Origin of the sequence: Buttiauxella sp. (assembly GCF_049686335.1) — a bacterium.
Lineage (GTDB): Bacteria > Pseudomonadota > Gammaproteobacteria > Enterobacterales > Enterobacteriaceae > Buttiauxella.
The window spans coordinates 576,715-689,855 of record NZ_JBAVHX010000004.1; the positions used below are offsets into that span (position 1 = coordinate 576,715).

Below are 113,141 nucleotides of genomic sequence, written 5' to 3' on the forward strand. Positions count from 1 at the left end.
ACTTTGAAGCCTTTACCTCGCTCAATGGCCCGCGTTTCTATGGCCTGCCGGTGAATGAAGAAACGATTGAGCTGGTACGTACGCCGGTTCAAATGCCAGAAACTATCGCCACCAGCGATGACAGCATCGTGCCGTTCCTCGCCGGTGAGCAAGTTAACTGGTCAGTAAAAGCTTAATTTTAATGCCCCCTGTTGCATACTGAACAATATAGCTGTATACATATACAGTATATTATTAACCCTAAAGAATTCGAGTTGCATTGCGGCGGCAAGAGAACGAATTACGATGAACTTTCATCGGTAAGTGATTCGGGTGACTCAACGCCGCCAACAAAGATATAACTTGAAGTATGACGGGTATTACAGGGGGCTGTTATGCGTATTGAAGTCACTATTGCCAAAACTACATCTCTGCCACCAGGCGCTATTGACGCGCTTGCGACCGAACTTTCTCGCCGGGTTACTCAGCATTATCCTGAGAACGAAAACCACGTTCAGGTGCGTTATGCCGCGGCAAATAACCTGTCGGTGTTAGGGGCGAGTAAAGAAGATCGCGACCGTATTAGTGAAATATTGCAAGAGACCTGGGAAAGCGCTGACGACTGGTTTGCTGCGGATTAAAACTCATCATGGAAGGTGGCCGGCTTAACATTGAGTCGCTGCTCATTTCAGGTAAAAAATTCCCTCGTTGTTTTTATGCCGGGTGTCGCCATCCGGTTTTTTTGTATTTAAATGATCTCGCCAAATAAAAATCCCACGTTAAATATTCAGTTCGAAGAATAACCAACAAACTCAGAATTCACTGATTTAAGAAACCATAAACGCCGAATTAATGAACAAATAAACCCTTTAATGTAAAAAAAGTGTTGCAGGGTATTTATTTCTCCGTCGAAATAGCTTAATCATTGATATACTTAACTGGCTTCACATTAAACAAGCATTAAACCTCGCGAACCGTTGTCTTAAACACACGTATAAAAGGGGTTATGATGGAAAAAAATAGTGATGTTATCCAGACCCATCCCCTTGTCGGATGGGACATCAGCACCGTAGATAGCTACGACGCGCTGATGCTTCGCCTGCACTACCTGACCTCGAATACGCAAAAGCACGACGAAACTGAAATCGGTCAAACTTTATGGCTGACCACGGATGTTGCCCGGCAATTTATATCAATTCTTGAAGCCGGCATTGCTAAGATTGAATCCAGTGATTACCAGGTAAGCGATTATCGTAAGCATTGATTGTCGATGCTGCCCAAATAACGCAAGGCACCGAAAAGGTGCCTTTTTTATTTTTCAGGTTTGCTTAATTGCCAGCTAACCGGGAATTAATTACCCTGCTATATAATTTCTGTCAGAGAGAACAGTGTCATGCATTATGATCTTATCATCGTCGGAAGTGGTTCTGTAGGCGCAGCTGCCGGGTGCTATGCAACACATTCCGGCTTGAACGTCCTGATGATCGATAGTTGCCATCCACCTCATCAACAAGGTAGCCACCACGGCGATACCCGCCTGATGCGCCACGCCTATGGCGAAGGGGAAAAATATGTCCCTCTGGTATTACGCGCGCAAAAACTGTGGGATGCATTACAAGAAATCAGCGGCGAGAAAGTGTTTCATCGGACCGGCGTGATTAACCTCGGTCCGTCTGATTCAACGTTTATCTCCACCGTGCAGCGCAGTGCGCAAAACTGGTCATTGCCGCTAGAAACGTTAAGCGCGCAAGAAGTGATGACCCGCTGGCCGCAAATAACCGTTCCCGAAAACTATCTTGGCTTGTTTGAGCCCAACTCTGGCGTACTGCGTAGCGAACTGGCGGTTAAGACCTACATTCGACTGGCAAACCAGGGTGGCTGTGCGCAGCTGTTTAATTGCCCGGTAACCGAAATCCGTCATACCGCCGAAGGTGTGGTGGTCAACACGCCAGAAGGTGAATTTACTGCGGATAAACTGCTGGTCAGTGCCGGAACCTGGGTCACGAAACTGTTACCTGAACTGCCTGTCTCCCCGGTGCGTAAAATCTTCAGCTGGCATCAGGCGGATGGACGCTACAGTGAAAAAAATCATTTCCCTGCTTTTACCGCCGAACTGCCAGATGGCAACCAGTATTACGGTTTCCCGGCGGGTGAAGATAACGAGCTGAAGCTGGGCAAACATAATGGTGGTCAACAAATAAGCGAGCCACAACAGCGTAAGCCGTTTGGTGCCGTTGCAACTGACGGAAGTGAAGTGTTCAGCTTCTTACGCCAGATAATGCCAGGCGTTGGCGTCTGCATGCATGGTGCCGCTTGCACGTATGATATGTCACCGGATGAAGACTTTATAATTGATACCCTGCCGGGCCATGACAACACACTGGTGATCACCGGTCTAAGTGGACACGGCTTTAAGTTCGCCTCGGTGCTGGGGGAGATAGCCTGCCAGTTTGCGTTAGGCAAAGAGTCGAGTTTCGATCTGACGCCATTTTCGCTTGCGCGTTTTAAGTCGTGATCGAGGAGGGGTAAGATGTAATACGGTCGGATAAGCGAAGCGCCTTCCGACCTGGGAAAGAAGTTTACCCCTTTGCTCTTACTTAGGCTCCGGGATCCCTAACGTCGTATTCAACGCACCGCGGGATTTGTTGAAAATCTTATTACCGTTTTCCCGTCCTGCACGACGACGACGCTGCTCTTCCGGAGACAGAGCCAGTTCTTCACGGCAAATGTCGCTACAGCATCCGGCAAATTTCTCAGCACAGCTCGGGCACTGAATAAACAGCAGATGGCAGCCGTCATTTTTGCAGTTGGTATGGTTGTCGCAAGACGCGCCACACTGATGGCAATGAGCAATCACTTCATCAGAAATTCGCTCGCCCATACGTTCGTCGAAAACAAAGTTTTTGCCGACAAAACGCACCGGAATGCCCTGTTCACGCGCACGTCGTGCGTACTCGATGATCCCGCCTTCAATGTGATAAACATTCTTAAAACCATTGTGCAGCATCCAGGCGCTGGCTTTCTCGCAGCGGATCCCACCCGTACAATACATGACAATTTTCTTGTCTTTGTCTTCCTGCAACATGTCGACCGCTTTTGGCAACTGTTCACGGAAAGTATCTGCGGGGATTTCCATCGCATCCTGGAAATGGCCCACTTCGTATTCGTAATGGTTGCGCATATCGATAAACACCGCTTCCGGGTCGTCGAGCATGGCATTCACGTCTGCCGCTTTGAGATAAGCGCCGACATTACTGGCATCAAATGACGGGTCATCAATGCCATCCGCGACTATACGGTCACGGACTTTCATGCGTAATACCCAAAACGATTTGCCGTCGTCTTCGAGGGCAATATTCAGTCGCACGCCATTTAGCGCAGGATGAAAACCGTTAAGTGCTTCGCGGAATGACTCTACACGGCTTTGTGGAACGCTGATTTGCGCGTTAATCCCTTCATGGGCGAGGTAGACGCGGCCAAAGACATTTAACGAAGTAAATGCCTGGTAAAGTGCATCGCGTGTGGTTTTTGGATCTTCAATGGTGAAGTACTTATAGAATGAGATCGTTGTGCGCGGCTCGGTTTCAGCCAGCATGCGTACACGCAGTTCTTCATTCGATATGCGGTTGTGTAACACTGGCATGGTGTTCGCTCGGCAATCGTAGAGAAAAAAGTGGGCTGCATCATATAGCAATTAACGTTAATTTACATCCCTGCATTTTGCGTAACATTTCACTTATCTCTGCACGCCAAAAACAACAACTGGTGGAATATCAAGCATTCTGCACCCGTTAATTTTGGATGTTCCCTTATTAATGTCACAATAGTGTGACTCAAGAAGATCCGGCATTTGCCGTCACAATAGGTTTTACATGACGAACTTACCGCAATTCTCGCGCGCACTGCTTCATCCCCGCTATTGGGGAACCTGGTTGGGTATTGGCTTACTTTATTTAATTACTCTGCTCCCTTACCCAGTCATTTACCGGCTCGGACGCGGCCTTGGACGACTTGCCAGGCGATTTATGAAACGTCGCGTCAGAATTACCCGCCGCAATCTTGAACTCGCCTTTCCCCACAAAACAGCGGAAGAACGCGAATACTATCTCGAGAAAAATTTCGAATCTGTCGGACTCGGCCTGATGGAAACCGGCATTGCCTGGTTCTGGCCAACCTGGCGTATTCAGCGCTGGTGTGATGTTTCCGGTGTCGATCAAATCCATGCGGTGCAAGAGGCCAAACGCGGCGTGCTGCTGATTGGTATTCACTTCCTGACGCTTGAATTAGGCGCTCGCATGTTCGGTATGAACACGCCAGGCATCGGTGTTTATCGCCCCAATGACAATCCCCTACTCGACTGGTTACAGACCTGGGGCCGGATGCGTTCAAACAAAAGCATGATTGACCGTAAAGACCTAAAAGGGATGATTCGTGCCCTTAAGCAGGGCGAAATCATCTGGTATGCACCCGATCACGACTACGGTCCACGCGGTAGTGTTTTCGTCCCTTTCTTTGGCGTCGATGAGGCAGCTACCACCATGGGGACATACACTCTTGCACGTATGTCGGGTGCCGCGATAGTACCGATGGTTCCACGCCGAAAACCTGACGGCAAAGGGTATGAACTGATTATTCTGCCCGCTGAGTTTTCCCCGCCGCTGGAAACACCGGAAGGCACGGCAATCTGGATGAATAAAATCATCGAGCAATGCATTATGATGGCACCCGAGCAGTACATGTGGCTGCATCGCCGCTTTAAAACGCGCCCCGAAGGTGCGCCTTCGCGCTATTAATCTCGATCGCCAGGTGGCGTTCTGCCACCCTTTAGTCATTCTAAAATTGTGTTTTAGAAACATTGCCCCACTTCAACAACAAGCGCATAATTAGCAAGGTAATAATTTCTCAGCACATCTTCTTTGCACCGAACTGGAGTTTTATGACTCTTCCCGAGAGCACTGGCACGATCAACTGGAAACGAAATCTCACCGTTGCATGGCTTGGGTGTTTTCTCACCGGCGTCGCCTTTAGCCTGGTTATGCCGTTCCTCCCGCTCTATGTCGAACATCTGGGCGTGACCGGACATAGCGCACTTAACATGTGGTCTGGGGTGGTTTTCAGTATCACCTTTTTGTTCTCAGCCATCGCATCACCTTTCTGGGGCGGACTCGCCGACCGCAAAGGCCGCAAGATAATGCTGCTGCGTTCAGCACTAGGAATGTCCATCGTGATGGTGCTGATGGGCTTTGCGAGCAATATCTGGCAATTTCTCGCCCTTCGCGCCCTGCTCGGGCTATTGGGCGGCTTTGTTCCTAACGCAAACGCGCTGATTGCCACCCAAGTCCCGCGTCATAAAAGTGGCTGGGCGTTGGGCACGCTGTCGACTGGCGGTGTGAGTGGTGCACTTCTGGGGCCGATGATTGGCGGTTTTCTGGCGGATACCTACGGCCTGCGCCCGGTATTTTTCATCACCGCCAGCGTGCTGTTTACCTGTTTCGTGTTTACCTTGTTTTGTATTCGCGAGCAGTTTACCCCCGTCAACAAGAAGGACATGCTGCATGCACGCCAGGTCTTCACTTCACTTAAAAACCCGCGCCTGGTGCTAAGTCTTTTTGTCACCACCATGATTATTCAGGTAGCGACCGGCTCTATCGCACCGATTCTGACGCTATATGTGCGTGAGCTGGCGGGGAATGTCAGCAATCTGGCATTTATCAGCGGGATGATAGCTTCTGTGCCAGGCGTGGCTGCTTTGATCAGTGCGCCACGGTTGGGGAAACTGGGTGACAGAATTGGCCCTGAAAGAATTTTAATTTGCGCCCTGGTCGTTTCCGTCTTGTTGCTGATCCCAATGTCGATGGTGCAAAATCCCTGGCAATTAGGGGTGCTCCGTTTTCTGTTGGGTGCCGCGGATGGCGCACTGCTTCCTGCCGTTCAAACTCTGCTTATTTACAACTCCAGCAACCAGATCGCCGGGAGAATATTCAGCTACAACCAGTCATTTCGTGATATTGGTAACGTCACCGGCCCGTTAGTCGGGGCGGCAGTTTCAGCCAGTTACGGCTTCCGCACGGTGTTTTTAGTCACCGCCTGCGTCGTACTCTTCAACGCGCTTTACTCATGGATTACCCTGCGCCGCCCAACCGCTCGCGCACGGGTTTTAGAAGAGTAACGCCCTAATCCTCTAAATAATTCAAGTTGCAGGAAGGCGGCCAGCCCGTAAGTCGCCAGGAGCATAGATAACTATGTGACTGGGGCGCACGGGTGAAGCCAACGCGCCTGCGGCTCGAAGTATGACGAGGATTAAATCTCATACTTGCAACTTTGCGAAGAGCGTCAACAATTAACTTGAAATCGCGCCGTAGCGCCCACCCTGACCTGTATGAAAAGGAGATGATTATGAGCCTGTACGCGACACTGGAAGAGGCCATTGATGCCGCTCGCGAGCTTTTCCTCGTTGATAACCCTGAGCTTGATGAAGAGAGTGCCAGCGTTCAACAACTGAACATTCAGAAATACATTCTTCAGGACGGGGATATTATGTGGCAAGCCGAGTTCTTTGCTGATGACAGTGAGGATGGAGAATGCTTGCCAATGGTCAGCGGGGAAGCAGCGCAGAGCGTCTTTGATGGCGACTACGACGAAATTGAGTTACGTCAGGAGTGGATTGAAGAAAATACGCTGCATGAATGGGACGAAGGTGAATTCCAACTGGAGCCGCCTCTGGATACCGAAGAAGGACAGACTGCGGCTGATGAATGGGATGAACGATAAGATTTACTCATAAGGCCCATGGCTGGCATCAATCGGCAGTAACAACGTGTCGAAGACCAGTGAAAAGGGTAAATCAAGCACCGTGATATAGCGCCATGCGCCGTCACGCACATCCCACTGCACACCGGGGTAATACTGGTTTCCATGTCCCTGCCCCGGTACCGCACGACTAATAATACTACCGCAGCCGCTTAGTAAGCAGGCGCATAACGCGACCACAAAAATTCTTAACACATTTTGACTCCAAAAAAATGCCGACCCTAAGGTCGGCACTGATGATACGTTTCGCGCCCTATTTAGACGTTAACGCCTCAGGGTTCAGGTTAACCGTTTTATAGTTATCCACCCAGGAAGAGTAACGTTCCGGGTTCGACCACACACGGTAATGCAGACGAGACAGAGTGACCGGGTCGCTTAATAACACTAAGCGACGATCGCGGTTGAGTTTCTCAGGCGTTTCATTAAGCGCCTGCTCAACGTGACGATCACGGGCAATCTCCAGCACCTGACTGGCACGGTGACGCGCCGTTGCCATCGCGGTTGCCAGGGCATTAAACGACGGGTTAAACACCGCGTGCATAAAGCCATCTTCCAGCGTACGACTGCGGTTAAGCTTCAGGTACTTGTCTGTATCCACCAGAACCTGCGGAGGAGAATACTCTTCCGGGATCAGGAACAGTTTCCAGCGCTTAGTGCGTAAGCCTATCGTTGAGCGGCTTGAAATCACCGACACGAACGGAGAGAGGATCAGCGAGAAGACGATTGGCGCCAGCCAGAACAGAAAACGCAAATCCAGCCACGCCATACCCACTGCCCAAACCAGACCCAGCAACAGCTGAGAACCGTGGCGCATGAAGGCTTCACCCCATGGAGTGGAGTCATCATCACGCTGCGGCGAGTTCCAGACCACTTCCCAACCGAGGAACGCGCTGACCACAAACACGGTGTGGAACAGCATACGCACCGGTGCTAACAGCACGGAGAACAGCACTTCGAGCAACAGCGATGCCGTCACGCGGAAGAAGCCACCGAACTCTTTCGAACCTTTGCACCAAATCAAAATGATGCTCAGAAGCTTCGGCAGGAACAGCAACACCATGGTGGAAGCGAACAATGCAATCGCCAGTTCTGGACGCCACTGCGGCCACACCGGGAACAACTGGCGCGGTTGCAGGAAGTATTGCGGTTCTGTCAACGCGTGCACCACCTGCAATGCCGTGGATAACGCGAGGAACATAAACCACAACGGCGCAGACAGGTAGGACATGACACCCGTCAGGAACACCGCACGGTGAACCGGGTGCATGCCTTTTACCAGGAACAAACGGAAGTTCATCAAGTTACCGTGGCACCAACGGCGGTCACGCTTGAGTTCATCCAGCAAGTTCGGCGGCAGTTCTTCATAAGAACCCGGCAAGTCGTAAGCAATCCAGACGCCCCAGCCCGCACGGCGCATCAGTGCCGCTTCCACGAAGTCGTGAGAAAGGATGGAACCAGCGAATGAACCTTCACCAGGCAACGGCGCTAACGCACAGTGCTCGATGAACGGCTTAACGCGGATAATGGCGTTATGCCCCCAGTAGTGAGATTCGCCCAACTGCCAGAAGTGCAGACCAGCGGTAAACAGCGGCCCGTAGACGCGAGTCGCAAACTGCTGGCAACGTGCATACAGGGTGTCCATGCCGGACGCTTTTGGAGAAGACTGAATGATGCCCGCATTCGGGTTAGCATTCATCAAGCGCACCAGGTTGGTCAGGCAGTCACCGGTCATCACGGAGTCAGCATCCAACACCACCATGTAGCTGTACTGGTTGCCCCAACGACGGCAGAAGTCATCGATGTTGCCACTTTTACGCTTCACACGACGACGGCGGCGACGGTAGAAAATCTGCCCTTCGCCCTGCACTTCGCTAATCAGCTCCATCCACGCTTTTTGCTCAGCAACACAGATATCCGGGTTGTAGCTGTCGCTCAGGATGTAAACATCGAAGTGTTGCTGCTGGCCGGTCGCTTTTACCGATTCCCACGTCGCACGCAGACCCGCAAATACGCGGTCAACGTCTTCGTTACAAATAGGCATAATCAACGCGGTGCGATTCGCCGGATCAATTGGCTCATCACCGACCGTTGAAGCAGAGATACTGTATTTATCTTTGCCCATCAGTAGCTGAAGGAAGCCCATCAGCGCGGTCCAGAAACCGGCCGAGACCCAACAGAACAGAATCGCAAACAGAATCAGGATGCCGGTCTGAAGCACATACGGCAGCAGCTGCATGAAGGAGACCCACAAATCCTGGCCGAGCATGTCGGATGGATTAATCAGCGCCCAACCCTGGTAAGGCAGAATGGTCTTCATGTACCAGGTTGCAACCACAGTCTGAGAAATGGTCAGCAGCAGCAGAATGTAACGTCGAATCGTCCCGACGGTACGCCATTTCTGCTCAGCTTCGGCCTCTTCTTTCGACATATAGCGAGGATTCACTTCCCGCCCGCGTAAACGATCCCAGAATCGCCCAATCGGGTTGGTGCGCCACGGATCAGGGAACATAGAAGCGCGCGTTGCTTTAGGCATGGCCTGCAACTGGGTGCGCCCTTCTTCATCCTCAATCAGTTGTTCACCACCTAATGAGCCAGGCCAGCTCGCTTCGAGCCGGGCCTTTACCGAGGCTAAAGGGGAATCATCGGCGCGGTCATAATGGTGCCCTTGCGCATCAAGCGCCTCGTGCACCGCTTGCAGATCCGATGCAGGTAGAGCCGCCTTCTGCCCGGCAGAAAGCGGAAGAGCATCAATATAATCAGACGCAGTATCAGTAAACTTATTCATTGGCAGGTAGCTGGTAGCTCCAGGTTTCACTCAACGTTTGATCACCATTGACCAGCGCTGCACGCATTTCAGTCGGTTTCTTCTCATCTTTGACTTTCACACGTACCGTCATACGCCAGCCTTTCGTCACTGGGTTATAACGGACCTGGCTGTCAACGATTTCACCATTGTCACCAATGCTGGTTTGAGCAGTAACCGGCGTATCTTGCGGCAGTTTTTTCATGTCCGCGCCGACGTAATCCAGCACAAATGCAATGGTGCCATCAGGTTGGCGAATCAGATTGGACTGTTTCACATCACCGGTTGAGCGGCGAGTCTGCGCAACATACGCATTATCTGGCGCATGCATTTTGTCTTCGTCACGGCTGAAGGTAATGGTGTACTTGAAGTTCATCTCTTTGCCTGGTTCCGGCAGTTGATCCGGAGTCCAGTAAGCAACGATGTTGTCATTGGTTTCGTCGTTGGTTGGAATTTCCACCAGCTCGACGCGACCTTTGCCCCAATCACCTTGTGGTGCAACCCAGGCACTCGGACGCTGATCGTAACGATCGTCAAGATCTTCAAAACGAGAGAACTGACGGCCACGCTGCAGCAAACCAAAGCCAACCGGATTTTCTGTCGCGAAGGAACTCACCGCCAGATGTTTCGGGTTGTTCAGCGGACGCCAAATCCACTCACCGTTACCGGCATGAATCGACAGACCGTTGGAGTCATGTAATTCAGGACGGAAGTTGGTGCTTGGTGACGGCTGATTTGGCCCAAACAGGAACATACTGGTCAGCGGGGCAACACCCAGCTTGCCAACTTTATCGCGCAGATAGACTTTCGACTGCACGTTGACCACGGTGTCGCGTCCAGGGGTAATCACAAAGCGATATGCACCCGTAGCACGAGGGGAATCGAGCAACGCATAGAGGGTCAGCGTTTTGTCACCCGTTTTCGGGCGTTCAATCCAGTACTCACGGAAACGTGGGAACTCTTCACCAGATGGCAAAGCCGTATCGATAGCTAAACCACGAGCAGACAGACCATAAACCTGACCTGAGCCAATCACACGGAAATAACTCGCCCCGAGCATGCTGACAATTTCGTCGTTTTTATCTTTGCTGTTGATCGGATAGAGCACTTTGAACCCGGCAAAGCCGAGATCTTTCACGGTGTCTTTATCGTGTTTTACATTACCGAAATTAAAGTAATCCGGGTTGTACTTGATCTTATGAACCGCAGTCGCTGTCACTTCATTGATAGCAACCGGGGTGTCGAAGTACATACCCTGATGATAAAACTCAAGCTTAAATGGGGTCTTTAACTTGCTCCAGTAGGCTTTATCGTGATTGAACTGGATCTGCTGATAATCCGCATATTTCATGTCGCGGAAAAGCGAAGGCAGATTGCTTTTCGGTGCTTCGTAGCTTTTGCCCGCTAATGTTTTCGCTTGTTTTGCGACATCATCGATGGTGAAGGCCCAAACCGAGGTGGTATAAAGTGACAGCACTACCGCTGCACCGAGCCCACACATTTTCATCATTTTTAGTTTATGTTTCATATTAACCAGCACATCCCCCTTTGTGTGCTTAAATCAATCCAATCCATTTTAATGGAAACTTCTGCTTTCCGACAACCAAATACCCGCATTGTTCAGCACGCTGGCTCAGCCTTTAAACAAAAAAAGACAACTGCTTACGCTTTCAGAGCCCATCCTGGAGACAGGATGTCATGGTTAGTGTAGGGTTGCCACGGAATTGATACCGTATGGGACTTCAAGCCTATTGGGATATGTTCTTAAGGATAAGGCGATTCGTCCGATAATGTCTGGAGTATTATGAGTAAAGCACCACAACAACGCGAGTTTTTCCTGGATTCAATCCGGGCCTGGTTAATGCTTTTAGGCATTCCGTTCCATATCTCGCTCATCTATTCAAGCCACCATTGGCATGTTAACAGTGCACAAGCGTCATGGGGATTAACCCTGTTTAATGACTTCATTCACTCGTTCCGCATGCAGGTGTTTTTTGTTATTTCAGGTTATTTCTCTTACATGCTTTTTCTGCGCTACCCGCTTAAACGCTGGTGGAAAGTGCGCGTTGAGCGTGTAGGCATCCCGATGTTGACGGCAATCCCCTTGCTGACGCTTCCGCAATTTTTAATGCTGCAACACGTTAATGACAAAGCCAAAAACTGGCCGGGACTGACCCCATACGAAAAATACAACACCCTGGTTTGGGAACTGGTTTCCCACCTGTGGTTTTTGTTAGTGATGGTGGTGCTGACGACGGTCTGTTTATTTTTGTTTCAACAGATGAAAGCGCGCCTTGAAAATACGCCAGAAAATAATGCCTCAACCCTGACTTTAGGAAAGCTCTCAATCGCGTTTATCGGGTTCGGGATTTTATACGGTGCCATTCGCCGCACTATTTTTATTGTTTACTCACCGATTTTAAGTGACGGCCTGTTTAACTTCGTGGTGATGCAGACGCTGTTTTATCTGCCGTTCTTCATGCTCGGTGCACTCGTGTTTGTGCGTCCGCAACTAAAAGCACTGTTTACCACGCCATCGCCAGGGTGTTATGCCGGCGCGGCGCTGGCATTTTGCGCCTACCTTTTGAACCAGCGTTATGGCAGCGGCGATGCCTGGATGTATGAAACCGAAAGCGTTATTACCATGGTGTTAGGCCTGTGGATGGTCAACGTGGTGTTCTCACTCGGCCATAAACTGCTGAACTTCCAGTCTAAGCGTGTCACCTATTTCGTGAATGCATCGCTGTTTATTTATCTGGTGCACCACCCGCTGACGCTGTTCTTCGGCGCGTATATCACGCCGCACATTCATTCAAACGCGTTGGGCTTTATTACAGGTTTGATCTTTGTGGTCGGTATCGCGGTGATTTTGTATGAAATCCATCTGCGGATCCCACTCCTGCGCTTCCTGTTCTCGGGCAAGCCGCAGAATGTCGCAGTGAAAGTGACGAATTAATTCATGAAAAAAGGTGGATGACGCTGGCGTTTATCCACCCTACAACTTCCTTTCACAGATCGGACAAGCGAAGCGCCTCCGACATAAGTTTTAGAGTAGCCACTCGATCGGTAATCGATAAACCAGTCTCACCATCACCCGCTGCCAAAAGCGGGTGTGGGGTTCTTTCTTCCAGACAATCTCTTTACCCTCGCGAGTTTCCACCCAATTCACACGTCCCCAGCGGTCTAACCGCAGCGCCCAGGCTGCTTCTTTCTGGCTCTGGGTAAAACGTTGGTGGATATCCTGCGCCAGCACTTCACTTTCAATCACAAATCCCATTTCGGTATTCAGCATTGCCGAGCGCGGGTCAAAATTGAATGAACCGATAAACACTTTTTGCTTATCCACACTGAAGGTTTTTGCGTGCAGGCTCGAGCCTGAATTACCGGTTAAACCGCGATCGCGCGGCCTGCGCGGGCCATCATGTTCAGGCTTTAATTCATATAACTCAACACCGTGTCGCAGCAATTTCTTGCGCCAGCGGGCGTATCCGGCGTGCACCACTGCTACGTCATTAGCGGCCAGCGAGTTCGTGAGAATGGCGATTTTCACCCCTTTGCGTACCAGCCCGAGAATTTGGGCGATACCCGCACGAGTCGGGACGAAATAAGCAGAAATAATGTCTATCTCCTGCTTCGGCATGCCAATCACGTTCATCAGACGTTGCGGCAATAAGGTGTGATTACGCGCCCTTCCCTGCCCTTTACGCGGATCGTCGCTGAGTAACCGCGTCTTAGCCCAGTACATATTCAGCGTTCGGGAGACAAGGTCCGTCGCAAACTGGCTGGTGGTCAGGCGATCAAGATAGCGTCGCGCCATCGGGTCATTGCGCCAGTCTTCAGGCAACTGCACTTTTTGCTGTAGCACATCCGGGTCAACGTCGAGCACTTTGGCTAGCGTCGATACGCACTGGCTGTTCCAGTAACGCTCAAAATCCTCGCTGACATTAGCAACCACCGGCCCAACCGCCAGCACATCTAAATCTGAAAACAGCGGTTGTTTACCGACACCAAAGTAGGCATCGCCGACATTACGCCCGCCGACAATCGTCGTTTCGCCATCCACGGTGAAACTCTTGTTATGCATGCGGCGATTAAGCCGGGCAAAGTCGGTCAGGTAGCCAAGCGCGCGAAACAGGCGGAATGAAAAGGGATTAAACAGCCGAACTTCTATTTGAGGATGGGAATTGAGCAGCTCTAAAACGCTATCCAGCCCGTTGGTATTGTTATCATCGAGCAACAGCCTCACTTTCACCCCACGGTCAGCCGCTGCCAGTAACGCGCTAAACAACAGCCGTCCCGACATGTCGTCCTGCCAGATGTAATACTGCACATCGAGGGTTTTCTCCGCCATGCCGCACAGCAGATAACGCGCGGCGAATGCATCGAGGCTATCCGCAAGGGGATGAATACCACTCATGCCCGGATGCTCGGCAAGCACCGGGATAATTGCTCGCCCAAGGCGGGTACCGTGTAGGTTCTTCACGTTAGAGTTGGGCAAGCAGTTGTTGATAAATACGGGTGTTTTCATCATCGAAACAGACAAAAACCACTTCTTCCGGTAACGGTCGCAGACCGATATATCGATAAACCGTCTCGACGGCTATTTTAGCGGCCTGCTCTTTTGGGAAAGCGTACGCGCCGGTACTGATTGCCGGAAACGCCAGGGTGCGATAACCATTGGCAGCAGCTAAATCCAGACTGTTGCGATAAGTTTGTTCCAGCAATTCCGCTTCATGCTTTTCACCACCCTGCCAGACCGGGCCAACGGCATGAATCACCGCTTTAACAGGAATATTTCCGGCTTCGGTGATCACCGCATGACCTGGGGCGCATTCGCCTTGCTGTTGAACAATCACTTTGCATGCCGCCAGTAATGCAGGACCTGCCGCGCGATGAATTGCGCCATCCACACCACCGCCACCCATCAGGGATGAATTCGCCGCGTTGACGATGACATCAACCTTAGCGTGGGTGATATCACCTTGTATCACCGACAATCTTTCGCTCATTAGGAAATCTCCAGTTAGTCTTTGAGAGTAGTCTAAACCTACCGAACTGGAGAAGGAATGAGATAGACACCCACTATCAGGTCGATTTAGCGCTGCGACATCTCTACAACGCGGGAACAATAATCAGTTCAGGTGAAAAGCCATCCGGAAAAGGTTTCTCGCCGCAACAGGCGATCAGTATGTCGCCAACGTTGACGTGAATAAGATGGCGGTCTGGCGGGCAAAGTGTCTGCAGCGGCAAACGCAGCTGTTCCATTTGCCAGACCGTGCCGCCACGCTGCTTGAGTACCGCTTCGTGTGCCGTCCAGATACGCCAGAATTGCGGGATTTGTTGGGCGTCGGGCAAAGATTCCAGCCAGTCACATAATGGCTCGTCGAAACTGTGGCGGGCTATCGCCATAAACCGCGCCCGTGGGCGGATTTGTTCGATATCACAACCGACTTCCCTGCTCCCCACCAACACCGCCACTCGGGTGGCATGGTTGCTGATATTAAATTCGGGCAACGCCGGATGATAGGGTTTACCTTGTGCGCCATGGATTAATCTTGGCAAGGGTCCCTCGTTAAGTAGCCTTGCTAGCAGGATCCTGGCGGCAATCCAGTCTGCGCGGCGCAGCCCTGTTGGCGCATCCTGCAGCAATTCAGGCGACAGCCAGCGAGTGGCGCAGGCATCATTAAAGACACACGCCACATCGCCAAATGCCAGCTGATAGTCATTTACTGCCAACGGCGCATCACCAGTGAGGTGTTAATCCCGCCAAAGGCAAAATTATTGCTCTGCACAAATTCAGTCTCGATTTTGCGCGCTTCACTGATGATGTAATCCAGTTCGCCACATGCATCGTCGGGTTGAGTCAAATTCAGCGTTTCGGCAAACCAGCCTTCGCGCATCATTTCGATACTCATCCACGCTTCCAGTGCACCACATGCGCCGAGCGTATGACCGAGGTAGCTTTTCAGCGAGGAGATAGGTGTGTTAGCACCAAATACCGCTGCTGTAGCGTGGCTTTCAGCAATGTCGCCACGGTCAGTCGCCGTGCCATGGGCGTTAATGTAGCCGATGTCGCTGGCCGAAAGCCCTGCCGAACGCAGGGCGCTTTCAATACAAATTTGCATGGTTTCTTTCTGCGGCTGGGTGATATGCGCCGCATCGCAATTGGTATGGAAGCCGACGATCTCAGCGTAAATCGTCGCACCACGCGCCAGCGCATGATCCAGATCCTCAAGGATCAAAGTGCCCGCACCTTCGCCAATCACCAGCCCATCGCGCTGCTTATCAAATGGAGATGGCGTGCTTTTCGGACGATCGTTGCGCTGGCTGGTGGCAAACAGCGTGTCAAATACCGCCGCTTCCGAAGGGCATAACTCTTCTGCCCCTCCGGCGACCATCACGGTCTGATAGCCGTGGCGAATCGCTTCCCAGGCATAACCAATCGCCTGGCTGCCCGAGGTACACGCGCTGGATGTGGGGATCACGCGACCACGCAAACCAAAGAACAGTCCGGTATTCACCGCAGCGGTATGCGGCATCATCTGCACGTATGTGGTGCCGGTAATATTGCGGGTATGCTTTTCGGTCAGCATGGTGGCGAATTCGCTCACCGGGCCGGTGCTTCCGGTCGAAGAACCGTAAGCAATACCGGTTTCGCCGCTGGTGAGAATCGAATCGTCCAGCAAACCTGCCTGCATTAATGCCAGTTCAGTGGCACGAGTGGCCAGCAACGACACGCGCCCCATCGCCCGAATGCGCTTACGCGTATAGTGTTCAGGGAGCGTAAAATTATCCACCGGCGCACCGAGCATGGTGTTGAGGCCGTCGTAAATTTGCCATTCCGGCATGTGTCGTACCGCGTTTTGACCTGACTTCAAACCCGTCGCCACATCCTGCCAGTTATCGCCAAAGGCCGTCACGCCGCCCATCCCTGTAACGACTACACGGCGAATCACAGCATACCCCCGTTGATGGAGATAACCTGGCGCGTCACGTAGGCGGCAACGGGCGACATCAAATAACGCGCAAGCCCCGCCACTTCTTCTGGCTGGCCCATCCGTTGCAGTGGGATCAGGCGCATGGCTTCGTTTAGCGCTACCTCTTCCATTTCAATCATTCCGGTATCTATCAGGCCAGGCGCGATGCAGTTTACGGTGATTTTGCGTTTCGCCAACTCGATAGCCAGCGCTTTCGTCGCGCCAATGATCCCCGCTTTTGCAGCACTGTAATTCACCTGTCCACGGTTCCCCATCAGCCCTGAAACTGACGACAGCGTGATGATTCTGCCCCCTTTGCGCAGGCCAATCATGGGCATCACACACGGTTGGATCACGTTGTAAAAACTGTCGAGATTGGTACGAATTACCCCGTCCCAATCGTCATCGCTCAGCGCGGGAAATGCACCGTCACGAGTGATACCTGCGTTATTGACCACGCCCCAATAAGCGCCGTGAGTTTCGATGTCAGCTTCAATAACATTGCGGCACTGGCTGCGGTCAGCGCTATCAAACTGCATGACGCGCCCCGTTCCGCCCTGAGCTGTTAACTGCTCAAGCGTTTGCCGTGCGCCCATTTCGTCACGATGGTAGTGCACCACCACCGCAAATCCGTCTGCCGCCAGTCCACAGGCAATCGCCCTGCCGATCCCCTTGCTGGCACCGGTTACTAATACCGTTTGAGTCATAAGAATTATTATTATCCTTTTTGTAGGGTGGATAAGCGTCAGCGTCATCCACCACTTTCATCCGCATTGTCGGGGGCGCGGCGCTAGCCCGACCTGGAAAAACATGCCATTAAAATAAAGCAACTCGAATTATTTTGGGTCAGACTTATTATTATCCGTTCTGTAGGGTGGATAAGCGTCAGCGTCATCCACCACTTTCATCCACATTGTCGGGGGCGCGGCGCTAGCCCGACCTGGAAAATCATGCCATTAAAATAACTGTTCTAATTCTTTATTATCAGGCTGATAGGTGTTCACTCGCCCGCTCGCCAGTACGTTACCGTCCGCGAGAATTTGTCCTTCAAAACTACCAATTTTTTCATCACGCATCAGAAGCGTAACATGGCAATCCAGCTGCAATCCCTGGGCAAAACTCCCGGCCGGACAGCGTAATCCTCGCCCGCCCAGCAGCATCCCCACGCGGCTTGCTTCTTCGCCGTTGTTCATCGCATGCCAGCCAGACCACACACCCACCGTCTGGGCGATAAGTTCGATGGCAAACCAGCCAGGCAAATGACCGTCCGCATTGAGAAACGGCGCCAGCACTCCATGGTGGCTAACCGTCACCCGACAATGCGCACTTTCTTGTTGCACCGCCACTACCGACTCCAGCAGGCACATGGGTGCTTCGTGCGGCAAATAGTGGTGCGGGGCACGAAAATCAGTCATGGGACACTCCAAAAATCAGGCTGGCATTGTTACCGCCAAAAGCAAATGAGTTCGACAGAATTATTGGTTTGATGAATGGCTGCGGCGCGCCGAGTAAACCACAAGGCGCAAGCGTCAGGTCTTGATGCGCGTTAGTGAAATCTTGTGCCGGCAGCGGCAGACCTTGCGATAACAGCAAATAACAGAGCACTGCTTCACAGGCACCTGCGGCGCCTAACGTATGGCCTGTCAGATGTTTAGTGGAGCTACAAGGAACGGTTTCGCCGAAAAGTTGATTCACCACTTTCGCTTCGATTTCGTCATTCAGACGCGTGGCGGTGCCATGCATATTAATATAGCCAATCTCCTGCGCGGTGAGTTTAGCCTCATGCAGCGCCATTTCTATCGCGCGAATCGCCCCCACGCCTTCAGGATGAGGGGCCGACATATGCCAGGCGTCGGATGATTCGCCCACGCCCAGCAACTGGACGTTCCCCGGCTGCTGCGTCAGTAAAATCAACGCTCCGGCCTCACCAATGGTTATCCCATTACGTTCTGCGCTAAACGGTTTGCAGCGCGTATTGCTTAACGATTCCAGGCTGTTAAAACCGTTGACTGGCATCCGGCTTAAACTATCGGCCCCGCCCACAATCGCCGCATCGACTATGCCGGACTCAATCAACCGTTTACCGGTAATAATCGCTCGCGCACTGGAAGAACAGGCGGTGGAAATCGTCAATGCGGGGCCAAAAAGCTGCAGATAATCGCTGAGAAAACGCGAGGGATCGCCGAGTTCTTGCTGACCATAGCGATAGGCCGCAGGTGGATTGCCAGCATGGGTGCCACTCACCATGCGGTCACCTTCATCCAGCCCCGAGGTACTGGTTCCCAAAATCACTGCTACGCGTTCATTGCCGAAACGGGCTATCACCTCATCCACCTGCGGACGAATTTGCGCCAGTGCTGCGAGCAATAAGCGGTTGTTCCGGCTGTTGTATCGCGCCATCTGTGGCGGGATTTCCGGTAACTCACCGGTGACACGCCCTACCCAACATTCCCCCTGCTGCAGCCAGCCATCACGGTCCGGCACCAGGCCTGGTGCCGTGTTGGCCTGCAAATTTTGCGCGATCTCGTCAAGGTTATTCCCTAACGCACTGACCATTCCGGCGGCAGAAAAAGTGATCATGATTAACTTTCCAGGTGCTGAATGCTGATGACATAACCGAAACGATGGTGATGCACACTCACTGGCTGGCGGACACCGTCGCGCATCAGATAATGGATGGTTTCAATCAGCTCACCCTGGTCGTCGCGCAATTCACGTCGCGTATCGATATCTTTCAACGTCCACCCCGCAGGCAATTGTGGCTGCCACGCGCTTATCGGCCAATAACTCAACATAATATCGGCAAGAACCTGGCTGGCTGGAGGTAATTCTGGCAGCGTAATGGACTGCTCGGTCTTAATGCCCGAATGAGAGTAAGTCAGACGGAATAAACGGATGCCCAACGGGGACAGGCCCGCCAGCATCACTTTCTCTTTATCGGCATTGAGCAACACCATCAGCGACTGAGTTTTGCCTTTCACCCGGGCGCTCAACAGTTGTTGTTCGGTAATTGACGGCGAAATCCCGGGAGCGGGCAGCGTCACCAGCGTACCCGGTTTTAACCAGGCTTGCGGACGGGTGTTGTCAGGTTTTGGTGTACTGCAGGCGCTCAGTAAAAAGCTGCCAAGCAGTAAAGCCAGTACGGGTAATTTTTTCATTATTCTCTCTTTCCCTTTCCGTGGGTGGATGGGGGTAAGGCTAGTGGCGCGGTTAAAAATGCGCAGAAGATCCCACAGCTCAACACAATGCCAAAACTTGCAATGGCTTGTGTCTGGCTAAAGACCAGCATGCCTAAGGTGAAAAGTGTGGTCAGCAAAGCCACGCTGATGGCGAGCAACGACGTCAGCGGCGTACCACGCGGATTACTAAAGAACAGGGTGTAATTGATGCCGATGCCCAGCACCAGCACCAACGCCAGCAAGGAGAACAGATTCAGCGCATGACCGCTAAACGCCAGTGCGGCAAGGCCGCCACCGAGTGATAACAACGAAGGCACCACACTCAGCAAGCCACGTTTTACCCCTAAGCGCAGCACATAACTCAGCGCAATTGCCACCACAGCAATAGCCAGTAATCCTGCCAGTAAGCTGCGGAAATGGCTGAACAATTCATTGAACATGACTTTGCGGTCGACCCAACTGACACCCGGCAGATTTTCGGCAAGCGTCGCCAGGGCTGCGCTGTCGTGCACCCCGCTGACCGGCACCAGTGCGCCACTTTTTCCGTCAGGTAAAGACAGCCACAACAAGCGCCAGCCGCTGCTAATAACACTTTTTTGCCAACGATCTGGCGTCACCGCCATTTGCTGGAGATTTGGTGCACTGACGGTAATGCCGCTTTCGGCGAGGCGTTTTTGTAAAATCGGCGCGGCTTCGCGCAGCAAGCGCAAGTCAGCCTGCTGCTGTTCCAGAGAGGCGAGCGGGATCAGTCGGTAACTGTCGATAAGCTGATTCTTTTGCGCATTTGCCAGAACAGGTGCCAGTTTTTCAAGACGTTGCAAGGTTTGTTCAGCCGTATCGCCGTAAACCACAAACCATTTTTGATCCATCCCCTGCCCGGTCAGCGCGGTAATCGCCTGCTCTTCACGGACCAGATCCTGCGGCAAAGCCTGGAAACTGGCGATATCATCATTCACTTTTAGAGAAGCTATCCCCACAAGGCTGATACCCAGCAGCGTCAACGGTATGCCAAAACGCACCGCTTTATTGTTTTGCCACGCATTTAGCCAGGCATTGAGTAACGCACTGCAAGGCACCGGTCTGACGGGTAAACCCCGCACCGCAAACGGATACCAGCACACCACCGTCAGACACGACGCAATCAACCCACTGGCGGCAAACACCGCAAGCTGGCGAATGCCCGGGAATGGCGCGAGGATCATGATCAGGTAGGCGATGGCGGTGGTCGCGAGTGCCAGTAACAAGGCCGGAAGCACTTTGCGTAAACTGGCGGCTGGCGAGTTTTGTGCGCCATGCACCATACGCTCGGTCAGGTAATAGAGGGTGTAATCTGCCGAAACGCCGACGATGCTCATACTCATGACTAATGTCATCAGATGCAATTCGCCAAAACAGAGCAGCGTGATGGCGGTACCGGCCAGCGCACCGATGGCGACTGACGTGGCACACAGCAGTAATGGCCGAACTGAACGAAACACCAGTAACACCAGCAGCAACACACCAATCACCGTGGCTAGCCCCAGCGTTGAGACATCGTGTTTGGCCTGCTGGCTGGCATAATCGCTGTAGAACAGGGTGCCGCGCGACATCACCTGTGCCTGCGGGAAGTGTTGTTTGAGATTTTGTTGCAGGGCCCGCAGTTGTTCGACTGCCGCGCGCCCTTGCTGCATATCAAATGAGGAACCTTTTAGTTCGCCGTGCAGCAAATACCAGTAGCGCCCCTGTTTATCCCGCGCCACCAGCCAGCCGTTTTGCAAGCGCATCTGGCTGGCGGTTTGTTGCAGTGCCAGCTGCGATCCGCGCACCAGCATCAAAGGATCGTTGGTGAGCTCTTTGCCGCTAACGCCAGAGAATGCTGAATAGAGTTGCGATAACACCCATTGCGCCTGAGCTTCACCGCCGTTTTGCAAACGACTGCGAGTCTGGTTATCCACCAGCCCATTACGGTTTTCGAAGTAGAACTTCCCCCACTCCTGCTGGCTCTTTGCATCCATCGGCCCCTGCACATCTTGCAGGAATCGCTGCTGTTGCAGTTGCGTTTTCCACCACTGCGCCGCGGCGTCATCCGGCGTAGTACCTGGACTGACCATCCACATCATCTGCCGGTCGAGACGTTGCAGAAAACCGTTCTCGACAGGCGGCGGGACGTTCCCCAGGCTACTGGCAGGCAGCAGCGATAAGACGCTGCTGTCAAGCCGCGCCTTGGGTAGCAAAGTGGCGAGCAACACCACCAGCACAGTGACTATTGCAAGCCAACCCCATGCCAGACGACGAGGCATGTCAGAAAGCGAAGCGCTGCTGCTCTTCATGAGTGAGTTTTCGTGGGTCCAGACGGTGGTTACTAAAGGTGATCTCTGTGAAATCGCCCTGCAAATCGTTCAGTTCGATGCGGTTTAGATACTTATCGCCCTGCAACGTGATGGTACTAAACAGTTTATCGAGCGGCGTGGTGGTCGGCGTTAATACCAGTTGCCATTGGCCGTTACCCTGGTCGGTAAAGACATTCGAGAAGTTTTCATCAAGTACTTTGCGGTCAGCCTGGAATAGCGCGCGCAACAAATGGTTGAACTGGAACATTTGCGGGTTGCTGTCAGCAGTAATGATCTGCGGCGCCTGGCTGCCCATCACTTGAACCATATGGCTGTCATCCAGCACCAGCGTCATGGGGAAAGGATGCTGTTGCTGCCACCACAAGCCTTTGCTTTTCGCGATTAGCACCTCACCGCTGGAATGCAGGGGTTGCGCCATGCCACTAATTTGTCGCTCTTGTTGGAATTTAGCCCGCACCACTGGCTGCGATGCAAAACTGCGTTGCACGTCATCGAGAGTGATAGCGCTTGCCGTGAAGCTGATAAACAGCAAGGCCATTAAAATAATCTTATTCATGACTCAAGCCCATGCGTTCAAAAAGTACTGGAGGGGAGACAAAACATAGTTCTCCGCTTGTTGCCGAAACGGCAACCTGAATGGTGTAACCGGTGGTGGTACGTTTGCCAGTTTGCGCATCGACAATTTCATAGCCGATTTTCAGGCGGTTTTCGTACTCAAGGATCGTGGCGCGAACCAGGATCTGTTGTTCAAACTTCACCACATCACGGTATTTCACGCGGGTGTCGACCACCGGCCAGACGTAACCGGACTCCTGCATCGCCCGGTAACCATAATCAAACTGGCCAAGTAGTGCTTCACGCGCCACTTCAAAGTAACGGAAATAGTTACCGTGCCACACCACACCCATCGCATCGACATCATGGAATGGGACTTTGATGCTGATCTCCACAGAAAAACGTGGATCATTTAACATCCGGACTCCTTTTCTGGCGGTAACTGCCAGAAATCATAAAAATTAAACCAGTCGAGCGGCGAACGCAGTGCGTAAAATTCCAGACGCTGCGCGTATTTATCAATGATCACTTGTAGCGCCTGTTGCCGTGTGGCGCGCGGTAACAGCAGCGGATCGGCAAAGTTTTCTGCATGAATGCGCAGTTTGCCCTGCTCGCGCAGCACCATCATAAGAATGACTGGGCATCGTAATGCGGCAGCCAGAATAAACGGGCCCTGGGGGAACGGCGCCGGGCTGCCCATAAACGGGCTCCAGCAGACTCGCCTTTCCCCGCCGCGCTGCGTATTGACGGCAATTCTGTCGCCAACAATCGCCACCCATTCACCGGCATCCAGTTTGTCTTGTAACAGCATGGCTGTTTGCGGGCCAATATGGCTCACGGGAATTAAATTCACTGCGGCTTGCGGCGCGATCTCTTCGATAATCTGGCGAAAACGTTGTGCGTGGTCAGTAAACACCAGCGCATTAATAATAAGCCCGGCTTCAACTTGCGCCAGTGCACGGCTGGCTTCGATGTCGCCGAGATGAGCGGCAAGAATCAGCTTCCCCTGCCCGGCCTGCGGTTGTAAAACTTCACGGCTGCCAGGGGCAAATTCGATATCACGGCCCCAGATAATATCGCCCCGCCAGGCGGCAATTTTATTAAGCATCGCATCGCCAAAACGCAAGAAATGGCGATAGCTGTTCAGCCCTTCTGGCAGAGTCACTTGCTGACGTTTCGCCTGCTGTTTTACGCGCTCCAGCCACTGTTGAGACGCTTTGCGCTGTGTGCTTCCGGTCAACCACATCCACGCCACCACCGGATAGAGCAAGGCATTAAATGCCCGGCGCCCTAAATGCTGATAAATGTTAAGCATCAGACGCATGCCCGCCAGCCCTTTGCGCTCGGGGACTTGCGCCCAATGTGCGCGCAGGCGACGTCGGGCAAGCAGTGTGGGAATACGCGGCAACATGCCAAAAAACAGTCTGGTGTGCATCCACGAGATACGCAGGTTGTCATGCAGCGCATCAAAGTGTGAAACACCCCCTTGCGGATAAATCACGCGGGTGCGTAAAAATCGGCTGTCGGTTCCCGCCCAATAGAGGCGCACCATGATTTCAGTATCAAAATCCATTCGTTTGCCGGGACGATGTTGAGCGATAGTCGCAAGCGTTGCCGCCAGCGGATAGACGCGGAATCCGCACATGCTGTCCTTTAATGACAGCGAAAGCGTTTCAATCCACACCCAGACATGCGTGACATAACGCCCATACAAACGCGATTTAGGAACGGATCCGTCGTACTCCGGCGCGCCTGAAATCAGACATTCGGGATGTGCCTGAGCCTCGGCTAAAAAGCGCGGCACATCTTCGATGCAGTGCTGCCCGTCGGCATCCAGCTGTAATGCGTGGGTAAAACCTGCCAGTGTCGCCGCTTTTAGCCCGGTGACGACCGCCTCTCCCTTTCCCTGATTGGTTTCCAGTTGGATAAGCGTGACGCCAGTTAATTGCGCCAGTTGTTGTTTGGTGGCCGGTTCGCTGCCGTCATCAACAATAATGCACGGCAGCTCATAGGGTTGCAGACGCGCCAGTACCGCCGCTATCGTCGCGCCATGGTTGTAGCAAGGGATCACGACGCATAGGCGAAAAGCCGTAGCCGTTAACGACAACGCCGTAGCCGTTAACGACATAGTTTTATCTTCCCGCTGCTGGCCGGAACCCAGCCCTGTTCGGTCAATAATGAGTAGGAAAAACTCAGTACGCTGCGGGTTTCATCCCATTGCAGATTCAGTTCAAGTTCGCTTTGCGGAACGATTGGGCGCTGGAACTTAACGTTATCAATGGAACTAAAGCGCATTTCCGGCGCGAGTTCGGCAGCATAAGCCATCACCCAATCAAGTTGCGCGACACCCGGTAACACCGGTTGTGTCGGGAAATGCCCTTCAAACCAACCTGAGGTTGCAGGCACGGCCAGCCGCAAAAAGAGTTTGCCCGCTTCAGGTTGCGAACGCTGTAACTCAACGGGTTTCATCAAATAACTCCTGTAATTGCGCCCACGCACGCTTGCTCTGGCTATTAAGCGGGATTCGCTCGACGATGCGCCAAAACCGTGGAATGGCAAGCGGTTCAAGCCAGGCGCTGAGCGCCTCCCGCCACTGCTGCTTGCTGGCAGCATCTGCGTTTGGGGCCACTACAACCGCACCCAGTGCGATGCGGTTCCCCCGGGTCACGGTGACCACGGCCGCCTCATCAATCCCGGGTAATGCCAACAATCGACGTTCAATTTCGCTCAGCGAGATGCGTTTTTCTTCAATTTTAACGATGCGATCGCGTCTGCCGACTAAATGAAAACGCCCTGGTGCAGTAAATTCCAGAATATCATCAAGTTGCCTGTAGCCTTGATGTATCAACGGCGATTCAACCTGCCAGCCGTCGTCTTGCCGGGTAAATTTCACCGCCGGGAAAGCCTGCCATTCAGGCGCAGGTTGCGCATGTTCACGCCATGCCAGCACGCCAGTTTCGGTGGTGCCGTAAATCTCAGACACTGGCGTTTTAAGCCATTTCAGCACCTGTTGCGCCGTGTCGTCATCGAGTTTCCCGGCTGCGGAAATCACGCGTTTACATACCGGAGCGGCAAGATTCATATCGAGTCGTTTTAAAAATGCCGGACTGCTGATAAACAGCAATGGATGTGCCGCACGGGCCACTAATTGCTCCGGGAAATGAATCATCGACGCGTCGCAAGCAAGGCCGAGGCTCATCGGCAACATCACACGGAAGGTGAAACCATACAGATGCTGGTGCGACACCGATCCCACCACGCGACAATCGTACAGGCTCTCGCCCCACAACGCCGACAGCCAGGCAGTCTCTTCATCCAGTGCGCGCAGCGTTTTGTAGATTTGTGCCGGTTCGCCCGTCGAGCCCGAGGTAAAGAACACCATGCCCGCATCATCAGCAACCGGCTCAAGCGAGGCAAGCGCTGCCGGGTAATCCAGAGTGTTGGGATTGAGCACCGGGCAGTTGAGATTGAGCTGTGTATCGCTCATCACGCCGCAAAATTGGTTCTGCTGTTCACGCAGTTGCGCTTCACGGCTGTGCCCCGGTAAAACCGGGGTTTTACCGGCGTGTAGCGTCGCTAACAGTGCGGCAATAAAGTCATAACTATTGTCAAAACAGAGCGCCCAACGTTGCCCTTGCTGACGTTGTAGCCAGCCATAAATTCGCTGAACATCGTTAATTAAATCGGCCTGGGTGAAGCTTTGCTCACCGGAAAACGCCACCACCTGCTGTGGATGACGGTCGCCATTGAGCCAGTTTGCCAGTGTTAACGGACTATTCATAACGGCGTTTCACTCGCAGTCGTACCAGCCATTCGCCAGCAAATAACAATCCCATCAACAGGTAGCTCGCCATTCCATTCCACAGCGTCCACCAATGAATGTTGCCCGCAAGGCACGTCCACAATGAAACACTGCCGTTAACAATAAAGAAAAGGCACCACACTTGCGTGACCCGGCGAGTGTAACGGACACCCGCAGGCGGGAGATCCCCTTCGCGCCAGCGTGCCAGCCGCTCAATCAGTGACATCCGGGTCAACAGCGATGAACCAAATAACGTCAGCATCACCACATTGACCACCACCGGATACCACAGCAGCAGTTGGGCTTCCCGCATCCAGATACTGGCGATTGAAAGTACCGCACCCGCCAGCGCCAGCCCTTTAAACGCCCGACTCAGCGCACCGGTTTTGCCCCGCAACGCACACAAGCGCAGGACAAAGCACAGCGCCAGCATCGGCAATAAAATGTGTAATTTTGGATATGAGATTGCCAACCAGACGGCAAAGGGCCAACCTATGACGGCTAGCCCTCCAACGATAGTCAGTGCTCGTTTTGCCCGCACGCTTTAAGACTCGCTATGCAAACGCTCTACCGCGTCCACAACATCCTGTACTGTGCGTACTGATTTAAAATCTTCCGGTTTGATTTTTTTACCGCTGCGCTTTTGTAGGTGAACCACCATATCTACCGCATCAATACTATCCAGATCTAAATCTTCGTAGAGACGAGATTGCGGGGTAATTTGTTCAGGAGAGAGTTCAAATAACTTAACCAGTAACCCGGTGACTTCCTGATAAATATCTTCTTTATTCATAGCATACTCGTGGTTTCAATCAGGCGCTGTGCGCAGGGTTTTGACTTTTAATAAATGCGGCGAGACTGGCGACAGAATAAAAATGTTCGCGCATCGCTTCGTTTTCGGCGGATAACACCACACCATATCGTTTTTTAACCGCCAGTCCTAATTCCAGTGCGTCAATGGAATCAAGGCCCAGACCGTCATGACCAAATAACGCGGCCTCACTTTCAATCTCATCAACACCTATCTCTTCGAGATTCAGGGTGTCGATGATGAGTTGTTTAATTTCGCTCTCTAAGGATTCCATATCACCATCCGAGTGTTAGAGCCTATCTCAGTAGGCGTAATTGTTGCAGCCAGATTGGGCACTTAACGAGAATCAGGAACCAGTTCCTGACTTAAATACTGGCTAAGCCGACGTGCCGCTAACGCAGGAGCATCGTCATGATTTGCCATAAAGCGTTGGCTGTCGATCCGCTGTTTAACACTGACGGTAATCATCGGCTTACGCTTTGGGATCTGATACCAACGGCTGTGTTTATCCAGATAACGCTGGTCGCAATGAATATGCACCAGGCGCAACTCGCAGCCGCTGCGAACCGCAATATTGGCCGCACCGCGCTGGATAACCAGCGGTTCCCCGGGCCGCGTGCGCGTTCCTTCCGGGAAAATCAGTATCGCCTCCCCTGCCGCCATGCGTTTCTGGCTTTCAGGCAGTAACGTTTCGCCCTGGCTGTTGATCAGGTAATCCGCAGCGCGGATCACGCCACGAAAACAGGGATTGTTCACCAGACTGGCTTTCACCAGGCAACCAATGTGCGGCGCCTGAGAAGCAATAAATACGTAGTCGAGCAATGTCGGGTGGTTAGCAACAATCAAACATCCCCGGTCATTGCGCAGCTGTTCGCAATTTTCAAAGCGGTAGTCGAACACCCCAAGGCCGCGCCCGATGCGTAAAAATAACCGGAAACTGGCGGCAATGCTACGGCGGGCAATTTCACGACGTTTGCTATTATCACGCACAAACAATAACAATAAATTAAACCACACCAGCGAAAGCATCAGGCCTCCGCTGCCAAATAAGACAAATAACCCGCCGGTCATTAATACCCGCCAGCCCCACTTCAGGCGTGACCACATTAATGACGACTCCAGCGCCAGTTCAGGCGCTCACCAGCAAGGGCAAAAGTGGGTTCATCACTGAGAAAGCCATGCAAAAATGCCAGCCCCTGCGGTAAGTCATGCACCCCGCGGGCGTCGCAAGGGGTGGTTTCACATTCTAATTGCTCACCACTTTCCAGCAATAACGCGACGGCAAAGGGCATATTGAGCGCGTCATCAGGCAGATGCGGATGGTAAAACTCAGGTATCAGACCATCGAAATCCACCAGCAGCACGCGACGATAGCCAGCATGATGTAACGAGGCCACTTCTATTAATGCCTGCGCGAAAGAGTCGTATCCGGCAGAAACAGACGATGAAACCAGCGCTTGTTTGGCCGCAATAGTGGTGTTTCCTACCGCCGAGTTGTGCACCGACATCGCAAAGTCCGTGGGCGACAGGCTCTGTTGCTCAGCCAGGGCGGTTAAAATGCGGAAATTTCGCTCCAGTTCACCGTGGCGACTGGCGAAAACCAGCGCATCGACAGGCTGTCTGGACATTATCGCCAGCGCGCAGTCAACGGCGAGACGGCTACCGGAAGCCAGACGACGCGCCGTCATCATCGGTAAGTGGCGGCTTTTGGCTAGAGGCGCTGAAATATCAAAGTGAGCAGAAGTTTTACTCCATACCCGCCACTCCTCGGCTTCAGATAAACCCGGGGCACTGGCCTGCCAGTCGACAACATTAAACGCAAACTTCATGCTCAATACCCGTATTCATCAAAATGCCCGACAGATATAAATCCTGGAATAGTTGCCGACTATAAAATAAGTCTTAATTTTATGATTTTTTTCTCAAGTTGCTGTTATTTCGCGCGCCATCAGCTATTGAGCGGCGGAGAATAGTAACAAAAATGAGTGCGAAATAAATACTTGAGATTAATCCTTGGGTCCGCGTAATGCAGACCCAGTGATTTTTATTGGTAGGTTACTTCCATAATGGCAAGTCGATGTTGTGCATCAAGATAATGAATTTGGGTAGTAAGCTGAACTTCATTGTCAGGTTTGAAGTTATTGAGTTGATTGAATGCGACCGTCTGCACCACCTGCTTTCCGTTTTGCGGGCAGGAAAACTTCACCGATTGTTCCTGGACGGCGAAATGACAGGGGTCTTCTACTATGGCGCCCTGAAAATGAATCACACCGTCACTGGCGTTGGCATTAAGCATAGGTAAAAATAGAACAAACACGGGCAACAGCATTGAACGTTTTAAGCTTGATGTTTTCACGTAAGGAACTCCTCAACTAAGTTATATGAGGGTTATCGGCAATACACGGGCAGAACTATAGTTAACCCTGGTATATAGAAGAAAAAATATCCAGATACCCGGGATATCAATTAAACGCTTCCTGGCGAGGCCCATTGTTTTTCAAGATGAATATCTTTTCCATCTGATACCGTTACGGTAATCGTTACGCTATCCCCCGGAGAGATATTCAGGCTCATGCGTGAAAGTTTGGCAGGCTCATTGGCCTTAATATAAACATGGCTACTTTGGCTGGTATTAGTCTGACCATTCTGCCCCGAACGAAATGCAGTCAGTTTGAAAGTACATTGGCAATCCTGAGTTAGGGTCGCCACCGGCACAATGGTGTAGATTTCACCTTGTTGCTGCGTATCAAAGGTGAGTTGATTGCTGAGTGCAGCAAGCAATAATAAGGTGTGCATTTCTCGTCCCTCCCCCACTATAAAAAGAAAAACAGGGCATAGGCCCTGTTTTTGTATAGCTCATGAAGACGACTAGTGTTGGTTAAGATTAGCGTAGTTATTAAAGCCAACTTGAGTCAGTTCTACGCTAGAGTCAGAGGCAGTTTGGGTCACATTCGCCCCGTTGCGTCCGCCGCGTTGTTGAACGTCAATAGTGGAGTCTTCAGCAGTCCATTGGCTCAGGACAGCCTGGTTGCCAAAACCATCTTGCACAAGCGTGATAGTTGAATCATCAGCACCCTGACCTACGTTCGCACCGTTACCAATGCCACGCTGGGTAATATCAACAGTTGAATCACGGGCATCAGCTTGCAGTGCTGTAGCACTGTTGCTCACCCCTGATTGATACACTTTCAATGTAGAATCCGGACCACTGTTATTACCGTGGCCAGGGAATTGTGGGAATGCTGATGCCATTACGCTACCTGAAACAACCACTGCTGCTAATGCTGCGATTTTGAAAAAGTTCATGGTAAAGCCCCCATCGTATTGAGAATGAAAGTCTAAATAGTCGTGTATTAACGTTGAATAACGCGTACCGCCATTTGAGACTGTTTCTGTATTACAACTGCCGACTTCTGTGTGCCTTGTTGGATAATGCTTGCCTTATTAGCCGAGCCTTGCTGGATAATAAGGGCGGCATTTCCAAATGACGATTGCTGTATATCTGCATCATTGCCGTAGCCTGACTGCGCAATATAAGCAACATTATAACTCCCTGATTGATCGACGTTAGCTCGGTTCCCGGACCCTGTCTGAGAGACCCGTGCTAATTGCCTTGTTCCATTCTGGTCAACATTGGCAGTATTGCTACTACCATATTGACCAATAATTGCTGCCTGATTTAGCGATGATCGACTTAATTCATTCATCGCAAAGTTATATTCTGAACTTGCAAGATCGGGATTACTCGCAATAACATAACCAGGCGCACCCAACAATGCTAACATCACAAATAACGGTCTGTTCTTCATGTTGTCACCCTGGGTCGAAATACTTCTACTTAATACATCTGAACAAATCACTTAATTACTTTTGTTAACGCTAACGAAGAAATGTTGTTTCTGCGTTACGAAAATGAGTATGTCTGGCGATACATTTAAAATATCTCACCCGCACGTTGTATTTTTATATTTCTACTCATTACAAAGTATGAGTCAGGTAAAAAAAACCAAATACAACAAAGGGTTTAGAACTGAAGATATTAATTTGCCTCAAAACATTTAAAATCATCCCGATAATCAAGCAGTATTTTGCCGTCTGGTTGGGTTGCATGCAGTCCCCCAGGCAATTTTTTGGCAGCCACTGTCACGAAGATGAGTTTTCTTAAGAAGTGACTCCAGGGCGAATGTAACTCTCGCTATTTACATATGTTAAGACTCGAAACCACGTTAACAAAAATCTTCATATTGATTACTATCAACAACTTATAAACATTTGTATGATTTTTAAAACTATGCAATTTTTATTTCGTGTACAACTTTAGTATTAAAACTAAATATAAAAAAATCGCAGCGGCAACATTTTAATATCTACAGTTACATTTTGTAACAGCTTTAACACTTGCTTTAAGATTAGTAACCGCTAGATTGAAATCAGCAGTAACATTTTGTTTAACACATTAAGTCAGGACGCAACTTAGCGTTATTTGACAGTGTTACATTTATTTCAAACACAGCAGTTAGCATCTATCAGTACCTCTGGTGAATTAACTTTCTGTTAATTCAGCTGATTGATGCGCAAACTCGGATGGAGTTTCATCATGTTTAATGAAGTCCATACAATGAATAGCCAGGCGTTAAATGCTCAATCTTTATTGTTGATCACCAAACCCTCGCTACAAGCTACTGCGTTATTACAGCATCTAAAGTCTTCACTCTCTATCAACGGGAAACTCCATAATATTCAACGATCTCTGGAAGATGTCGTGGGTAATTTGGTGGTCTTGTTTGATATGGTTGAAGCCGATAAAAAGCTGATTAACTATTGGCAAGATAACTTGAGTCGTAAACATAACAGCATTAAGTTGTTGTTACTCAACACTCCAGAAGAGTATCAATTCCGTGACATAGAAAATTGGCCCCATATTAATGGCGTTTTTTACATGTCTGAGGAAGAACCGCGTGTGGTAGAAGGTATTCGTGGCGTGATGGCGGGAGAGTGCTACTTCTCTCAAAAATTAGCCAGCTACCTTATTAATCACTCAGGCAACTATCGTTTCAATAATGTCGAGTCCTCTCTTTTGACTCACCGTGAAAAGGAAATACTTAATAAATTGCGTATTGGGGCTTCGAATATCGAAATCGCCCAGTCGTTATTTATAAGTGAAAACACGGTAAAAACGCATCTCTACAATCTTTTCAAAAAGATATCTGTAAAAAATCGCACTCAGGCGGTTTCCTGGGCCAACGATAACCTCAGGCGTTAAAGCGATGAAATCACTAACTGCTTTACTGCTAGCGTCAGTATTAATCTGCACCTCCAACGGCGTTCGCGCCGTTGAAGTCGAGGTTCCGGGATTATTAACAGACCATACCGTTTCTTCGGTGGGGCATGAGTTTTACCGCTCCTTTAGTGATAAGTGGGAAAGCAGTTTTACCGGAAACTTAACCATAAATGAGCGTCCCAGTGCACGTTGGGGAAGCTGGATAACCATTACCGTCGATCAGGATGTCATATTTCAGTCGTTCTTATTCCCCTCTAAACGTGATTTTGACCGCAACGTCAATATCGCACTGGTACAAACCGCAGAAGCGATTAAGCGCCGTCAAATTGACAAAACATTGTTAAGTACCGGTGATTTAACCAGCGACGAATTTTAGGAGGCTGTCATGCGTATTACTCATGCAGTTATTTCTCTACTGCTGATATCCCCTTTATCCTGGGGTGGCAATATGACTTTTCAATTTACCAACCCAAACTTTGGCGGTAACCCCAATAATGGGTCCTTTTTATTGAATGAGGCGCAAGCCCAGAACTCATATAAAGACCCTAGTTATGATGATGATTTCGGTATTGAAACACCGACAGCATTAGACAACTTCACACAAGCTATTCAGTCACAGCTGCTTGGTGGTTTGCTAAGCAACATTAATACCGGCAAACCCGGCCGTATGGTTACAAATGATTTTATCGTCGACATTGCTAATACCGACGGGCAACTGCATTTAAATGTGACTGACCGTAAAACAGGTAAAACGTCAATCATTGAGGTTGCAGGCTTACAAAATAATTCCACTGACTTCTAGTGGGAATTACATAATCAAAAAAGTATTTAAGGATAAACATCATGCAGCGTTTACTTCTCATCGTAGCAGTGTGTTTATTAAGTGGCTGTTTAACGGCGCCACCTAAAGAAGCTGCGAAACCTACACTTTTGCCTCGTGCGCAAAGTTACCGTGACTTAACCCATTTGCCACCAGCAAAAGGGAAGCTATTTGTCTCGGTATATAATATTCAGGATGAAACCGGGCAATTTAAACCTTACCCAGCAAGTAACTTCTCAACCGCGGTGCCACAGAGTGCGACTTCAATGTTGGTAACAGCATTAAAAGATTCACGCTGGTTTATTCCCCTGGAACGTCAGGGCCTGCAAAACTTATTGAACGAACGTAAGATCATTCGTGCAGCACAGGAAAATGGGACCGTCGCTGAGAATAACCGTATGCCTTTGCAATCACTTGTTGCAGCAAACGTGATGGTTGAAGGCTCGATAATCGGTTATGAAAGCAATGTGAAATCAGGTGGTGTAGGTGCGCGGTACTTCGGTATCGGCGGCGAAACACAATATCAGCTGGATCAAATTGCAGTGAACTTGCGTGTGGTTAATGTGAGTACCGGTGAAGTGCTGTCATCAGTGAATACCAGTAAAACGATTTTGTCTTATGAAGTGCAGGCTGGGGTATTCCGTTTCGTGGATTACCAACGACTGTTGGAAGGTGAAATCGGCTATACCACTAACGAACCTGTGATGATGTGTCTGATGTCAGCAATTGAAACAGGGGTTATTTATCTGGTGAATGACGGGATTAACCGTGGACTGTGGGATCTGCAAAATCCACAAGATGTTAATAACCCGGTTCTGGCTAAATACAGAGAAATGTCCGTTCCTCCAGAATCCTGATGATTATCAGATAATAAAAAAACCAGCCCAGGCTGGTTTTTTTATTTATTCGGCTGTCACCGGGGATTGTGCTTTTGCTCTTCGCGCCGCCAGCCACAGTCCGCTGTTTTTCATCGCAAATCCAAACACCAACCCCAGCAGTAACGATGGCACAACAAGGCGCCATTCACCCTGGTTTGCAAACGTCGCACAGGCACCGATAAACGTACCAGGCACAAATGACAGCAACATATGTTTGGCCTGAACGCACATCAGAAATGCAACAACGCCGGTCACCATGTAACCCATTATCTCCATGTGCGGTGCCAGCGCACTGCCATGAATGATCACCTGCGCCCACAGTACACCGCTACATAATGTGCATGCAGAAATGAAAAGCCCCTTGATCCCGCCCTGCGGACACGCAAAGTACGCGGTACAACCGAGGAAACCAGCCCAACTGAGAAGGCCGAGACTCACCGCCACCCAGCCCCAAAGGCCTGAGAGAATACCGGTGGTCAATGCCAGAGAAATAAGTATGTTCATAGCGGCGTATCATAGCAGAGCCTTATGGCTCAACTACGATCTACCGCACATTTTTTGTAGATCGGAAATAAACGTTACATTTTAAATGTGATCAATATCACACTCTATTCGTCATCAGCTTCTTCTAACTCATCACGCATCGCCTGAATAGCTTCACGGCTCAGCAGGGCCAGAGTGCGATAGAACGGGGTTGTAGAGTGGGCTTCAACTTTGCCGAGGAACGTCCCCGCCCATGGCAACAGGTAATCGTCAAATAAGCGAACCTGCGCTTCAAACTCGTCTTCTTGTGATTGATCTTCCAGCCACGAGGCTGCCAGCAGCAACGTGCCAAAATGATCGGCTGGGGTTTCTGCCAGCGGCATACCGCGTTGTTTCAGGAATTCACGCACTTCACCTTCCTGACTGCCCTCTTCCCATGCGGAACGATACGGCGGGACGCTGCACTCTTCGCCAACAAACAGCGCGTTGTAATCAGCAGCCAACAGCTGAGGATCGCAGCTTTGTTGCAGGCGAGCCAGTAACTCGTCCTGCTCCAGCGGCCAGTGCTCAGCCAGTTTGCCATCGCGGATCATCGTAAGCAGCGGAACCAACAGGGGATCCTGAGGTTGGCGGTAATACAGTGATCCTAAGATGCGACAAATAATTGAAAACTCATTCATGCTAACGGTCCATTTAGTAGAAATTCAGTCAGTAATAACTAAAGTGTGGCGAATTCTTCGATTGGCGCCATGCCACGGGATTCAAGGAATCCGAGCATACGATCCACTGAAACATTGAGAATACGGTCTTCCGGGAACTCAACTTCTGCCAGCACTTTGCGGCACTCATCGAAATCCCCAAGGGTAAATGCAGTATGGGAATCAGAACCCAGCGATAACCAGCCACCAGCATCACGCACCGCAGCGGCGATAGCGCGGCAGTTCGGGCCACTCCCCTTGCGCGAATGGGTGAATGAAGAGTTATTCAATTCCAGCGCGACGTTATATTTTGCTGCAGCCTGGGCAATGGCAGGAATGTCGACCGGATATTTCGGGTTACCCGGATGACTAATAATGTGAACTTTTCCGCTCGCCATAGCCGCAATCATGGCTTCTGTGTGCGTTGCGCTATCTTTTGGCGGGAAAACGGGTTCGTGAAAACCGGCAATAATCAGATCCAAGGCGTCAAGCATGGGGCCAGTGCAGTCAATTTCCCCGGCAGTATTTTTAATATTGGCTTCAATACCACGCAAAATACCAACGCCATCAACCACGCGTGGCCAGATACGCATGTTCACAAAGTGCCAGTAATGCGGTGCATCTGCCATATCCGGGCCATGATCGGTAATGGCAAACAGCTTGATGCCTTTGCTTTTAGCGATCGCAATGTAGTCATGAAGGGTGCTATAGGCGTGGGTACTGGCGACGGTGTGCATATGCAGGTCAACGGGATACATGGCTCTCTCCTTTTATCTCTTTCCCGCAAGGATAGCAGTTATCGCCGTTGTTTTTTAGCCCGGCTCCAGCCGGGCAAAGAATCAGTAGCCGTTATCTAATGACACTTCCCCGCCTGGTGGTTCCTTGTTTTCTATCTGGCGAATCGTCTTCGCGATATAAGTCATCGCTTCTTCAGGACGTGTGACCGCAGCAAGGTGCGGGGTAATTGCAATGCGAGGATGCTTCCATAACGGACTGTTCTGAGGAAGTGGCTCTTTGGCGAACACATCGAGCATCGCACCTTTTACTTTACCGCTTTCAAGCGCCGCCAGCAGATCGTCTTCAACTAAATGCACGCCACGCGCAAGGTTCATCACGTATGAATTATCGGCAAGTTTATTAAGCAACTCGCTGTTAATGATGCCAACGGTTTGCGGTGTGTTTGGCAACAGGTTAATCAGCACACGAGTGCCGGAGAGGAATTGACCCAGTTGTTCTGCGCCCGCATAACTTATGACACCAGGATAATCTTTCTTACTGCGGCTCCAGCAACGCACCGGGAAGCCCCATGCGGCGAGGCTTTCTGCCACTTTCCCGCCCAGTACACCGGCACCAAGCAGACCAATAGTAAAGTCTTCGCGGCGATAATCTTCCAGTGGCTGCCATTTGGCCTGCTGCTTTAAGGCCTGATAGTCATCAAATCGGCGGAACCAGTGCAACACCTGACTGACGGCGTACTCCTGCATTTGCAGCGCCATGCCGGTATCCTCAAGGCGGAATAGCGGCACGCCATTGGGCAACATATCAGGATGTTTCTGCAACTTGCTCAGAATGGAATCCACACCAGCACCTAACGCAAACACGCCTTTAAGCTCACGACGCCCGCTGAGCATCTCCACTGGAGGATGCCATACCAGCGCGTAATCAGCTGGCTGCTTATCGCCCGGATGCCACTGACGAACCCTGGCCTGCGGAAGTCGCTGTTGCATACCTTCGAGCCAAAATTGAGGATCAAATGTCGGGTGGTGAAAAATAATATCCATGCTTTCTCCATGTATTCTTAGACTTACGCGCAGCGTTTAACAATACATTAGATGAATCTATTTAAAAATCATCTCGCTTTGCTGATTTAAGAAGCAAGTTGTTTGAAGTTTGGCTAAACGCACCGGTTTTTCTATGAAGTGCATTGACGCAGCCCAGAGATTTCCCTACATTAGCGCCCGTTCCAGCAGTATCAGGAACAACAAAACGGTGAGGTGTCCGAGTGGCTGAAGGAGCACGCCTGGAAAGTGTGTATACGGCAACGTATCGAGGGTTCGAACCCCTCTCTCACCGCCATATTCAAAGAGAAAGTCTGAATTCACGTTCAGACTTTTTTTTCGTCTGAAATTTGTCTTCTGTTTTGTCGGATGACGCTGCGCTTATCCGACCTACGAAGAAGCCTTGTCATCAGCCTCAAGTATCAATTCACGTTCAGACTTTTTCCCCCCAAATTTTGGCATCGTTCATAGTTTGAGCTAACGGTATAAAAACAGAAGATTAAACTTGACCGAACAGGGTTCAGTCCCTATAGTAGCGCCCCGTTGCCCCCTGATGTTGGCAACAGATACAAAACGGTGAGGTGTCCGAGTGGCTGAAGGAGCACGCCTGGAAAGTGTGTATACGGCAACGTATCGAGGGTTCGAACCCCTCTCTCACCGCCACATTCAAAGAGAAAGTCTGAATTCACGTTCAGACTTTTTTTTCGTCTGAAATTTGTCTTCTGTTTTGTCGGATGACGCTGCGCTTATCCGACCTACCCGTTTCAGTTCGTAGGGTGGATGACGCTGCACATTTCCGACCTACCCGTTTCAGTTCGTAGGGTGGATGACGCTGCGCTTATCCGACCTACCCGTTCCAGTTCGTAGGGTGGACGACGCTGCACATTTCCGACCACCCCGTTTCAGTTCGTAGGGTGGATAAGCGCAGCGTCATCCACCATTTGTATCAAAGATTCGATACCAAAAAAAACCCGAACCTGGGTTCGGGCTTTTTTCTACTCGGACTTACGTTTGCTAAATCGCTCTCGTATCACCACGAAGAACACCGGCACAAAGAAGACAGCCAACAGAGTCGCCGACAACATCCCGCCCATCACACCTGTGCCGACGGCATTTTGTGCCCCGCTCCCCGCGCCACGACTCAATACCAAAGGCATTACCCCCAGGATAAACGCCAGTGACGTCATCAGAATAGGACGTAAACGCATCCGCACTGCATCCAGCGTAGCTTCAAGCAAGCTTTTGCCTTCTTTCTCCATCAGGTCTTTCGCGAACTCGACAATCAGGATCGCATTCTTCGCCGACAGGCCAATAGTCGTCAGCAGCCCCACCTGGAAATACACGTCATTGTTCATCCCACGCATCGCCGCCGCCAGAAGCGCACCCACCACACCGAGCGGCACTACCAGCATGACCGAGAACGGTATCGACCAACTTTCGTATAACGCCGCAAGACACAAGAACACCACGACCAGTGAGATGGCATACAGCGCCGGTGCCTGGTTTCCAGAAAGCCTTTCCTGATACGACATCCCCGTCCAGTCATAACCGATTCCGGAAGGGAGTTTCGAAGCAAGCTGTTCCATTAATACCATTGCCTCACCGGTACTTTTGCCCGCAGTCGCCTCGCCCAACAGTTCCATAGAAGGCAAACCGTTGTAGCGTTCCAGACGCGGTGATCCATACATCCAGTGAGAGGTTGAGAACGCCGAGAGCGGCGCCATCTGCCCGTTACTGCCGCGCACATACAGATTATTAATATCCTGTGGCAACATGCGGAAACGCGCATCCGCCTGCACATACACCTTCTTCACGCGCCCGTTATCGATAAAGTCGTTCACGTAGGTGCCACCCAAAGCACTGGCGATGGTCTGGTTGATATCCGCAAGACTAATACCAAGGGACTGCGCTTTTTCCTGATCGATTTCGAGCTTGTACTGTGGCGTATCTTCAAGACCATTCGGGCGAACACGCGTCAGCACATCGGGATGTTTCGCCACCATGCCCATCAACTGATTACGTGCCTGAGTCAGTTGTTGATGCCCAAGATTTGCCTGGTCGATAAGTTCGAAGTCAAAACCGGTCGCGGTTCCCAACTCAATAATGGCCGGTAAGTTAAAAGGGAAGACCAGGCCGTCGCGAATCTTGCTGAACGCTTTGGTGGCACGTTCAACGATGGCACCGACACCGTTTTCCTTTCCTGCTCTCTCTTCCCAGGGTTTCAGGCTAATAAAGGCAATCCCGGAGTTTTGCCCCTGCCCGCTATAACTAAAGCCGTTGACCGTAAACACCGATTCGACGTTCGCCTTTTCGGTGTCGAGATAGTAATGCGAGATCTCGTCGAGCACTTTTTGCGTACGTTCCTGCGTCGCACCCGCCGGCAACTGCACCATCGTCATAAACACGCCCTGATCTTCTTCGGGCAGGAACGAGGTGGGTAAACGTAAAAATAACACCGCCATTCCGACAACAATAATCAGATATAGCAGCAGGTAGCGCCCGGTGCTGCGCAAAATATTGCTGACGCTGTCGGTGTAGTGATGCGCACTTTGGTTGAATTTTTTGTTAAACCAGCCAAAGAAACCCGTTTTTTCGTGGGACTGTGGATCGACCGGTTTTAGCAGCGTCGCGCACAACGCCGGAGTCAGGATTAACGCCACCAGCACCGAAAGCGCCATCGCCGAAACAATGGTTATCGAGAACTGGCGATAAATGGCCCCGGTCGATCCCCCAAAGAATGCCATCGGAATAAACACCGCCGAGAGCACCATGGCAATACCGACTAAGGCGCCCTGAATCTGGCCCATCGATTTCCTGGTGGCTTCTTTAGGCGAGAGATGCTCTTCCACCATCACGCGTTCGACGTTTTCCACCACCACAATTGCATCGTCCACCAGCAAGCCTATCGCCAGCACCATACCGAACATGGTTAAGGTATTGATCGAATAGCCAAACGCGGAAAGCACGGCAAAGGTTCCGAGCAAAACCACCGGCACCGCAATGGTCGGGATCAGCGTCGCACGGAAATTTTGCAGAAACAGATACATCACCAGGAACACCAGGATGATGGCCTCAAACAGTGTTTTCACCACTTCATGAATCGATATTTTCACAAACGGGGTGGTGTCATACGGGTACACAACCTTCATGCCCTGTGGGAAGTAAGGTTGTAATGAGGCCAGTTTCGCCTTGATACCCGCAGCGGTATCGAGCGCATTGGCTCCTGTCGCCAGTTTAATCCCCAAACCTGCAGCGGCCTGGCCATTAATTTTCGCCACCGTATTGTAGTTTTCACCACCTAACTCAATGCGCGCCACATCGCTTAAATGCACCACGGAGCCATCTGGGTTGACTTTCAGCGTGACTTTGCCAAATTCTGCCGGATCCTTCAGGCGCGTCTGAGCGATAATTGACGCATTAAGTTGCTGATTTTTAACCGCTGGCGTCCCACCCAGTTGCCCTGCAGCAACCTGGTCATTCTGTACTTTAAGCTGACTCACCACATCGCCAGGATTAAGTTGGTATTTGTTCAACGCATCCGCATTCAGCCAGATACGCATCGCGTACTGCGCACCAAACAGTTGAACATCCCCGACACCATTGGTACGGCTGATGGAGTCTTTGAGGTTCGAGGCCACGTAGTCGGAAATATCATCCTGGGTGAGATTGGGATTATCGGAGATAAAACCCGCCACCAGTAAGAAACTACTGGAGGATTTTTCAACGCTAATCCCCTGCTGCTGCACCTCTTGCGGCAACAGCGGCATCGCCAGTTGCAGTTTGTTCTGCACCTGAACCTGGGCAATATCCGGGCTGGTACCTGATTTAAAGGTCAGAGTAATGGTCACGCCACCAGCGGAATCACTGGTGGAAGACATGTACATCAGGTTATCGATGCCGTTCATGTTCTGTTCGATAACCTGCGTCACGGTGTCCTGAACCGTCTGCGCATCAGCACCAGGGTAAGTTGCCGTCACCGCGACGGCAGGAGGTGCAATTGTCGGATACTGCGCGACGGGCAGCTGTAAAATTGCCAGTCCACCGGCAATCATTAAAATGATAGCCAGTACCCAGGCAAAAATGGGTCTTTCAATAAAAAAGTTAGCCATTGTCCAGAATACCTTAGTGTGTTTGAGCGGCAGCGCTGTCCGGCACTATCTGAACAGCAACCCCGGGACGAACGCGCTGAAGACCACTGACAATCACTTTGTCGCCCGGCTTAACGCCTTTAGTCACCAGCCATTTATCGCCAATCGCCTGCGGCGCAGTGACTTCACGCACTTCGGCTTTGTTGTTTTGATCAACCACCATCACCGTGGCATCTCCGCGCGGATTACGCGTCACACCCTGTTGCGGCACAAGAATCGCATCAGGCTGAATGCCCTCGTCAATTTTTGCGCGCACATACATCCCTGGCAGCAACTGGTGCTGGGGATTAGGGAACACGGCTCGTAAAGTGATAGAGCCGGTGGTCTGATCGACCGTCACATCAGAGAACTCAAGCTCGCCGTTCAGCGCATACGGCTGACCATCTTCCATCATGAGTTGCACCGCCGTCTTGCCGTTCGATTTCTTCAGACTTCCCTGTTCAACCGACTTCTTGAGCTGCATAAAATCGTTACTCGATTGGGTGACATCCACATAAATCGGGTCGAGCTGCTGTACCGTCGCCATGGATGAAGCCTGGCCGTTGGTGACCAACGCCCCTTCGGTGACATTCGATTTACCAATACGGCCATCGATTGGCGAGGTAACTTTGGTGTAAGCGAGATTAATCCGCGCATTTTCCACTTCAGCTTTCGCGGCGGTGACTTCGGCATCCGCTTGCTGGGCAGTGGCGACGGCCTGATCGTAATCCTGCTGACTGATGTACTTCGTGCCAAGCAAAGGGACGTAACGTTTCACCGTTAAATGGGCAATATTTGCAGCAGCCTGAGCCCTGGCAAGCGATCCTTGAGCACTGTTCCACGCAGCCTGATAAGGCGCGGGATCGATCTGATAAAGGGAATTTCCTGCTTTGATATCGCCGCCTTCAACAAAATTGCGCTTCAGGATGATGCCGCTTACCTGCGGGCGAACTTCCGCGACCCGAAAGGCATCGGTACGCCCTGGAAGTTCAGTCGTCACAGCCAGTGGGGCTGATTTAACGGTATACACATTGACTTGAGGTGTTGGCGCTTTCGCCTTTGCGTCATCGTTATCATTACAACCCGTCAATACGCCAGCCGCGATCAAAAGCACGGAAGGCAGGAGGATGAACTCACCATATTTCTTCATTACTGTTCCTTAACGCATGATTCCTGAAGTAAAAATTTGCAGCTGATGGAGGAGTGCGAAAACCACCAGCCACGTATTCTGGTTATTTCGCCTTTCCGAAGAAGCGACTGATCACGACGAAGAACACCGGGACAAAAAAGATCGCCAGTAGAGTGGCGGACACCATGCCGCCCATGACGCCTGTCCCTACGGCATTCTGTGCACCACTCCCCGCACCACTGCTGATAACCAGCGGCATCACGCCGAGAATAAATGCCAGAGAAGTCATTAGGATGGGACGCAAGCGCATTCGCACCGCATCGAGTGTGGCCTCGATTAACCCTTTGCCTTCTTTGTCCATCAGGTCTTTGGCGAACTCGACGATAAGGATCGCGTTTTTGGCCGAAAGCCCAATGGTGGTCAGTAAGCCGACCTGGAAATAGACGTCGTTATTCAGCCCACGCAGTGTGGCGGCTAGCAGTGCGCCGACCACACCCAGCGGCACCACCAGCATCACAGAGAAAGGAATTGACCAGCTCTCATAAAGGGCAGCCAGGCACAGGAAGACGACCAGCAGTGAAATCGCGTAAAGAGCAGGTGCCTGGTTTCCGGACAAACGTTCTTGATAAGACATTCCGGTCCAGTCATAGCCAATTCCGGTCGGTAATTTCGATGCTAACTCTTCCATCAGCAGCATTGCCTCACCGGTACTTTTGCCGGGTGTGGCTTCACCGAGGATTTCCATAGATGGCAGACCGTTATAACGTTCGAGACGCGGAGAGCCGAAAATCCATCGCGCACTGGCAAAGGCGGAGAATGGCACCATCTGTCCACTGCTCCCGCGTACGTACCAACTGTTAATGTCCTGCGGCAGCATGCGGTCCGCCGCCCGTCCCTGCAGATAAACCTTCTTCACGCGACCATGGTCGATAAAATCATTGACGTAAGTGCTGCCAAGTCCGGCGGCAATGGTCTGGTTAATATCGGAAATACTGACGCCCAGCGACTGCGCTTTTTCCTGGTCAATTTCGAGCTTAAATTGCGGGGTATCCTCCAGCCCATTTGGCCGGACACGCACCAGTAAATCCGGACGTTTGGCGATAGCCGCGAGCATCTGGTTTCGCGCCTGCGTCAGCGCTTTGTGACCCAAACTTGCCTGGTCGACTAATTCAAAGTCGAAGCCAGTTGCGGTGCCCAGTTCTGTAATCGCAGGCAGGTTAAAAGCGAAAACCATACCGTCGCGAATCTGGCTAAACGCGCGGGTGGCTCGTCCGACGATGGCGGTCACTTCATTCTCTTTACCCGGGCGTTTATCCCAGTCTTTCAGGCGCACAAACGCCAGACCGTTGTTTTGCCCTTTGCCGCTGAAGCTAAACCCGTTCACGGTAAATACCGATTCAACGTTGGCGGACTCTTTCGTCAGATAGTAATCGGTAATCTGATCCATGATTTTCTCGGTTCTGGCCTGCGTCGCCCCGGCGGGTAACGTCACCATGGTGAGAAAAACACCCTGATCTTCTTCGGGCAAAAATGAGGTCGGTAAATGAAGGAATAACGCGGCCATACCGGCAACGATCAGCACGTAAAGCACCATATAGCGCCCGGTGCGACGCAAAATTTGTTTCACGCTGTCCGTGTAATGATGGGTACTTTGTTCGAAGCGGGCATTAAACCAACCGAATAAACCGGTCGTCTTACCATGGCTTCCTTTGGCAACGGGCTTGAGTAAGGTGGCGCATAACGCGGGGGTTAAAATCAGCGCAACCAGCACCGAAAGCGCCATTGCCGAAACAATGGTGATGGAGAACTGGCGGTAGATAACACCGGTGGAACCGCCGAAAAATGCCATCGGAATAAATACCGCCGACAGCACCATCGCAATCCCCACCAGCGCGCCCTGAATTTGCCCCATCGATTTCTGCGTCGCTTCTTTCGGCCCTAGCCCCTCCTCTGCCATCACGCGTTCGACGTTTTCCACCACCACAATGGCGTCATCCACCAGCAAGCCTATCGCCAGCACCATACCGAACATGGTTAAGGTATTTATCGAGTATCCAAAAGCGGCCAGGACCGAAAACGTCCCCAACAACACCACCGGCACGGCAATCGTAGGGATAAGCGTGGCGCGGAAGTTCTGCAAAAACAGATACATCACCAGGAAAACCAGCACGATAGCTTCGAGCAGGGTTTTGAAGACTTCGCGAATAGAGATTTTAACGAACGGGGTGGTGTCGTAGGTGTAGACCACACTCAAGCCGTGGGGGAAATAGGGTTGCAGGCGACCCATCTGTGTCTGCACCGCTTTTGCGGTATCCAGCGCATTCGCGCCAGTGGCCAATTTAATCCCTAAACCCGCTGCGGGTTTCCCGTTGTAGCGGGCGATGACGTTATAGTTTTCCCCACCCAGTTCGATGCGCGCGACATCGTGTAATTCAACTTTTGCGCCGTCAGATTTCACTTTCAATAAAATGTGGCCGAACTGTTCAGGGTCGCGCAGACGAGTCTGAGCAATAATAGAAGCATTCAGCTGCTGGCCAGCAATGGCAGGCGTACCGCCCAGTTGCCCGGCGGCGACCTGGGCGTTTTGGGTTTTAATCTGGTTAATCACATCCAGCGTGGTTAACTGGTATTTATTGAGCTTGTTTGGGTCAAGCCAGATGCGCATCGCATACTGCGCACCAAATAACTGAACGTCACCCACTCCCGCCGTTCGACTAATCGGATCTTTGATATTTGAGGAGATATAGTCGGCAATATCATCCTGGCTCATGCTGCCATCCTGAGAGATAAATCCGGCAACCATCAGGAAACTGCTGGAGGATTTTTTCACACTGATCCCCTGTTGCTGCACTTCTTGTGGCAACAGTGGCATCGCGAGCTGTAGTTTATTTTGCACCTGAACCTGAGCTATATCCGGATCGGTCCCTGACTTAAAGGTCAGTGTTACGGACACGCTACCCGAAGCATCACTGGTGGATGACATGTACATCAGGTTATCCAGGCCGTTCATGTTCTGCTCGATGACCTGTGTCACCGTATCCTGAACGGTACTGGCGTCAGCACCCGGGTATGTGGCGTTGATGGCAACCGCAGGCGGGGCAATTGTCGGATATTGCGCCACCGGTAAATTGATGATCGACAGCACTCCCGATAGCATCAAAATGATCGCCAACACCCAGGCAAATATGGGGCGCTCGATAAAAAACTTCGCCATCTGGAAATTTCCCTATTAAAGGTCTGACTCTGAATGGATATAGAGGCCGCAAGCTTACCAGAGGGTTTAGCGATTAATTATTCATGCGTGTATGTATAAAGTCTCATTCGAAAACTGGACAGAGAAAATTTAAAAGCACACACTCTTTGGTGTTTTAATTAACGCAACAGACAATAGAAAAAGAATATTCAAACCTGTTAATTCTTGTAACTAATATTCACAAAGAGTTAATCCATTATGGCAAGAAAAACTAAAATTGAGGCGTTAAAAACGCGTCAGCATTTGATTGATGTCGCCATCACACTATTTGCTAAAAACGGCGTATCCGTCACTACGCTTGCCGACATTGCTGATGCAGCAGGCATGACCCGTGGCGCGATATACTGGCACTTCGACAGTAAGGTTTCGTTGTTTAATGAAATCTGGAACATTCAGCCCTGCGTATCTCAGGAGATACGACGTAAAATAAAGGCACAAATTCAGGATGATGACTTAATTTTATTACGCGAACTCATGATAGAAACGTTGAGGTTTATTTCCACCGATCGCCGCCAACATGATTTATTACAAATTCTTTATCATAGCTGCGAATTCACTGGGGAAATGTACACAGAGCGAGAAATAAGAGAACGGTTTTGGTTTAATCGTGAAAGGATGAAGAAGTTATTACGCAGTTGTATTTCAAAAGGTCAAATACCTGTTAATACCAATATCGAACTGACGGTAACCATTATTCACGGCTATTTCAGTGGGATCATCAAAAACTGGCTAATGCAGCCGGAAAATCTCAATCTTTACGAGCAAGCACCTGATGTGGTCGATAATCTGATTTTGATGCTGACAAAATCTGCGTGAATGGGTGATGAATGTCGGATGTCGCGGGATTAATGTCGGATGACGCTTCGCTTATCCGACCTACTTGTTTATGTATGTGGGGGGATAAATGTCGGATGACGCTGCGTTTATCCGACCTACTTTCTAGGTTTTGCAGGTTTTGTAGGGTGGATAAGCCGTAGGCGTCATCCACCACAAAAAGATTACAAATCTTTGAACGTTCCCAACCGATAACCACGTTCTGCTATCGCGTATTTAAGCGAAGCGGAAGTCAGGACATCCAGTTCCGCCAGGCGTGGATAGCAATACTTGCTGGCAAGAATGGTGTTATCAATAAACGAAGGATGACACATGACCTCTAACGATTGTTCGTCTCGCGCCATCGACCTTTCGAGAGTGTCGAGGAACAGCGATTCCGTAATTTGCTCGCCATAAAAGCCGCTATCAAAACCCTGGGTGGTTTTAACGTCATGTTGCTCAATCTCACCCGTTTTTGCCGCATCGTAATCAAAGCGCACCGGAATGCCTTTCGCCTTCGCGAATGCTTCAACAATCGGATAGATCTGCGGGATCATATGGACATGGTGATGGCTGTCGATATGCGTTGGGGCACGGCCAAATAATTCGACGAATCTCGCAAACTGGCACGCCAGTTCGTGCTCAATTTCTGCCAGGGGTAATGCGTTTTCTTCAGCGCGTTGCCAAATCCATTTCCCCAATTCTCCCTGCTCATCCGTCAGCCCCGGCATCGCAGATAGCGGGCGCCCTAGCGTCAGCACAAAGTGCATACCCATCGCCAGACCTGGATGTTTAGCACTTAGCGCAACGGCATGTTCAATTCCCTGAGCGTTAACCATTGCGGTGGTCGATGTCACAACACCGTTGATGAAGGCATCGATAATTCCGTAATTTTGCGCTTTGCAAAGCCCAAAATCGTCCGCGTTAACAATTAATAACTTATCCATTGTCGCCTCGCGAGGTTGCCTTCCCTTTGCAGGGAAGGCTTCCGGTTATTTAAGAGCAGCGATAGCCTGCGCAAAGTTCGGCAGATTTGCTTCGTGTGCGAGCAGCATGTCGCGGGCAATTTTCTCAGCATCTTTGTCTGAATGAATCAGCGGACTTAAGTTAAGCGCCAGCAGAACATCGTTAAAGTTACCGCTCAGAGCCGCTTCACTTGCCGCCACCTCAAAGCCTTTAATGGTGTAAATCAGACCCAGCACTTTTTCGTCAAAGTGCGTAATGCGCGGAGTTGGCGTTGCGCCATCGCGACCGATAGTACAGGTCATCTCAACCGCCCAGTCTGCCGGAATATTATCTACATGACCATGATGCGGCACGTTAACGTAATGCTCGCTTTGCTTATCGTTGTAGATGTCGCTTATCACTTCACACGCCGCGTCAGAATAGTAAGCACCGCCACGCAGTTCCAGCTCTTTTGGTTTCACGTTCAGAGCGGGATCTTTGTAAAGCTCGAACAGTTGCTTCTCAACTTTCTGAACAACCGTTGCACGAGCACCGCCTTTATAGAACTCGCCCATTTCGATAGCCAGCATCTCTTTTTGCTTGAAGTAGTACAGCAAGTAAGAGCATGGCAGCAGACGCAGGGAACGAATCAGGCCTTCGCTAAATGGCAGATCAAAGATGTTTTTCACTGAATTCGCGGTCAGCGTACCGGAGGCCACGCCATCAAGCAGCTCGTCGAAACGAGAGGTTCCGTTAACAATGACATCTTTGATGAACACCATGTGGTTCAGGCCGAACAGGTCGATGTTCAGTTCATCAACAGGTGTCAGTTTCAGCACATCTTTGATGAACATTTTCATGCCCACGGGGATGTTGCACACGCCGATAAATTTCTTGAAATCCGTGTGGCGGTAAACCGCTTCGGTCACCATACCGGCTGGGTTGGTGAAGTTAATCACCCACGCTTCAGGGCAGATCTCTTTCACATCATTAATAATGTCGAAAATAACTGGAATGGTACGCAAGCCTTTAAACAAACCGCCTGCGCCGTTGGTTTCCTGGCCTAAATAACCGTAACCGAGTGGGATGCGTTCATCAAGTTCACGGGCTTTCAGTTGGCCAACACGTAATTGCGTGGTGACAAAGTCGGCATCGACCAGCGCTTCGCGACGATTCAGGGTTTTGTACAACGCAATTGGCACACCGGCGCGCTCAATCATACGTAAGCAAAGATCGAAGATAATATCTTGCTTCTCTTTTCCAGCTTCAACATCAACCAGCCATAATTCAGTGATCGGCAATTCTTCGTAACGTTTAATAAAACCTTCGAGTAATTCAGGGGTATAGCTACTACCACCACCGATTGTGACGACTTTCAATTTTTTACTCATGAGGACTCCGCTAGTACTTTCGCTCGATATAATTGAGATCTATAGATGTATTATTGAGGATTATATTTAACCCTCACTAATATATTTACAGGATATTAAATTGATTACTTAATGCTGTATAATTGCTTCCGATAATGCTGCGGCGTAAAAGAAGTTAACTTTTTAAAGTTTTTAATAAACATACTGGCACTGCTGTAACCGGACTCGAAAGCAATATCGGTGACAGAATAGTTGGTGATCTCCAGTTGTTTCTTGGCGAAATCAATTCTTATTTCATTGATAATTTGCATCGGCGTTTTGCCGTAATGGCGTTGTGTGGCGCGGGTTAAATACTCTTGCGACTTACCGGACAACTCCACCATGTTGACTAATGCTTTATCACCAAACATTGATTTGCCATGCATCTGCTCAACGGTATTTTTCAGCCAGACGGGAATATCTCCCCCAGACTCTGATTCCTTATGATGGCGAAGACGATTCACAATGTAAAAAGTCACCATTTCAAGGAACTCACTAAACTCACCCTGACGGAAGTTTAATGATGCAGTCACAGATTCAATATAAGCCAGAAACTCATTCTTAATTTGATAAACCTGTGAAGCAATAAAACACGCTGGGAATAAAGGTAAATAATGCTGCTCAAAAAAAGCCTTGCTGATACCGACATTCAGGATCCGTGTTGCACCAAAATCATAAAAACTTTGATGGTAGGAACCGAGTGGAATGAAAACAAAACTCCCTCTTTCCAGCAGCACACGTTTACCGTTTATTTCCTGATAATAACGTCCTGTTAGCACCACCGTGAATTCATAATAATCATGTTGGTGTAGCCCGGAGACACTTTCAACTTTATTGTGGATGAACATGTGGAAATGTTGACCATCAAAAAGTTGACTCTCACGTGCGGTATTAATTTCCATACTGATTACCGGTGGCTGCATAAGGGACTCCAACTTATTTTATTTTTTCGTGAAGCTCAATAAGTTCTGTGACCAACTCACGCGCCAGCATCGAGGTCATCAGGTGGTCCTGGGCATGAACCAGCACCAGACTCACTTTAGTTTTGCCTTCGCCCTGGTCACCTTCAATCAGTTTGGTTTGCACCAGGTGGGCTTCGTTCAGTGCTTCACGAGACTGCCCCATCAACTCCCAGGCTTTTTCAAAATCACCCGTTTTTGCGATTTTCAGTGCTGCGTACGCCAGGCTGCGCGCCTGACCTGAGTTGATGATTAAACCCATTACCACTTCTTCAAGATCGTTAGTATCGACTTCGTTATCGACTACGTTTTCTAAATCAAACATCAAATTCTCTCCCGGTAAATTTAAAGTGGTTGGGGACAGGGGGCCATCCCCAACCAAAACTGCTTCCCTTCATACTTCAAGCCGCATCTGCGTTGGCTTCCTGCAACTCGAATTATTTTAGGTATGAACTTAAGATTAGAATTTCAGTGCGTTAGCAATATCTTCTTCACTTTCTTCTTCTTCAATAACCGCCTGCGCTTTGTTAGACAGGATAACGAACGGTATGTAGACACATGTCGCGACACCGAGGTTAAACAGAGCCACTAACAACGCTGCGATACTGCCGTTACTGTTGAAGAAGGCGCCCAAACCGGTAGGCATGGTCCACGGCGCGAGGTTGGTGACCGGTGGAATAATGCCCAGAGAATAAGCCGCAAGCGTAATCGCTGCCAGAATCGGTTGAACCAGCACAAACGGGATAAACATAACCGGGTTCATGATGATTGGCAGACCGAACAGGATGGGTTCGTTAATCTGGAAGATGCCTGATGGCAGTGCCAGTTTCGCCACCTGACGGTGATCTGCACGGCGGGACACCATGAAGATGGCGATAATCAGACCCAGTGTCGCACCTGAACCACCCAACAGGATGTAGGAGTCGAGCATTGGTTTCGCCCAGAAGTGGAACTGTTTGCCCGCATCAAGTGCCGCTTGCACTGAACCATACTGGTTATAAATAGCGATGTTTTCCAGCGCCCAAGGGGTCATGATGCCGTTGTCCAGCGCGGTCAGCGCCAGTGAACCATGCACACCGAAGAACCACAGCAGGGAGTTGAAAATCACGTACGCCCAGCCCACTACCGCACCCATCGATGCCAGCGGCGTAGAGATGGAATCCATAATGATCTGGTGGAAGTTGCTACCGTGATTGGCCAGCAACCAGGAAATAATCCCGAAAATAGACAGAATTAAAAAGCCTGGAATTAAGGCAGAGAAAGAACGTGATACCGACGTCGGTACACTGTCTGGCAAAGTAATAACCCAGTTGCGGCGGATAACAAATGTAAATAGCTCCGCGACCACCAGACCAATAACAATACCGGAAATAATATTCTGACCACCTAACCAATTAGCCCCTACCGCATAGGCTTCACCTACGCTATAGGGAGTAACAGTCATAAATGCCGCAACGGATAATAAACCGGCAGCAAGTGGGTCAACTTTACGTTCCTCAGCAAGCGCCATACCAATGAAAAAAGGAGCCATTAGCGACATAATACCCAATGTGCCGTTATACACATTGCCGCCAATGGCTTTTAACCCATTAAGGGTTTCAATGGTCGAGGGATCTAAGCGAATACCTAAGGAATAGAAAAAGGAACCGGCGCCAAAACTCAGAAAGACGTTATTGATTAATACGAACATGGCCCCGGCAAGGGTCAATGGCATTAATTTGATGAAACCATTTTTAATTGCGTTGACGTGCGGTTGCTTCCCAATTTTCACTGCGAAAGGAAGCAATATCTTCTCAAGTGAATCAATGACTTTACTCATTTGGAATTTCCTTTATTGCCGCAAGTGTCTTGCGGCCAGGTTGTGTAAGGTCGTTCTTTGACGGAAAAATAAAACAAAATAAAATCTATATACCCAAATAATTCGAGTTGTAGGAAGGCGAGCGGCCAACGTATCTACAACTTGAAGTATGACGGGTATAAATTAACTGTTTGCTGCTGCTTTCTTGATCGATGCGACGGCTGCTTTAAGCACGCCTAACCCATCAATTTTGCCGTACATGGCGGAATCAATAACTTCAACTGTCTTACCCGGTAATACTTTTTGAATTTCTGGCAGCATATAAGCGATTTGTGGTCCCAGTAATACCAAATCTGCATCCTTGCCCTTTTCCGCCGCCAGAGTTTCAGGCCAGGCTTCAATCACAACCGGTACTTCATACTTCTCTGCCTGCGCCTTCATTTTCGATACGAGTAATGAAGTGGACATACCGGCAGAACAAAATAGGTAGATACGTTTTTTAGTCATATTAGTTTCCTCACGTTGCTATAGCCTGCATGTCGGATGTCAACACAACCCACACCTGCAAAAGCGAATTTTTGGTCAGTTATGATTGTTTCTGGTTGGGAGAAGTATACGGCAACAATCTGGCGGGGAATAATTTTGCGGAGCTGATAATTGTCTCTCCTTGACCATCCGTTTTGATACCCTTCACATTTTGGGTAAATAATTCGCGCAAAGAAAAAAGCCCAAACAGAGTTTGGGCTTTATGAATCTATCACACCAGGGTTCAGTCGTAGGCATTCAAGGTGCGCTGGCAAAGGGCTGAGCGCACACAATCTTGTTTACCAAATCGTACGACACCTATCATCTCATCTTCTTCAAAACGTGCCAGAGCATCACTCAGGCCGGACTGAACACCTCTTGGCAAATCACATTGTGTGATATCGCCATTGACGATGACCGTCACGTTTTCCCCAAGGCGGGTTAAGAACATCTTCATTTGCGCGCTCGTGACGTTCTGCGCCTCATCAAGAATAACCACCGCATTTTCGAAGGTACGTCCGCGCATATAGGCGAACGGCGCGATTTCTACCTTACCGATTTCGGGACGCAGGCAGTACTGCATGAAAGACGACCCTAAACGTCGCACCAGGATGTCATAAACCGGGCGGAAATAAGGGGCGAATTTTTCCGAAATATCCCCGGGTAAGAAGCCGAGATCTTCGTCAGCTTGCAGGACCGGGCGTGTAACAATTATCCTGTCGACATCCTTATGTATCAGGGCCTCAGCAGCTTTCGCCGCGCTGATATACGTCTTGCCGCAACCTGCTTCGCCCGTAGCGAAGATAAGCTGCTTTTTCTCGATGGCATTAAGATAGTGCTGTTGAGCCTCATTTCGCGCAGCTATTGGTGAATTATCACGGCAATCCCTGGCCATGCCGATAGATTCAACGCCGCTCATCTGCACAAGCGTGGTGACCGATTCCTCTTCACGTTGCTTGTGGCTACGTGAATCCCGTCTCAGCACACGTTTTGCTTCGCGACGAGCTTTGATCACTGCTTTCTGTCTTCCCATGGATGGCACCTTACAGTTGGTTTCATTTCCCGCGTCACTTTCGGGTACGCGATTATGCTCACTAACGGATGAGGTTTGGCTTCCTTGTAAGCCATAAACTGCCGGTTGAGAGGATGCACCAGTTAGACGAACTACGCCGCTTAGCGCATCGTTGACACTCTGAGTTTTTAAGGAGTTTGGGTTTTTAGCGGTGAAGATAGCGAAGCCGGAGGAGAGGCCTCCGCGCTGGATGGTGCGGGTAAGATGTTTGTTTAATCGTCCAGTACAGGACCCTACCATTCGCGATCTCCAATGTGATTAAATTTCACAGCCGGGAACTACCGCTCGTGCTTTAAGTACATCAAATTTTATCTAAAATGCAACACTTATTTTACTTTAATTCAACATTCGCGTTTCGTCACGCGTGAGTCATGTTTATGACACAGAAATATTACAGTTTTATATCAAGGGTATAGTCATATATAAATTGAATGAATAATAGACAGGCAAATTGTTAGCAAATGAAAAATTAGCAGGGGAAGGAATCGCCCTCACCCCGGCCCTCTCCCCCAGGAGAGGGAGAAGACCAGACAGTCCCTTCTCCCTCAGGAGAGGGAGAAGACCAGACAGTCCCTTCTCCCTCAGGAAAAGGAGAAAACCAGACAGTCCCTTCTCCCTCAGGAAAAGGAGAAAACCGGCCAGTCCCTTCTCCCTCAGGGAGAAGGTTAGGATGAGGGTGGTTTCAACATCACCGAATCAGGCCTCAATCAACCCCTGCCCTAAATAATGCTGATTGTCTTTAACGCCAGGCAAAACAAAGAAATACCCGCCGCCAATCGGCTTCACATACTCTTCCAACGCCTCACCGTTAAGCCGTTGCTGCACGTCGAGGAAACCTTTCTCAAGGTCATGCTGGAAGCAGACAAACAACAGGCCCATATCTAACTGGCCAGATTTGGAAACGCCCAACGAATAGCTGTAACCCCGGCGCATCATGAGATTTGACTGGGTTTCTTTGGTTCGTGGATTTGCCAGACGAATATGGGCATCCAGCGCAATCACATTGCCATCGGGATCGGCGGTATAATCCGGTTCGTCGTGCTCGTTCTTCATTCCCAACGGCGCACCGCTGTGTTTGTCGCGGCCAAAAATGGTTTGCTGTTCTTTCAACGGCGTTCTGTCCCATGACTCAACATGGAACTGAATGATACGCACCGCTTTGTAACTGCCTCCCACCGCCCATGCAGGTTCCTGCTGGTTGCCGGTCACCCACACCACTTGATCCATCAGCGACTGGTTGCTGCTGTCGGGATTGGCCGTGCCGTCTTTAAAGCCCAGCAAGTTGATTGGGGTTTCCTTGCCACGTGAACGTGCCGCGTGGTTAGAGATAAATCCTTCCCGCTTCCAGCGCACGCTGAGTAAATCAGGCGTGTGCTTGATAATGTCGCGCAACGCGTGGATAACGGTATCCGCGGTATTCGCGCAAATCTGGATCAGCAAATCGCCGTGACACAAGCTGGCGTCGAGGGAATCGTTGGGGAAACGTTCCATTTTTTGCAGCTTCGTCGGCTTCTGTGCTTTCAGACCAAAACGTTCATCAAACAGTGACGTCCCCGCTGACAACGTGATAGTCAGGTTGTCCGGGTAGATTTCTGCGCCGAGGATGCCTGAGTCCATCGGTGGCATACGAGGATTAGGTGTCTCCGGTGCCGGGCCGCCGGTGGTCAGGAAATCAAAACGCGCCGTCAGCAACTTGAACAAACGTTCGAGGTCCGCTTTATCACTTGCCAGCACATCGAATGCCACCAGCATCATCGCCGCTTGCTGTGGTGTGAGCACACCAGACTGGTGCACTCCATAGAACGGTTGTTTTTCCATGCGTGCGTCAGGCGGCAAGGTACCCGGAGATGTCTCCTGTTTTGCCGCATGCGCCACAGGGCAACCGCCCGCCACGGCAAAGGCGCCGCCGAGCGCGCCCAGACCCTTTAATAACCGACGGCGCCCCGGTTGGTGGCCGTCGTGTTTGCTATTTTCGTCCATCTGACTTGTCCATAAAACTTATTCCACAAAACCTAGTCCAGACCCAGAACGCCACGCAGTTGCGACAAATCTTCAGCCAGTGCCGTTACCGGCCCTTTTAGCGCATTACGGTCTGCGTCAGTCAATTTGTCGTAAGTTTCAAAGCCATCTTTGGTGCGATATTTTGCCAGAATGGTGTCGACTTTCTTGAAGTTGGCATCCACTTTTGCCAGCAATGGCGCGTTATCTTTGGCCAGTAAAGGACGTAACAGGTTGACGATTTTCTGTGCGCCATCGACGTTAGCCTGGAAGTCCCACAGGTCGGTGTGGCTGTAGCGATCTTCTTCGCCGCTGATTTTGCTGGCTGCGACTTCTTCAATCAGACCCGCAGCGCCGCCGACCACTTTGCTCGGTGGGAAAGCCAGTTCAGAGATACGCGTTTGCAGATCCAGCACGTCGGTATTCAGCTGTTCAGCATATTTTTCCATGCCTTTGGTGGAATTATCACCAAACAGCGCTTTTTCCAGACGGTGGAAGCCGGTGAATTTCGGATCGTTGGCTTTTTGCTCGTAATCGTCTTCACGGGCATCGATGCTGCCGTCGAGGTCGGAGAACAGTTCAGCAATCGGTTCAATACGCTCGTAATACTGGCGCGTTGGTGCATACAGGGATTTGGCTTTTTCGATGTCGCCCGCTTTCACCGCATCCGTAAAGGCTTTAGTGCCTTTAACCAGTTCGGCGACTTGCGCGGTGACATACGCTTTGTATTCAGTGATTGGACCGGTCAATGCCAGCAGATCGTTCTTCGGTGCAGTCTGGTCGCCAGCGGCTTTCACGATAAGCTTCCCTTTCGGGTTGCTGAGCAGGCCGCACGTCATGTCGTACTCACCCGCTTGTAGGTTCGCGGTCATTTTCTGCGAGAAGCCAGGGGCGATGTTTTCGCGCTCTTCCACTACCATCACGCCTTTGAGGATTTCCCACTCCAGCGCTTTCTGGCTGTTGTTCTGAATAATGAACTGAGTTTTACCCGCGTTAACCGTGATGTTCATCGGTTCACACTGTTTATCGGTAACGGTGACTTTTACCTGAGGAACATCTGCGGCCTGCACCGCAAATGCGGAAGAGGCAAGAGCGAACAGCGCAACGTGCAAAGCCTTACGACGAAAATGTGTAGTCATGGCCAATCCCTATAAAAATATTAGTATGTTGTAACTAAGCGGCGATCTCTCGCCGCAAGATCATTAACGAACGTTATTTGTCGCCTGAGGAGTCAAGCGCGGGGGAATAAAAAACAGCACCAGCGCGGGGATCAGGTAAATGAAGTACATCGCCACTTCACTGACGCTCGGCGCTTCCTGATAACCAAAAATGCCTTCCAGCAGCGTGCCGGTCAGGGAATGCGTTGAAAGAACGTTACTCAGATCAAACGCAATGTCCTGGAAGTGGTTCCACAATCCCGCTTCGTGGAATGCGCGAACCGCACCCGCAGCCAGTCCCGCAGCCACCAGCAAAATAAACAAGCTGGTCCATTTGAAGAAGACGGCGAGATTCAGGCGGATACCGCCCCAATACAGCAGGAAACCCAGCACTATCGCGGTGCCCAGACCGAGCATTGCGCCGAGTGGCGGCATGATGCCAACGTCCTGCTGGAATGCGGCCAGCAGAAAGAACACCGACTCCAGACCTTCACGCGCGACGGCGAAGAACACCATCATAATCAGCGCCCAGCCGTGGCTTCCTTTGCTATGTAATGCGTTGTCTACCGCTTGCTCTAACTGGACTTTGACGTTGCGCGACACTTTGCGCATCCAGAACACCATCCAGGTAAGGATGAAGACCGCAATAACCGCGACGATGCCTTCAAACAACTCCTGCTCTTTTTGCGGGAATTCACCGGTAGTTTCGTTAATGAAGATGCCCAGGCCTAAGCAAAGTGCTGCGGCTGCAATCACCCCAATCCACATGACGCCAATCCACTGGCCACGCTGTGTACGTTTCAGATAGCTGGCTATCAAACTAACGATCAGCGCGGCTTCCAGGCCTTCGCGCAACATAATGAGAAACGGAACAAACATTCCTGATACTCCAACTGTGAACTCAGGTCAAAAGACGTAAAGAAAAGTAAAACCAGAACGATTGTGATTATCATTATCACGAAAATAAACACAAGCGGATTGTCAGGATATTTATCTCCAGATGTAAACAGGGCCGCATATTCGCGGCCCTGGAGAGGTGATTCAGTGATGCACTCGCCTGTTACTCAGCCTGCAATTTGCCCGGTGCAGGGGTGTGATAAATCTCATCGGCTTGCTCGAAGCGTTTTTGCATTGAAGCACTTGGCGCTTTGCCCAGCAGGCTGACCACCACAATACCGATGCTGCCGAAGATAAAGCCTGGGATGATTTCATACAGGCCTAACCAGCCGAACTGTTTCCAGACGATAACGGTCAGTGCACCGATAACCATCCCCGCTAATGCGCCATTACGTGTCATACGTGACCACATAACAGAGAACAGAACCACTGGCCCAAACGCAGCACCGAAGCCTGCCCAGGCGTAACTGACCAGGCCCAGAACGCGGTTTTCAGGGTTTGCCGCCAGCGCGATAGCGATAAGCGCCACCACCAGCACCATGAAGCGCCCGACCCATACCAGCTCTTTCTGCCCGGCATTTTTACGGAAGAAGGCTTTATACAAGTCTTCGGTAATTGCGCTCGAGCACACCAGCAACTGACAGCTCAGCGTGGACATGACCGCCGCCAGAATGGCGGATAACAGGATGCCCGCAATCCACGGGTTAAACAGCAGTTGCGCCAGCTCAATGAACACGCGTTCGCTGTTCTGGTTAACGGTTCCCGCCAGTGACGGATTATTAGAGAAGTAAGCAATCCCGAAGAAGCCCACAGCACACGCGCCACCGAGGCACAAAATCATCCACGTCATACTGATGCGACGCGCATTAACGATGGTGTGATGGGAATCTGCTGCCATGAAACGCGCAAGAATATGCGGCTGGCCGAAGTAGCCCAGGCCCCAACCCATCAGCGAAATGATGGCGACGAAGTTCAGCCCCTTCAGCATATCGATGTTTTCAATGCTTTTTTGCTTGATAACTGCCATCGAATCATCAAATCCGCCGACCGCAATCACCACCATAACCGGTGTGAGGATCAGGGCGAAAATCATCAGACTCGCCTGCACGGTATCGGTCCAGCTCACGGCAAGGAACCCACCCACGAAGGTATAAATGATGGTTGCCGCAGCACCCGCCCACAGCGCGGTTTCATAGCTCATGCCGAAGGTGCTTTCGAACAGACGAGCCCCCGCCACGATGCCGGATGCGCAATAGATGGTGAAGAACAGCAGGATAACCAACGCCGAGATAATACGCAGAATGCGGCTCTTATCTTCAAAACGTCCGGTGAAATAATCAGGCAAAGTCAGCGCGTTATTGTTCACTTCGGTGTGAACACGTAAACGCCCGGCGACCAGTTTCCAGTTAATGTAAGCGCCAACCGTCAGGCCGATGGCAATCCAGCTTTCCGAAATACCAGAAAGGAAGATAGCGCCTGGCAGACCCATCAGCAGCCAGCCGCTCATGTCGGACGCGCCCGCTGATAACGCAGTAACCACACTTCCGAGGCTGCGACCGCCCAGAATATAGTCATCAAAGTTCTTGGTTGAACGCCAGGCGATAAACCCAATTAATATCATGCCAAAGATATAAATGAAGAAGGTCACCAGCATTGGTGTACTCATGGTCATGCAAGTTCTCCAGATTATTTCCGGTTCTACCCGGTATTACCGTGCCGGAACGCAGCACAGCTTATTTATAGTCATTTCGGTTTGCGACCGTATCCTGCAGGAAGCATTTTTAACTCGCAAACGTTTTAACACGCTACTCACAAAACATTCACCATACAAAAAATAGCTTTTTCCTGGAGGTTGCACTCGCTCACGTTTTTAACGGTTGCACCCGCAGAAACTGTTAACTACGTCGGTAAATTCCCCCCATCTGCGAATAATTAGCCCGCTCGCTTTCTTAGGCCAAATTTAACAATTCAATCTATTTCACAGCTTGCTATCCAGCTCACATTTAACAAGGTTGCACAAAGTTGCAACATGATAGATATTGCCGCATAACGAATTGCTACCACCTAATAACTGGAGTTATATGGCCACCACCACTATGGGCGTAAAACTGGACGATGCGACTCGCGAGCGCATTAAAGACGCCGCTTCACGTATTGACCGCACACCACACTGGCTGATTAAACAGGCGATTTTTAATTATCTGGAACGTCTGGAAAATAACGATGAATTGCCAGAACTTCCTGCTCTGTTAGCCGGTGCCGCCAACGAAAGTGACGAAGCCGCCCCACACGTTGATGAAACGCACCAGCCGTTCCTCGATTTCGCTGAGCAGATTTTGCCGCAATCGGTCACACGCGCAGCGATTACCGCCGCCTGGCGTCGCCCGGAAACCGATGCAGTACCCATGATTCTGGAACAGGCTCGCCTTGCGCAACCTATCGCCGAGCAGACCCATAAACTGGCTTATCAGCTGGCCGATAAACTGCGCAATCAGAAGAGCGCGTCAGGCCGGGCGGGCATGGTACAAGGTTTGCTGCAAGAATTCTCGCTTTCCTCGCAAGAAGGTGTGGCGCTGATGTGTCTGGCCGAAGCGTTATTGCGCATCCCGGATAAAGCCACGCGCGATGCATTGATTCGCGACAAAATCAGCAACGGTAACTGGCATTCACATATTGGTCGCAGCCCGTCGTTGTTCGTTAATGCCGCCACCTGGGGTTTACTGTTTACCGGCCGCCTGGTGTCCACGCACAACGAAGCCAGCCTGTCCCATTCGCTTAACCGCATCATCAGTAAGAGTGGCGAGCCGCTTATCCGCAAAGGTGTGGATATGGCGATGCGCTTGATGGGCGAGCAGTTTGTCACCGGCGAAACCATTGCCGAAGCGTTAGCCAACGCCCGCAAACTGGAAGAGAAAGGTTTCCGCTACTCCTACGATATGCTGGGTGAAGCCGCTTTAACCGCCGCCGATGCGCAGGCTTATATGGTCTCTTACCAGCAAGCGATTCACGCGATTGGCAAAGCATCCAATGGCCGTGGCATTTATGAAGGCCCGGGTATCTCTATCAAGCTTTCTGCCCTGCACCCTCGCTACAGCCGTGCGCAGTATGATCGCGTAATGGAAGAGTTGTATCCGCGTCTGAAGTTTTTGACGCTGCTGGCTCGCCAGTACGACGTGGGTATTAACATTGATGCTGAAGAAGCCGATCGTCTGGAGATCTCCCTCGATCTGCTGGAAAAACTGTGCTTCGAACCGGAACTGGCTGGCTGGAACGGCATCGGTTTCGTGATTCAGGCGTACCAAAAACGCTGCCCGTTTGTCATTGATTACCTCGTTGACCTCGCCTCCCGCAGCCGTCGCCGCCTGATGATCCGCCTGGTGAAAGGCGCCTATTGGGACAGCGAAATCAAACGTGCGCAAATGGATGGCCTCGAGGGTTATCCGGTATATACGCGTAAGGTTTACACCGATATCTCCTATCTGGCCTGCGCGAAAAAACTGCTGGCTGTGCCAAATCTGATTTACCCGCAGTTCGCGACGCACAACGCCCACACGCTGGCGGCAATCTACAACCTGGCGGGGCAAAACTATTACCCTGGTCAGTATGAATTCCAGTGCCTGCACGGCATGGGCGAACCGCTGTACGATCAAGTCGTCGGTAAAATTGCCGATGGCAAACTAAACCGTCCTTGCCGTATTTACGCGCCAGTCGGCACCCATGAAACGCTGCTGGCTTACCTGGTGCGCCGTCTGCTGGAAAACGGTGCCAACACCTCGTTTGTGAACCGTATTGCTGACAACACCCTGCCGCTCGACGAGCTGGTTGCCGACCCGGTTACCGCCATTGAAGCGATTGCAGGTAAAGAAGGTCAACTCGGTCTGCCACATCCAAAAATCCCATTACCGAAAGAGCTGTACGGAACCGGTCGCACCAACTCCAGCGGCCTGGATTTGGCGAACGAACATCGCCTGGCGTCGCTCTCCTCCGCGCTGCTCAACAGTGCGGCGCAGAAATGGCAAGCGCTGCCGATTCTGGAAAATGCCGTTGCGACAGGCGACCTGGTCGTGGTGAAAAACCCGGCTGAGCCAACTGACATTGTCGGTTTCACGCGCGAAGCCACAGCGGAAGAGGTTTCACAAGCTCTCGTGAGTGCGGTGAACAACGCGCCAATCTGGTTTGCAACTCCTCCGCAAGAGCGTGCCGCCATTCTTGAACGTGCCGCTGTCATCATGGAAGGCCAGATGCAGAAATTGATTGGCATCCTGGTGCGCGAAGCGGGTAAAACCTTCAGCAACGCGATTGCTGAAGTGCGTGAAGCGGTCGATTTCCTGCACTATTACGCCGGTCAGGTGCGCGATGATTTCGATAACGAAACTCACCGTCCGCTGGGTCCCGTGGTCTGTATCAGCCCGTGGAACTTCCCGCTGGCTATCTTCAGCGGGCAGATTGCTGCCGCCCTTGCTGCGGGTAACAGCGTGCTGGCAAAACCCGCTGAACAAACGCCACTGATTGCCGCGCAGGGTATCGCCATTCTGCTGGAAGCCGGTGTGCCTGCGGGCGTGGTGCAACTGCTGCCTGGCCGCGGTGAAACGGTTGGCGCGCAACTGACGGGCGATTCCCGTGTGCGCGGCGTGATGTTTACCGGCTCCACCGAAGTGGCTACGCTTTTGCAACGCAACATTGCTGACCGCCTTGATCCGCAAGGTCGTCCGACGCCGCTGATTGCGGAAACGGGCGGTCTGAACGCCATGATCGTCGATTCCTCTGCGCTCACCGAACAGGTGGTGGTTGACGTGCTGGCCTCGGCATTTGATAGCGCCGGTCAGCGTTGTTCTGCGCTGCGCGTGTTGTGCATTCAGGAAGATGTCGCCGAACACACACTGCAAATGCTGCGCGGTGCGATGGCGGAATGCCGCATGGGTAACCCAGGCCGCCTGACCACTGACATCGGCCCGGTTATCGACGCCGAAGCCAAAGAGAATATCGAACAACACATCCAGACGCTGCGCAGCAAAGGTCGCAACGTGTTCCAGGCTGCGCGTGACAACGCCGTGGATGCGAAAGAGTGGCAAAGCGGGACATTCGTTGCCCCCACGCTGATTGAGCTGGAAAGCTTCGATGAGATGCAAAAAGAGGTGTTTGGCCCGGTGCTGCACGTCGTGCGTTACAACCGCAGCAACCTGGAAGCGTTGATTAACCAAATCAATGCCGCGGGATATGGCCTGACACTTGGGGTGCATACGCGTATTGATGAAACCATCGCTCAGGTGACGGGCTCCGCGCATGTCGGCAACATGTACGTGAACCGCAATATGGTGGGCGCGGTAGTCGGTGTGCAGCCATTCGGCGGCGAAGGTTTATCAGGTACTGGCCCGAAAGCCGGTGGCCCGATGTATCTCTACCGCTTGCTGGCTAACCGTCCGGACAATGCGCTGCAAACCACCTTAAACCGTCAGGATGCTGAACTCCCGGTGGATACCACGCTGAAAGCCAGCTTGCAGGCATCCCATCAGGCACTGACGCAGTGGGCGGCGAACAAAGGTGAGCTGAAAGCCCAGTGCGAACGTTTCGCTGAACTGGCGCAAAGCGGTACTCTGCGCCAGTTGCCGGGGCCAACGGGTGAGCGCAACACTTACGCCTTAATGCCACGTGAACGCGTGCTGTGTATCGCGGATAACGAGCAGGATGCGCTGGTACAACTGGCGGCCGTCACCAGTGTTGGCAGCCGTGCGCTGTGGGCTGATGACAAGCTGCATCGCGAGCTGGCAAAAGCGCTGCCTGCTCAGGTGCAAAAGCACATCGATTTTGCCAAAGAAGAGGCGCTGCTCACTCAGGTGTTTGATGCGGTGATTTACCACGGTGATTCCGACCAGTTGCGTGCGCTGTGTGAAAAAGTCGCGGCACGTGATGGCGCGATTGTTTCGGTGCAGGGCTTCGCACGCGGTGAAACCAATCTGTTGCTGGAACGTCTGTACGTTGAGCGCTCACTGAGTGTGAACACCGCAGCCGCAGGCGGTAACGCCAGTCTGATGACAATCGGCTAAGGTTAGTATTGTCGGGTGGTCAGGCGATAAGTCTGTCCACCCTGTTGCATACTGCCGTATTTTACCAACAAGACTTAGCTCCCATTTTTTAAATAACCCCCATCTATTATATCCTCACATTATTATTATCCATAAACCTATCAATACCATAAATAAATAGATTCAACACTTAGCTCAATATATTGCCGTTAGCAAAGCACAGGGGTAATCTACGCCAAAAGACAAAGGAAGCTTAAAATGGAAAAATTACCGGAAAGATCATCAACCGCAACAACCAGACTATCCAGACAGAATGAAGTCAATGTGGTGAAGGTTTCCATAAGCCGCGAATGCAAATATATACTCACCATTGGCTTTGAAACCAATCACCCTGAGGCATTTTACAATGAGACATTGAATCTCTCTGTAGATTTTGGTCATGTATTTTTCTATATCACTAAGCGTGAGCCATTATCATCTTTTGATATTGTTGACACGTTTTTCAGTTTCGGTCCTTTGGGATATGGGGAAAGTGGGAAGATAATTAATGAATATAATGGAGAAAGACCTGGAGATACGAGTTATCTGATAAAAGAAGTTTCACAGATGTTCAGATTACGTATATCTAAAGAACAAGCAGAAAAGATAAAAGCAAAGAGTGCTCTATTTACTCATGAAGTTGATACAAAAAAAGTTTTTTATAACGCATCCACAAATGACACTTGTGCAGAAACAGCCAGAGACATTTTATCTTCCTGTAGCGTTCCCACACCTGACGGACATGGTGCAGTTGTAGTGAGAAAATGATGAGAACATTGCTTTATGCACTTCTATTAATGCCGCATGCTTTTGCTTATAGCGATGATAAAAGCAAACCAGATATCAGCCTGAATACTGATGAGTATCAATATGTTTTCTCACAAAATGATAAGAGCACCTTAATAAAGAGCGTTAATTTATGGCTTGATATTATTGACAGTAAGTCTTCCGTTATTGATGAAAAATCTGCTTTGTTTTTCGACCAGTTAAGAAAAACATATCCGAAAAATAGCCCCGCAGACGGTATCTTCGCTGACAAGAAAACCCCCTGGGGAATGATATATTTGACTTCAAAAACCAACGTTATCAAAAAAGAAAAAGAAGTGGGTAATATTACCCTTGAAAGAATGGTGCCTAAAACAATCATGACAAACTTTAATCCAGATAATTTCCTCAAGGATATTGGGTTAAAATTCATAAACACCAATAAAAAAGAAACAAACTACTGTTCAATATTTAAAAAAGATGGCAGTTGTGAAGTCCGGGTTTCATGGGTTTATCATCAATACTATTATCGTTCATTACGGCATCCAGATTATATTATTACGTTTGATGTGAAAGAGGACGTTAATCAGTTTAATACCTCGGCACAATATCCGCAGAACTTCACAAGCATGGCAATTGAATTAAAACCTGAAAATTGATATGCCGGGTTTGACGAAAATGGCATCTACTATTAATGTCTGTTTAGTAGCTGACGCAAGCTAAATTGTAGGTCGGATTAGCTCCGCGACATCCGACACCATAACGACGTTAAAACCAGGGAGCTTTCTTGATGAAACGCGTTTGTTTACTGATTTCTTGCCTGTTATTAAGCGCAAACGTTCTGGCGGACAGTTGCGATAACGAGACCTCGCAGGCTGGGCTCAACGAGTGTTACGGCAAAGAGTACAAAAAGCAGGATGATTTGCTCAATCAGACTTATCAGAAGGCAATGAAACTTGCCACAGATACGCAGAAAACCCAGCTTAAAGCGGCGCAAAATGCATGGATTGCTTTTCGCGATGCCGACTGCGCATTCTTAACCTCAGGCGCTGACGGCGCATCTGTCGCTCCGATGGTGCATGCGCAATGCATGACGGACAAAACCCGTGAGCGCACTGAGCTGCTGAAAAGCACGCTCAATTGCGAAGAAGGCGACGTGAGCTGTGTTTTCCATTCAAGCCCGAATTAACGTACCCGAATCCCTTCAATAATCATCCGCTGCACGTTCTCTACCGTGCGGCGGAAAAACTCCTCATCCTGTAAATTGCTCCCCGCCACCGCTTCAACCTGACTGGCAAAGTCGGCGTAGTGCTGCGTCGTCGCCCAAAGCATGAAAATCAGATGATGCGGATCCACCGCCGCCAGTTTGCCACTGTCGACCCAACCGGCAATGATGGCTGATTTATCATCCACCAGCGTTTTCAAATCGCCAGTCAACTCGCCTTTAAGCAGCGGCGCGCCTTGCAACATTTCAAGGCAGAACAAGCGCGAGGCCTGCGGATAATCCCGGGAAACTTCCAGCTTCAGGCGGATGTATTCGCTTATCGCCACTAGCGGCTGTAAATCTTCGCGAAACGCGCGCAGTGGCGCGAGCCAGATATCAAGTATCTGTTTAAGCACCGCAATATAGAGCGCTTCTTTAGACGGGTAATAATAGAGAAGATTGGTTTTCGACACTTCAGCGCGTTCCGCCACCTTTTCAATACTGGTGCCGTGAATGCCGTATTGGGAGAAAAACTCCAGTCCCGCAGCCAGAATTGCCTGCTTTTTCGCTGCTACCGCACGCACGCGCCGTCCGGTTTCTTTGGTTGCTGCGCCACCTTGTGCCATGCGCCATCTCTCTTTGCTGTTTTGCCCCACAGCATAGCAAAACCCCTCTGCGACAACGATCTGTTTGCATGCCATTTGCACCCGGAACGCGCAAGGATGCCTGTTTTTTGTGCATCTGTTTTGACCAGATAGTCCGTTTTCCCCTCAACAAAATCAGCAACCAATTCACAACATAATGATAACAAATGATTTTTATAACCTGGCATCAGGTTTGCAAAGACTGAAATGACAAATCAATACCCATTAGCATCGAGTTGCAGCAAGGCGGCAAGGATGATGGGTATACCACCTGCGATGAGAGGTCTGCGATGAAAATTGGCGTATTCGTCCCTATTGGTAACAACGGCTGGTTAATTTCCACTAACGCGCCGCAATACATGCCCACGTTTGAGCTGAACAAAGCGATTGTGCAAAAAGCGGAATACTACGACTTCGACTTCGCCCTCTCGATGATTAAGCTGCGTGGATTTGGCGGCAAGACCGAGTTCTGGGATCACAACCTGGAATCCTTCAGCCTGATGGCCGGGCTTGCGGCGGTCACCTCGCGTATTCAAATCTATGCCACCGCCGCCACGCTTACGCTGCCGCCTGCCATTGTGGCGCGTATGGCGTCGACCATTGACTCCATCGCCCCCGGGCGGTTTGGCATCAATCTGGTGACCGGCTGGCAAAAACCAGAATACGAGCAAATGGGGATCTGGCCGGGTGATGACTATTTTGCCCGCCGCTACGACTACCTTTCCGAATACGCCACGGTGCTGCGCGATTTATGGGGAACCGGGCAGAGTGATTTAAAAGGCGAGTTCTTCACCATGAATGACTGCCGTTTAAGCCCGCGCCCGGCCAAACCCGTCAAAATGATTTGTGCGGGTCAAAGTGACGCCGGAATGGCCTTCTCGGCTGAATACGCCGATTACAACTTCTGCTTCGGCAAAGGGGTGAATACGCCCACCGCTTTCGCTCCCACCGCCGCCCGCATGATTGAGGCCGCCAAAAAAACCGGACGCGATGTCGGCTCCTACGTGCTGTTTATGATTATCGCCGATGAAACCGACGAAGCGGCAAGAGCCAAATGGGAACACTACAAAGCGGGTGCTGACGAAGAGGCGCTGGCGTGGCTGACCGAACAAAGCCAGAAAGACACCCGTTCGGGTTCTGATACCAATGTGCGGCAAATGGCCGACCCGACCTCGGCGGTGAATATCAACATGGGCACCTTAGTCGGCTCTTATGCCACCGTCGCCCGTCTGCTGGATGAAGTGGCAACGGTACCTGGCGCCGAAGGTGTGCTGCTGACTTTCGATGATTTCTTAGAGGGCATCGACGCGTTTGGCGAAAAAATCCAGCCGCTGATGCAATCGCGTGCTCACCTTTGCGCTTCTGCTCGCGAGGTGGCGTAATGAAAAACATCATCCTCGATGCCCGTCCTGAAGCCATTACCTTCGGCGTTGAGCAAACCGCGCTGATCGTGGTGGATATGCAAAATGCTTATGCCAGCAAAGGCGGTTATCTGGATCTTGCCGGATTTGATGTTTCAGCCACCCGCCCGGTTATCGACAACATTAAAACTGCGGTCGCTGCCGCCCGTGAAGCAGGCATGTTGATTGTCTGGTTCCAGAACGGCTGGGACAGCGAATATGTCGAAGCGGGCGGGCCTGGCTCGCCAAACTTCCACAAATCCAACGCTCTGAAAACCATGCGCAAGCAGCCAAAATTACACGGAACCCTTCTGGCAAAAGGCGGCTGGGATTACCAACTGGTTGACGAACTGGTGCCGCAGGCGGGCGATATTGTGTTACCCAAACCGCGTTACAGCGGCTTCTTTAACACGCCGCTGGATAGCATTCTGCGCTCGCGTGGGATCCGCCATCTGGTCTTCACCGGTATCGCCACCAATGTCTGCGTGGAATCGACGCTCCGTGACGGCTTTTTCCTTGAATATTTTGGCGTGGTGCTCGCCGATGCCACCCATCAGGCGGGGCCGGCTTTTGCGCAGCAAGCCGCATTATTCAATATCGAAACCTTCTTTGGATGGGTGAGCGACGTCGGCACCTTTTGCCTGGCATTGCAGCCTCAATCATTTGCGCGAATTGCCTGATAAGGAGTTACCCATGCCAAAATCCGTCATTATTCCCCCGGGCACCAGCACGCCGATCGCCCCGTTTGTACCCGGTACGCTGGCCGACGGCATAGTCTATGTTTCCGGGACGCTTCCGTTCGATAAACAGAACAATGTGGTGTACGTCGGCGACGCAAAAGCCCAGACCCGCCATGTGCTGGAGACCATCAAATCGGTGATTGAAACCGCAGGTGGCACCATGGATGACGTCACGTTTAACTCGATCTTTATCACCGACTGGACAAATTACGCCGCCATCAACGAGGTATATGCCGAGTTTTTCCCGGGCGATAAACCGGCGCGATTCTGTATCCAGTGCGGGCTGGTCAAACCGGACGCGCTGGTTGAAATCGCCACCGTCGCGCATGTCGGGAAGTAGCGTATGCAGATTGAACTGGTACGTGCCCCCTTCCCCAACGCCCCCGTCTTGCTGCTGATTGCCGGACTTGGCGGCACCGGCAGCTACTGGCTGCCGCAACGTACCGCGCTGGCGGAACATTACCAACTGGTTATCTACGACCAGCGCGGCACCGGTGCGAACCCGCAAGCGCTGCCCGATGATTACTCGCTGGCGGATATGGCGCACGAGATCCACACCGCCATGTTGCAACACGGCCTCTCTCAGTACAGCGTGCTCGGGCATGCATTGGGTGGTCTGGTGGCGATGCAACTGGCGCTGGATTTCCCCGACTCCATCAAGGTGCTGGCGATAATCAACGGCTGGTTGCAGCTCAATGCCCACACGCGTCGCTGCTTTGCGGTGCGTGAAACGCTGCTGCGCGATAGCGGCCCTGCGGCGTATTTACAGGCTCAACCGCTGTTTCTCTATCCCGCAGACTGGATGGCGGCTAATCAGCCACAACTGGAAGCGGAAGAAGCGCTGCATAACGCCCATTTTCAGGGGCGAGAAAATCTCACTCGTCGCCTGAATGCGTTAAAGGCCGCAGATTTTTCTGCCAGCGCCGCCCGCATTCATCAGCCCGTGGTGATCATCTGTTCTCGCGACGATTTACTGGTGCCGTGGAATTGCTCGGTGGCGTTGCACAACGCCCTGGCAAACAGCGTGCTGGAAATCCTGCCGTGGGGCGGACACGCCTGCAACGTCACGGCGGCGAATGAATTTAACCCGATGTTGATAGCCGCGCTTGGCGGGCTGCTTGCCACTGAATCGACTCTGCATAAGGAATCTGTATGACTCATGCCATCACCTCCGGGGCGCTGGAAACCCTGTTCACAGGCGCACGCACCCACAGCTCATGGCTGGATAAACCGGTGAGCGACGCGCAACTGAACGAGATTTATCAACTGCTGCGCCTCGGGCCGACCTCGGCCAACTGCTCCCCTGCTCGCTTTATGTTTGTCCGCAGCAGTGACGCCAAAGCGCGCCTCAAACCGGCGCTGTCATCGGGCAATATCGACAAAACCATGAGTGCGCCCGTTACCGCGATTGTGGCGTGGGATCCGGCGTTCTACGAGCAGTTGCCGACCTTATTCCCTTACGCTGACGCCCGCGCGTGGTTTACCTCAAGCCCGGCACTGGCGGAAGAAACTGCCTTTCGCAACAGCTCGATGCAGGCCGCGTATTTGATTTCCGCCTGTCGGGCGCTCGGATTAGATACCGGGCCAATGTCCGGTTTTGATCGCGAAAAAGTCGATGCGGAATTCTTTGGCGCCAACGGCTGGAAAAGCAATTTGCTGATTAACATCGGCTATGGCGACCCGACAAAAGCCCATACCCGCTTGCCTCGTTTAGCGTTTGAAGCCGCGTGTTGCCTGGCTTAAGGAGTGAAGATGATCGAAAAACAGGTGTTTCGCGATGCGATGTCGTGCCTGGGTGCGGCCGTGAATATCATCACCACCGACGGCCCGGCGGGACGCGCCGGATTTACCGCTTCGGCGGTCTGTAGTGTGACCGACGAACCGCCGACGCTGTTGGTGTGCCTGAACCGTAGCGCATCGGTATGGCCTGTTTTCAGCGGCAACCAGGTGTTGTGCGTCAACACGCTGGCCGCCGGGCACGAAACGCTCTCCAACTTATTTGGCGGCAAAACGGCCATGACCGAGCGTTTTTCTGCCGCAAACTGGCGCCACGGCATCACCGGCTGCCCGCAACTGGAAGGCGCGCTGGTGTCGTTTGATTGCCGCATAAGCCAGGTGGTGAGTGTCGGCACGCATGACATTTTGTTTTGTGAATTAGTGGCTCTTGAACGTAACGACGAGTCCCATGGCCTGGTGTGGTTTGGCCGTGGCTACCACCAACTGATGCGGCCTGCCTGTTAGCCGAAACACAATCTCCTGGAGATAATTATGGCGAATACCTGGTTTCCAAAATGGCATAAAAAATCTGCGCTAACGGAAGGGGGTGTCATCGCACCGGATGAAACCCTGCCACTCGGCCAGACGCTGGTGATGGGCGTGCAGCACGCGGTAGCGATGTTTGGTGCGACGGTGTTGATGCCGCTGCTGATGGGGTTGGATCCCAACCTGTCGATATTGATGTCGGGCGTCGGCACCCTGCTGTTCTTCATCGTAACAGGTGGACGGGTACCGAGTTATTTAGGATCCAGTGCGGCGTTTGTCGGGGTGGTGATTGTCGTGACCGGATTTAATGGTCAGGGGCTGAACCCGCATCTTAGCGTGGCTTTGGGCGGAATTATCGCCTGCGGGCTGGTGTATACCTTAATTGGTTTTGTGGTGATGAAGGCCGGAACACGCTGGATTGAGCGCTTAATGCCGCCGGTGGTGACAGGCGCGGTGGTGATGGCTATCGGTCTGAATCTGGCACCGATTGCGGTGCGCGGGGTTTCCGCAAGCAGCTTTGATAGCTGGATGGCGGTAATGACGGTGCTGTGTATCGGTCTGGTAGCGGTGTTTACCCGCGGCATGATCCAGCGGCTGTTGATTCTGATTGGTTTGATTCTCGCCTGCGTGATTTACGCGGTACTGGCTAATGGTTTTGGCTTTGGAAAACCGGTCGATTTCGCCCTGCTCAGTGCTGCCGCCTGGTTCGGGGTACCGCAACTCACCACGCCAACCTTTAACGTGCAGGCCATGATGTTGATTGCGCCGGTTGCGGTGATTCTGGTGGCGGAAAACCTCGGGCATTTAAAAGCCGTCGCGGGGATGACCGGCAAAAATATGGATCCGTACATCGGCAAAGCGTTTGTCGGCGATGGGCTGGCGACCATGCTTTCTGGCTCGGTAGGCGGCAGCGGCGTGACCACCTATGCCGAGAACATTGGCGTGATGGCGGTGACCAAGGTCTATTCGACGCTGGTATTTGTCGCGGCATCCGGGATGGCGATGTTGCTCGGCTTTTCACCGAAGTTTGGCGCGTTGATTCACACCATTCCGGCACCCGTTATTGGCGGAGCGTCCATCGTGGTATTCGGTTTGATTGCGGTGGCGGGTGCGCGGATCTGGGTGCAGCATCACGTTGATTTAAGCCAGAACGGCAATTTGATTATGGTGGCGGTCACCCTGGTGTTAGGCGCAGGTGATTTTGCCTTAACGCTGGGCGGATTCACGTTGGGTGGGATTGGTACGGCGACGTTTGGTGCCATTATTTTGAACGCGATTTTAAGCCGCCGCCCGGTGGTGATTGCCGACAGTGCCGTCGTTCCATAAGTCGGATGACGCTTCGCTTATCCGACCTACGGTAGTGGGGCACGGGTTGATTCCATGTCGGATGACGCTGCGCTTATCCGACCTACGGTAGTGGGGCTCGGGTTGATTCAATGTCGGATGACGCTGCGCTTATCCGACATGGGACCGCTTACCGTAGGTCGGGCTAGCGTAGCGACCCCCGACAGAACAGACATGATTCGGTCCTATAAAGCAGAGAGAGATTCCTGCTTCTTTTTGCGTTTCAGTTTCAACTCACTCACCAGTACGCCCAGCACAATTAACGCACCGCCTAATAACGCCAGCATCGGTAATCGCTCCCCCGCCAGACGGCCAAAAATCCCCGCCCACACCGGCTCACCGGTATAAATCACCGTCGCACGAGTCGGCGAAACACTACGTTGTGCCCAGTTCATCGTCACCTGAATGATGGCGCTAAAAATCCCTAACCCCAGCGCGATGCCCCACAAACCCGGCGTCATGGCTGGAGCACTTTCACCCGCGGGGAGCATAGTGGCAAAGGCGACAATCGAGGCGGTGGCAAGCTGCACAATGGTCACGCGTTTGATATCCACTTTCCCGGCCCAGGCGCTAATCAGAATAATTTCTGCGGCAATCGCCAGCGCACCGATAAGTGTGATGATTTCACCAGCCCCCAACGTCAGTGATGTTCCCTCGGGCCCGGCGAGGAAAATCAGCCCGATAAACGCCAGGGCTACGCCAATCCAGGACATCAGGCCAGGCATTCTGCCCAGACAAATCCATTGCAACACAGGCACCAGCGGAACATACATGGCGGTGATAAAGGCTGATTTGCTGCTCGGGATGGTCTGCAATCCCCAGGTTTGCATGCTGTAGCCGATGGCAATCGAAATGCCGATAAACACCCCGGCTTTTACTTCAAGCCACGTCAGGCCGCGTAAGGTTTTCAGCGACAGTAACGCCACCGCCAACGCCGCTGTGGCAAAGCGTAATCCCACAAAGAAGAACGGCCCGCTCATGGTCATGGCGTATTGCACCGCAAGGAAAGTCCCACCCCAAAACATGGTGATAAGGATCAGAATCGCTTCTTGAGGTTTGATGGCTAATTGGTAACGGCGCAATAAGGCAGACATGGAAGTACCAGGAGAAATTTGAGCGGAACAAAGAAGGCCACTAGTTTGCGTGCAGGCGATGAGTGCTGCAATGGGAGAGTGAAAATAAAAACCGCCGATCGTAACCGGCGGTGGGGATGGCAATCATCTATACCCTTCATACTTCAAGTTGCAGGTGCGTTGGCTGCTCTCGTGCACCCGAATCACTTACTTGAGTAAGCTCACCGGGACTTTCTTGATTGCCGCCTTCCCGCATCTCGAATTATTTTAGGTATATCTCGAATTACTTAACGAATTGCGAAAGCCTGGCTGGCTTACTTACTGCTGCCTTTGCCGTGACTATTTTTGCCCCCTTTTTGGCCTGCTTCTGAGGCGCGTTGCGGGTCATTTTTGAAATTCCCGCCACTATGCTGACCACCTTTACGACCTGCTTCTGATGCTCTTTCACGGTCTTCAGCGAAATTACCTGAACCACCACGATGGTTTGCCATTTCTAACCTCCAGATTGGTGAAATAGTTAAGTCATCATATTGCATTCAGTCAAAGAGTACTCTTTCACTGCACGGCTTACATTGACTTCATTGAACAGCGCCGCGTGGGATTAAGCTTAGTGCAGACAGGGCAATTGACCAGTTAACCGTAATATTTTGCAATATGTAATCGCCAGAATGGGTGATTTTTTTTGCCGCTTAATCCATAAGATATTCTTATTTTTAATGAAATAGTCACCTGACGAAAATGTGACGTAATGCGACATTATTAATCTCAACCCCTAAATAATTTAAGTTGCATCGCGGCGGAAAGGGAGTAAATCCCCTGGAGCTTACTAAAGTAAGTGACTGGGGTGAGGGAGTGCAGCCAACAATGAGGCAACTTAAAGTATGACGGGGTAGTTGCAGTCTGAGCCACAGCACATATCTTTAACTCAGTGCAGCAAATCGCTGCGTCAAAGTAGGAGTGAGGCGAAATGGCTAAAGTTCTGGTGCTTTATTACTCAATGTACGGACACATCGAAACCATGGCACACGCTGTGGCAGAGGGTGCACAGAAAGTTGATGGCGTGGAAGTCACAGTGAAGCGCGTCCCGGAAACCATGTCAGCAGAGGCTTTCTTAAAAGCCGGGGGGAAAACGCAAAATGCTGCGCAAGCCACTCCGCAAGAGCTTGCCGATTATGACGCCATTATTTTTGGCACCCCTACTCGCTTTGGCAATATGTCCGGCCAGATGCGCACCTTCCTCGATCAGACGGGCGGCCTTTGGGCTTCGGGCGCCCTGCACGGCAAACTGGCCAGCGTGTTTAGTTCGACCGGCACCGGCGGTGGCCAGGAACATACGATTTCATCCACATGGACAACTCTTGCGCATCATGGAATGGTCATCGTTCCTATCGGTTATGCTGCGCAAGAATTGTTTGATGTTTCACAGGTTCGCGGCGGCACGCCATACGGTGCCACGACAATTGCCGGTGCCGACGGTTCGCGCCAGCCAAGCCAGGAAGAGCTATCTATTGCTCGTTTCCAGGGCGAGCACGTGGCGGGATTAGCAGTTAAATTACACGGTTAATGGAGGAGAACATGCAGAATCAACAATCCAAAGTTCATCATGTTGGTGAATGGGCGAGTTTGAGAAACACCTCTCCTGAAATAGCTGAAGCTATTTTTGAAGTAGCAAAATTCGACGAAAAAATGGCGGAGAAAATTTGGGAAAATGGGAGCGATGAGGTGCTGTCGCTAGCCTTTGAAAAAACCGATAAAGACTCGCTGTTTTGGGGCGAGCAAACCATCGAACGGAAAAACGTCTAGCGAGTCCATCCCCCCGCCGATGGCGGGGGGATACGTGTTATCTATTTCGCCTGGTTAACCGTCTGCGTTAACACTTCAGTAAATTTCTCCCACGGACAGAATCCATTCACGTCAGTCGGGCAACCATTGAGTTGCAGCGTCACTCTCTGCGGTGGCTGTTGCAGACTTAATACCTCCGCATTGCGCAGTTGCTCGCTACTTTGATAAACGTATTCCACTTTCATCAAATCACGATTGGTCCCGGTATCATGCCAGCGCTGGAACATAATTTTCCCGCCGATTGGCGTGCGCTCATACTGGCCAGGCAGTTGATAAGGTTTGAAATCCAGTGCGGTCAGCAATGACGCGATATTCGAGTCATGCCCCACCAGCAAGGTGATTTTCGGCCCTTTGGTTTCGTTTCCGACCAGGGTTTTTTGAATATATTTAATCAACGGAGCCGCAACGTTTCGCGCGACTTGTGGCGAGGTAAACAACGTATCCTGATAGCCATTTTTCAGCTGGGATAAAACCTTCCATTGTTGGTCAGTTTTGATTTGCCCCCACGCCACGTTGTCCATCGGGAAACCTTCGTAATATTGCAACGTAAAGGCATCAACCAGCGAGTTCCCCACTTTAAGCGGGCCGCTGACACCCGGTTCTTCCGTGGCATTCGCGCTGAATTTGTCTTTCTCGGCCGTTAAATCGCACTGCTGTTTTTCTTTACAGCTGGGTGAGTCTTTAAAGCCAACGATCTGTTCAAGAAGCTGATAACTGTCGTCGAGTTTGTAGTGTTCGCGTTGGGTTTCCATCGCTTTCAACGCGGCTTGTTTGAATTCAGGGGAATCATTAGTGATGACCGGATTAAAGGTCGGATCCATGGTGCCCATTTTTTCCTGATGATGGACGGGAATATCACATCCAGGAAACGCGCCAGTGATAAAGAACTGGGCGGTCGCCACGGTACGCTGCAAGCTGTTGGCGTAAGCATAAACGCTTTGCGGCGTTGGGCACTCGCCCGTTTTTACGATGCCCTGCCCGGCCAACCATTCGCGCAGGTAATGCCCCATATACACTTCCAGCACGCCACCTTTAGTGGTGAGTTGGCCGCCGGGCACATCCCATTGCGGCCAGGATTGCGGGGTAGATTGTTCCAGCACGCTGCCGTTATTTGCCAGCGGTGCGCGCAAGTTATGGCGACTCATTAATAAAACTTGTTGCAGCTGATAACCCTGCGGCGTGGTATCGGCTTGCGCCAACGCAGGGGCGAAGTAAGCCATTGCCAGTAAAGCTGCGATCGTTTTTTTATTCATCTCTTCATCCTCAAGATGTTATTGCACAAAAGTGCCGCATTCAGTTTGGCAGAAAAAACCCACCCCGCCCTTTGGGCCGATCGCAAAATAGACAAAGCAGGAAGGAAAACTACTCAATCCCGCTGCCAGGTTTTATAATAAAACTATCTGGCTCTTGATTTGTGCACTTGCCCATGGAGGCTCAATGAAACGCAAAAGTATGCAAGGCAGTGCCTGCCCGGTCGCCCGCTCACTGGATATTATCGGTGACTGGTGGTCGTTACTTATCGTGCGCGACGCTTTAAATGGCCTGACACGTTTTGGTGAGTTTCAAAAGCATCTCGGCATCGCCAAAAACATGCTCACGCAGCGGCTTAAACAGCTCGTGGAGCAGGATATTTTGACCGTGCGTCCGGCGACAGATGGCAGTGCGTGGAATGAATATGTGTTGACGGAAAAGGGGCGCGCGCTGCAAACCGTGCTGGTCGCGCTGGCGCAATGGGGTGGCGATTATTTATATGATAGCGATGAAACTTGCAGTGTGCTGGTTGACGATGAGCTCCATCAACCGCTGCGCAAGTTGATGCTTCAAGCGCAGGATGGCCGGGTGCTTACGCCCGATGAAGTGGTGGCAAAGCAACCTGATATTGTAGTGGATTAAGTAATTGTCGTTTTTGTTGAAGTTGTAGGGTGGATAAGCGCAGCGTCATCCACCGCCCTTCCCCGCGTGAAAACTCTCTGTGCAAAACGCAAAACGAAAAAATTCCACGCAAAATGGTTGCATTATAAAACCATCACATCTATTTTTAATTCAGTTTCATTATGAAACCAAATTCATCTTTCATCGACGAGGCTCCACCATGACCACATCCCCTTCAGTTGCAGTAATTACCGGCGCATCTTCTGGCATTGGCGCGGTTTATGCGGAGCGTTTCGCCGCTCGCGGCTATGATTTATTGTTAGTTGCCCGCCGTGAAGACCGCCTGCGCGATCTGGCCGCGAAGCTAGAGTCGTCATACGGTATTTCAGTGCAAACGCTGCCTGCGGATCTGGCTCGTGATGAAGGGATGCAAATCGTTGAAGACGCATTGCGCACTAATGAACGCGTCAGTGTGCTGGTTAACAATGCGGGCACCGCGCACCTTGCCCCGTTTACCGCAGGCAGTGCTGAATTACATCAGGCAGACATTATGTTGAACATCACTGCGCTGACTCGCCTGAGCCTCGCCGCCCTGAGCCGTTTCCAGGCAAAAAACAGCGGCACGCTGATTAATATTGCGTCAGTCGTTTCCCTTCATGCCATCGCCGGAAGTGCGGTGTACAGCGGCACCAAAGGCTATGTGCTGAATTTCACCCGCGGTTTGCAACAAGAGATTGCCGGTAGCAATATCCGTATTCAGGCAGTGTTGCCTGCGGTAACGGCAACGGAAATCTGGGAAGTCTCAGGGGTGTCCATGGAACATCTGGCACCTGAGTCCATCATGACCACAGAAAACATGGTGGATGCCGCATTAGCCGGGTTAGATCAGGGCGAAGAGGTTACCGTGCCACCGCTGCACGATCTGGCGTTGTGGGAAGCTTATGAGTCAGCAAGACTGGCGATTTTCGATGCATCACGCACCGGCGTTCCTGCCCCGCGTTATCAGAAGTAGTCGCTATACCCACGCCTAAAAAAGCCCCGCAACTTTTCGGGGCTGATATCGGTTCAGGGAATGACGGGGAGAAGCTTAAACCGCGTTAGAACTAGGTATCAGGTTTTCGCTAACGCTGTAATCCATGAGTTGCCAGACCAGCGGTTGGCCCGCGTGATAAGGCATGATGGTGCCTTTCTCAACAGTCACGACCTGAGTCATCGCATTAACTGCCGCGCTCCAGATGCCGCTTTGCTGGCAAAGCGTGCCACTATATTGGGTATAGCCTAATGGTTTTCGGTTCGTCCCCTCCTGAGAACCGTCAACATTGAAGCCAGAGCCATAATGATAAGTCGCACTGTCTATCTTCATTATGTTACTTCCTGGTAATTAATGGATGGTAACCCTGTACAGCGACACAACTATTCGGCAAATTAATACCGTAAGTAAACTATTTTAAGCGCCTGATTTTGTTGGGCGTGATGCCACCATTGCTGTTTTAAGTTCATCAAAACGCCGGGAACCTTCGGTATATCCCCAGGCGGCCACCAGCTCGGCTTTGCTGGGAATATTGGTTGCCTCCCCACCTGCCTGAAGCACCACTTTTACCGCCTGCAATTGTTGGCTCAATGACTGGCGCAACGCCTTTAATTGCACCGGACTCATGGAGCTTGCCTGCAATCCAAAGACCGATTTCCCCTGCACCGCCTGGGCGATGGTCAGGGCGGCGTTTTTTGCCCCTGGCAGGCTCTGCAAACCCAGAGCTGAAAAAACCCCGCTGCTAATCACGCTTTCATCAAAGGGAATGGTGCCATTTTCATGACGGATAATCGCTTTGCTCAACGCGCTTAACACTGCGGGTGCAGTCAGGTCGAGCCGTTGATGGGGCGAAACGCCCAGCGCCTGGCTCACTTTATTGATGTAAGCGGAGGTGTCGTTGTTGTCCTGCGCGGGAGCCCAGCGGGAGATAACTTTGCTGATGGTATCCAGCCCGCGGCGATGATATGAAAGCAGGTTCATCCCCAGTGCGCGAATCCCGTGTTCGGGTGATGAAAATGTGGCAAATCGCCCATCGTTACCGGTTTGCCCCTGCCATTCAAACAGCTCGCTGGCTTCAAGATTGCCGGGGTTGTTATTGCGGATGCCGCGAACATTGCCCGCATCCGCTGCACGTGCCATCAGGCCATGCTCACGGACTTGCTGGGTGGCATTGCGTGGAACCGTGGGCGCACTTTCATTCCACGGTTTACCCGTGCGGCTGTTTTTACGCAGTGACAGACGCTTCATCAGGGCAATTTGCTTTGCGCTCCAGCCCTGGCTTTGGGCGAATTTAACCAGTTGCTCGAGAGTCGGCGTGCTGCTGGTCTGCGCGGGTTTCTGCGTGACTGCGGGGCGAGGCGCTGGCGCAGACAATTTGACCTCCTCCCCCTGCGGTTTTTGTGAAGCCGACAGTGCCTGCTGAAATGAGGGGGTAGTTGCCGGCTGGCTGCTGGCGGTTTTTACCGCTTCGGCGCCGGGCGCTGAAGCTGCGGTCACTGGTTTTGCCACGGCAGACGGTGCGACGTTTTGATTCTGACGGTAATAATACTGGGCGATAACCGACATGAGTTCCTCTCAAAATACGCCGGCGGTATCCATGATGCCGCCGGGAAAGCACAATGCACACTCGTTATGGGGCGGGTTTTATGGGAGCCACCGGCTTCACCACATCCACACCATGAGTGCCAAAGAATTGATACAGCGAATCTGCCGCCGCGTGGGTGAGCACCATTATTTCAATGCGTCGGTTGGCCGCACTTAACGGTTGGTCGGGCTTAAGCAGCATCCGGTCGGCCATGGCATTCACCTGAATCACTTTATCTTTCGCCATACCGCCCTGCTCAAGGGAGATGCGCGCTGCCAGTGCGCGATCGCCGGATAAATTCCAGTTGTTATAGCGAGTTTGATCGCGATACAGCGAAGAGTCCGTGTGCCCGGTAATGATCACTTTGTTATCAATTTTGTTGAACACCGGCGCCAGTTGGGTCAATAAACGCTGGAAGAACGGCGTGAGGATGGCACTGCTACGCTGGAACATTTCCCGTTTCTGATCGTCCTGAATCAGGATGCGTAAGCCCTGCGGAACAATCTCCATCTCGAGGTTCGATTGCGCGTCAAAGGCTTTGGTGATTTCCATAATCACGCGCGCCAGTTCAATCATCTCCTGTTGCGAACGCTTATTCACCTCCTCGAGGGTCTGCGCCGACTGGCTCGCCATATCCAGTTTTTCAAGCTGCTGAGTCAAGTCTTCCATTGCCTGCTCGCCGCCTGGCTTACCGGGCATCACCATGTTCGGGCCGTTCATCGCTTTCCCGCCGGACGAAAGCGGCGACATCACCATGCCATCAAAAATGGATTCGCCCGTCAGTCTTGCCACCACCTCTTTACGCTCTTCTTCGGTCACCGAACTCATGATCCACAACACCATAAACAGCGCCATCATCGCGAGGGTGAAATCGGCAAAGGCGACTTTCCACGCGCCACCGTGGGGCGCGTGATGTTCCCGGCGCGAGGCGCGCTTAATAATGGTGGTATGCGCCTGTTTCTTGCTACGCATCAACCTTCACCAATCAGTTCATTAACCCAACTATCCAGCGTGGCAAAGGTCGGTTTGGTGTCCATCGGCAGCATTTTGCGCCCCGCATCTACCGCCAGTAAGGTCGGTTTTCCGGCAACCTGATTGACCAGCACGGTGCGCACACATTCCAGACCCGCCATCTGCTTTTTGGTCTGCTGTTCCATGGCGTTGGCGAGAGGATCAAGCAAGCAGTAACAGATAAAGACGCCGAGGAAGGTTCCGACCAGTGCCGCCGCCACTTTCACGCCGACAATGGCAATGGAGCCGTCAATGGATTGCATGGTGATGATAATCCCCAGTACGGCGGCGCAGATACCAAAACCCGGCATCGCTTCAGCGGTACGCTGCATCGAACGGGACGGTCGCAGCAATTCCTCTTCCATCGCCCCCAACTCCTGCTCAAGGATCCCTTCGAGCTCATGCTCGTTAATCTTGCCCATCGCCATCAAACGGAAGTTATCGGAAATAAAGGTAATCAGCGCGTGGTCTTCCAGTACCAGCGGATACTTGAGGAATAACTCACTCTTTTCCGGCACTTCGATATGCTCATCGAGCACCTTCAGCCCGCCGTCCTGCACCAGTTCCAGCAGTTCATACAGCAGCATCAGCAACTGGCGTTGATAATCCGCGGTGTAGCTATTTTTTCGCATCGCACTTTTGACCTGGCGCCACATCTCAATCAGCACCGGTTTCGGGTTCGCCAGAACCATCGCCCCGATCCCCGCACCAATAATAATCATCAGCTCGCCCGGCACCCAGAATGCGGCCAGACGTCCGCCTGACTCAATAAAGCCGCCCACTACACAGCCAAAAATGATCAATAGTCCTAGTAATTTTTGCATTGCTGTCTCACTGCGCTATGGCATCTTTAATTTTTTGGGTAATTTTCTTATTCAACTGGCAAATTCTGGCCTCAGTGAGATCCAGCACCAGCGCTATCTCTTTCAGGCTCATTTCATGCTGGTAATAGAGACTGAGAATCAGCTGTTCTCGCTCATCAAGCCCGGCGAGCGCCACGCGCAATGAGTCGCTAATCATTATTTCGTCTTCCAGATTGCGGCTGTTAAAGCTGAAATCTGAATCGGTGGTGAGCAGGTCATCGAGGCTATGCAGCGCACTTGCGCTATCGAGTAATAAATACTCCTGGTAATCTTCGGTGGTGATTTCCAGATGTTGCTTTATCTCCTCGAAATCCACCTCTTTACCCAGCTTGCGGCTCAGTTCTCTGATGGCATCATTGAGTTTGTGCGCTTTCTGGCGCAGCCGACGCGGACGCCAGTCCAGAACACGTAATTCATCGAGGATCGCACCGCGGATCCGCTGTGCCGCAAACGCGCCGAACTGTTCGTCCGGTTTCCCGTAGCGGCGCAGAGAACTCAGCAAACCCATCAGGGCAATTTGCTGCATATCTTCGCTGTCGATTACGCTTTGTGCCTGCCACGACAGTTGCTTAACTACCCGCTTAACCAGAGGGAGATATTGTGAAACGTAACGCGACTCTTCCGCAGGCGTTAGCGTTTCACTGGAGATAAAGGTGCTGCATTCCATTGTGCTTTCCTTCCCGACCGTTACTGCAACAACATTTTGCTGATGATCACATCATTAAAAGGCATCTGGGTTTTGAGCTGCCTGAAGCGTTCCCGATAGGCCGTTAACAGCTCATCATGTAAATCGTTCACGCTTAAGGTGCGTACCAGGGCGTAATCCTTTTCGGTTAACAGAGCCACCGTCGCCCCGCGAATCGCCGGGATCATCATTTCAGTTTGTTTGACGGCGTCTTCGGTGGCGGCAGTTAATGCCAGCTCGAGCAACATATAACGTTCTTTGCCGCCGTCACTTTTCAGGGTAATGATGATGTTGCTGATTTCGACAAACAGCACCTGAGTCTCTTCTTCCGTCGAGGCAAACATCTGTTTGATTTTTTGCCAGGATGAGACCTTTTCCGCGGTTTGAGATTCAGCAGCCTGCGCCGGTTGTGCAAAATGCAGTGTTGCCGCCACTGCCAGCACGGAAGAGAAAATGGCGATGGCCAGAGCCATAGAAAAGGTTTGAATCGTCATAGAGTTAGTCAACTTCTTATACTGTCATCAAGATAGATTTATCATCACGCGTGCGCGTAACGCCTGCGGTATCCGGCTGTTCATTAGCCAGGATCAGATCGCTTTCGCGGCCTGATTGTTGCTGGCGCTGGCCCGGCTGTTGTTGCGGTTCCCGGTTCGACAAGCGCACATCTACCTCGACAAAATGTTGTTCCGTTAACGCCTGGCGCAGCTCATTACTGACCTGCTGCAGCGCACGGTAAACGTCACTTTGCCCGGCATTGATCTGCACGTGGATTTTCCCGGCTTCAATCTGCACCGCAATCTCAATACGCCCCATATCAGGCGGATCAAGGCGGATGGTGGCGTGTTGAATCTGGTTATTGATTTGCAAGTTCAGACGCTCGCCGAGGGCATGTTGCAGCTGGGTGGATAGCGCCTGCCCGGTGGCGTCAGCACGCATCGGTGCGTTCACCTGTGCGTGCGGTTGCCCGGCGGAAATCACCGGAGCATTAGCGCCCGGTGCTGCATGCAATGCCGCCAGACGCAGGTTTTCAGCACCCGCCGTTGTGAGAGTCGTTTTCGGTATCACGACATCCACCGTCTCCACTACTGCCGGGCGAACCGGTCGGTTTTCAGCGACAGCGGCGAGGTTAACAGGCGGTAATTCCGCTGCCGCGCCTGCGGTTTTCTCCGTCTGCAATGGCAGGTTCTGTGCCCGCATGGCCGGCATATCTGGCGCGGTAGTCAGCTCAGTCGCCGTCATCAGCATCGGTACGTCACGGTTAACCAGAGTTGCTAAAAACTGTTGTGCCAGTTGCTCAACCTGCTCATCGGGCATGTCGGTTAACAGCGCTTCAAACGTACTCTCGTCTTCCGTGAGTAACGTTTCATCGTCGGGCAGCAACGGTGCCGAACCGGTAGCTAACAGCAGCTGTTCAAAAAGCATCTCGCCGGGAGTCGAATTCTGCGTCCCATCAATGTCCAGCAGTGTCGGTGTCGCCGCAGACACCTGCGCGTGCGGTTGCTCCGGATGGAATAAGCCGCCCGAGTCTGCTGCCGCATACGTAAGAAAATCACTCATTGACGGCCAGTCCCTCTTCCGACTCACTCTCCATAAACTGAGCGTAAGAGAGCGCCCCTTCACGCTGGTTGCGCTGTTGGGCCATCTCCTGGCTCAGTTCATCGCGTTTCTGGCGCACGAGGCTGTGCACCTGGCGATGGACATGCTGGAGTTGCTTTAGCGCTTCACGTTTTTGCGGCGTGATTTCACGACCGTGCATACTGATAAGCATCGCCGCGATATCGCTATCCAGTTGATGGATTTTGTCCCAGTCCTGGCGCTTACCCGCCGCGGCGAGCGCTCGCGTCTGCCAGTCGATTAACTGCAAATCATCCATGGCGTTTACCCATTTCGTCCCAGCCTTCACGCAGTTCCGTGAGGATGGTTTCCACTTCTTCGAGAGAGGCAACGGACAAATTATTGCTGCCGTCGTACAGGCGGTAGACGCAGTAGTCGTATAAATTGGCGAGGTTTTTTGCCAGCTCGCCGCCTTTCTCGTAGTCCAGCGCGCTGGTCAACGCATTGAGGATATCGATGCATTTATTGATGCTCTGGGCTTTACGATCGTAACGTTTGGCTTCGATATGGCTTTTGGCGCGCACCAGCTCATCGGTTAAACCGTTGAACAGCATAAGCACCAGTTGGTGCGGGGTCGCTGCAGCCACCTGTGCCGCCATATCAGCCTGGTAATATTCGCCGAACCCTTCTTCGTTGTTTCCGTACATTTCCGTCTCTTCCTTAGACTAAGCCAAACATGCTGGCGGTGTTGTTCATCTGCTGTAATACGCTCTGCATGCGGGTGAACTGCTGCAAATAGCGGTTGTAAGCGGTGTCATAACGGGTGCTGATTTTGTCGCTGCGATCGCTTAATTCCGTTTCACGACGGCGATTGGTCTCTTCGCGGCTTTTGATGTCGCCGTTGGAAATGCTCAGTAATCTGTCGAGGGATTTGTCCATTTTTTTCAGTAAGCCACCGTTGCCGTTAAACAGTGCATTCAGTTTGCCGGGATCGTCAGTGAGCTTTTCTTTCAGCTTGTCGCTATCGAGCGTGAGCTTGCCGTCTTTATCAGCAGACAGGCCAAACTGGGTGATATCGAGTCCATCAATTGAGGTGCGCAGCATTTCGTTTAATTCGCGGCGCAAACTGCTGATACTGGCATCTCCGGCAAAGGCACCACGATCGGTACTGCTGGAGCCTGAAGACGTGAGGGAACCAAGTGAAGTGATTAACTTGTTGTAAGCACTAACAAATGAATTCACCTGCGCCTGAGTTTCAGTTGTGTCGACGCCTACGTTAATACGCAGTAACGCATCGCCAGTTTTATGCGTCTGGTTCAACTCGAGGGTGACGCCGTCGATTAAGTTGGTCAGCGTATTGGTGCTATTGGTAATCTTCATCCCGGTTGCCTGGTCGCCGAGATAAACAATCGAGTCCTGGGCTTTTGAAATGGTACTAATTTTGTCGCCCTTCATTGCATCGGGCACGTCTCCACTTAGCGTAATAGCATTTTCCTCACCGCTTTTATCGCTGCTGAGCATTAAGCGCACTTCGCCACCGGTACGCACCAGCGAGGCGGTTACACCCGGATTGCCCTCCATACCGTTAATCGCTTTTGCCAGCCCCGCCAGGCTATCAACCCCGTCCATCTCAATCGCAATCGATTTACCATTGACTTCAATCTTCATGCTGCCGGTTGCATTTTTGACGTCATCATCTTTCAGGCCGTCATAAGCGACCTGGTGGGAAGAGGCCAGTTGCTCGATAAACAGGTTATAGGTGCCTTTGCGCGCATCGGAGGTAGTGGTCGCTTTAGCCATATTCTCAACGCTCATGCTGGCGCTGGTTTTCAGCATCCCGCTGCTGCTTTTATTCAGATTAGTGAGCGTGGTGCGGAAATCTGTCAGGTTGCTTTTCAGAGCTTTCAGGGCATTTTGCTGCGCGGTTAAACGGGCTTTTTGCGTTTTAAGCTGGCTTTGCAGCGTCTGCACGTCAAAGCCTGCAAGCTGTGTGGCCATTGACTGCGGGTCAATACTGCTGAAATCGGTCATGCTTCCTCCCTGGCATAGTGCTATGTCCTGAAGTTATTTATAGCAATAGTTATGCCAACTTTAATTTTGATTTAATTCAATGAGTTAAATTGAGATGGGAAGTTCTTCTTCCGCATTAGCGGAAGTGGTCACAGGTCGGATAAGCGCAGCGTCATCCGACACCACTGGCGAAAATGGTGGATGACGCTAACGCTTATCCACCCTACAACTAAAACACCGCCGAAGCGGTGTTTGATATCAGGAGGGATTAGCCCAGCAGGGACATCACCATTCCGGACATGCTGTTGGCTTGTTTCAGCATCGACATACTGGTTTGTGCCAGCATCTGGTTGCGGGTCATATTGGTGGCTTCGGTGGCGAAGTCCGCATCACGAATATTGCCCAATGCCAGAGTCGTGGTGTCTTTCATATTTGCAAGGTTTGCGGAAGTATGACCAAGACGGTTGATGTTAGCGCCCAGGCTGGAACGAATAGAACCAACAGCCTCTAAAGCACCATTGATGACACTGATAGGATCTTTATCTCCAGCCGCGAATGGAGTCGCCGCAAATGCTCCAGGGTTTACTTCGCCAGTATTACCATTAGTTCTGTCTACAAAATCCTTTGTCAGATCAATGCCGCTAATACCCGTACCATCTGCACCGAAACCAAACGCAGCCTTTAGAGCCCCCATCAAATCGCCATCAGCTACAGCGCCAGCGCCAGCGCCAGCGCCAGCTCCAGCTCCAGCACCAGCACCATCTTCATCACCATCTTCATCACCTTCTTCCACATAAGCGGTCGCGGAAAATGCCGCTTTCTGAGCACCACTAAGATTCAGTGTCAGTTTTTCACTAGCGTCTGCACCAATCTGGAAAGTTAAAGGCCCACCCAGTTTGCCGTCCGCCACGACACCTGCGTCATTTTTAAAAATTAACTCATCGCCGCCAAAGCGAGTGTTAGTCAGGATGTTTTTGAGTTCTGCATTAAGTTCTTTGACTTCAGCCTGTAATGCTGTGCGGTCTTTATCACTGTTGGTATCGTTCGATGCCTGCGTCGCCAAATCCTTCATACGATAAAGAATATTGGTCACTTCTTCGAATGCGCCTTCTGCGGTTTGCAGCATCGCAGTCGCGTCGGAAACGTTACGCTGGGCAACGCCCATACCGTTAACCTGGCCCTGAAGACGGGTGGCAATTTGCAGGCCAGCCGCATCATCAGCCGCAGAGTTAATGCGTTTACCGGTGCCCAGACGCTCCATCGCTGTCGACAGGATGCCGTTAGATTTGTTCAGAGCGTTGGTGGAAGACATTGCCGCGCCGCTGGTGAAAATTGAAAGTGCCATTTGTTCTCTCCTTGAGGATTATGCTTTTAGGCAGTGCTGCCTGTGTACTTAGAGAAAACGACACGCTTGATGAAGAAATTAAACGCCGAATGAAAAAAATATTCATTTGGGAACAATTCTTTTTTAGCCGATTAAAAAACCAGCTATTGGAAAGTTTAATTTCCAGAAAGATTAAGATTGTTAATCAATGGGCATTAGAAATAACAAAGCGACACATTATTATGCGAACTTAAATCCCCAACCCTATAAATATTGTACAAAATAAGACATAAGCAATCACATCAATTAACAGGCTGATCCACCTCAGAGAAATTCAGATATCTATATGTATTTTATGGTTTTTTTAATTTAATGCATATTTCAACCGCATCCAATATAATAACCAAATAAAAATAAACTCACTCTCAACAAGTGAAAATTAACACCACGTATAAAATTAAACACATCCGTTACTTTCGCCCTATACAACCCCGGCTAAGAACAGTGGCATCTGTTTTTTCCCAGATCTTTGTTATTGATTTAACACACCTTAAATTTGAATCTTATGAACAAACCGCGTTGTTCTGTTAATAACTGGTTGCCGGATAAGGCATCCGGCGCCATTGTCCATCGCCAGACGGGGGAAGTTCGTCGGCTCGGTGAATACCAACTTAAGCTGCTGGAATGTCTTATTGAACATGCCGGGCAAACATTATCGCGTAATGAGCTGACAAGCCTTGTGTGGGAACGCCGGGTCATTGGCGACAATAGCCTGTCGAATGCTATCCATGCCTTGCGTACAGCGCTTGAAGATGACGGTAAGCTACAGCGGGTTATCAAAACCATTCCCAAAAAAGGCTACCTGCTTGATGTGGAATTTTGTCAGCCGGTTGAGCCTGAAGAAGATATTGCGCCACTGTCTGTTGCCGCCGTACCACCCGTCATGACAGCCCCGGTGCCGGTAGAAGTGCCTGAATCACTGGCGGCTAAGACAGTGACCGCCGAACACAGCCACGCTCCCCAAAGCGAACGGCGTAAATTCTCTACCTTTTTCTGGCCGCTTGTATCCACGTTTCTACTGACGTGCCTGATCCTGTTTTCAGGTTGGTTTTTCATGTTCCATGCCACTTTCGATGAGATGCAGGCTCAGGAACAGGTGAAAAATCAGTACAGCAATATCCGTATCTTCCGTATTGCGGCGGCAGTGGATGAAATGAACGATGAAGACATCATTAAATTCAAGTCTATCTTGAGGACGATAAATCAACAGCTTATCGCTAATGATGCCTGGATGACGGTCTATTACCGAACCGATGAACAGGTGCTGAATTACACCTTTTCCATTGAAACCAGCTGTGCCAGTGAGCAACTGGCGATGACGCTTTATCACTGGCGGATTGATAACCAGAAACTCACTAAAACCATCAATGATGAGACTGAGAGAAAATTAAATGAACTGGCTCCGTGTAAGAAATCTTAATATTTGCCTTGCCGCCATTTTGATTATTTTTCTCGGCGTCATGCAATTGCATACCCATTCAGCGAATGCCAAAAGTGGCCCGATTAAGGGCAGAATGGAGATGGGCTTTTACGATTTAATGTCCGATCAGCGCGAGGTTTATAATGTGCAGATTATGGATATGGATGAAGCATTGCTGTTCACCCTCACGCGTGCAGATGATCCGTTGTTTGCGCTGCGAGGCAAGCTTGAAGAGACGCGGCATAAGCACGGGCGGGTGTTTTACGATTATGTTCCCATCCGATATAGCAACCCGGAAAACTACAAACTGGTGTTCAGTTTTATCGATTTCTTACGCCACAATAATGTCTGGGTCTACCCAATGACCGTGAATAAAAAACCGTTGGTCATCGGGCAAAGCGGGATGATGTTTTTATTTCCCCTGAGTTCTTAACGCAGCAGGTTACTCACCGTACCGGGCTGCAAATTTGCCTGCGCTCCCAGCGCGCGAGCGGTCGCGGCATAATCCTGATGGCTGGTTTGTAGATGCAAACGCAGTGCCTGGGCATGTTCCAGTGCCTGCCGGGGCTGGTACTGCGTTGCCATTTCATTGATGCGCCGACGGACATTATCCTGGTGGCTGTATAGCTTGCCGCGTTGCTGGGTGAGTTGCTCCAGTGCCTGCTGCACCTCGCCCTGAAATTCACGCATCGCCCCCGGTTGCTGCGCAAGTTGACTCAGCGAGTCAGTCACCGCCGGTTCCGGGCGCGCTATCAGAGCGGTAAATTCGTTAGCGGAAAAACGCTTTCCTTCCCCACGCACACTGAGCTGGCTGCTAATTTGCGGCCAGTGTGTCTCATCAACACGAAACACCAGCGACTGCTGTTTATCGAGGGTGGCGTGAACCCCAAAACGGCCTAATCCCTGATTCAGGCGCATCACGTCCTGGCGAGGCGTGGCACCCGCTTCCAGCGATACCGCCACCATTTCACGCCGCTGCCCGGCAAGAGAAAAAATCAGCGTTTCGCTTTCATCGTTTTGTAATAAACGCTGTGCCGCAGGCAGGGTGAAATGAACCTGTGCGGTCTGTTCAGGGTTGACCGCCAGATGCCGGTCGACGGTACCCGCACTTAACTGCGGACGATCGTTTAGCAGAGTGGTCAGCGTCCGGGCGGCTTCCTGCGAAAGCTCACCGCGCCGTGAACCGTGGCTTGCGGCATAACGCAGTTGCAGAAGCTGGCTTTCTACCTGGGATAAATAGTTATCGGCCTGTTGAACAGCGGTCAGTTGCTGATTGAGCTGCACGTTATAGCGCAGCGGGCGGGTGGAAATCAGCGGCGATTCAGGGAAACGGTTGTCGCCCTGGCGAATGCGCGGCGCTTCCGGCTGGCGCACCGCTTGCGTGTTCTTCACTCCCCCGCTATTCAGGGGAGTGGCTAAAGGAAGTCCTGACTGGTTTAATCCAACCTGCATAATGATTACATCTGATTAAAGAGAGAGAGTTGGCTTATCATCATGAACGATTTGTTCGATGCCTGAACCGCCTGCGTATAGAGCTGGATATTGACGTAACTGGTGGCGGCGTCCACGGCCGAAAGCTCCTGAATAACCTGGTCGTGGGAAATTTTAATGTCCGCGTGGGCTTCGCTAATTAACGATAACCGGTTTTGTTTGCCACCCAGTTCGGTATACACCGAGGCGATTTTGTCGCTGGAACTTTTCACTTCGCCCAGCAGTTGCTTAAGGTCGTCACGATAATCCCCGCCCGGGGTCGCCATCTTGTCGCTGACGCTTTTCAGCAAGTTCAGCATACTGAGATCGTCATTACCGCCGGAAAAGGCCTGGCTGATATTGGTGTTTTCCGCAATCTCGATACCGTTCGCCACGGTCGTTGAGCGGCTCGCATCGTTACCGGCATAGCGGTAAGTCCCGGTGTTTTCGTCAAAGGTCACCGGCTGCGTATTGGTTTTGGTACCGGCAAAAATATAGTGACCGTCTTCATTTTTGGCATTCATCGACGACACCAGCGATTCCAGCATCTGGGAGATTTCCGCTGAAAATCCTGCCATATCTTTTTCACTGTGCGTGTCGTTGCTGGCGGCCAGAAGTTTGTCGCTCAGCGCCAGCAATTGATCGCTCATCGCCGTGACGTGAGATTCCTGAATCGACAGGTTGCCCGACAGACGCGTAATGTTGCTTTGATACTGATCGATGGCGGACTGCTCACGGTTTAGCTGCACCAGACGGCTGCTGGCAACCGGGTCATCAGAAGGAACATTGACCCGTTTTTGCGTCGCCATTTGTTCCATCAGTTTGCTCAGCCGACTGCCGTTTTGGTTCATCTGGTGGAGCATCGCAGAAGAGTGATAAAGGCTACTGATACGCATGATAAATTCCTTTTTCCGTTATCAGAAGAGAGTCAGCAGGTCGCTGAAAATCTGGTTGCCGGTGGCGATAACTTTCAGGTTGGACTGATACGCCTGCATATAAACCTGGAGATTCATCGCCTCTTCGTCCTGGTTCACGGCACTCATGTTGTCGCGCTGGGTTTGTGCTTCATAGCGCACCGCTTCCGCGGCATCCAGCTCGGTTTTGTTCTGGCGACTGGCGATCCCGATGGTGCTGATAATCGCCGCTGCCGCCTCATTCACGCTCATATTGCCCATCGCGCCAATAGCCAGATCTTTGTTTTTAAGCGCGATAAGCGCTTTCAGGTTGTTACCGTTTCCGCTTTCATCGGCTTTATCCGACAGCGCCAGTTCGTCGGCTTTCAAATCGGTGACCTGTAGCATGCCTTTGCCGCTGGTAAGATCGAAAACAAACATCGGTTTACCCGGCTGGCCGTTTAGATCAAAACCGTTTGCCAGTTGCGCATTGAACTCTTTTGCAAACTGCCCGGCCATGTCCCGCACCGTGCTTTGCATGGTTTTCAGAGTGCCTTGCTCATAATCATTCAACGCGCCCATCTGCCCGCCAGTCGCTGACGACACGCCAAACGTGGTGTTGTTGAAGACCAGCGAAATATCCTGCTCACCTTGCTGATTTATCGAGGATTTTAGCTGCCCGTAATGGCGACCACTGACCAACGGTTGCCCATCACTCAGGGAGACGTTATAGCGCCCGGAAGCATCTTCCGACACCTTGACGCTCACCATGCTGCTGAGCTGTTTGACCAGTTCATCACGCTGGTCACGCAGCACGCTGGCGTTGCCACCGGTCGCTTCCTGATCGGCGATTTGTTGGTTGTAGGTGGCGATATTGCTGCTGATAACATTGACGTTACTGACCAGTGCGTCACGCTGGGTGTTAATTGACACTTTCTGGCTGCTGATAAAACTGTCGACGTTGTTAAAACGCGTCGCCATCGACTGCCCTTCGTTGAGCAACTGCTGGCGTAGTGCCGGTGAATCTGGCTGGGTCGTCAGGGCATTCAGTGCGGCAAAGAATTTATCCAGACCGCCCCCCAGACTGGTGCTGTCAGTGCCGACCACGCTTTCCAGCGCACCGAGGTATTTTTGCCCGGCAGAGTAGTATTCCGCCCGCGTATTGCTGTGCCAGACCTGATTGACCAGGTACTGATCCGAGACCCGGCGGATACTGTCCACGCGCACGCCATTGCCCGCAGAAAAACTATCGCCATTGGTGCCAATCGCGCTCTGAATAATTCCCTGGCGGCTGTAACCGGGCGTCAAATAGTTGGCCACGTTCATCGACGTGGTACTCATGCCCTGTCGCGCGGCCTGCGCACCGGAAAAAGCGATATTGATAATATTCATGATAATCCTTGCACTTAGCGCGTCATGGGAGTTTTGGCCCAGCTTCTTTATCAGCTAAAGCGACACTCTGCCCGGTTAACTTAAGGGCGCTTTCCATGCCCTCAACCTGTGGCCCGAGTTGCCTGACGATTAACGATGCAATTCCGCTGCTACGCTGGGAAGCCAGCATCGATGCCAGCTTGTCGTCGTAAAAATCGCGCATCATATTTTCCTGCTTGCTGGAAAAGGGATTATCGCCATCGGATAAAGCATCTGCCGCCTTGCGCATCTGCTGCAACATCGAGCGCAAAAACAGCCCTTCGAACTGCTCCGCCGCCTGCTCAAGGTTTTGCGCTTTTTGGGTCCCGGTAAAATCACCCGGAATGGTGTGGGTTCGTGTGCTCAGAGAATTAATCATCTTGTTTCCTTAAATCACCACCAGTTCAGCATCCATTGCACCGGCTTCGCTCAGCGCCTGTAAAATCGCCATCGTGTCATCCGGAGACGCACCGAGACTGTTCAGCGTGTTGACGATATTTCTCAGGCTGGTTCCCGCCGGCACCATCACCATCTGCCCGCGCTCGCGGTTAACGCTAATATTCGAATTCGGAGTCACGGTGGTGGTTCCCTGGCCGAAGGGTGCCGGCTGACTGACCTGCGGCGTCTCCTGAATGCTGACCGTCAGATTGCCGTGGGACACCGCTGCGGCACGCACCACCACACCATCGCCAATCACAATCGTGCCGGTTCGCGCATTAAACACCACGCGTGGCTGCTGTTTACCGCTGACGATTTGCAGATCTTCGAGGCTCGACATAAACGCGACGCGAGCCCCCGGCTGCTCCGGCGCGCGCACCATCACATTGGTGGCACTTTGCGCGGTGGCAATCGAGCCAAAAGCCTGATTAATCGCCAGCGCCACATTATTGGCGGTTTTAAAACTTGGCCGCTTCAGGTTAAGTACCACCTGGCTGTTGGCCTGAAAATCGGTTGGGATTTCCCGCTCGACGCTCGCCCCATTTGGCACGCGCCCAACGGTTGGTGTATTCATGGTAATGCTCGAGCCGCTGTCACCTTCGGCTTTAAAGCCGCCGACCACCACATTCCCCTGCGCCAGAGCGTAGACTTCGCCGTCGGCACCCCGCAGTTGGGTCAGCAGTAATGTGCCGCCGCGCAGGCTTTTGGCATCACCAATGGAAGAGACCGTAATATCGATGGATTGCCCGCGGGCATACATCGGTGGCAGCGTGGCGCTGATCGCCACTGCCGCCACGTTTTTCACCTTCGGATCGATTTTGGCGGGCATCTGCACACCAAACTGGCGCAGCATGTTAGTGACCGACTGGCTGGTGAATTTGACCTGGTTTTTATCCCCGGTCCCGTCCAGCCCGACGACCAGGCTGTAACCCACCAGCTGGTTGCCACGCACCCCCTGAATATCAACAATATTTCCTAACCGTTCCGCCCGAGCCTGGCCGATAACCACCAGCAGGAGCAACAAACCTGACATCAGGTTCCGCATGGTTTTCTCCTGCTTAAATTGGGAACAATGGATGGTTAAAGAAGCGCGTCAGCCAGCCTGCCGCATTTGCATCGCTCAGCGCGCCACGTCCGGCGTAAGAGATACGGGCGTTTGCAATGCGCTGGGAAGAGACGGTGTTGGACTGCGAAACATCTTCCGGCCTGACCAGGCCTGAGACGCGCATATACTCGTCGCCCTGGTTTAAGGTCAGCCATTTTTCACCGCGCACTTCCATCACGCCGTTAGGCAGGACTTTATGTACCGCCACCGTAATCGCCCCGCGCAGCATATTTTGCTGTGCAGAATTCGCCGCCCCTTTGAAGTTACGATCGCCGCTGATGGAAGCACTGGCTTTATCCAGCGTTTTGCCGAAAACTTCCGGCACGCCGATGGTGACGTCGTTTTCTTTACCGAAGTTGGTAGTGGCCTGCTTGCTGGACTGCGTGGATTCGTCCAGGTTGACGGTCAGAATGTCCCCTACGCGATAGGCACGGCGATCCTGCACCAGCGACCAGCTATAGCCACTGTTGTACAGGCCTCCGCCGGACACAACCGGCGTCGCCGCCGCCATCTCTTCAGGTGGCGCGTAAGCCGCATCATCTTTTTTGACAAACAGCGCCTGGCTTTCACACCCGGTCAACGCCAGGGCCAGCAGCCCGGTGAGTATTTTCTTTTTCATATCCATTTACTTCTCAAGCGCAATCCCTGCGTTTTATAGCGTTTGCGTGATGAACTTCAGCATGTCATCAGCAGCGGAAACCATTTTGGCGTTCATCTCGTAGGCACGCTGGACGGTTATCATATCGACCATCTCTTCCACCACCTGCACATTGGAACCTTCAAGTGTCCCCTGTTCGAGCTGACCTAGCGCTTCTTCACCGGGAACGCCTTCAACCGGAGCGCCGCTAGCGGCGGTTTCGCGATACAGGTTGCCGCCGATGGCAGACAGACCGGCGGGATTGACGAAGTTCACCAGGGTAATTTGCCCCAGTTCCACCGGGTCAACTTCGTCCGCCACCAGCACGGAAACGGTGCCGTCTTTGGCAATGTTGACCTCTTTGGTATTCACCGGCAGTTCGATTTGCGGGATCAGCGCCTGCCCCTGCGCGGTGGTGACTACCCCTTCGCTGTTCACCTGCAAATTGCCTGAGCGGGTATAACCGACGGTGCCATCGGGCATTTCAATCTGGAAAAAGCCCTGCCCGGCAATCGCCACATCCATTTTCTGGTTGGTGACCTGCATGCTGCCCACGGTAAAGGCTTTTTGCGTGCCGACCACTTTGACGCCGCTTCCATATTGCATGCCGCCTGGTGTGGCGGTGTTTTCATTCGCCTGCACGCCAGGGGCGCGCATGTTCTGATAGAACAGGTCTTCAAACACTACACGGTCACGTTTAAAACCGGTGGTATTCACGTTGGCGAGGTTATTGGAGACCGCATTCATTTTGGCGTCCTGCGCCGCAAGACCGGTTTTACTGATCCATAATGCTGGATTCATGCTTTATTCCCTTAATAGTCAAATCAGGTATTGCGGATCACGCGATTACCGGCCTGAGCCAGGTCTTCTGCCACTTTCATCATTTTGACCTGCGCCTCAAAACTGCGGTTGAGAGACATATTGGAGATCATTTCGCTGATGGCAGAAACGTTGCTACTTTCCAGATGTTTACTGGCCAGCGTCACTGCTTCGCTGCGCGGTTCGGTGCGGTTATTACTGACCAGAAAACCGTTTTGATCTTTGTTTAGCTGGCTGGTTGCGACATCCACAAGCTTGATGCGATCGACATCCATCAGCGCGTTGAAATCACCGTCCTGTGGAACGATGGAAATCGTGCCATCGCTGGCGATAGAGACCTGTGAAAACGGCGGCAGCACAATCGGCCCGCCCTCACCGATCACCGGTTGGCCGTTAATCGTCAGGTCACCGTCCTGGCTGACATTAATATGCCCGTTGCGGGTGAAGACCTCTTTGCCGCCCATTTGCAGCGTAATCAGCCCATTACCAATGATGCCCACATCCAGATCGCGCCCGGTTTCTTCCAGCGAACCCGAGGCCATATTCACGCCGCCACTGGCGTTTTGCACCATGTAACGGGAGTCGTAGCCACTGCCGGAGACCTTCGTCGACATCGCTTTATCCAGATCGCCACGAAAGCCGCTGGTATTGACGTTGGAGAGGTTATTGGCGTGAACCTGTTGTTGCTGCAAACTGCGGCTAGCCCCACTCATCGCGGTATAAATTAAGTGGTCCATTACACAGCCTGCATCAACGCGTTCATCATGTTGTCGTTGGTGCTAATCACTTTGGTGTTAGCCTGGTAGTTACGCTGAGCGCTCATCAAGCCAACCAGTTCAGAGGTTAAATCGACGTTGGATTCTTCCAGCGCGTTGGATTTGATATAGCCCAGCAAACCACTGCCCGGAGCGCCAATCAGTGGGGCGCCGGAGGTTCCCGTTTGTGCCCAGGTGGTGCCATCTTGTGATTGCAGGCCGTTAGGGTTGGCGAAGTTGGCGATGATCAACTGCCCTTGTAACATGCGCTCCCCGTTGGAGAAGGTCGCATAGACATTGCCTTTTTCATCGACCTGCTGACCGGTACGCTCACCCGAGGCATAGCCGTCGCCCTGGTTGCGGCTGACGGAGAAGTCGGAGCCATACTGCGTGGTACCGGCGTAGTTCAGTTTGATAGCAATCGCATCCGCACCGGTCGGGGTAAATGCCAGATCCGTGGAGGTGGTTCCGTTGGCAAAGTTCGCCATATTGCCATTGGTACCGAAGTTGATGTCATTCTGACCAATGCTGCTGCCGTCCATGTAGTAGTGGACCTTCCACTGGTTATCAACCGTGTCACTCTTAACAAAATATTGGGTTAGCGTGTGCTCGCGCCCAAGGGAATCAAACACCTGGGTGGTGTAGGTGTTGTTATAAGAAGTATCGTCGGTCGGGTCGAAGGTTTTACCTGGCGCTTTTGCATTGGCATCAAAGTTGGCAGTAAAGCCGACACCTGAGGTCGCTTTGGCAGGAATAGACCCGCTCTTAATGCTCAGATTGCTCACCGTACCGACCTGCAAATTACCGTTGGCATCGACCGGATAACCTTGCATGTTCATGCCGAGGTTATTCACCAGGTTGCCGTCTTTATCGGTGCCGAAATACCCTGCGCGGGTGTAGGAGGTGGTGCCTGATGTGTCGCGTACCACAAAGAAGCCGTTGCCTGAGATAGCCAAATCCAGCGAGTTGCTGGAGCTAATAATATTGCCGCCGCGCGTAATACTTTGTGTGACTCCGGTAACGCCCACGCCCAGCGGCTGTGATTGCGCATACAGAGCAGCGAACTCCGCACGACCGGATTTGTATCCTACGGTTCCGGTATTGGCGATATTGTTACTGATAGCGCCCAACTGCTGGCTTATCGCGTTAAGACCTGAGGTTGCAATACTAAAACTCATGATTTCATCCTGATGACAAAAGTTGTTACGTCCGGCGAGCGCCGGAAGCCTGTCCGCCAAACTGACTGATGCTGCTGTACGGGACTTCTCCCAGTCCGGCAATTTTCAGCATCGTGACACCGCCTTTTAGCGGGATACGCACATTGCTCACGGTGCCACCAATCTCCAGCGGAATGGATTGTTCGCCGCTATCGGTCACCGCGCTCAGGGTGTATTTCCCCTCAGGCAAGCCCATTTTTTTCGCATCCAGCGTAAAGTCCACCAGCCCCGCCTGTTGGCGGCCGAGCTCAATCTTGTGTTCATTGCCGATGGCGTCTTTGACATGCACGGTGACTGATGAAGCCGGGTGCTCAAGCGTCAGACGGCCATTGAGTACCGAGTCACCTTGCAACTCCACGCGGTCGGCCTGCACCATCACGTTCTGCCCGACCAGGTTGGCCGTGGTCAGCGTCTGCAAGTTATCCATCATGATGCTGCTGTTCTGCATCAGGCTTGCGACCTTTTCCATCGACTGGACCTGGGAGAGCTGCGCCAGCTGGCCGACGTATTCCGTCCCATCGGTCGGGTTCAGCGGATCCTGGTTTTGCACCTGCGCCACCAGCAGTTTCAGGAACATATCGTTCATCCCTGACGCAGATTGCCCATTAGCGGAAACTGAACTTCCGCTGCTGTTCTGGGTGTAATTAGCCCTATCCGTGACGTTCATGAATTACACCTCGCCCAGGCGCAGCAAGCTTTGCTGCATGCTTTTGACACTGCTGAGAACCTCAGCGCTGGTTTCAAACCCGCGAGACGCAGACATCATGTCAGCCATCTCTTCCACGACATTAATGTCCGGGTAATAGACATAGCCCTGGTTGTTGGCCATCGGGTGATTAGGTTCATAACGTGAAACCGCCTGACCGGTTTCCACCACGTCCATAATCTGCACGCGGGCACCGGCAAAGGCGTTATTCCCGGCAAGCTGGCTGTTCTGGTAAACCGAAGCAAAGACCGGACGGCGCGCTTTATACACCGTGTCTTCACTGGCCGATGGAGCATCGGCGTTGGCCATGTTACTGGCGATGGTGTTCAGCCTGACGGTTTGCGCCGTCATAGCTGAACTGGAGATGCGATAAATGTCCGTAAAAGCCATACTTTCTTCCTGAACGAATTATTTGCCTTCGATGGCAGCCCGTAATCCCGAAAATTTCATTTTCAGAAACGTCAGGCTCATTTGGTAATCCATGCTGTTTTTCGCGAATGCAGCTTGTTCCACATCCAGCGCCACCGTATTCCCGTCCGCAGAGGGTTGATACGGCAGGCGATATTTCACTTCGGGCCCGCTTTCTGGAAACAACAACTGCTTTGAACGTTGCATCTGAGCGGCAAAATCAATATCTTTAGCCTTGAAATTAGGGGTATCCACGTTGGCGAGATTGGTGGATAACAGCTCGGCCCTGGTCAGTCGGAGCTGCAATGCCTGTGGATGTACGCCTAATGCCTTGTCAAAACTAATACTCACTGTCACTCCTTACCGTCTTACGTCCTCTCTGGCACTCCTGGCACAGATCGCTCTTAGCGGGATCCTGCGATCAACCACACTTGCGAACAACCATACATAAAGCAACTTTCATGCCAGGTTTATAACGATATGATTTTAAAAAGCATTACGCCTTCTGTTACGCCAATGCGGAAGAACCTCTTCCGCCTCGCTTTCGTCGGGTTAAGCCTGGTTTGTGCGCCGGTAAAAAGTGCGCCATCCGACGCCCAAAGCCAGGTAGAAAACATCGTCAGAAAAAGTGCTCAGAGCGAAATTAAACAGCTGGCGCAGACTCAGGGATGGGGTAAGTACGACGTCCAGTTAGAAACGGTGATCCCGCAGGAAGCTTCCGCGCTGGCGGCATGTCAAAAACCGCTGGTTGTTTCGCCCGTCAGTAAACGCCTGCTTTATCGTCTGCGTTATGAAGTGAAGTGCCCGGCAGCACAAGACTGGACGCTGACCGTTGCCGTCAAAACCGCCGTTAATGTGCCCGTGTTAGTCGCGGCGCAGACTCTCGAACGCGGGCAAGTGATTGCGGCTGCGGATGTGGTGATGCGCGTGCAGGATATTGCCCCGCTTAACGGCCAGTTTTTTAACACGCCAGAAGAGGTACTGGGTCAAACGGTGAAGCGACGCATTTCAGCCTCCCAGGTGGTGAACGTCGCGCAGCTTGAGCAGCCGGTGATGGTCGAGCGTGGACAGAGCGTGTTGATGGTGGCCCGTCATCAGGGAATTGAAGCCAGCACCACCGGTGAAGCCATGAAACAGGGGCGAAAAGGCGATGTGATTCGGGTGCGTAACATCAGCAGCCAGCGCACGGTGGATGCCATCGTCGTTTCACCAGGTGTGGTGCAAATCCTTACCGTTCCCGGAAAATGAAATTTTTATTCCAGGATTAAAGTTTTTGCGGATTGACGTCGCTTTACAGTGACAGAAGAAGATGGATACCGACGAATTCTGGTTTACCTCAGGAGAGAACATGAAAATTAACCCACACCACTACCCGCAAATCCAGCCGACGCTGAACAGCCAGGCCACTAAAGAGCTGGGTGAAACGCAATCTTCTGCGCCGTTACGCAGTGCGCCGGTCGCGGCTGTCGATCCGGTGCTGGGCGATGCACAGAAAGCGCTGCAAAGCCTGCCGGAAGTCGACATGGCGCGCGTGGCGGAAATGAAGCAGGCCATCAGCAACGGTCAGCTGCATGTCAATCTTGATGATCTGACACTCTCCATTCAGAAGTACTTTCAACGGTAATGACGATGATGACCGCAGGCCAACGGATGACCGCTTTGTTGCAGGGTATGGTGCAAGACAGGCAGCGCTATATCACGCTGAAGAATTTGCTGGAACAACAACGCACGCTGCTGCTGGAGCGTAATAGCGAGCAGCTCGAGGTGGCGAATCAGGAACTGATGCAGAATTACCAGCTGCTGGCTGATAGCGCGGCGGTTCGCCAGCAAACGTTGCAAACGCTCGGCTTTAGCGCCGATAAAGCGGGCTTACGCCAGTTTATCCAGCGTTTACCCGAGCAGCACCGGGGCAAAATCAACGCGCTTTGGGAAGATTTACAACGTCATGCCCGGCACTGCCAGCAGCTCAATGAACGTAATGGCATGGTGCTGCATATGCAGCAGCAGATTATGGAAAATGTGGTCAACGCAGGTCAGCCCGCGCAGTGGCTGTACTGAGATCAGCCTGAGCGCTGGCGGCGCAGGAAACTTTGGGCCGACATCGCATCGGTGGTTTTCTGCTCTTTTCGCGCTTCTTCACCCGCAAACTTGTCCCGCCGCTGTTCCAGCACCAGTTGAAACCCGCGCTCACGACGCGCTTCATGCAGCAAGTTCTGTTGGATCTCCTGCATTTTCATATCCGCCAGCGCCTGCTCCTGCTTTTGCCAGTTGATGATCCGCTGGATGTTTTTCTTATACTGCGCCTGATTGGTCATCATCGCGGCATGGGTATGCCCCTCACCACCTGGGGTCAGCGCCAGGTCATTCAGCGCCTGAATATTATTGGTATAGCGCTGACACAACTGCTGTTGGGTCGATAATTTTCCGCTGAGATCTTTTACGCTACGGGCGCGAATGTGTACCAGTTGCTCAAGCGTTCTGATGGTTTTTGGCATCCTTTACCTCATGTATCCCGACGGTTTATCGCTGAACCAGGGTCTGCAAATCCTCAAGGGTGTTTTCAAGCGTCGCCCCAAAGCCAACTTCCTGTTGTAAAAAATGGTGAATGGCGGGAGCCAGCCCGACCGCACGATCGACCACGGGATCGCTTCCTGCGACGTAGCCACCCAGCGGCAACATCGGTTTGATATTCATGTATTCGCCATAAAGCTGTTTTACGGTGCGCGCCGCACGCTGATGATCGGTGCCGGTCACCTGCGACATGCAGCGGCTTATCGATTGAGAAATGTCGATGGCGGGATAATGCCCGGCTTCCGCAAGATGCCTGGAAAGAACAATGTGACCATCGAGCACCGCTCGCGCGCAGTCGACAATCGGATCCTGTTGATCGTCCCCTTCTGCCAGAACGGTGTAGATGGCGGTCATAGTGCCCTGCCCTTCACTGTTTCCGGCACTTTCCACCAGTTTCGGGATCAGGCCAAAAGCGGAAGGAGGATAACCTTTGGTGGCTGGCGGTTCGCCAAGAGAGAGCGCAATTTCGCGCTGCGCCATGGCATAGCGAGTGAGTGAATCCACCAGCAGCAGCACGTCCAGCCCCTGGTCGCGATAATAACTGGCGACCGCGTGACACAGTTCAGTGGCTTTCAGGCGCATCAGCGGGGATTCATCCGCCGGAGCCGCGACAATCACCGACTTCGCCAGCCCGCTTTCCCCGAGGGAATGGTCGATAAACTCTTTGACTTCGCGACCACGCTCGCCGATCAATCCCACCACTACCACATCGGCACGTGTGTAACGGGTGAGCATGCCCAACAGCACACTTTTCCCCACGCCACTGCCTGCCATCAGCCCAACGCGCTGGCCTTTGCCAATAGTGAGCAAACCGTTAATGGCACGCACGCCTACATCCAGCGGTTCATCCACCGGGCGACGAGTCAGCGGATGAATTTGTGCGATTTGACGCGGTAAAGGCGTTTCGCCCTGTAACTTTCCTTTTTGATCCAGCGGTTCACCCAGCCCGTTGACCACGCGCCCGAGCCATTGCATCCCCACCATCACGGATCCTTCTTTTTCAGCGGGATAAACTTTGGCTCCGGCAATCAGCCCGGCGGGATGTTTAAATGGCATCAGATGGGTGATTTCACGATCGAAACCGACCACCTGCGCATCCATCATGCTGCCATCGACGCTTTCGATACGGCAATGCTGGCCGATTGCCAGCACGCAGCCGACGCACTCCAGCAGCAGACCATTAACCCGAATCAGCCGTCCGGCGACCCGGGCGAGGTTGATATTCTCAATCGATTTCAGCGCTTGTTCAAAATCGAGCTTATGCATCCATCGATTCCGGCAAGAGTGTCTCTTTCAGCACATCCACGCACTGTTGCAGACGATGTTCGCAACCGACGTCCATTTCCGTGGTTTCGGTAATGACCCGGCATTCTCCCGGCAACATGTGCGGGTCAGCGCATAGCCCCCACTCACGGGCACGCTCAGGCTCTGCTTCGCTGATGCGACGAAACTCTTCGCTATTCAGGCACACTTTCAGCTGCTCCGGCGTTTTAGCGAGGCTATTTACGGCCTCTTCCACCAGCGTCAGTAGCTGCGTCGGATGCAGGGTTAGCTCACAGCGAATCACCTGGCGGGTGACTTTTTCCACCAGTTGCAGCAGCTCATTACGCCGACGCGTTTCATACTCCGCCAGATACTGTTTTATTTGCCCGGTGATGCCATCGAGCGGCTGCGAAGCCTCAATAAACATTTGCCGTCCGGCGAGTTTGCCTTCGTCATGCCCCTTACGCATCCCTTCATCGAAGCCCAGACGCACGCCTTCCTGGTATCCTTCACCGCGACCTTCTTCCAGGCCCTGTTCAAAACCTTGCTTCATACCTTCCTGAAACCCATCGGCAAGCTGCTGTTGCAGGCTGGCGTTATCCAGAAACGGCGCATGTAAATCGACATTATCGGGTGCACCACCCGCGAGCTGACGGCTGCGGTGTAAAGGTGGAAATTTATGGACTCTCGGCCTCACGCTCGCTGTTGTGGCAAGCGGTTTGGCAAAACGTGATGGGGTCGGCTGACTCATCGTTTACTCCATCGTCAGTTCAGAGAAGAGACGCACCTGAATCTCGCCCTCTTCTGCCAGTTCGCGCACGGTGGCCATAATCTCTTTACGCACCTGCTCAACACGACTCGCCGGTACGGGGCCCAAACGCGTGCCGGTACTTTGTAATAGCTGGACCTGGCGTTTTGGCATGGCGCTATAAATCGCCTGGCGCAGCACCGGTTCGGTACCTTTGAGCGCCACCGCCCACTCTTCAATCGGGATTTCATCCATCAGGCGTTGAAGCACCGCTGGGGTCTGGCGGCTGAGGATAAAGAATTCGTACATCTGATCTTTAAGCTCGTTAACCACGTCCTCGTCACGAATACGCAGCTGTTCCAGCAGCTCTTGCTGGTTCGACGGAATGCGGTTCACGATATCGGCGGCGTGTTTAATCCCCACCAGTTTGGAACCGTGCTCGGACAACACCGCCACACCGCGCTCAATAATGCGATCCAGTTCGTCAATCACGTCACGGTTAACATCATCAAGCCGCGCAATACGGTAGATGATTTCATCCCGACGCGACGCTTCAAGACAGCTCAGAACGCCCGCCGCTACATCCGGCGGTAAGAAGGCGAGAAACACCGCTTGCAGCTGCAAATGTTCCTGCTCGATCAGGCTGGCAAGTTGCGGGGTATCCACCCATTGCAGACGCGCCATCCGGTAACGCACTTCGTCACCATAAATGCCGTTAATCACGCTGCGGGAAATCTCACCGCCCAGCGCTTTATCGAGAATATTCTTCAGATAGGTGCGGGATGCGCCATTAATACCGCTCTGCTCGCGATAATCCTGAAAGAAGTTATTCATCGCATTACGTGCATGAGTCACTTTAATGCCGTGCAAACGCGCCATGGTTTCACTGACGCGTACCACCTCTTCACGGCTTAATTTCGCCATCACCGTCGCGGCGGCTTCTTCGCCAATACTCAGCAGTAAAATGGCCGCCTGCTCGAGACGGCTGCGCCCGTTATTGGCGCTGTTAGCCGGGCTACGATTACTCTTGTTTGCTTGCGGCTGCGGCTGCGCTATTTCGCTCATTGCTATTTATCCATTGTTTTAACACTTCCGCCACGCGCTCGGTTTCGCCCTGCGCCAGCGTCTGTAAGAATTCCACTTTCGTTTCAAGCCCTGAACTTTGTGGCGGGAGATTGTCCTCAACCTGGAAGGAAGACTTCGGCAATGCCTGAAGCAGGGAGTCTTCTTCGCGGCGGTTGTCTCCTTCGAGCAGTACGCCGCTGTTTTCTTCCGGCAATGCGTTAATCTGCCGCTCAGAAGGTGCGCTATAACGACGCGCCAGTGGGCGAACGCCAACCAGCAACAGGAGCAGCGCGAGGAAGCCGATGCCGCCCATCTGACTCCAGTCACGGATATCCGGGTCCTGCCACCATTTGACTAATGGCGTATCCAGCACGTTGCCAGGGGTAAACACCAGACGATCCACGGTCAGTGAATCACCACGTTGGGTGTCCACTCCGGCGGCATCTTCAATCAGTTTATTCAGCGCGATGAACTGCTCCGGCGTCCATTTGGCTAACGCCGGCGCATCCTGATTAAGCACCACCGCAATGCTCATTTTTTCGAGTGCATAGGACGGATGTTTGATATGCCGGACATCACGGTCGTAAGCATATTTGCGTTGCGTCTGGCTGCGGTTCGATAAGGCCTGCGGGTTTGAGGTTGCCGCAGGTGCAGCACCTGGCGTCGCTGGGGCAGTTGCCGGAGCTGCCGTTGGCGCACGGTTACTCAGAGAACCCGGGATCCCCAGCGCCAGTTCATCGGTGGAGTTTTCCTGATGAATGTTTTCGTCACTGACACGTGGGTCACCTGAGTAGCGCTCCTGAGTTTCCTCAACCGCACTAAAATCGACTTTTGGCACCACGCTGGTACGGAAATTCCCCTGACCAACCAGCGGGTTAAGCAAGTTGGCAATGTTCTTTTCGGTTTCGCCTTTGATCTGCTGGCTAATGTCGCGAGCTTTACTCATGCCCGCCAGTTGCCCGCCACCTGTCTCAAGACCCTCGGAGAGCAGATTGCCGTTTTGATCCACCACCCGCACCTGGCCTGCATTCAGACCCGGCACACTTCCGGCGACCAGTTGTACAATCGCCAGTACCTGCTGATCGCTAAGCTGTTTGCCCGGGTGCAAACGCACCATGACCGAGGCACTGCTTTCGGGTTGGTTAGTCAGGACAAATGAGGTGGATTCCATCAGCCCGAGGTGCACGCGAGAGGACTCAACCGGGTCGAGTCCCATAATGCTCTGCGCAAGTTCACCTTCGATACTGCGTTTGTAGCGGACATTCTGGATAAACTGGCTGCTGCCTAATAATTCGTCTTTATCCATTAACTCGTAGCCGCCTGGCATAATCGCGGTAACACCTTGCTCCGCCAGCGCCATACGCGCTTTCGCCAGTTTGCTGCTATCGACCATAATCATGCCGCTGGCAGGGTCGATTCGGTAATCAATGGTCTGGCTGCCAAGCACATCGACAACCTGTTTAACCGGCACGTTTTCCTGGGAACCATACAGCGCCACATAGTTGTGGTTGGTCATCCACAGCGAGGTGACAATGGCTGAGGCGAGCACCAGCCCCGCCCCACCCAGCAACATATTTTTCTTATTTCCCGTCATAGTGCTGTCAAAGCGCATCGGGAATTTTTGTTTCAGTTTATCAATCACATCAAAACCTTACACAGCCATATTCATGACTTCGTCGAGGGCAGCAGTGAGCTTATTGCGCACCTGCACCATCGCTGAAAACGCGATACCGGCTTTCTGGCTTTCCACCATCGCACCGGTTAAGTCATCGCTGATCCCTGTTTCAACGGCGGTCTGTTTTGCTGCCGCGCTATGTTGCATGGCGTCCACGCGATGCACAGCTTCGTCCAGCATTTGGCTAAACGAGCCGGAAGCAGAACCAGACAGTGAAGAGGCAGACAGTTCCCCGCCAATAGGCTGAGCAGGGGCAATAAACCCTTGTGAAGAGACGAGCATGTTTTGCTGCATTTGTTGCAGCATCGCGAGTTGTGCGGGAGAAATTCCCACCGCCTGAATTTTATCCATGTAATGCTTCTTCCTTTTAGACTTAGCGAGGTCAGGCGTAGCAGCCCATGTCGATTCCATTGCCACGCATGGTTGCCAGGCGATAACGCAGAGCACGCGGTGTGATACCCAGCGATTGCGCCGTTCGCGATTTATTGCCGTTATGTTGTTTAAGTAAATCAATGATGTACTGATATTCCGCCAGTCGCCCGTGGACTTTTACGCCACGAATCGCATCAGAAATCGGCATGATATTTGGTGTGCTGACACCCCAGGCGTGACTCACGGGTGGGCTGGTATGCGTGACAGGCAGCGACAAATCCTGCGCCTGAATCACGTCACAGCTGCTCAAAATAAGCCCGCGTTGAATGACGTTTTCCAGCTCGCGAATGTTGCCCGGCCAGGAGTATTTTAATAAGGCCAGGCGAGCGTCATCACTAAGATGTTTATTATGCTGGTGTTTTGGCTGGTATTTTTTAATAAAGCTGAGCGCCAGCGGGATGATATCTTCCGGGCGTTCACGCAGTGGAGCAATATGAATTGGCACCACGGCCAGACGATAGTATAAATCCTGACGAAAACGACCTTCTGCAATTTCGGTGAGCAAGTCTTTATTGGTTGAAGCGATAATACGAATATCAAGAGGGATTTTTTTATGGCTTCCCAGGCGCTCAACTTCTTGCTCCTGTAAAACCCGTAATAATTTAGCCTGCAAGCCGAGCGGCATATCGCCAATTTCATCAAGCAATAATACGCCATTATTTGCCAGTTCAAACTTACCCGCCACACTACTGAGCGCGCCAGTAAAAGCTCCTTTGACATGTCCGAATAAAATCGACTCAAGCATCGTTTCAGGAATAGCCGCACAATTCACCGCAACATAGGGGGCATTTTCACCCACGCCAAAATGATGAATGGTTCGCGCGATACATTCTTTACCGGTTCCTGTTTCACCGGTAATAATTGTCGCCACATTAAATTCAGCAACACGACGGGCTAAATTAAAAGCCTTTATGCTTTCAACCGCATGTGCAATAAATCCATGGCTATTTAAAGTGCCAACCTGAGTGAAACTATCCATATCTAAACTCACAAATCTCTTATCGCATTAATGAAAACTGGAAGAATGAAGTGAAAACCCGTTCAATAATGCTTAAACAATCAATAAAAATTCGCTTTGCAAATACCAATAAGAATTTTCCTGGCGGCAGTATACCTAAGCACCATCACTTGTCCCCTCATTAATCCCCTTTAAACAACAATTAACAGCAATAACAATAAAGTCATTACAAAACAATGAATTAACAATTAATTAATCGAAATTAATTAACCAAAAACTTAAATAATTAATGTATTAATGAGCGACCGACGCTTGAACTCAGGACCCCGTGACGACATACTTTACGCCCGTAAATATTCAGCATACGTAGCCAAAAAGATGCCCAAAAAAAAATAACTGTTTCTCATAATGGTTATTGACTGACTGGCCAGCGCAATGCCGCGCTTTAAAGAAGCACTTACGTAAGCTCACTGAATGATAATGGATAAATCATGCAGAATGCATCGCATAGAATTCGTGTTTATCAGGCCAGTGAATGCCCTGAACTCACGCGACTGGATGTCAGTAAACTTGGCAGGGCTTATCATAAGATACCCAAAATAATCAGTGTTAAATTTGACAGCATTGAAGCCCGATTAGGGATATTCTTTTTAAAGAAATATCGCCTTAACGCCCTGTTGAATAATATGACGTTTGATATTGATTATCATTGCAAAAATGCACAGATTTTCTCTACGCCCTATGGAAACATCGGCTTCGAAATAAATCGTCAATTTCTATTGAGTATTTTGCACACCTATTATGGGTTAAGCAAAGAAGGTAACCCGGTATCTTTAGATCTCACCCAATCGGTAACAAAAACAGAAGACAGATTAAAAACAAAACTGGGTCATGAGTTATTACAGCTGGTCATGGTCAAAGAAGTTTTAGCTGAAACGCTTGAGCTGAAAAATGATTACACCTCGGTGATCCATCAATGGCCCTATGCAGTTCAGTTCTGGCTGGAAGGGTATGACGAACATTGTTTTTCGATTCTGTTGGATGCGCATCATGTTGATTTACTGCTCGCCAGTTCGCGGGTAGATAACAATAGCAATGAGCCTCAGGCTAAAAACCTCTCCTCTGAACAAATTGAGCATATGTTCACAAATATGCCGCTGACGCTGACGGGCCGTCTGGTATCCATCAACCTGACTGTTGCACAGCTATTAAATATTGGACCGGGCGATATTATCCCCGTTTCACTAAATGAACCTTTACCGGTTTTTATTGAAAAAGAACAGATTTTTAGCTCAGTCGTTGCTGAAGAACGAGGAAGGTTATATCTATCTGAATTTACTGACAAAACGCCAGAGATGAAGTATGAGTGATCAAAATGACCTGTCCATTGATTTTAATCTGGACGAAATCGACCTGCCAGAAACTACCGGACATGAAGCCGACGTTCCGCTCAGTAAAACGGTAGAAAAGACGGCGACTGAAAGCCGCAGCGAACAGTTGCGCAAAATGGCGTTGTTCAGCCGTATTCCCGTCAATCTGACCTTAGAAGTGGCGTCAGTGAGCATTTCACTGGCTGAGCTGATGACCATTACCAACGACAGTGTGATTGAGCTGGACAAAATGGCCGGGGAACCGCTGGATCTGAAAGTGAATGGCATTCAATTCGGTAAAGCCGAAGTGGTGGTGCTTAACGACAAATACGGCCTGCGTATCATTGAATTCAGCAATCACGATTTAGGCAAACTGACGCAATGAGTCGAACTTTTCGCTCTGGTGGCCTGGGGTTACTGCTGTTAACCGGGCTATTGATTTCGCCTCACCTGCTGGCGGCTAATGGGGATATTACCCTGTTGAGCACCACCAGTAACGGTACGGGCCAGGATTACAGCGTCAAGATTGAGATTCTGATCCTGATGACCCTGCTCGGCTTATTGCCGATCATGGTGCTGATGATGACCTGCTTCACACGCTTTATTATTGTGCTGGCTATTTTGCGCCAGGCGCTTGGCTTGCAGCAAAGTCCGCCGAATAAAATCCTGACCGGTATTGCACTGGCGCTCACCATGCTGGTGATGCGCCCGGTGTGGACCACGGTTTATGACCAGGCCATTGTTCCGTATCAGAATGATGCAATTACGCTAAAAGAAGCCCTGAACACCGCTGAACAGCCACTTAAGAAATACATGCTGGCTCAAACCAGTAAAACCTCTATGGCACAGATAATGACAATTGCCGGCGAGAAAGGGGATCCCAATGCCATGGATCTCAGCATTGTGGTGCCCGCCTTTGTGCTGAGCGAGCTGAAAACCGCGTTCCAGATTGGCTTTATGATTTACATTCCGTTCCTGATTATCGATCTCATCGTCGCGAGTATTCTGATGGCGATGGGGATGATGATGCTGTCGCCGCTGATCGTCTCTTTGCCGTTCAAGCTGATGCTGTTTGTTCTTTGCGATGGCTGGAACCTGATAGTCAGCACGCTGACGACAAGTGTTCAGGGAGTCTCAGGATGATGACCATGGATACCGCCGGAGAGATCATGTCCGGCGCCATTATGTTAGTGCTGATTATTTCAGTGGTGGCGATTGTCCCAAGCCTGTTGGTCGGCCTGGTGGTGAGTATTTTCCAGGCGACCACGCAAATTAATGAACAGACGCTGAGTTTTTTACCGCGCCTGGTCGTGACGTTGTTGGTTCTGGTGGTGGCGGGAAAATGGATGTTGATCAAGCTGTCAGATTTCACGATTGAAATTTTTCATCAGGCTGCACGGTTGGTTGGCTAAACCATTATGGGCTTTGACATCCAGACCTTGATCGCCCCGTTAATGGCCGCTTTTCTGCCATTTGTCCGCATACTTTCGTTTATTCACTTCAGCCCGGTCTTTGACCAACGCTCTATTTCACGGCGCATCAAAATTGGACTCGCGATTGCGCTTACTGCGGTTATCTCCCCGATGTTGCATCAGGCGGTGGTGTTAACTGAGCTTCTGTCGATGCGAAGTGTGGTGCTGATTGGCGAGCAGATCCTGTGGGGCTTTTTGTCTGGTGCCATGCTGCAACTGGTGTTTATCGTCCTCCAGACTGCCGGACATATTCTTTCAATGAATATGGGGCTCGGGATGGCGGTGATGAACGATCCGAGCAACGGTAATTCCACCACGGTGATTTCCCAAATTATCTTTGTTTACAGCGTGCTGCTTTTTTTCACCCTGGACGGACATTTGCTGCTTGTGACCATACTGTATAAGAGCTTTACCTACTGGCCGCCAGGCCAGGCAATCACCTCACTTTCGTTGCAAACGCTAGTGCAAAGCCTTGGCTGGCTCGTCTCCTCAGCGGTGTTAATCGCGCTACCGACCGGCTTTGTCATGCTGATGGTGCAGGGTTCGTTTGGCTTGCTGAACCGCATCTCCCCTACCCTCAACCTGTTTTCATTAGGTTTCCCTATCAGCATGCTGTTCGGGTTGCTGTGCCTGGCATTAATGGTGAGCAACATTCCTGAACACTATCTCAGCCTGACGAACTACATTCTCGGCAAACTTGATGCTATCCGGGTTTACTGATGTCAGGTTCAGGAGATAAAAGCGAAAAGGCCACCCACGGCAAACTTCGCAAAGCACGAGAAAAAGGGGATATTGCCCGCTCAAAAGACTTAACCATGGCCGCAGGCCTGGTCACGTCTCTTATCACCCTGATGCTGTTTTTCCCGTTCTATCGGCAGTTGGTGCAGGACTCCTTTTTTTCCGTCGCCACCATGGCGAGCAAGCTCAACGACGATGCAGCACTTGAGCAATTTCTGATGCACCATGTCTGGCTGCTGCTGAAATTTATCCTGACATTAGTGCCTATCCCGGTGGTTTGCGTGCTGACAACCCTGGTGCCTGGCGGTTGGGTTTTTACCCCCAATAAGCTGCTGCCGGATTTTAAAAAGATCAGCCCCATTAGTGGCCTGAAACGCATGTTTTCCGCCAGCCACTACGTTGAGGTGCTGAAAATGCTGCTGAAATGCAGCGTGTTAATGGCCGTCTTATGGTCATTGATTCAGGATAATTTGCCTGAATTACTCGGGTTGCAGCGCATCTGGTTGCGCCAGGGAATTGAAGAAGGTTTGCATATTCTGCGTCAGTCATTCTGGTGGCTGCTCGGCGTCATCATTCTCTTTGCCTTTATTGATGTCCCGTTATCCATTTTTATGTTTATGAAAAAGATGCGCATGACCAAGCAAGAAGTGCGCGATGAACATAAAAACAACGACGGGAATCCGCAGGTAAAAGGCCGTATCCGCCAGTTGCAACGACAAATGGCGCAGGGGCAGATTAATAAAGTCGTACCAGACGCAGATGTGATTTTAACTAACCCGACGCACTATGCCGTGGCGTTGAAATATGACCCGGATAAAGCACAGGCGCCGTTTATCGTGGCTAAAGGCATCGATGATATCGCGCTCTATATCCGCGAGGTCGCCGCACAACATCAGGTAGAAGTGGTGGAGTTTCCACCGCTGGCTCGCGCCATTTATCACAGCACGCGGGTCAATCAACAAATCCCTTCCCAGCTATTTCGCGCCATTGCTCATGTGCTCACTTACGTGATGCAAATTAAAGCGTGGCGTAATGGACGCAGCGATATCAAGCCGCAATTGAATACGTATATGGACATCCCAAAAGAGGTAACGAAAAGCGATGGCAAACGGTAGTTTTAAACATTATTTCAATCTGATACGGCGCAGTAACGTGGGCATTCCCCTGTTATTGCTGTGCGTGCTGGCGATGGTTATGTTGCCGCTGTCACCCCTGGTCCTCGATATACTGTTTACCTTTAATATTGTGCTGGCGGTGATTGTGTTGCTGGTTTCGGTAAACAGTAAACGCCCGCTAGATTTTGCAATATTCCCGACCATTTTGTTGATTACCACACTGATGCGTTTGACGCTAAACGTTGCGTCAACCCGTGTGGTGTTACTGCATGGTCACGAAGGTGAAGGAGCCGCAGGTAAAGTTATCGAAGCCTTTGGCCAGGTGGTTATCGGCGGTAATTTTGTTGTCGGCTTCGTGGTGTTTGTCATTCTGATGATCATCAACTTCGTGGTGGTCACCAAAGGGGCTGAGCGTATTTCAGAAGTCTCCGCCCGATTTACCCTCGATGCGCTGCCCGGCAAACAAATGGCCATTGATGCCGACCTGAATGCGGGGCTTATCAATCAGGAACAGGCGCGTATCCGGCGACAAGATGTGTCCGGTGAAGCGGATTTTTATGGCGCGATGGACGGCGCCTCAAAATTTGTGCGTGGCGATGCGATTGCCGGGATCATGATCCTGATAATCAACATCATTGGCGGTATCTGTATCGGTGTTTTTGCCCATAATCTGGATGTCGGCCATTCGTTCCAGCAATATGTTTTGCTGTCCATTGGTGATGGCCTGGTCGCGCAAATCCCTTCCCTGCTGCTTTCAACGGCAGCAGCCATTATTGTTACCCGAGTCGGTGACGGTAACGACATCAGCAGCGAAATAAACACGCAACTGCTGGCTCGCCCTTCCATCCTCTATACCGCCGCATTCGTGATGTTTGTGTTGGCTATCGTGCCAGGCATGCCGCACATCGCCTTCCTAAGCTTTACCGCCCTGCTGTTGTTTGCTGCATGGAAACAGAGCAAACGGGTATCGGCCCCGCAGCCAGAAGTTGAAATAGAAGCCATTAACGAAGCGATTTCACACGATAATCCGCCCGTTATTGACTGGGATAGCATTCCTCAAGTGGAACCGATTGGCCTGAATCTCGGCTATAAACTGGTGACTCTGGTGGATACCACGCGGGGAAGCCCACTGTCTCAACGTATTCGTGGTGTACGGCAGGTGATTTCTGAAACCTGCGGCGTGCTGTTACCCGAAATTCGCATCAGGGAAAACTTCCGCCTGAAACCTTCGCAATATGCCATTTATATCAATGGCATTCGCATCGCGACCGGTGAAGTGCACGCGGACAAATTAATGGCGATACCCGGCGCGGAGTTGTATGGCGAGATTGACGGCGTACTGGATACTGACCCGGCTTACGAAATGGCCATCACCTGGATTTTACCGGAGCAGAAAGCCAAAGCGCTTAATCTGGGATATCAGGTGGTGGATTGCGCCAGTGTGGTCGCCACCCATGTGAATAAAATCGCCCGTAACTATTTGCCTGAACTGTTTAATTACGACGATATTACTCACCTGCACCACCGTCTGAGCCAGCAAGCACCAAAACTGGCTGAAGACCTTGTATCGCAGCTTAACTACAGTTTACTGCTGCGTGTTTATCGCCAGTTGTTGCTGGAGCAAATCTCGCTTAAAGACATTAATACTATTGCGGCAACCCTGCTGGAAAGTGCTGCGCTGACCAAAGACCCGGTGTTATTAACCTCAGATGTGCGTTTCGCTCTGCGCCGCGCCATAATCCATAAAATTAATGGCGAGAAACGCAGCCTGCAGGCGTATACGCTTGATAATGAGCTGGAAAACATTCTGCTTAATGCACTTAATCATGCGCAGCAAAGTGGAAAAGTCGGGCTGGATAA

The 113,141-nt window shown here is 51.5% G+C and carries 118 protein-coding genes, 2 tRNA genes and 1 pseudogene (2 of these 121 only partly in view); 42 read left to right on the forward strand and 79 right to left on the reverse strand.

The annotated features are described in order from the left end of the window. The 4 genes from pyrC to solA all read left to right on the forward strand — a co-directional run. Positions 1 to 176, forward strand: partial view of a dihydroorotase gene (pyrC, locus tag WBL83_RS03115; protein ID WP_424587750.1) — the 3' portion only. Its footprint begins 871 nt before the window's first position; 176 of the gene's 1,047 nt are visible here — the last part of the coding sequence; the start codon falls outside the window, past its left edge; its stop codon occupies positions 174 to 176. A gap of 198 nt (positions 177 to 374) precedes the next feature. Next, entirely contained in the window at positions 375 to 620 is a 246-nt protein-coding gene (dinI, locus tag WBL83_RS03120) for a DNA damage-inducible protein I (RefSeq protein ID WP_424587751.1), read from the forward strand. Positions 621 to 988: 368 nt separating this feature from the next. Then, a complete protein-coding gene (bssS, locus tag WBL83_RS03125) occupies positions 989 to 1,243 on the forward strand; it encodes a biofilm formation regulator BssS (RefSeq protein WP_064547911.1) in 255 nt (84 codons plus the stop codon). Between the two features lie 129 nt (positions 1,244 to 1,372). Next, complete coding sequence (solA, locus tag WBL83_RS03130; RefSeq protein WP_424587752.1) at positions 1,373 to 2,494, forward strand: N-methyl-L-tryptophan oxidase; 1,122 nt, start codon at positions 1,373 to 1,375, stop codon at positions 2,492 to 2,494. A 78-nt stretch (positions 2,495 to 2,572) separates the two neighbouring features. On the opposite strand, the gene WBL83_RS03135 is transcribed toward solA, so the two are convergent. Further along, positions 2,573 to 3,622 (reverse strand): rhodanese-related sulfurtransferase, encoded by a 1,050-nt coding sequence (locus tag WBL83_RS03135; protein WP_424587753.1) that lies wholly within the window; start codon positions 3,620 to 3,622, stop codon positions 2,573 to 2,575. A 229-nt stretch (positions 3,623 to 3,851) separates the two neighbouring features. Between WBL83_RS03135 and WBL83_RS03140 the strand changes: the two genes are divergently transcribed. The 3 genes from WBL83_RS03140 to WBL83_RS03150 all read left to right on the forward strand — a co-directional run bounded on the left by WBL83_RS03140 (position 3,852) and on the right by WBL83_RS03150 (position 6,750). Further along, positions 3,852 to 4,772 (forward strand): Kdo(2)-lipid IV(A) acyltransferase, encoded by a 921-nt coding sequence (locus tag WBL83_RS03140; RefSeq protein WP_424587754.1) that lies wholly within the window; start codon positions 3,852 to 3,854, stop codon positions 4,770 to 4,772. Positions 4,773 to 4,915: 143 nt separating this feature from the next. Next, positions 4,916 to 6,148: a multidrug efflux MFS transporter MdtG gene (gene mdtG / locus WBL83_RS03145; protein ID WP_424587755.1), complete on the forward strand. Its 1,233-nt coding sequence runs from the start codon at positions 4,916 to 4,918 to the stop codon at positions 6,146 to 6,148. A gap of 227 nt (positions 6,149 to 6,375) precedes the next feature. Further along, entirely contained in the window at positions 6,376 to 6,750 is a 375-nt protein-coding gene (locus tag WBL83_RS03150; RefSeq protein ID WP_424587756.1) for a MysB family protein, read from the forward strand. 3 nt (positions 6,751 to 6,753) lie between these two features. On the opposite strand, the gene WBL83_RS03155 is transcribed toward WBL83_RS03150, so the two are convergent. The 3 genes from WBL83_RS03155 to mdoG all read right to left on the reverse strand — a co-directional run bounded on the left by WBL83_RS03155 (position 6,754) and on the right by mdoG (position 11,102). Continuing rightward, positions 6,754 to 6,975 carry a YceK/YidQ family lipoprotein gene (locus WBL83_RS03155; RefSeq protein WP_424588032.1) on the reverse strand — a complete coding sequence of 74 codons (222 nt, stop codon included), beginning with the start codon at positions 6,973 to 6,975 and terminating at the stop codon, positions 6,754 to 6,756. 67 nt (positions 6,976 to 7,042) lie between these two features. Continuing rightward, positions 7,043 to 9,574, reverse strand: a complete 2,532-nt coding sequence (mdoH, locus tag WBL83_RS03160; protein WP_424587757.1) for a glucans biosynthesis glucosyltransferase MdoH — start codon at positions 9,572 to 9,574, stop codon at positions 7,043 to 7,045. Next, complete coding sequence (mdoG, locus tag WBL83_RS03165) at positions 9,567 to 11,102, reverse strand: glucans biosynthesis protein MdoG (protein ID WP_424588033.1); 1,536 nt, start codon at positions 11,100 to 11,102, stop codon at positions 9,567 to 9,569. The genes mdoH and mdoG overlap by 8 nt, the downstream gene beginning before the upstream one ends. A gap of 294 nt (positions 11,103 to 11,396) precedes the next feature. On the opposite strand from mdoG, the gene mdoC reads away from it, so the two are divergent. Further along, positions 11,397 to 12,548, forward strand: a complete 1,152-nt coding sequence (mdoC, locus tag WBL83_RS03170) for a glucans biosynthesis protein MdoC (RefSeq protein ID WP_424587758.1) — start codon at positions 11,397 to 11,399, stop codon at positions 12,546 to 12,548. A 90-nt stretch (positions 12,549 to 12,638) separates the two neighbouring features. Here the strand turns inward: mdoC and WBL83_RS03175 are convergent, their stop codons facing one another. From WBL83_RS03175 to csgB, 23 genes are all read right to left on the reverse strand, one after another. After that, positions 12,639 to 14,123, reverse strand: a complete 1,485-nt coding sequence (locus WBL83_RS03175) for a phospholipase D family protein (RefSeq protein WP_424587759.1) — start codon at positions 14,121 to 14,123, stop codon at positions 12,639 to 12,641. Beyond that, complete coding sequence (ymdB, locus tag WBL83_RS03180) at positions 14,077 to 14,601, reverse strand: O-acetyl-ADP-ribose deacetylase (RefSeq protein ID WP_424587760.1); 525 nt, start codon at positions 14,599 to 14,601, stop codon at positions 14,077 to 14,079. The genes WBL83_RS03175 and ymdB overlap by 47 nt, the downstream gene beginning before the upstream one ends. Before the next feature lie 103 nt (positions 14,602 to 14,704). Continuing rightward, the gene (locus tag WBL83_RS03185) at positions 14,705 to 15,328 is read right to left on the reverse strand and encodes a 4'-phosphopantetheinyl transferase superfamily protein (RefSeq protein ID WP_424587761.1); all 624 of its coding nucleotides are present in this window, start codon (positions 15,326 to 15,328) and stop codon (positions 14,705 to 14,707) included. Next, on the reverse strand, positions 15,319 to 16,548 hold the full coding sequence (locus WBL83_RS03190) for a beta-ketoacyl-ACP synthase (RefSeq protein ID WP_424587762.1): 1,230 nt from the start codon (positions 16,546 to 16,548) through the stop codon (positions 15,319 to 15,321). The genes WBL83_RS03185 and WBL83_RS03190 overlap by 10 nt, the downstream gene beginning before the upstream one ends. Next, positions 16,545 to 17,276 (reverse strand): 3-ketoacyl-ACP reductase FabG2, encoded by a 732-nt coding sequence (locus WBL83_RS03195; protein ID WP_424587763.1) that lies wholly within the window; start codon positions 17,274 to 17,276, stop codon positions 16,545 to 16,547. Before WBL83_RS03195 ends, WBL83_RS03190 begins: the two co-directional genes overlap by 4 nt. Positions 17,277 to 17,525: 249 nt before the next feature. Continuing rightward, complete coding sequence (locus WBL83_RS03200; protein ID WP_424587764.1) at positions 17,526 to 17,984, reverse strand: 3-hydroxy-fatty acyl-ACP dehydratase; 459 nt, start codon at positions 17,982 to 17,984, stop codon at positions 17,526 to 17,528. After that, a complete protein-coding gene (locus WBL83_RS03205; RefSeq protein WP_424587765.1) occupies positions 17,977 to 19,149 on the reverse strand; it encodes a beta-ketoacyl-[acyl-carrier-protein] synthase family protein in 1,173 nt (390 codons plus the stop codon). Before WBL83_RS03205 ends, WBL83_RS03200 begins: the two co-directional genes overlap by 8 nt. A gap of 2 nt (positions 19,150 to 19,151) precedes the next feature. Beyond that, the gene (locus WBL83_RS03210) at positions 19,152 to 19,727 is read right to left on the reverse strand and encodes a DUF3261 domain-containing protein (protein ID WP_424587766.1); all 576 of its coding nucleotides are present in this window, start codon (positions 19,725 to 19,727) and stop codon (positions 19,152 to 19,154) included. Then, positions 19,727 to 22,057 (reverse strand): MMPL family transporter, encoded by a 2,331-nt coding sequence (locus WBL83_RS03215; protein ID WP_424587767.1) that lies wholly within the window; start codon positions 22,055 to 22,057, stop codon positions 19,727 to 19,729. Before WBL83_RS03215 ends, WBL83_RS03210 begins: the two co-directional genes overlap by 1 nt. After that, positions 22,029 to 22,634 (reverse strand): LolA family protein, encoded by a 606-nt coding sequence (locus WBL83_RS03220; protein ID WP_424587768.1) that lies wholly within the window; start codon positions 22,632 to 22,634, stop codon positions 22,029 to 22,031. Before WBL83_RS03220 ends, WBL83_RS03215 begins: the two co-directional genes overlap by 29 nt. Next, positions 22,627 to 23,052 (reverse strand): acyl-CoA thioesterase, encoded by a 426-nt coding sequence (locus WBL83_RS03225; RefSeq protein ID WP_424587769.1) that lies wholly within the window; start codon positions 23,050 to 23,052, stop codon positions 22,627 to 22,629. Before WBL83_RS03225 ends, WBL83_RS03220 begins: the two co-directional genes overlap by 8 nt. Then, positions 23,046 to 24,761, reverse strand: coding sequence for a glycosyltransferase family 2 protein (locus WBL83_RS03230; protein ID WP_424587770.1), 1,716 nt, complete (start codon positions 24,759 to 24,761; stop codon positions 23,046 to 23,048). Before WBL83_RS03230 ends, WBL83_RS03225 begins: the two co-directional genes overlap by 7 nt. Then, positions 24,752 to 25,102 carry a 3-hydroxyacyl-ACP dehydratase FabZ family protein gene (locus tag WBL83_RS03235; protein WP_424587771.1) on the reverse strand — a complete coding sequence of 117 codons (351 nt, stop codon included), beginning with the start codon at positions 25,100 to 25,102 and terminating at the stop codon, positions 24,752 to 24,754. Before WBL83_RS03235 ends, WBL83_RS03230 begins: the two co-directional genes overlap by 10 nt. Further along, positions 25,089 to 26,414 (reverse strand): AMP-binding protein, encoded by a 1,326-nt coding sequence (locus WBL83_RS03240; protein WP_424587772.1) that lies wholly within the window; start codon positions 26,412 to 26,414, stop codon positions 25,089 to 25,091. The genes WBL83_RS03235 and WBL83_RS03240 overlap by 14 nt, the downstream gene beginning before the upstream one ends. Continuing rightward, complete coding sequence (locus tag WBL83_RS03245) at positions 26,407 to 26,976, reverse strand: hypothetical protein (protein WP_424587773.1); 570 nt, start codon at positions 26,974 to 26,976, stop codon at positions 26,407 to 26,409. Before WBL83_RS03245 ends, WBL83_RS03240 begins: the two co-directional genes overlap by 8 nt. Positions 26,977 to 26,979: 3 nt before the next feature. Continuing rightward, positions 26,980 to 27,228, reverse strand: coding sequence for an acyl carrier protein (locus WBL83_RS03250; RefSeq protein ID WP_324117650.1), 249 nt, complete (start codon positions 27,226 to 27,228; stop codon positions 26,980 to 26,982). A 19-nt stretch (positions 27,229 to 27,247) separates the two neighbouring features. Then, positions 27,248 to 27,520 (reverse strand): phosphopantetheine-binding protein, encoded by a 273-nt coding sequence (locus WBL83_RS03255; RefSeq protein WP_424587774.1) that lies wholly within the window; start codon positions 27,518 to 27,520, stop codon positions 27,248 to 27,250. Positions 27,521 to 27,582: 62 nt separating this feature from the next. Then, a complete protein-coding gene (locus WBL83_RS03260) occupies positions 27,583 to 28,353 on the reverse strand; it encodes a lysophospholipid acyltransferase family protein (RefSeq protein WP_424587775.1) in 771 nt (256 codons plus the stop codon). Then, on the reverse strand, positions 28,353 to 29,075 hold the full coding sequence (locus WBL83_RS03265; protein ID WP_424587776.1) for a beta-ketoacyl synthase chain length factor: 723 nt from the start codon (positions 29,073 to 29,075) through the stop codon (positions 28,353 to 28,355). Before WBL83_RS03265 ends, WBL83_RS03260 begins: the two co-directional genes overlap by 1 nt. Before the next feature lie 215 nt (positions 29,076 to 29,290). Then, a complete protein-coding gene (locus WBL83_RS03270) occupies positions 29,291 to 29,602 on the reverse strand; it encodes a hypothetical protein (protein ID WP_424587777.1) in 312 nt (103 codons plus the stop codon). Positions 29,603 to 29,712: 110 nt separating this feature from the next. Continuing rightward, positions 29,713 to 30,042, reverse strand: coding sequence for a curli assembly chaperone CsgC (gene csgC, locus WBL83_RS03275; protein ID WP_424587778.1), 330 nt, complete (start codon positions 30,040 to 30,042; stop codon positions 29,713 to 29,715). A 72-nt stretch (positions 30,043 to 30,114) separates the two neighbouring features. Continuing rightward, entirely contained in the window at positions 30,115 to 30,552 is a 438-nt protein-coding gene (csgA, locus tag WBL83_RS03280; protein WP_424587779.1) for a curli major subunit CsgA, read from the reverse strand. Between the two features lie 47 nt (positions 30,553 to 30,599). Then, a complete protein-coding gene (gene csgB, locus WBL83_RS03285) occupies positions 30,600 to 31,055 on the reverse strand; it encodes a curli minor subunit CsgB (RefSeq protein WP_424587780.1) in 456 nt (151 codons plus the stop codon). Between the two features lie 788 nt (positions 31,056 to 31,843). On the opposite strand from csgB, the gene csgD reads away from it, so the two are divergent. The 4 genes from csgD to csgG are packed head-to-tail and all read left to right on the forward strand — an operon-like array spanning position 31,844 to position 34,204. Continuing rightward, positions 31,844 to 32,509, forward strand: coding sequence for a biofilm master transcriptional regulator CsgD (csgD, locus tag WBL83_RS03290; protein WP_424587781.1), 666 nt, complete (start codon positions 31,844 to 31,846; stop codon positions 32,507 to 32,509). Positions 32,510 to 32,513: 4 nt separating this feature from the next. Further along, on the forward strand, positions 32,514 to 32,903 hold the full coding sequence (gene csgE, locus WBL83_RS03295) for a curli production assembly/transport protein CsgE (protein ID WP_424587782.1): 390 nt from the start codon (positions 32,514 to 32,516) through the stop codon (positions 32,901 to 32,903). Positions 32,904 to 32,912: 9 nt separating this feature from the next. After that, positions 32,913 to 33,329: a curli production assembly/transport protein CsgF gene (csgF, locus tag WBL83_RS03300; protein WP_424587783.1), complete on the forward strand. Its 417-nt coding sequence runs from the start codon at positions 32,913 to 32,915 to the stop codon at positions 33,327 to 33,329. Between the two features lie 41 nt (positions 33,330 to 33,370). Further along, positions 33,371 to 34,204, forward strand: a complete 834-nt coding sequence (gene csgG, locus WBL83_RS03305) for a curli production assembly/transport protein CsgG (RefSeq protein ID WP_064547980.1) — start codon at positions 33,371 to 33,373, stop codon at positions 34,202 to 34,204. A 45-nt stretch (positions 34,205 to 34,249) separates the two neighbouring features. On the opposite strand, the gene WBL83_RS03310 is transcribed toward csgG, so the two are convergent. From WBL83_RS03310 to ghrA, 4 genes are all read right to left on the reverse strand, one after another. After that, positions 34,250 to 34,729, reverse strand: a complete 480-nt coding sequence (locus WBL83_RS03310; protein ID WP_424587784.1) for a DUF1097 domain-containing protein — start codon at positions 34,727 to 34,729, stop codon at positions 34,250 to 34,252. Between the two features lie 104 nt (positions 34,730 to 34,833). After that, positions 34,834 to 35,388 carry a TorD/DmsD family molecular chaperone gene (locus WBL83_RS03315; RefSeq protein WP_424587785.1) on the reverse strand — a complete coding sequence of 185 codons (555 nt, stop codon included), beginning with the start codon at positions 35,386 to 35,388 and terminating at the stop codon, positions 34,834 to 34,836. Positions 35,389 to 35,426: 38 nt separating this feature from the next. Beyond that, positions 35,427 to 36,164, reverse strand: coding sequence for a phosphatase (locus tag WBL83_RS03320; protein WP_424587786.1), 738 nt, complete (start codon positions 36,162 to 36,164; stop codon positions 35,427 to 35,429). A gap of 81 nt (positions 36,165 to 36,245) precedes the next feature. Then, the gene (ghrA, locus tag WBL83_RS03325) at positions 36,246 to 37,187 is read right to left on the reverse strand and encodes a glyoxylate/hydroxypyruvate reductase GhrA (RefSeq protein ID WP_424587787.1); all 942 of its coding nucleotides are present in this window, start codon (positions 37,185 to 37,187) and stop codon (positions 36,246 to 36,248) included. A gap of 207 nt (positions 37,188 to 37,394) precedes the next feature. Here ghrA and WBL83_RS03330 point away from each other — a divergent pair. Both WBL83_RS03330 and WBL83_RS03335 read left to right on the forward strand, forming a co-directional pair. Beyond that, positions 37,395 to 37,482 (forward strand) — tRNA-Ser (locus tag WBL83_RS03330). A gap of 277 nt (positions 37,483 to 37,759) precedes the next feature. Then, a tRNA-Ser gene (locus tag WBL83_RS03335) sits at positions 37,760 to 37,847 on the forward strand. A 332-nt stretch (positions 37,848 to 38,179) separates the two neighbouring features. On the opposite strand, the gene WBL83_RS03340 is transcribed toward WBL83_RS03335, so the two are convergent. The 3 genes from WBL83_RS03340 to WBL83_RS03350 form a co-directional block, all read right to left on the reverse strand. Beyond that, positions 38,180 to 41,293 (reverse strand): efflux RND transporter permease subunit, encoded by a 3,114-nt coding sequence (locus tag WBL83_RS03340; RefSeq protein ID WP_424587788.1) that lies wholly within the window; start codon positions 41,291 to 41,293, stop codon positions 38,180 to 38,182. A 13-nt stretch (positions 41,294 to 41,306) separates the two neighbouring features. Then, positions 41,307 to 42,461, reverse strand: a complete 1,155-nt coding sequence (locus WBL83_RS03345) for an efflux RND transporter periplasmic adaptor subunit (protein ID WP_424587789.1) — start codon at positions 42,459 to 42,461, stop codon at positions 41,307 to 41,309. Positions 42,462 to 42,543: 82 nt separating this feature from the next. After that, positions 42,544 to 45,654 (reverse strand): efflux RND transporter permease subunit, encoded by a 3,111-nt coding sequence (locus WBL83_RS03350; protein ID WP_424587790.1) that lies wholly within the window; start codon positions 45,652 to 45,654, stop codon positions 42,544 to 42,546. Positions 45,655 to 45,891: 237 nt separating this feature from the next. Between WBL83_RS03350 and WBL83_RS03355 the strand changes: the two genes are divergently transcribed. Then, positions 45,892 to 46,509, forward strand: a complete 618-nt coding sequence (locus WBL83_RS03355; RefSeq protein ID WP_424587791.1) for a TetR family transcriptional regulator — start codon at positions 45,892 to 45,894, stop codon at positions 46,507 to 46,509. A 182-nt stretch (positions 46,510 to 46,691) separates the two neighbouring features. On the opposite strand, the gene chbG is transcribed toward WBL83_RS03355, so the two are convergent. From chbG to putP, 11 genes are all read right to left on the reverse strand, one after another. Beyond that, positions 46,692 to 47,453: a chitin disaccharide deacetylase gene (gene chbG, locus WBL83_RS03360; RefSeq protein ID WP_424587792.1), complete on the reverse strand. Its 762-nt coding sequence runs from the start codon at positions 47,451 to 47,453 to the stop codon at positions 46,692 to 46,694. 45 nt (positions 47,454 to 47,498) lie between these two features. After that, entirely contained in the window at positions 47,499 to 48,842 is a 1,344-nt protein-coding gene (locus tag WBL83_RS03365) for a 6-phospho-beta-glucosidase (protein WP_424587793.1), read from the reverse strand. A 104-nt stretch (positions 48,843 to 48,946) separates the two neighbouring features. Further along, a complete protein-coding gene (gene chbR / locus WBL83_RS03370; protein ID WP_424587794.1) occupies positions 48,947 to 49,783 on the reverse strand; it encodes a transcriptional regulator ChbR in 837 nt (278 codons plus the stop codon). 13 nt (positions 49,784 to 49,796) lie between these two features. After that, entirely contained in the window at positions 49,797 to 50,144 is a 348-nt protein-coding gene (chbA, locus tag WBL83_RS03375; RefSeq protein WP_424587795.1) for a PTS N,N'-diacetylchitobiose transporter subunit IIA, read from the reverse strand. 135 nt (positions 50,145 to 50,279) lie between these two features. Further along, positions 50,280 to 51,638 (reverse strand): PTS N,N'-diacetylchitobiose transporter subunit IIC, encoded by a 1,359-nt coding sequence (gene chbC / locus WBL83_RS03380; RefSeq protein WP_172894936.1) that lies wholly within the window; start codon positions 51,636 to 51,638, stop codon positions 50,280 to 50,282. Between the two features lie 162 nt (positions 51,639 to 51,800). After that, positions 51,801 to 52,124, reverse strand: a complete 324-nt coding sequence (locus tag WBL83_RS03385; protein WP_064548032.1) for a PTS sugar transporter subunit IIB — start codon at positions 52,122 to 52,124, stop codon at positions 51,801 to 51,803. 262 nt (positions 52,125 to 52,386) lie between these two features. After that, on the reverse strand, positions 52,387 to 53,175 hold the full coding sequence (phoH, locus tag WBL83_RS03390) for a phosphate starvation-inducible protein PhoH (RefSeq protein WP_424587796.1): 789 nt from the start codon (positions 53,173 to 53,175) through the stop codon (positions 52,387 to 52,389). A 735-nt stretch (positions 53,176 to 53,910) separates the two neighbouring features. Further along, positions 53,911 to 55,194 carry an iron uptake transporter deferrochelatase/peroxidase subunit gene (gene efeB, locus WBL83_RS03395; RefSeq protein WP_424587797.1) on the reverse strand — a complete coding sequence of 428 codons (1,284 nt, stop codon included), beginning with the start codon at positions 55,192 to 55,194 and terminating at the stop codon, positions 53,911 to 53,913. A gap of 32 nt (positions 55,195 to 55,226) precedes the next feature. Beyond that, entirely contained in the window at positions 55,227 to 56,351 is a 1,125-nt protein-coding gene (efeO, locus tag WBL83_RS03400) for an iron uptake system protein EfeO (RefSeq protein ID WP_424587798.1), read from the reverse strand. A gap of 63 nt (positions 56,352 to 56,414) precedes the next feature. Further along, positions 56,415 to 57,248, reverse strand: coding sequence for an iron uptake transporter permease EfeU (gene efeU, locus WBL83_RS03405; protein WP_424587799.1), 834 nt, complete (start codon positions 57,246 to 57,248; stop codon positions 56,415 to 56,417). A 181-nt stretch (positions 57,249 to 57,429) separates the two neighbouring features. After that, positions 57,430 to 58,938, reverse strand: a complete 1,509-nt coding sequence (gene putP / locus WBL83_RS03410) for a sodium/proline symporter PutP (RefSeq protein ID WP_424587800.1) — start codon at positions 58,936 to 58,938, stop codon at positions 57,430 to 57,432. A 409-nt stretch (positions 58,939 to 59,347) separates the two neighbouring features. On the opposite strand from putP, the gene putA reads away from it, so the two are divergent. From putA to WBL83_RS03430, 4 genes are all read left to right on the forward strand, one after another. Beyond that, positions 59,348 to 63,310: a trifunctional transcriptional regulator/proline dehydrogenase/L-glutamate gamma-semialdehyde dehydrogenase gene (gene putA, locus WBL83_RS03415; RefSeq protein WP_424587801.1), complete on the forward strand. Its 3,963-nt coding sequence runs from the start codon at positions 59,348 to 59,350 to the stop codon at positions 63,308 to 63,310. Positions 63,311 to 63,547: 237 nt separating this feature from the next. Further along, a complete protein-coding gene (locus WBL83_RS03420) occupies positions 63,548 to 64,096 on the forward strand; it encodes a hypothetical protein (RefSeq protein WP_424587802.1) in 549 nt (182 codons plus the stop codon). Continuing rightward, positions 64,093 to 64,752 carry a hypothetical protein gene (locus tag WBL83_RS03425; protein WP_424587803.1) on the forward strand — a complete coding sequence of 220 codons (660 nt, stop codon included), beginning with the start codon at positions 64,093 to 64,095 and terminating at the stop codon, positions 64,750 to 64,752. The genes WBL83_RS03420 and WBL83_RS03425 overlap by 4 nt, the downstream gene beginning before the upstream one ends. Positions 64,753 to 64,883: 131 nt before the next feature. Continuing rightward, entirely contained in the window at positions 64,884 to 65,282 is a 399-nt protein-coding gene (locus tag WBL83_RS03430; RefSeq protein ID WP_424587804.1) for a lysozyme inhibitor LprI family protein, read from the forward strand. On the opposite strand, the gene rutR is transcribed toward WBL83_RS03430, so the two are convergent. After that, complete coding sequence (gene rutR / locus WBL83_RS03435) at positions 65,279 to 65,923, reverse strand: HTH-type transcriptional regulator RutR (protein ID WP_424588034.1); 645 nt, start codon at positions 65,921 to 65,923, stop codon at positions 65,279 to 65,281. The genes WBL83_RS03430 and rutR overlap by 4 nt on opposite strands. Before the next feature lie 308 nt (positions 65,924 to 66,231). On the opposite strand from rutR, the gene rutA reads away from it, so the two are divergent. From rutA to rutG, 7 genes are read left to right on the forward strand one after another with little or no spacing between them, the layout of a single operon-like run. Beyond that, positions 66,232 to 67,323 (forward strand): pyrimidine utilization protein A, encoded by a 1,092-nt coding sequence (rutA, locus tag WBL83_RS03440; protein WP_424587805.1) that lies wholly within the window; start codon positions 66,232 to 66,234, stop codon positions 67,321 to 67,323. Further along, positions 67,323 to 68,021, forward strand: a complete 699-nt coding sequence (gene rutB, locus WBL83_RS03445) for a pyrimidine utilization protein B (RefSeq protein ID WP_424587806.1) — start codon at positions 67,323 to 67,325, stop codon at positions 68,019 to 68,021. Before rutA ends, rutB begins: the two co-directional genes overlap by 1 nt. Before the next feature lie 13 nt (positions 68,022 to 68,034). Beyond that, on the forward strand, positions 68,035 to 68,421 hold the full coding sequence (gene rutC / locus WBL83_RS03450; protein ID WP_424587807.1) for a pyrimidine utilization protein C: 387 nt from the start codon (positions 68,035 to 68,037) through the stop codon (positions 68,419 to 68,421). A gap of 3 nt (positions 68,422 to 68,424) precedes the next feature. Beyond that, entirely contained in the window at positions 68,425 to 69,237 is an 813-nt protein-coding gene (gene rutD, locus WBL83_RS03455) for a pyrimidine utilization protein D (protein ID WP_424587808.1), read from the forward strand. Next, on the forward strand, positions 69,234 to 69,824 hold the full coding sequence (locus WBL83_RS03460; protein WP_424587809.1) for a malonic semialdehyde reductase: 591 nt from the start codon (positions 69,234 to 69,236) through the stop codon (positions 69,822 to 69,824). The genes rutD and WBL83_RS03460 overlap by 4 nt, the downstream gene beginning before the upstream one ends. 9 nt (positions 69,825 to 69,833) lie before the next feature. Next, complete coding sequence (rutF, locus tag WBL83_RS03465; protein WP_424587810.1) at positions 69,834 to 70,322, forward strand: NADH-dependent FMN reductase RutF; 489 nt, start codon at positions 69,834 to 69,836, stop codon at positions 70,320 to 70,322. A gap of 27 nt (positions 70,323 to 70,349) precedes the next feature. Beyond that, positions 70,350 to 71,669, forward strand: coding sequence for a pyrimidine utilization transport protein G (gene rutG, locus WBL83_RS03470; protein WP_424587811.1), 1,320 nt, complete (start codon positions 70,350 to 70,352; stop codon positions 71,667 to 71,669). 203 nt (positions 71,670 to 71,872) lie between these two features. Here rutG and WBL83_RS03475 read toward each other — a convergent pair whose 3' ends face one another. Further along, positions 71,873 to 72,781, reverse strand: a complete 909-nt coding sequence (locus WBL83_RS03475) for a DMT family transporter (protein WP_424587812.1) — start codon at positions 72,779 to 72,781, stop codon at positions 71,873 to 71,875. Between the two features lie 293 nt (positions 72,782 to 73,074). After that, positions 73,075 to 73,251, reverse strand: a complete 177-nt coding sequence (locus tag WBL83_RS03480; RefSeq protein ID WP_034456279.1) for a general stress protein — start codon at positions 73,249 to 73,251, stop codon at positions 73,075 to 73,077. 476 nt (positions 73,252 to 73,727) lie between these two features. Between WBL83_RS03480 and wrbA the strand changes: the two genes are divergently transcribed. After that, positions 73,728 to 74,324, forward strand: a complete 597-nt coding sequence (gene wrbA / locus WBL83_RS03485) for an NAD(P)H:quinone oxidoreductase (RefSeq protein ID WP_424587813.1) — start codon at positions 73,728 to 73,730, stop codon at positions 74,322 to 74,324. An 11-nt stretch (positions 74,325 to 74,335) separates the two neighbouring features. After that, positions 74,336 to 74,563: a YccJ family protein gene (locus WBL83_RS03490; RefSeq protein WP_424587814.1), complete on the forward strand. Its 228-nt coding sequence runs from the start codon at positions 74,336 to 74,338 to the stop codon at positions 74,561 to 74,563. A 41-nt stretch (positions 74,564 to 74,604) separates the two neighbouring features. On the opposite strand, the gene agp is transcribed toward WBL83_RS03490, so the two are convergent. Next, complete coding sequence (agp, locus tag WBL83_RS03495; protein ID WP_424587815.1) at positions 74,605 to 75,855, reverse strand: bifunctional glucose-1-phosphatase/inositol phosphatase; 1,251 nt, start codon at positions 75,853 to 75,855, stop codon at positions 74,605 to 74,607. A gap of 184 nt (positions 75,856 to 76,039) precedes the next feature. Here agp and WBL83_RS03500 point away from each other — a divergent pair, with 184 nt between their 5' ends. Then, positions 76,040 to 76,495 (forward strand): winged helix-turn-helix transcriptional regulator, encoded by a 456-nt coding sequence (locus WBL83_RS03500; RefSeq protein WP_424587816.1) that lies wholly within the window; start codon positions 76,040 to 76,042, stop codon positions 76,493 to 76,495. Positions 76,496 to 76,694: 199 nt separating this feature from the next. Beyond that, positions 76,695 to 77,486, forward strand: coding sequence for an SDR family NAD(P)-dependent oxidoreductase (locus WBL83_RS03505; protein WP_424587817.1), 792 nt, complete (start codon positions 76,695 to 76,697; stop codon positions 77,484 to 77,486). 75 nt (positions 77,487 to 77,561) lie between these two features. Here WBL83_RS03505 and WBL83_RS03510 read toward each other — a convergent pair whose 3' ends face one another. The 11 genes from WBL83_RS03510 to WBL83_RS03560 form a co-directional block, all read right to left on the reverse strand. Next, entirely contained in the window at positions 77,562 to 77,837 is a 276-nt protein-coding gene (locus WBL83_RS03510) for a hypothetical protein (RefSeq protein WP_424587818.1), read from the reverse strand. An 84-nt stretch (positions 77,838 to 77,921) separates the two neighbouring features. Then, a complete protein-coding gene (locus WBL83_RS03515; protein ID WP_424587819.1) occupies positions 77,922 to 79,070 on the reverse strand; it encodes a hypothetical protein in 1,149 nt (382 codons plus the stop codon). A 64-nt stretch (positions 79,071 to 79,134) separates the two neighbouring features. Then, positions 79,135 to 80,061 carry a putative lateral flagellar export/assembly protein LafU gene (gene lafU / locus WBL83_RS03520; protein ID WP_424587820.1) on the reverse strand — a complete coding sequence of 309 codons (927 nt, stop codon included), beginning with the start codon at positions 80,059 to 80,061 and terminating at the stop codon, positions 79,135 to 79,137. Next, positions 80,061 to 80,924 carry a flagellar motor stator protein MotA gene (motA, locus tag WBL83_RS03525; protein ID WP_424587821.1) on the reverse strand — a complete coding sequence of 288 codons (864 nt, stop codon included), beginning with the start codon at positions 80,922 to 80,924 and terminating at the stop codon, positions 80,061 to 80,063. The genes lafU and motA overlap by 1 nt, the downstream gene beginning before the upstream one ends. A 7-nt stretch (positions 80,925 to 80,931) precedes the next feature. Further along, entirely contained in the window at positions 80,932 to 81,630 is a 699-nt protein-coding gene (locus tag WBL83_RS03530; protein WP_424587822.1) for a FliA/WhiG family RNA polymerase sigma factor, read from the reverse strand. Positions 81,631 to 81,650: 20 nt separating this feature from the next. Beyond that, positions 81,651 to 82,142, reverse strand: coding sequence for a flagellar basal body-associated FliL family protein (locus WBL83_RS03535; protein ID WP_424587823.1), 492 nt, complete (start codon positions 82,140 to 82,142; stop codon positions 81,651 to 81,653). Positions 82,143 to 82,158: 16 nt separating this feature from the next. Next, the gene (locus tag WBL83_RS03540) at positions 82,159 to 83,205 is read right to left on the reverse strand and encodes a flagellar hook-length control protein FliK (RefSeq protein ID WP_424587824.1); all 1,047 of its coding nucleotides are present in this window, start codon (positions 83,203 to 83,205) and stop codon (positions 82,159 to 82,161) included. Further along, positions 83,198 to 83,521 (reverse strand): flagellar protein FliT, encoded by a 324-nt coding sequence (gene fliT / locus WBL83_RS03545; protein WP_424587825.1) that lies wholly within the window; start codon positions 83,519 to 83,521, stop codon positions 83,198 to 83,200. The genes WBL83_RS03540 and fliT overlap by 8 nt, the downstream gene beginning before the upstream one ends. Then, entirely contained in the window at positions 83,514 to 83,909 is a 396-nt protein-coding gene (gene fliS / locus WBL83_RS03550) for a flagellar export chaperone FliS (RefSeq protein ID WP_424587826.1), read from the reverse strand. Before fliS ends, fliT begins: the two co-directional genes overlap by 8 nt. Positions 83,910 to 83,922: 13 nt before the next feature. Then, complete coding sequence (fliD, locus tag WBL83_RS03555) at positions 83,923 to 85,233, reverse strand: flagellar filament capping protein FliD (RefSeq protein ID WP_424587827.1); 1,311 nt, start codon at positions 85,231 to 85,233, stop codon at positions 83,923 to 83,925. Positions 85,234 to 85,480: 247 nt separating this feature from the next. Then, entirely contained in the window at positions 85,481 to 86,557 is a 1,077-nt protein-coding gene (locus WBL83_RS03560; RefSeq protein ID WP_424587828.1) for a flagellin, read from the reverse strand. 544 nt (positions 86,558 to 87,101) lie between these two features. Here WBL83_RS03560 and WBL83_RS03565 point away from each other — a divergent pair. Then, positions 87,102 to 88,016, forward strand: coding sequence for a winged helix-turn-helix domain-containing protein (locus WBL83_RS03565; RefSeq protein ID WP_424587829.1), 915 nt, complete (start codon positions 87,102 to 87,104; stop codon positions 88,014 to 88,016). Next, positions 87,988 to 88,449 (forward strand): hypothetical protein, encoded by a 462-nt coding sequence (locus WBL83_RS03570; RefSeq protein ID WP_424587830.1) that lies wholly within the window; start codon positions 87,988 to 87,990, stop codon positions 88,447 to 88,449. The genes WBL83_RS03565 and WBL83_RS03570 overlap by 29 nt, the downstream gene beginning before the upstream one ends. Here WBL83_RS03570 and WBL83_RS03575 read toward each other — a convergent pair. From WBL83_RS03575 to WBL83_RS03630, 12 genes and pseudogenes are all read right to left on the reverse strand, one after another. Beyond that, positions 88,446 to 89,468, reverse strand: coding sequence for a hypothetical protein (locus WBL83_RS03575; protein WP_424587831.1), 1,023 nt, complete (start codon positions 89,466 to 89,468; stop codon positions 88,446 to 88,448). The two genes, WBL83_RS03570 and WBL83_RS03575, sit on opposite strands and share 4 nt — an antisense overlap. Before the next feature lie 5 nt (positions 89,469 to 89,473). Then, positions 89,474 to 90,382, reverse strand: a complete 909-nt coding sequence (gene flgL, locus WBL83_RS03580) for a flagellar hook-associated protein FlgL (protein WP_424587832.1) — start codon at positions 90,380 to 90,382, stop codon at positions 89,474 to 89,476. A 21-nt stretch (positions 90,383 to 90,403) separates the two neighbouring features. Beyond that, on the reverse strand, positions 90,404 to 91,771 hold the full coding sequence (gene flgK / locus WBL83_RS03585) for a flagellar hook-associated protein FlgK (protein ID WP_424587833.1): 1,368 nt from the start codon (positions 91,769 to 91,771) through the stop codon (positions 90,404 to 90,406). Between the two features lie 112 nt (positions 91,772 to 91,883). After that, a pseudogene (locus WBL83_RS03590) lies at positions 91,884 to 92,168 on the reverse strand (rod-binding protein); the annotation flags it as partial. 9 nt (positions 92,169 to 92,177) lie between these two features. After that, positions 92,178 to 93,272, reverse strand: a complete 1,095-nt coding sequence (locus WBL83_RS03595; protein ID WP_424587834.1) for a flagellar basal body P-ring protein FlgI — start codon at positions 93,270 to 93,272, stop codon at positions 92,178 to 92,180. 13 nt (positions 93,273 to 93,285) lie between these two features. Beyond that, the gene (flgH, locus tag WBL83_RS03600) at positions 93,286 to 93,951 is read right to left on the reverse strand and encodes a flagellar basal body L-ring protein FlgH (protein WP_424587835.1); all 666 of its coding nucleotides are present in this window, start codon (positions 93,949 to 93,951) and stop codon (positions 93,286 to 93,288) included. A gap of 33 nt (positions 93,952 to 93,984) precedes the next feature. Continuing rightward, on the reverse strand, positions 93,985 to 94,770 hold the full coding sequence (gene flgG, locus WBL83_RS03605; RefSeq protein ID WP_424587836.1) for a flagellar basal-body rod protein FlgG: 786 nt from the start codon (positions 94,768 to 94,770) through the stop codon (positions 93,985 to 93,987). Positions 94,771 to 94,793: 23 nt separating this feature from the next. Further along, complete coding sequence (locus tag WBL83_RS03610) at positions 94,794 to 95,525, reverse strand: flagellar basal body rod protein FlgF (protein WP_424587837.1); 732 nt, start codon at positions 95,523 to 95,525, stop codon at positions 94,794 to 94,796. Next, positions 95,525 to 96,721: a flagellar hook protein FlgE gene (gene flgE / locus WBL83_RS03615; RefSeq protein ID WP_424587838.1), complete on the reverse strand. Its 1,197-nt coding sequence runs from the start codon at positions 96,719 to 96,721 to the stop codon at positions 95,525 to 95,527. Before flgE ends, WBL83_RS03610 begins: the two co-directional genes overlap by 1 nt. Positions 96,722 to 96,746: 25 nt before the next feature. Next, on the reverse strand, positions 96,747 to 97,427 hold the full coding sequence (gene flgD, locus WBL83_RS03620; protein ID WP_424587839.1) for a flagellar hook assembly protein FlgD: 681 nt from the start codon (positions 97,425 to 97,427) through the stop codon (positions 96,747 to 96,749). A 3-nt stretch (positions 97,428 to 97,430) separates the two neighbouring features. Beyond that, positions 97,431 to 97,856, reverse strand: coding sequence for a flagellar basal body rod protein FlgC (gene flgC / locus WBL83_RS03625; protein ID WP_424587840.1), 426 nt, complete (start codon positions 97,854 to 97,856; stop codon positions 97,431 to 97,433). 18 nt (positions 97,857 to 97,874) lie between these two features. Continuing rightward, positions 97,875 to 98,225: a flagellar basal body protein gene (locus tag WBL83_RS03630; RefSeq protein ID WP_424587841.1), complete on the reverse strand. Its 351-nt coding sequence runs from the start codon at positions 98,223 to 98,225 to the stop codon at positions 97,875 to 97,877. 129 nt (positions 98,226 to 98,354) lie between these two features. Here WBL83_RS03630 and flgA point away from each other — a divergent pair, with 129 nt between their 5' ends. From flgA to flgN, 3 genes are all read left to right on the forward strand, one after another. Continuing rightward, complete coding sequence (flgA, locus tag WBL83_RS03635; protein ID WP_424587842.1) at positions 98,355 to 99,122, forward strand: flagellar basal body P-ring formation chaperone FlgA; 768 nt, start codon at positions 98,355 to 98,357, stop codon at positions 99,120 to 99,122. A gap of 100 nt (positions 99,123 to 99,222) precedes the next feature. Beyond that, on the forward strand, positions 99,223 to 99,498 hold the full coding sequence (gene flgM, locus WBL83_RS03640; protein ID WP_424587843.1) for a flagellar biosynthesis anti-sigma factor FlgM: 276 nt from the start codon (positions 99,223 to 99,225) through the stop codon (positions 99,496 to 99,498). 5 nt (positions 99,499 to 99,503) lie between these two features. Then, a complete protein-coding gene (gene flgN, locus WBL83_RS03645) occupies positions 99,504 to 99,932 on the forward strand; it encodes a flagellar export chaperone FlgN (protein ID WP_424587844.1) in 429 nt (142 codons plus the stop codon). Positions 99,933 to 99,934: 2 nt separating this feature from the next. Here the strand turns inward: flgN and fliJ are convergent, their stop codons facing one another. The 7 genes from fliJ to WBL83_RS03680 are packed head-to-tail and all read right to left on the reverse strand — an operon-like array spanning position 99,935 to position 106,607. After that, entirely contained in the window at positions 99,935 to 100,369 is a 435-nt protein-coding gene (fliJ, locus tag WBL83_RS03650; RefSeq protein WP_424587845.1) for a flagellar export protein FliJ, read from the reverse strand. A 25-nt stretch (positions 100,370 to 100,394) separates the two neighbouring features. Next, positions 100,395 to 101,711, reverse strand: coding sequence for a flagellar protein export ATPase FliI (gene fliI, locus WBL83_RS03655; RefSeq protein WP_424587846.1), 1,317 nt, complete (start codon positions 101,709 to 101,711; stop codon positions 100,395 to 100,397). Then, complete coding sequence (gene fliH, locus WBL83_RS03660; RefSeq protein WP_424587847.1) at positions 101,704 to 102,459, reverse strand: flagellar assembly protein FliH; 756 nt, start codon at positions 102,457 to 102,459, stop codon at positions 101,704 to 101,706. Before fliH ends, fliI begins: the two co-directional genes overlap by 8 nt. 3 nt (positions 102,460 to 102,462) lie before the next feature. Continuing rightward, positions 102,463 to 103,521, reverse strand: a complete 1,059-nt coding sequence (locus tag WBL83_RS03665) for a flagellar motor switch protein FliG (RefSeq protein ID WP_424587848.1) — start codon at positions 103,519 to 103,521, stop codon at positions 102,463 to 102,465. After that, entirely contained in the window at positions 103,478 to 105,163 is a 1,686-nt protein-coding gene (gene fliF / locus WBL83_RS03670; RefSeq protein ID WP_424587849.1) for a flagellar basal-body MS-ring/collar protein FliF, read from the reverse strand. The genes WBL83_RS03665 and fliF overlap by 44 nt, the downstream gene beginning before the upstream one ends. A gap of 9 nt (positions 105,164 to 105,172) precedes the next feature. After that, positions 105,173 to 105,547 carry a flagellar hook-basal body complex protein FliE gene (locus WBL83_RS03675; protein ID WP_424587850.1) on the reverse strand — a complete coding sequence of 125 codons (375 nt, stop codon included), beginning with the start codon at positions 105,545 to 105,547 and terminating at the stop codon, positions 105,173 to 105,175. Between the two features lie 31 nt (positions 105,548 to 105,578). Then, a complete protein-coding gene (locus WBL83_RS03680; RefSeq protein WP_424587851.1) occupies positions 105,579 to 106,607 on the reverse strand; it encodes a sigma-54 interaction domain-containing protein in 1,029 nt (342 codons plus the stop codon). Between the two features lie 470 nt (positions 106,608 to 107,077). Between WBL83_RS03680 and WBL83_RS03685 the strand changes: the two genes are divergently transcribed. The 7 genes in view from WBL83_RS03685 to WBL83_RS03715 are tightly spaced (at most 6 nt apart) and all read left to right on the forward strand, a layout consistent with a single transcriptional unit that may run on beyond the window. After that, positions 107,078 to 107,956, forward strand: a complete 879-nt coding sequence (locus WBL83_RS03685) for a FliM/FliN family flagellar motor switch protein (protein WP_424587852.1) — start codon at positions 107,078 to 107,080, stop codon at positions 107,954 to 107,956. Next, on the forward strand, positions 107,949 to 108,341 hold the full coding sequence (locus WBL83_RS03690; protein ID WP_424587853.1) for a FliM/FliN family flagellar motor switch protein: 393 nt from the start codon (positions 107,949 to 107,951) through the stop codon (positions 108,339 to 108,341). Before WBL83_RS03685 ends, WBL83_RS03690 begins: the two co-directional genes overlap by 8 nt. Then, positions 108,338 to 109,099: a flagellar type III secretion system pore protein FliP gene (fliP, locus tag WBL83_RS03695; RefSeq protein ID WP_424587854.1), complete on the forward strand. Its 762-nt coding sequence runs from the start codon at positions 108,338 to 108,340 to the stop codon at positions 109,097 to 109,099. The genes WBL83_RS03690 and fliP overlap by 4 nt, the downstream gene beginning before the upstream one ends. Beyond that, on the forward strand, positions 109,096 to 109,368 hold the full coding sequence (fliQ, locus tag WBL83_RS03700) for a flagellar biosynthesis protein FliQ (protein ID WP_034457387.1): 273 nt from the start codon (positions 109,096 to 109,098) through the stop codon (positions 109,366 to 109,368). The genes fliP and fliQ overlap by 4 nt, the downstream gene beginning before the upstream one ends. Before the next feature lie 6 nt (positions 109,369 to 109,374). Continuing rightward, positions 109,375 to 110,148, forward strand: a complete 774-nt coding sequence (gene fliR, locus WBL83_RS03705; protein WP_424587855.1) for a flagellar biosynthetic protein FliR — start codon at positions 109,375 to 109,377, stop codon at positions 110,146 to 110,148. Further along, complete coding sequence (flhB, locus tag WBL83_RS03710) at positions 110,145 to 111,281, forward strand: flagellar biosynthesis protein FlhB (protein ID WP_424588035.1); 1,137 nt, start codon at positions 110,145 to 110,147, stop codon at positions 111,279 to 111,281. Before fliR ends, flhB begins: the two co-directional genes overlap by 4 nt. Next, positions 111,268 to 113,141: the 5' portion of a flagellar biosynthesis protein FlhA gene (locus WBL83_RS03715; protein ID WP_424587856.1), read on the forward strand. Its footprint extends 223 nt past the window's final position; the window shows 1,874 of its 2,097 coding nt (coding positions 1-1,874); the start codon lies at positions 111,268 to 111,270; its stop codon lies beyond the right edge, outside the window. Before flhB ends, WBL83_RS03715 begins: the two co-directional genes overlap by 14 nt.

Excerpts from the sequence above, each read along its gene's own strand:
- fliT (WP_424587825.1), bottom strand. The coding sequence starts at position 83,521 with ATGGATGATTTGCAGTTAATCGACTGGCAGACGCGAGCGCTCGCCGCG.
- rutR (WP_424588034.1), bottom strand. The coding sequence starts at position 65,923 with ATGGCACAAGGTGGCGCAGCAACCAAAGAAACCGGACGGCGCGTGCGT.
- chbG (WP_424587792.1), bottom strand. The coding sequence starts at position 47,453 with ATGGATAAGTTATTAATTGTTAACGCGGACGATTTTGGGCTTTGCAAA.
- wrbA (WP_424587813.1), top strand. The coding sequence starts at position 73,728 with ATGGCTAAAGTTCTGGTGCTTTATTACTCAATGTACGGACACATCGAA.
- efeU (WP_424587799.1), bottom strand. The coding sequence starts at position 57,248 with ATGTTTGTTCCGTTTCTCATTATGTTGCGCGAAGGCCTGGAAGCCGCG.
- rutF (WP_424587810.1), top strand. The coding sequence starts at position 69,834 with ATGATCGAAAAACAGGTGTTTCGCGATGCGATGTCGTGCCTGGGTGCG.
- csgA (WP_424587779.1), bottom strand. The coding sequence starts at position 30,552 with ATGAACTTTTTCAAAATCGCAGCATTAGCAGCAGTGGTTGTTTCAGGT.
- WBL83_RS03140 (WP_424587754.1), top strand. The coding sequence starts at position 3,852 with ATGACGAACTTACCGCAATTCTCGCGCGCACTGCTTCATCCCCGCTAT.
- flgC (WP_424587840.1), bottom strand. The coding sequence starts at position 97,856 with ATGGCTTTTACGGACATTTATCGCATCTCCAGTTCAGCTATGACGGCG.
- efeO (WP_424587798.1), bottom strand. The coding sequence starts at position 56,351 with ATGACTACACATTTTCGTCGTAAGGCTTTGCACGTTGCGCTGTTCGCT.
- WBL83_RS03535 (WP_424587823.1), bottom strand. The coding sequence starts at position 82,142 with ATGACGATTCAAACCTTTTCTATGGCTCTGGCCATCGCCATTTTCTCT.
- WBL83_RS03310 (WP_424587784.1), bottom strand. The coding sequence starts at position 34,729 with ATGAACATACTTATTTCTCTGGCATTGACCACCGGTATTCTCTCAGGC.
- WBL83_RS03385 (WP_064548032.1), bottom strand. The coding sequence starts at position 52,124 with ATGACTAAAAAACGTATCTACCTATTTTGTTCTGCCGGTATGTCCACT.
- fliH (WP_424587847.1), bottom strand. The coding sequence starts at position 102,459 with ATGAGTCAGCCGACCCCATCACGTTTTGCCAAACCGCTTGCCACAACA.
- lafU (WP_424587820.1), bottom strand. The coding sequence starts at position 80,061 with ATGCGTAGCAAGAAACAGGCGCATACCACCATTATTAAGCGCGCCTCG.
- flgD (WP_424587839.1), bottom strand. The coding sequence starts at position 97,427 with ATGAACGTCACGGATAGGGCTAATTACACCCAGAACAGCAGCGGAAGT.
- WBL83_RS03490 (WP_424587814.1), top strand. The coding sequence starts at position 74,336 with ATGCAGAATCAACAATCCAAAGTTCATCATGTTGGTGAATGGGCGAGT.
- fliI (WP_424587846.1), bottom strand. The coding sequence starts at position 101,711 with ATGCATAAGCTCGATTTTGAACAAGCGCTGAAATCGATTGAGAATATC.
- WBL83_RS03500 (WP_424587816.1), top strand. The coding sequence starts at position 76,040 with ATGAAACGCAAAAGTATGCAAGGCAGTGCCTGCCCGGTCGCCCGCTCA.
- WBL83_RS03560 (WP_424587828.1), bottom strand. The coding sequence starts at position 86,557 with ATGGCACTTTCAATTTTCACCAGCGGCGCGGCAATGTCTTCCACCAAC.
- ymdB (WP_424587760.1), bottom strand. The coding sequence starts at position 14,601 with ATGAGCGAAAGATTGTCGGTGATACAAGGTGATATCACCCACGCTAAG.
- WBL83_RS03220 (WP_424587768.1), bottom strand. The coding sequence starts at position 22,634 with ATGAATAAGATTATTTTAATGGCCTTGCTGTTTATCAGCTTCACGGCA.
- WBL83_RS03345 (WP_424587789.1), bottom strand. The coding sequence starts at position 42,461 with ATGAAGAAATATGGTGAGTTCATCCTCCTGCCTTCCGTGCTTTTGATC.
- chbR (WP_424587794.1), bottom strand. The coding sequence starts at position 49,783 with ATGCAGCCACCGGTAATCAGTATGGAAATTAATACCGCACGTGAGAGT.
- WBL83_RS03425 (WP_424587803.1), top strand. The coding sequence starts at position 64,093 with ATGATGAGAACATTGCTTTATGCACTTCTATTAATGCCGCATGCTTTT.
- csgF (WP_424587783.1), top strand. The coding sequence starts at position 32,913 with ATGCGTATTACTCATGCAGTTATTTCTCTACTGCTGATATCCCCTTTA.
- WBL83_RS03315 (WP_424587785.1), bottom strand. The coding sequence starts at position 35,388 with ATGAATGAGTTTTCAATTATTTGTCGCATCTTAGGATCACTGTATTAC.
- chbA (WP_424587795.1), bottom strand. The coding sequence starts at position 50,144 with ATGTTTGATTTAGAAAACGTAGTCGATAACGAAGTCGATACTAACGAT.
- putA (WP_424587801.1), top strand. The coding sequence starts at position 59,348 with ATGGCCACCACCACTATGGGCGTAAAACTGGACGATGCGACTCGCGAG.
- rutA (WP_424587805.1), top strand. The coding sequence starts at position 66,232 with ATGAAAATTGGCGTATTCGTCCCTATTGGTAACAACGGCTGGTTAATT.
- fliP (WP_424587854.1), top strand. The coding sequence starts at position 108,338 with ATGAGTCGAACTTTTCGCTCTGGTGGCCTGGGGTTACTGCTGTTAACC.
- WBL83_RS03225 (WP_424587769.1), bottom strand. The coding sequence starts at position 23,052 with ATGTTAAATGATCCACGTTTTTCTGTGGAGATCAGCATCAAAGTCCCA.
- WBL83_RS03210 (WP_424587766.1), bottom strand. The coding sequence starts at position 19,727 with ATGAAAAAATTACCCGTACTGGCTTTACTGCTTGGCAGCTTTTTACTG.
- flgK (WP_424587833.1), bottom strand. The coding sequence starts at position 91,771 with ATGAATATTATCAATATCGCTTTTTCCGGTGCGCAGGCCGCGCGACAG.
- WBL83_RS03430 (WP_424587804.1), top strand. The coding sequence starts at position 64,884 with ATGAAACGCGTTTGTTTACTGATTTCTTGCCTGTTATTAAGCGCAAAC.
- flgN (WP_424587844.1), top strand. The coding sequence starts at position 99,504 with ATGATGACCGCAGGCCAACGGATGACCGCTTTGTTGCAGGGTATGGTG.
- WBL83_RS03570 (WP_424587830.1), top strand. The coding sequence starts at position 87,988 with ATGAACTGGCTCCGTGTAAGAAATCTTAATATTTGCCTTGCCGCCATT.
- solA (WP_424587752.1), top strand. The coding sequence starts at position 1,373 with ATGCATTATGATCTTATCATCGTCGGAAGTGGTTCTGTAGGCGCAGCT.
- WBL83_RS03515 (WP_424587819.1), bottom strand. The coding sequence starts at position 79,070 with ATGTCGGTTATCGCCCAGTATTATTACCGTCAGAATCAAAACGTCGCA.
- WBL83_RS03350 (WP_424587790.1), bottom strand. The coding sequence starts at position 45,654 with ATGGCGAAGTTTTTTATCGAGCGCCCCATATTTGCCTGGGTGTTGGCG.
- WBL83_RS03475 (WP_424587812.1), bottom strand. The coding sequence starts at position 72,781 with ATGTCTGCCTTATTGCGCCGTTACCAATTAGCCATCAAACCTCAAGAA.
- flgL (WP_424587832.1), bottom strand. The coding sequence starts at position 90,382 with ATGCGTATCAGTAGCCTTTATCACTCTTCTGCGATGCTCCACCAGATG.
- agp (WP_424587815.1), bottom strand. The coding sequence starts at position 75,855 with ATGAATAAAAAAACGATCGCAGCTTTACTGGCAATGGCTTACTTCGCC.
- csgG (WP_064547980.1), top strand. The coding sequence starts at position 33,371 with ATGCAGCGTTTACTTCTCATCGTAGCAGTGTGTTTATTAAGTGGCTGT.
- mdoG (WP_424588033.1), bottom strand. The coding sequence starts at position 11,102 with ATGATGAAAATGTGTGGGCTCGGTGCAGCGGTAGTGCTGTCACTTTAT.
- rutD (WP_424587808.1), top strand. The coding sequence starts at position 68,425 with ATGCAGATTGAACTGGTACGTGCCCCCTTCCCCAACGCCCCCGTCTTG.
- flgM (WP_424587843.1), top strand. The coding sequence starts at position 99,223 with ATGAAAATTAACCCACACCACTACCCGCAAATCCAGCCGACGCTGAAC.
- WBL83_RS03610 (WP_424587837.1), bottom strand. The coding sequence starts at position 95,525 with ATGGACCACTTAATTTATACCGCGATGAGTGGGGCTAGCCGCAGTTTG.
- chbC (WP_172894936.1), bottom strand. The coding sequence starts at position 51,638 with ATGAGTAAAGTCATTGATTCACTTGAGAAGATATTGCTTCCTTTCGCA.
- WBL83_RS03675 (WP_424587850.1), bottom strand. The coding sequence starts at position 105,547 with ATGGATAAAATTCAGGCGGTGGGAATTTCTCCCGCACAACTCGCGATG.
- fliR (WP_424587855.1), top strand. The coding sequence starts at position 109,375 with ATGGGCTTTGACATCCAGACCTTGATCGCCCCGTTAATGGCCGCTTTT.
- mdoH (WP_424587757.1), bottom strand. The coding sequence starts at position 9,574 with ATGAATAAGTTTACTGATACTGCGTCTGATTATATTGATGCTCTTCCG.
- csgC (WP_424587778.1), bottom strand. The coding sequence starts at position 30,042 with ATGCACACCTTATTATTGCTTGCTGCACTCAGCAATCAACTCACCTTT.
- WBL83_RS03355 (WP_424587791.1), top strand. The coding sequence starts at position 45,892 with ATGGCAAGAAAAACTAAAATTGAGGCGTTAAAAACGCGTCAGCATTTG.
- efeB (WP_424587797.1), bottom strand. The coding sequence starts at position 55,194 with ATGGACGAAAATAGCAAACACGACGGCCACCAACCGGGGCGCCGTCGG.
- WBL83_RS03150 (WP_424587756.1), top strand. The coding sequence starts at position 6,376 with ATGAGCCTGTACGCGACACTGGAAGAGGCCATTGATGCCGCTCGCGAG.
- mdtG (WP_424587755.1), top strand. The coding sequence starts at position 4,916 with ATGACTCTTCCCGAGAGCACTGGCACGATCAACTGGAAACGAAATCTC.
- flgG (WP_424587836.1), bottom strand. The coding sequence starts at position 94,770 with ATGAATCCAGCATTATGGATCAGTAAAACCGGTCTTGCGGCGCAGGAC.
- WBL83_RS03250 (WP_324117650.1), bottom strand. The coding sequence starts at position 27,228 with ATGAATAAAGAAGATATTTATCAGGAAGTCACCGGGTTACTGGTTAAG.
- fliD (WP_424587827.1), bottom strand. The coding sequence starts at position 85,233 with ATGACCGATTTCAGCAGTATTGACCCGCAGTCAATGGCCACACAGCTT.
- flgA (WP_424587842.1), top strand. The coding sequence starts at position 98,355 with ATGATTTTAAAAAGCATTACGCCTTCTGTTACGCCAATGCGGAAGAAC.
- csgD (WP_424587781.1), top strand. The coding sequence starts at position 31,844 with ATGTTTAATGAAGTCCATACAATGAATAGCCAGGCGTTAAATGCTCAA.
- flgE (WP_424587838.1), bottom strand. The coding sequence starts at position 96,721 with ATGAGTTTTAGTATTGCAACCTCAGGTCTTAACGCGATAAGCCAGCAG.
- WBL83_RS03510 (WP_424587818.1), bottom strand. The coding sequence starts at position 77,837 with ATGAAGATAGACAGTGCGACTTATCATTATGGCTCTGGCTTCAATGTT.
- WBL83_RS03680 (WP_424587851.1), bottom strand. The coding sequence starts at position 106,607 with ATGGATAGTTTCACTCAGGTTGGCACTTTAAATAGCCATGGATTTATT.
- WBL83_RS03665 (WP_424587848.1), bottom strand. The coding sequence starts at position 103,521 with ATGAGCGAAATAGCGCAGCCGCAGCCGCAAGCAAACAAGAGTAATCGT.
- WBL83_RS03200 (WP_424587764.1), bottom strand. The coding sequence starts at position 17,984 with ATGACTGATTTTCGTGCCCCGCACCACTATTTGCCGCACGAAGCACCC.
- WBL83_RS03215 (WP_424587767.1), bottom strand. The coding sequence starts at position 22,057 with ATGAAGAGCAGCAGCGCTTCGCTTTCTGACATGCCTCGTCGTCTGGCA.
- rutC (WP_424587807.1), top strand. The coding sequence starts at position 68,035 with ATGCCAAAATCCGTCATTATTCCCCCGGGCACCAGCACGCCGATCGCC.
- WBL83_RS03235 (WP_424587771.1), bottom strand. The coding sequence starts at position 25,102 with ATGAAACCCGTTGAGTTACAGCGTTCGCAACCTGAAGCGGGCAAACTC.
- WBL83_RS03255 (WP_424587774.1), bottom strand. The coding sequence starts at position 27,520 with ATGGAATCCTTAGAGAGCGAAATTAAACAACTCATCATCGACACCCTG.
- rutG (WP_424587811.1), top strand. The coding sequence starts at position 70,350 with ATGGCGAATACCTGGTTTCCAAAATGGCATAAAAAATCTGCGCTAACG.
- phoH (WP_424587796.1), bottom strand. The coding sequence starts at position 53,175 with ATGGGAAGACAGAAAGCAGTGATCAAAGCTCGTCGCGAAGCAAAACGT.
- ghrA (WP_424587787.1), bottom strand. The coding sequence starts at position 37,187 with ATGGATATTATTTTTCACCACCCGACATTTGATCCTCAATTTTGGCTC.
- WBL83_RS03260 (WP_424587775.1), bottom strand. The coding sequence starts at position 28,353 with ATGTGGTCACGCCTGAAGTGGGGCTGGCGGGTATTAATGACCGGCGGG.
- WBL83_RS03230 (WP_424587770.1), bottom strand. The coding sequence starts at position 24,761 with ATGTCGTTAACGGCTACGGCGTTGTCGTTAACGGCTACGGCTTTTCGC.
- WBL83_RS03420 (WP_424587802.1), top strand. The coding sequence starts at position 63,548 with ATGGAAAAATTACCGGAAAGATCATCAACCGCAACAACCAGACTATCC.
- WBL83_RS03540 (WP_424587824.1), bottom strand. The coding sequence starts at position 83,205 with ATGAGTGATTTTCTTACGTATGCGGCAGCAGACTCGGGCGGCTTATTC.
- WBL83_RS03460 (WP_424587809.1), top strand. The coding sequence starts at position 69,234 with ATGACTCATGCCATCACCTCCGGGGCGCTGGAAACCCTGTTCACAGGC.
- WBL83_RS03530 (WP_424587822.1), bottom strand. The coding sequence starts at position 81,630 with ATGGAATGCAGCACCTTTATCTCCAGTGAAACGCTAACGCCTGCGGAA.
- WBL83_RS03320 (WP_424587786.1), bottom strand. The coding sequence starts at position 36,164 with ATGTATCCCGTTGACCTGCATATGCACACCGTCGCCAGTACCCACGCC.
- WBL83_RS03135 (WP_424587753.1), bottom strand. The coding sequence starts at position 3,622 with ATGCCAGTGTTACACAACCGCATATCGAATGAAGAACTGCGTGTACGC.
- WBL83_RS03690 (WP_424587853.1), top strand. The coding sequence starts at position 107,949 with ATGAGTGATCAAAATGACCTGTCCATTGATTTTAATCTGGACGAAATC.
- csgB (WP_424587780.1), bottom strand. The coding sequence starts at position 31,055 with ATGAAGAACAGACCGTTATTTGTGATGTTAGCATTGTTGGGTGCGCCT.
- dinI (WP_424587751.1), top strand. The coding sequence starts at position 375 with ATGCGTATTGAAGTCACTATTGCCAAAACTACATCTCTGCCACCAGGC.
- WBL83_RS03205 (WP_424587765.1), bottom strand. The coding sequence starts at position 19,149 with ATGATCACTTTTTCTGCCGCCGGAATGGTCAGTGCGTTAGGGAATAAC.
- WBL83_RS03480 (WP_034456279.1), bottom strand. The coding sequence starts at position 73,251 with ATGGCAAACCATCGTGGTGGTTCAGGTAATTTCGCTGAAGACCGTGAA.
- fliS (WP_424587826.1), bottom strand. The coding sequence starts at position 83,909 with ATGTACGGAAACAACGAAGAAGGGTTCGGCGAATATTACCAGGCTGAT.
- WBL83_RS03175 (WP_424587759.1), bottom strand. The coding sequence starts at position 14,123 with ATGATGAAAACACCCGTATTTATCAACAACTGCTTGCCCAACTCTAAC.
- motA (WP_424587821.1), bottom strand. The coding sequence starts at position 80,924 with ATGCAAAAATTACTAGGACTATTGATCATTTTTGGCTGTGTAGTGGGC.
- WBL83_RS03575 (WP_424587831.1), bottom strand. The coding sequence starts at position 89,468 with ATGCAGGTTGGATTAAACCAGTCAGGACTTCCTTTAGCCACTCCCCTG.
- WBL83_RS03240 (WP_424587772.1), bottom strand. The coding sequence starts at position 26,414 with ATGAATAGTCCGTTAACACTGGCAAACTGGCTCAATGGCGACCGTCAT.
- WBL83_RS03365 (WP_424587793.1), bottom strand. The coding sequence starts at position 48,842 with ATGAGTAAAAAATTGAAAGTCGTCACAATCGGTGGTGGTAGTAGCTAT.
- bssS (WP_064547911.1), top strand. The coding sequence starts at position 989 with ATGGAAAAAAATAGTGATGTTATCCAGACCCATCCCCTTGTCGGATGG.
- flgH (WP_424587835.1), bottom strand. The coding sequence starts at position 93,951 with ATGAAAAAGAAAATACTCACCGGGCTGCTGGCCCTGGCGTTGACCGGG.
- fliQ (WP_034457387.1), top strand. The coding sequence starts at position 109,096 with ATGATGACCATGGATACCGCCGGAGAGATCATGTCCGGCGCCATTATG.
- rutB (WP_424587806.1), top strand. The coding sequence starts at position 67,323 with ATGAAAAACATCATCCTCGATGCCCGTCCTGAAGCCATTACCTTCGGC.
- WBL83_RS03340 (WP_424587788.1), bottom strand. The coding sequence starts at position 41,293 with ATGGCTAACTTTTTTATTGAAAGACCCATTTTTGCCTGGGTACTGGCT.
- putP (WP_424587800.1), bottom strand. The coding sequence starts at position 58,938 with ATGACCATGAGTACACCAATGCTGGTGACCTTCTTCATTTATATCTTT.
- WBL83_RS03685 (WP_424587852.1), top strand. The coding sequence starts at position 107,078 with ATGCAGAATGCATCGCATAGAATTCGTGTTTATCAGGCCAGTGAATGC.
- WBL83_RS03265 (WP_424587776.1), bottom strand. The coding sequence starts at position 29,075 with ATGAAGTTTGCGTTTAATGTTGTCGACTGGCAGGCCAGTGCCCCGGGT.
- WBL83_RS03565 (WP_424587829.1), top strand. The coding sequence starts at position 87,102 with ATGAACAAACCGCGTTGTTCTGTTAATAACTGGTTGCCGGATAAGGCA.
- fliJ (WP_424587845.1), bottom strand. The coding sequence starts at position 100,369 with ATGCCAAAAACCATCAGAACGCTTGAGCAACTGGTACACATTCGCGCC.
- WBL83_RS03195 (WP_424587763.1), bottom strand. The coding sequence starts at position 17,276 with ATGACTCAAACGGTATTAGTAACCGGTGCCAGCAAGGGGATCGGCAGG.
- csgE (WP_424587782.1), top strand. The coding sequence starts at position 32,514 with ATGAAATCACTAACTGCTTTACTGCTAGCGTCAGTATTAATCTGCACC.
- WBL83_RS03505 (WP_424587817.1), top strand. The coding sequence starts at position 76,695 with ATGACCACATCCCCTTCAGTTGCAGTAATTACCGGCGCATCTTCTGGC.
- mdoC (WP_424587758.1), top strand. The coding sequence starts at position 11,397 with ATGAGTAAAGCACCACAACAACGCGAGTTTTTCCTGGATTCAATCCGG.
- WBL83_RS03595 (WP_424587834.1), bottom strand. The coding sequence starts at position 93,272 with ATGCGGAACCTGATGTCAGGTTTGTTGCTCCTGCTGGTGGTTATCGGC.